This is a genomic window from Tenacibaculum profundi, from assembly GCF_057162725.1.
In genome coordinates this window covers 3,652,817-3,768,159 of the sequence record NZ_CM169894.1, presented here as the reverse complement: position 1 = coordinate 3,768,159, position 115,343 = coordinate 3,652,817, and the positions used below count along the sequence as shown (strand labels likewise).

General features: G+C 34.2%; 59 protein-coding genes, 1 pseudogene and 1 riboswitch (1 of these 61 cut by a window edge). Of the genes and pseudogenes, 26 read left to right on the top strand and 34 right to left on the bottom strand.

Annotated elements, in window-relative coordinates; translation table 11 throughout:
- Together AC2GW8_RS15250 and msrB are read left to right on the top strand one after the other, a co-directional pair.
- On the top strand, positions 1-520 hold the 3' portion of the coding sequence (locus AC2GW8_RS15250; protein WP_440880740.1) for an alpha/beta fold hydrolase. Its footprint begins 353 nt before the window's first position; 520 of the gene's 873 nt are visible here — the last part of the coding sequence; the start codon falls outside the window, past its left edge; the stop codon is at positions 518-520.
- A gap of 14 nt (positions 521-534) precedes the next feature.
- A complete protein-coding gene (msrB, locus tag AC2GW8_RS15245; RefSeq protein ID WP_440880739.1) occupies positions 535-1,008 on the top strand; it encodes a peptide-methionine (R)-S-oxide reductase MsrB in 474 nt (157 codons plus the stop codon).
- A 133-nt stretch (positions 1,009-1,141) separates the two neighbouring features.
- On the opposite strand, the gene AC2GW8_RS15240 is transcribed toward msrB, so the two are convergent.
- Entirely contained in the window at positions 1,142-1,699 is a 558-nt protein-coding gene (locus AC2GW8_RS15240) for a DUF3575 domain-containing protein (protein ID WP_440880738.1), read from the bottom strand.
- Positions 1,700-3,228: 1,529 nt separating this feature from the next.
- On the opposite strand from AC2GW8_RS15240, the gene ffh reads away from it, so the two are divergent.
- Positions 3,229-4,557, top strand: coding sequence for a signal recognition particle protein (gene ffh, locus AC2GW8_RS15235; RefSeq protein ID WP_440880737.1), 1,329 nt, complete (start codon positions 3,229-3,231; stop codon positions 4,555-4,557).
- An 87-nt stretch (positions 4,558-4,644) separates the two neighbouring features.
- A complete protein-coding gene (folD, locus tag AC2GW8_RS15230) occupies positions 4,645-5,523 on the top strand; it encodes a bifunctional methylenetetrahydrofolate dehydrogenase/methenyltetrahydrofolate cyclohydrolase FolD (RefSeq protein ID WP_440880736.1) in 879 nt (292 codons plus the stop codon).
- A 1,224-nt stretch (positions 5,524-6,747) separates the two neighbouring features.
- Here the strand turns inward: folD and AC2GW8_RS15225 are convergent.
- On the bottom strand, positions 6,748-9,387 hold the full coding sequence (locus AC2GW8_RS15225) for a valine--tRNA ligase (RefSeq protein WP_440880735.1): 2,640 nt from the start codon (positions 9,385-9,387) through the stop codon (positions 6,748-6,750).
- A 172-nt stretch (positions 9,388-9,559) separates the two neighbouring features.
- Between AC2GW8_RS15225 and AC2GW8_RS15220 the strand changes: the two genes are divergently transcribed.
- Entirely contained in the window at positions 9,560-10,057 is a 498-nt protein-coding gene (locus AC2GW8_RS15220; protein WP_440880734.1) for a DUF1573 domain-containing protein, read from the top strand.
- A 96-nt stretch (positions 10,058-10,153) separates the two neighbouring features.
- Here the strand turns inward: AC2GW8_RS15220 and AC2GW8_RS15215 are convergent, their stop codons facing one another.
- The 6 genes from AC2GW8_RS15215 to AC2GW8_RS15190 all read right to left on the bottom strand — a co-directional run bounded on the left by AC2GW8_RS15215 (position 10,154) and on the right by AC2GW8_RS15190 (position 17,736).
- On the bottom strand, positions 10,154-11,257 hold the full coding sequence (locus AC2GW8_RS15215; RefSeq protein WP_440880733.1) for an efflux RND transporter periplasmic adaptor subunit: 1,104 nt from the start codon (positions 11,255-11,257) through the stop codon (positions 10,154-10,156).
- A gap of 15 nt (positions 11,258-11,272) precedes the next feature.
- On the bottom strand, positions 11,273-12,517 hold the full coding sequence (locus AC2GW8_RS15210; protein WP_440880732.1) for an ABC transporter permease: 1,245 nt from the start codon (positions 12,515-12,517) through the stop codon (positions 11,273-11,275).
- A gap of 2 nt (positions 12,518-12,519) precedes the next feature.
- A complete protein-coding gene (locus AC2GW8_RS15205) occupies positions 12,520-13,749 on the bottom strand; it encodes an ABC transporter permease (protein WP_440880731.1) in 1,230 nt (409 codons plus the stop codon).
- Positions 13,742-14,449 (bottom strand): ABC transporter ATP-binding protein, encoded by a 708-nt coding sequence (locus AC2GW8_RS15200; protein WP_440880730.1) that lies wholly within the window; start codon positions 14,447-14,449, stop codon positions 13,742-13,744. Before AC2GW8_RS15200 ends, AC2GW8_RS15205 begins: the two co-directional genes overlap by 8 nt.
- Before the next feature lie 601 nt (positions 14,450-15,050).
- Positions 15,051-15,206: a hypothetical protein gene (locus AC2GW8_RS15195; protein ID WP_440880729.1), complete on the bottom strand. Its 156-nt coding sequence runs from the start codon at positions 15,204-15,206 to the stop codon at positions 15,051-15,053.
- Positions 15,207-15,837: 631 nt separating this feature from the next.
- Positions 15,838-17,736 (bottom strand): TonB-dependent receptor plug domain-containing protein, encoded by a 1,899-nt coding sequence (locus tag AC2GW8_RS15190; RefSeq protein WP_440880728.1) that lies wholly within the window; start codon positions 17,734-17,736, stop codon positions 15,838-15,840.
- Between the two features lie 82 nt (positions 17,737-17,818).
- Positions 17,819-18,012: riboswitch (cobalamin riboswitch) on the bottom strand.
- A gap of 274 nt (positions 18,013-18,286) precedes the next feature.
- Between AC2GW8_RS15190 and AC2GW8_RS15185 the strand changes: the two genes are divergently transcribed.
- Positions 18,287-19,399, top strand: a complete 1,113-nt coding sequence (locus AC2GW8_RS15185) for an ABC transporter substrate-binding protein (RefSeq protein WP_440880727.1) — start codon at positions 18,287-18,289, stop codon at positions 19,397-19,399.
- An 11-nt stretch (positions 19,400-19,410) separates the two neighbouring features.
- Here the strand turns inward: AC2GW8_RS15185 and AC2GW8_RS15180 are convergent, their stop codons facing one another.
- From AC2GW8_RS15180 to AC2GW8_RS15120, 13 genes are all read right to left on the bottom strand, one after another.
- Positions 19,411-21,315 (bottom strand): OmpA family protein, encoded by a 1,905-nt coding sequence (locus AC2GW8_RS15180; protein ID WP_440880726.1) that lies wholly within the window; start codon positions 21,313-21,315, stop codon positions 19,411-19,413.
- Positions 21,316-21,346: 31 nt separating this feature from the next.
- The gene (locus tag AC2GW8_RS15175; RefSeq protein WP_440880725.1) at positions 21,347-22,270 is read right to left on the bottom strand and encodes a PorP/SprF family type IX secretion system membrane protein; all 924 of its coding nucleotides are present in this window, start codon (positions 22,268-22,270) and stop codon (positions 21,347-21,349) included.
- Positions 22,271-22,602: 332 nt separating this feature from the next.
- Complete coding sequence (locus tag AC2GW8_RS15170; RefSeq protein WP_440880724.1) at positions 22,603-41,802, bottom strand: Calx-beta domain-containing protein; 19,200 nt, start codon at positions 41,800-41,802, stop codon at positions 22,603-22,605.
- Between the two features lie 258 nt (positions 41,803-42,060).
- Positions 42,061-60,723, bottom strand: coding sequence for a Calx-beta domain-containing protein (locus AC2GW8_RS15165; RefSeq protein WP_440880723.1), 18,663 nt, complete (start codon positions 60,721-60,723; stop codon positions 42,061-42,063).
- Between the two features lie 475 nt (positions 60,724-61,198).
- A complete protein-coding gene (locus AC2GW8_RS15160; RefSeq protein ID WP_440880722.1) occupies positions 61,199-62,152 on the bottom strand; it encodes an acetyl-CoA carboxylase carboxyltransferase subunit alpha in 954 nt (317 codons plus the stop codon).
- 80 nt (positions 62,153-62,232) lie between these two features.
- Entirely contained in the window at positions 62,233-63,144 is a 912-nt protein-coding gene (locus AC2GW8_RS15155; protein ID WP_440880721.1) for a DMT family transporter, read from the bottom strand.
- Complete coding sequence (locus tag AC2GW8_RS15150) at positions 63,131-64,216, bottom strand: LptF/LptG family permease (protein ID WP_440880720.1); 1,086 nt, start codon at positions 64,214-64,216, stop codon at positions 63,131-63,133. Before AC2GW8_RS15150 ends, AC2GW8_RS15155 begins: the two co-directional genes overlap by 14 nt.
- A gap of 3 nt (positions 64,217-64,219) precedes the next feature.
- Positions 64,220-65,350, bottom strand: coding sequence for a tRNA guanosine(34) transglycosylase Tgt (tgt, locus tag AC2GW8_RS15145; protein WP_440880719.1), 1,131 nt, complete (start codon positions 65,348-65,350; stop codon positions 64,220-64,222).
- 113 nt (positions 65,351-65,463) lie between these two features.
- The gene (rluF, locus tag AC2GW8_RS15140) at positions 65,464-66,276 is read right to left on the bottom strand and encodes a 23S rRNA pseudouridine(2604) synthase RluF (protein WP_440880718.1); all 813 of its coding nucleotides are present in this window, start codon (positions 66,274-66,276) and stop codon (positions 65,464-65,466) included.
- Positions 66,277-66,349: 73 nt separating this feature from the next.
- The gene (locus tag AC2GW8_RS15135) at positions 66,350-67,297 is read right to left on the bottom strand and encodes a PorP/SprF family type IX secretion system membrane protein (protein WP_440880717.1); all 948 of its coding nucleotides are present in this window, start codon (positions 67,295-67,297) and stop codon (positions 66,350-66,352) included.
- Between the two features lie 6 nt (positions 67,298-67,303).
- A complete protein-coding gene (locus AC2GW8_RS15130; RefSeq protein ID WP_440880716.1) occupies positions 67,304-81,961 on the bottom strand; it encodes a lectin-like domain-containing protein in 14,658 nt (4,885 codons plus the stop codon).
- Positions 81,962-82,005: 44 nt separating this feature from the next.
- The gene (locus tag AC2GW8_RS15125; protein ID WP_440880715.1) at positions 82,006-83,847 is read right to left on the bottom strand and encodes a PorP/SprF family type IX secretion system membrane protein; all 1,842 of its coding nucleotides are present in this window, start codon (positions 83,845-83,847) and stop codon (positions 82,006-82,008) included.
- Positions 83,848-83,858: 11 nt separating this feature from the next.
- The gene (locus AC2GW8_RS15120; protein WP_440880714.1) at positions 83,859-86,090 is read right to left on the bottom strand and encodes a T9SS type B sorting domain-containing protein; all 2,232 of its coding nucleotides are present in this window, start codon (positions 86,088-86,090) and stop codon (positions 83,859-83,861) included.
- 178 nt (positions 86,091-86,268) lie between these two features.
- Here AC2GW8_RS15120 and porQ point away from each other — a divergent pair, with 178 nt between their 5' ends.
- Together porQ and cmk are read left to right on the top strand one after the other, a co-directional pair.
- On the top strand, positions 86,269-87,288 hold the full coding sequence (gene porQ, locus AC2GW8_RS15115; RefSeq protein ID WP_440880713.1) for a type IX secretion system protein PorQ: 1,020 nt from the start codon (positions 86,269-86,271) through the stop codon (positions 87,286-87,288).
- Positions 87,289-87,456: 168 nt separating this feature from the next.
- Entirely contained in the window at positions 87,457-88,149 is a 693-nt protein-coding gene (cmk, locus tag AC2GW8_RS15110; RefSeq protein WP_440880712.1) for a (d)CMP kinase, read from the top strand.
- A 372-nt stretch (positions 88,150-88,521) separates the two neighbouring features.
- Here cmk and AC2GW8_RS15105 read toward each other — a convergent pair whose 3' ends face one another.
- The gene (locus AC2GW8_RS15105) at positions 88,522-89,529 is read right to left on the bottom strand and encodes an RluA family pseudouridine synthase (protein ID WP_440882224.1); all 1,008 of its coding nucleotides are present in this window, start codon (positions 89,527-89,529) and stop codon (positions 88,522-88,524) included.
- A gap of 28 nt (positions 89,530-89,557) precedes the next feature.
- Positions 89,558-90,142: a PASTA domain-containing protein gene (locus AC2GW8_RS15100; protein WP_440880711.1), complete on the bottom strand. Its 585-nt coding sequence runs from the start codon at positions 90,140-90,142 to the stop codon at positions 89,558-89,560.
- A 202-nt stretch (positions 90,143-90,344) separates the two neighbouring features.
- On the opposite strand from AC2GW8_RS15100, the gene AC2GW8_RS15095 reads away from it, so the two are divergent.
- Genes AC2GW8_RS15095 through AC2GW8_RS15085 form a run of 3 tightly spaced genes read left to right on the top strand, consistent with a single transcriptional unit; the run spans position 90,345 to position 92,508 of the window.
- On the top strand, positions 90,345-91,319 hold the full coding sequence (locus tag AC2GW8_RS15095; protein ID WP_440880710.1) for a D-alanine--D-alanine ligase: 975 nt from the start codon (positions 90,345-90,347) through the stop codon (positions 91,317-91,319).
- Positions 91,320-91,348: 29 nt separating this feature from the next.
- The gene (coaD, locus tag AC2GW8_RS15090) at positions 91,349-91,801 is read left to right on the top strand and encodes a pantetheine-phosphate adenylyltransferase (RefSeq protein ID WP_440880709.1); all 453 of its coding nucleotides are present in this window, start codon (positions 91,349-91,351) and stop codon (positions 91,799-91,801) included.
- Between the two features lie 59 nt (positions 91,802-91,860).
- Positions 91,861-92,508, top strand: a complete 648-nt coding sequence (locus AC2GW8_RS15085; protein WP_440880708.1) for a Crp/Fnr family transcriptional regulator — start codon at positions 91,861-91,863, stop codon at positions 92,506-92,508.
- A gap of 366 nt (positions 92,509-92,874) precedes the next feature.
- Here AC2GW8_RS15085 and AC2GW8_RS15080 read toward each other — a convergent pair whose 3' ends face one another.
- Positions 92,875-93,048 carry a hypothetical protein gene (locus AC2GW8_RS15080; protein ID WP_440880707.1) on the bottom strand — a complete coding sequence of 58 codons (174 nt, stop codon included), beginning with the start codon at positions 93,046-93,048 and terminating at the stop codon, positions 92,875-92,877.
- Between the two features lie 147 nt (positions 93,049-93,195).
- Here AC2GW8_RS15080 and fumC point away from each other — a divergent pair, with 147 nt between their 5' ends.
- On the top strand, positions 93,196-94,593 hold the full coding sequence (gene fumC, locus AC2GW8_RS15075; RefSeq protein WP_440880706.1) for a class II fumarate hydratase: 1,398 nt from the start codon (positions 93,196-93,198) through the stop codon (positions 94,591-94,593).
- Positions 94,594-94,666: 73 nt separating this feature from the next.
- Here the strand turns inward: fumC and AC2GW8_RS15070 are convergent, their stop codons facing one another.
- From AC2GW8_RS15070 to AC2GW8_RS15045, 6 genes are all read right to left on the bottom strand, one after another.
- Complete coding sequence (locus AC2GW8_RS15070) at positions 94,667-95,119, bottom strand: Cif family virulence factor (protein WP_440880705.1); 453 nt, start codon at positions 95,117-95,119, stop codon at positions 94,667-94,669.
- Positions 95,120-95,434: 315 nt separating this feature from the next.
- The gene (locus AC2GW8_RS15065) at positions 95,435-96,388 is read right to left on the bottom strand and encodes an AAA family ATPase (protein WP_440880704.1); all 954 of its coding nucleotides are present in this window, start codon (positions 96,386-96,388) and stop codon (positions 95,435-95,437) included.
- 84 nt (positions 96,389-96,472) lie between these two features.
- Entirely contained in the window at positions 96,473-97,849 is a 1,377-nt protein-coding gene (locus AC2GW8_RS15060; protein WP_440880703.1) for a peptidylprolyl isomerase, read from the bottom strand.
- On the bottom strand, positions 97,812-98,609 hold the full coding sequence (locus tag AC2GW8_RS15055; protein ID WP_440880702.1) for a hypothetical protein: 798 nt from the start codon (positions 98,607-98,609) through the stop codon (positions 97,812-97,814). Before AC2GW8_RS15055 ends, AC2GW8_RS15060 begins: the two co-directional genes overlap by 38 nt.
- Before the next feature lie 65 nt (positions 98,610-98,674).
- Positions 98,675-100,294, bottom strand: coding sequence for a peptidylprolyl isomerase (locus AC2GW8_RS15050; RefSeq protein WP_440880701.1), 1,620 nt, complete (start codon positions 100,292-100,294; stop codon positions 98,675-98,677).
- Positions 100,295-100,428: 134 nt separating this feature from the next.
- The gene (locus tag AC2GW8_RS15045) at positions 100,429-100,710 is read right to left on the bottom strand and encodes a DUF493 family protein (protein WP_440880700.1); all 282 of its coding nucleotides are present in this window, start codon (positions 100,708-100,710) and stop codon (positions 100,429-100,431) included.
- Between the two features lie 91 nt (positions 100,711-100,801).
- Between AC2GW8_RS15045 and AC2GW8_RS15040 the strand changes: the two genes are divergently transcribed.
- From AC2GW8_RS15040 to AC2GW8_RS15015, 6 genes are all read left to right on the top strand, one after another.
- Complete coding sequence (locus AC2GW8_RS15040) at positions 100,802-101,338, top strand: AAA family ATPase (RefSeq protein ID WP_440880699.1); 537 nt, start codon at positions 100,802-100,804, stop codon at positions 101,336-101,338.
- Position 101,339: 1 nt separating this feature from the next.
- Entirely contained in the window at positions 101,340-103,229 is a 1,890-nt protein-coding gene (locus tag AC2GW8_RS15035) for a RecQ family ATP-dependent DNA helicase (RefSeq protein WP_440880698.1), read from the top strand.
- Positions 103,230-103,295: 66 nt separating this feature from the next.
- Positions 103,296-104,240 (top strand): methionyl-tRNA formyltransferase, encoded by a 945-nt coding sequence (fmt, locus tag AC2GW8_RS15030; RefSeq protein ID WP_440880697.1) that lies wholly within the window; start codon positions 103,296-103,298, stop codon positions 104,238-104,240.
- 185 nt (positions 104,241-104,425) lie between these two features.
- Positions 104,426-104,698, top strand: coding sequence for an HU family DNA-binding protein (locus AC2GW8_RS15025; RefSeq protein ID WP_440880696.1), 273 nt, complete (start codon positions 104,426-104,428; stop codon positions 104,696-104,698).
- Positions 104,699-104,898: 200 nt separating this feature from the next.
- On the top strand, positions 104,899-105,669 hold the full coding sequence (locus AC2GW8_RS15020) for a pentapeptide repeat-containing protein (protein WP_440880695.1): 771 nt from the start codon (positions 104,899-104,901) through the stop codon (positions 105,667-105,669).
- A 467-nt stretch (positions 105,670-106,136) separates the two neighbouring features.
- A complete protein-coding gene (locus AC2GW8_RS15015; protein ID WP_440880694.1) occupies positions 106,137-106,676 on the top strand; it encodes a transposase in 540 nt (179 codons plus the stop codon).
- Between the two features lie 61 nt (positions 106,677-106,737).
- Here AC2GW8_RS15015 and AC2GW8_RS15010 read toward each other — a convergent pair.
- The 3 genes and pseudogenes from AC2GW8_RS15010 to AC2GW8_RS15000 all read right to left on the bottom strand — a co-directional run bounded on the left by AC2GW8_RS15010 (position 106,738) and on the right by AC2GW8_RS15000 (position 109,041).
- Positions 106,738-107,405, bottom strand: a pseudogene (locus AC2GW8_RS15010) (phosphatidylinositol-specific phospholipase C domain-containing protein).
- Positions 107,406-107,432: 27 nt separating this feature from the next.
- Positions 107,433-107,708, bottom strand: a complete 276-nt coding sequence (locus tag AC2GW8_RS15005; RefSeq protein ID WP_440880693.1) for a hypothetical protein — start codon at positions 107,706-107,708, stop codon at positions 107,433-107,435.
- A 364-nt stretch (positions 107,709-108,072) separates the two neighbouring features.
- Positions 108,073-109,041 carry a phosphatidylinositol-specific phospholipase C gene (locus AC2GW8_RS15000; protein ID WP_440880692.1) on the bottom strand — a complete coding sequence of 323 codons (969 nt, stop codon included), beginning with the start codon at positions 109,039-109,041 and terminating at the stop codon, positions 108,073-108,075.
- Positions 109,042-109,972: 931 nt separating this feature from the next.
- Here AC2GW8_RS15000 and AC2GW8_RS14995 point away from each other — a divergent pair.
- The 8 genes from AC2GW8_RS14995 to AC2GW8_RS14960 all read left to right on the top strand — a co-directional run bounded on the left by AC2GW8_RS14995 (position 109,973) and on the right by AC2GW8_RS14960 (position 114,910).
- Positions 109,973-111,280, top strand: a complete 1,308-nt coding sequence (locus AC2GW8_RS14995) for a tyrosine-type recombinase/integrase (protein WP_440880691.1) — start codon at positions 109,973-109,975, stop codon at positions 111,278-111,280.
- Positions 111,264-111,593 carry a hypothetical protein gene (locus AC2GW8_RS14990; RefSeq protein ID WP_440880690.1) on the top strand — a complete coding sequence of 110 codons (330 nt, stop codon included), beginning with the start codon at positions 111,264-111,266 and terminating at the stop codon, positions 111,591-111,593. Before AC2GW8_RS14995 ends, AC2GW8_RS14990 begins: the two co-directional genes overlap by 17 nt.
- Positions 111,590-111,961, top strand: coding sequence for a hypothetical protein (locus tag AC2GW8_RS14985; RefSeq protein ID WP_440880689.1), 372 nt, complete (start codon positions 111,590-111,592; stop codon positions 111,959-111,961). The genes AC2GW8_RS14990 and AC2GW8_RS14985 overlap by 4 nt, the downstream gene beginning before the upstream one ends.
- A 113-nt stretch (positions 111,962-112,074) precedes the next feature.
- Entirely contained in the window at positions 112,075-112,686 is a 612-nt protein-coding gene (locus AC2GW8_RS14980; protein ID WP_440880688.1) for a response regulator, read from the top strand.
- 137 nt (positions 112,687-112,823) lie between these two features.
- Positions 112,824-113,603: a hypothetical protein gene (locus tag AC2GW8_RS14975; protein WP_440880687.1), complete on the top strand. Its 780-nt coding sequence runs from the start codon at positions 112,824-112,826 to the stop codon at positions 113,601-113,603.
- Positions 113,604-113,771: 168 nt separating this feature from the next.
- Positions 113,772-113,960, top strand: coding sequence for a hypothetical protein (locus tag AC2GW8_RS14970; protein WP_440880686.1), 189 nt, complete (start codon positions 113,772-113,774; stop codon positions 113,958-113,960).
- Positions 113,932-114,732, top strand: a complete 801-nt coding sequence (locus AC2GW8_RS14965; RefSeq protein ID WP_440880685.1) for a hypothetical protein — start codon at positions 113,932-113,934, stop codon at positions 114,730-114,732. Before AC2GW8_RS14970 ends, AC2GW8_RS14965 begins: the two co-directional genes overlap by 29 nt.
- The gene (locus AC2GW8_RS14960) at positions 114,725-114,910 is read left to right on the top strand and encodes a hypothetical protein (RefSeq protein ID WP_440880684.1); all 186 of its coding nucleotides are present in this window, start codon (positions 114,725-114,727) and stop codon (positions 114,908-114,910) included. Before AC2GW8_RS14965 ends, AC2GW8_RS14960 begins: the two co-directional genes overlap by 8 nt.
- 5 nt (positions 114,911-114,915) lie before the next feature.
- Here AC2GW8_RS14960 and AC2GW8_RS14955 read toward each other — a convergent pair whose 3' ends face one another.
- Positions 114,916-115,302 carry a hypothetical protein gene (locus AC2GW8_RS14955; protein ID WP_440880683.1) on the bottom strand — a complete coding sequence of 129 codons (387 nt, stop codon included), beginning with the start codon at positions 115,300-115,302 and terminating at the stop codon, positions 114,916-114,918.
- Positions 115,303-115,343 lie beyond the last annotated feature (41 nt).

Here is a 115,343-nt window from a genome sequence, read left to right as displayed (position 1 = left end):
TGGTCCTGCTCATGGTAATTCATCTGGAAACTCTACTTCAATGCCTGAATTTATTGAAGCAATAAAAGAGATCAATTTACAATTTGGTCCTTTTGATGTGGCCATTGGGCATTCTTTCGGTGGAATGTGTTTGTATAATTCTATAGCTGAAGGCTTTTCTGTAAAGAAAATTATTACTATAGGAGCTCCAGATAAAATATCAGAAGTTATCCGAAGATTCACTGATAGTATGGAATTAAAAGAAGTAATTTCTAAAAAAATAAAGAAAACATTCGATACAAAATGGCATAAAAATATTGATGATCATTCATCTAGTATTGTTTCTAAAAACATATCTATTCCAACATTAGTTATTCACGACAGTATGGATAATGATGTCCTTGTAAGTTCTGCATTTAAAATTCGTCAAAGCTTGAAACAAGGTAAAATTTTAATCACTGAAGGATTGGGGCACACTAAAATACTCAGGAATCAAAAAGTAACTTCAAGGATTATTGACTTTATAAAAACGAACAAATAAATTAAATTTCATCCATGGTAATTAAAAAACGTAAATTATTAACTATCCTACTTATTTCTTTATTCTCTTCATTATCTGTTGCTCAGATAAAAGAATATAAAATATCTAAATCAAATGACCAATGGAAAAAAATTCTCACAGAAAAACAATACCATATATTGAGAGAATCTGGTACAGAGCGCCCTTTTAGTAGTTCATTAGATAATAATTATCAAAAAGGTACCTATGTTTGCGCTGCTTGCAAAACACCTTTATATAAATCTGAACACAAATATAATTCTGAATCTGGATGGCCTTCTTTTGATAGAGAAATCAGCGGTAGTATTGAAACTGATGTTGACTATAAAGTTGGCTATGCAAGAACAGAATTAAAATGTAATTCCTGTGGGGGGCATCTAGGTCACTTATTTAATGACGGGCCTAAAAAGACAACAGGAAAACGTCATTGTATCAATGGAACTGCATTAAAATTTATTCCTTTTAAATGATCTTTATCCTGTATCAATTAAATATTAATTTAAATAATATTGTTTTAACAGTCTTGTAGTACAATAAAAAATTGATACTTCTAAATGTAAAATCATCAATTTTCAATCTTGTATGACTATTTTAAATTTAAAATTATTTCTTTTCATTTTTAAATAAAGGAATTCGGTAAACAACCATAATACCTCCTCTATAAGGAATTAATTCACCACTCAAATTAAAAGGACGAGGTCTAATTTCATCTTTACTATCAACACGTTGTCCATTACTATCATATCCTCGATAATTAGCTTGTTGGCTACCCCCGCCGACAAAAAACTCTAGTCCCCAGTTTTTACCAATATCTAGTTTATAACCTACTGTAAACCCAAAGTAAGTATTACGCCCTGACTGATAAGTATACTTTGCTTTACCATACTTTTTTAATGTGAACATTCCAACTCCTATATGTCCTCCAATAAAAAAGCCTTTCATATTCGATTTAAAGTACCTTCTATACTCGGGAAAAATTTGGGTTATATGAAGAGGACTTCCGTTAAATGAATCCCAGAAAGAAGCTAATACATCAAGTTGAGCACTACTCTTTTCTGTTAATTGAACTTCCAACCCTACATTCGGAATTAAAAAAACTCCCGTTAAAGCATTGAATTTAAACTCCATCTGTGCATTAATAGAATGAATCTTTAATAACAAACACAAAAAAATTAAAACATGAACCTTTCTCAAAATACTTTTTTTTAAAAAGGGCAAAGCTAACTAATAATAATGCTTACAAAAAAATATATTTTATTAAAATTTCCTCTTGCTTTCCTATTGTTTTCTGTCTTATTTTAGCTTTTAAAAAACAGATGATACTCTAGAAATTTTCATATAATAGTAGCTCCTTATGCCCTTTATGAAAAATATTAATATCAAGTTACCAATAAAAAGATATTTGTATAAGTAAAGTTTCTATTTACCATACTTTAAAATAATATCAATGCGTGTTTAATACTTTAAGCTAAAAGTAAATAAAGCCTTACATAGGCTAAAAGATCTCGAAAAAATTAAAAAGGTTACTATCGTCGAAACTAAAAAATTTTAAACTTTACTTAATACTGATGTTACATTTTAATAGCTAAAATATTTTACAAGATATATCAAATAAAAAAATATCTAGTCAAAACATTCGAATCACTTTAAATCTAAATCCATGACAATTAGTGGTTGGACAAATTAAATAAAAATTAACATTGATCAACTATAATTTTAAATCTTAACCTATATTTATTCAAATATGATACTAGTAATAGACTTCTATTCATTTTTCCAATTTTTAAAAAAATATGAAACCACTTTTTAATCATTTACTCCTTTAAACAAATATTTAAATTTTGAAACCATTTTCCCAAGTTATTGTAATTTCCTTTTCTATAAAAACACTTGATTGATTTTTAATCCATTAGTAAAATATACAATATCATCTTGAATTACTTTGATAATTCAACTAGTTCTTCTAGTTTGAGATCAATAATAAACTTTTTATTATCATTGGTGATTAATATTATTATTGATAGACTCTGATCCGATAATACAATTTTTAATGATTCCCAGAAGAATTTCCGCTAGCCATTTTTTTCCTGCTGATTTTTTTTCTCACTCCATATTTTATGATATTTTTTGTAATAAGTTGCCTAATAATCTAATGACTACTTCCCTAGTTATCCAAAACTAAAATTTTCACTTCAAAATAACCTCTATCGGAGAAGCTTACAATATTCTTATCGCCTTCTAATGGAGTTACCTACCACTCAAATTGTAATTTACAAATTAGATTTATTTTTTAAACGTACATTGGAAACTCTATTACTATAAAAATAGAGTAACAGTACTTTTCAGTGTTCGTTAAACCATAAAAATGTTTTGCTTACAGATTTCCAAATACAAAGTTAACCATCTAATTATAGCTGTTATTAGGGTATCTTTTAATTAATCTTTTATCAAAAGTAATAGCGAAATCTTAGTCAAAAAATTCAGATTTAATGAGCTGTAAATTTTATATAGCCAATTGTATTTTCTCTTTTTAAAATCTAAAAATATTCAATTAAAGAAGTTGTATAACTAGAAATTGTGGAAGAAAAAATGACTCTTTTTTATACTTTTCAAAATAAAACTTGTCTTTCTTAAACAAGCACATATGATACAAATTCCCTATATTTGCAACTCTAAAATGATGCCTATACATGTTTAATAATTTAAGCGAAAAATTAGATAAAGCGTTACATACGCTAAAAGGTCACGGAAAAATCACAGAAGTTAACGTTGCCGAAACTTTAAAAGAAGTCCGTAGAGCTTTACTAGATGCTGATGTTAACTTTAAAATAGCTAAAAATTTCACAAAATCTGTCAAAGAAAAGGCCATTGGGCAAGACGTATTGACTACGTTGAACCCTGGACAATTAATGGTTAAGCTTGTTAAGGATGAATTAACAAATTTAATGGGTGGAGATGCTGTTGGCATAAATTTAGGAGGATCCCCGACAGTAATTTTAATGTCAGGGCTACAAGGTTCTGGTAAAACTACTTTTTCTGGTAAACTTGCAAACTTTTTAAAAACAAAAAAATCTAAACAAGTATTACTAGTCGGTTGTGATGTTTATCGTCCTGCGGCCATCAATCAACTTCGCGTAGTTGGAGAACAAATAGGTATTGAAGTATATGCTGAGGAAGGTAATCAAAACCCTGTTGAAATATCTAAAAATGCTATTCAACATGCGAAGGCAAACAGTAAAAACGTTGTTATTATAGATACAGCAGGTCGACTAGCTGTAGATGAAGAGATGATGACTGAAATCTCTGAAATCCATAAAGCTGTTACTCCGCAAGAGACACTTTTTGTAGTGGATTCAATGACAGGTCAAGATGCTGTTAATACGGCTAAAGCCTTTAATGATGTTTTAAATTTTGATGGAGTTGTTCTAACCAAATTAGACGGAGATACGCGTGGTGGTGCAGCATTATCTATCAAATCAGTTGTAGACAAACCAATAAAATTTATTGGTACTGGAGAAAAAATGGATGCTATAGATATATTTCATCCAGATCGTATGGCTGACCGTATACTGGGAATGGGAGATGTTATTTCCCTAGTGGAGCGTGCCCAAGAACAATATGATGAGCAAGAAGCAAGAAAACTTCAAAAGAAAATTGCTAAAAATCAATTCGGTTTTGATGATTTTTTAAGCCAAATTCAACAAATTAAAAAAATGGGAAGCATGAAAGATTTAGTTGGCATGATTCCTGGAGCTGGAAAAGCTTTAAAAGATATAGATATAGACGATAATGCTTTCAAAGGAATTGAAGCAATTATTCATTCTATGACTCCTTCTGAAAGAAGTACCCCTACCATGATTAACTCAAGTCGTAAAAAAAGAATTGCAAAAGGATCTGGAACTTCCGTTCAGGAAGTAAATCAACTCATGAAACAATTTGATCAAATGAGTAAGATGATGAAAATGATGCAAGGTGGCGGTGGAAGGAAAATGATGCAAATGATGAGAGGAATGAGATAAAATTAAAACATAAACAATATAAAAAGAGAAGTAAAAACTTCTCTTTTTATATTTTATTATACTTGATAAAACCACAACACAAAAATCATGATATTACTTGACGGAAAAAAGACTTCAGCTGATATTAAAGAAGAAATTGCTCTAGAAGTCTCAGAATTAAAAAATCAAGATAAAAAACCACCTCATTTAGCAGCTATAATAGTAGGAAATGACGGAGCTAGCTTAACATACGTAAATGCGAAAGTAAAAGCTTGTGAACGGGTAGGTTTTGAATCTACATTAATTCGACTAACTGAAAAAACAACCGAAGAGGAACTTCTTAATGAGATAGCGGTTCTTAATGTTGATAATGACATTAACGGATTTATAGTGCAATTACCACTTCCAGATCATATTGATGAACACAAGATACTAATGGCCATAGACCCCAAAAAAGACGTTGATGGCTTTCACCCTATGAATGTCGGTAAATTAGCATTAAACCTACCTACTTTTATTTCAGCTACACCATTTGGAATAATCGAATTATTGGAAAGGTACCATATTAAAACTTCAGGCAAAAATGTCGTTGTTATTGGACGAAGTCATATTGTTGGAAGCCCCATGAGTATCTTACTTTCTCAAAAAAGAAAAATAGGAAATGCAACCGTAACGTTGGCACATAGTAGGACACAAAATTTAGAAACCTTAACTAAGGAAGCCGATATAATAGTTGCCGCAATTGGTATCCCTGAATTTTTGAAAGGTAATATGGTAAAAAAAGGTGCTATCATTATTGATGTTGGTATTACAAGAGTTGCAGATGCTTCCAAAAAAAATGGTTTTAGGTTGGTTGGTGATGTAGATTTTAATGCGGTAAAAGATAAAGTTTCTCATATTACCCCTGTTCCTGGAGGAGTTGGGCCAATGACGATTGCGATGCTGTTAAAAAACACCTTATTAGCTTATTATCGACAAGAAAACTAAATTTAATTCATAGAAACCTAAAAAAGGCTATAAATCGGAATTGTAGTCTTTTTTATTTTAAAATATGGACATTTTTGTATCCTTTATGAATTGAAAAAAACTTTACTAAGTCCTCATAATAATTCCTAAAAGCATCAGACTACTCTTTTTCTGGAACAGGATGCATGTAATATAATTGCTGTATATCTATAATATACTCCTAAAACCTAATATTTCTTTTTTTAGCAGCTTAAATTTAAAACTAAGGTTAACATCATTTTGGTAATTTTGCCTTCCAATTGCTTTTTAAAAGCAACAGTATTAAATTCACCCGATTCTTGCTGTTCCATCGCAGCTATCTGATTGGCTTGTGAACTATTTATTCGCTCATTACTTGGTACTGGTGTCGAACGCTGAGCCTTTTATGCTACTTCACCTCCCCTCACTTGTGATGACTTTGTTAGTTAGCTTTACTGGTAAGTGCTGTTTTTAAGGCGATAAAACTAGAATCTTCTGCGACACTTTTAATCGTACGAATGTTTTCTTCTTTCCCTTTCTTTTCCATAGCAAACGGCGGGTATTCTTTAGGGTTAACATTATTTTTTATTCGCCTAGGAAATTGTAGTACTAGAACCGTAATTATTACTCCAGAAAATTGGATTGGATTTGCGTTATTTTGTTATGTTCCTAGATTATCTATTTCTACATGCTCCTTTGTTCTTTCGCTGATTCTTGAACTACTAGAACTGCTGTTTTACCTAATTGTACCTTAAACTTTTAGGGAGCAGATTTGGCAATGCGTTCTTTACTTTTGTCTTTCACCTTAACAACTTTTCTTGTTTTTAAATGACAGAAATCCGAAGCCTTCGAACGAAATTCGAATGTGCTTAACTCGGTTTATGATTTCTAAAAAAACAAAGAAGACAACTATAAAAATATTTTTAAATTCTGTAATTTCAGTAAAAAGTTATTTTAGAAAAATACATAGTATCTTCAGAACAAAACTCATATGCCTAAAAGATAAAAGGCAATAACTAAAAATTAACACTAGGACTTCGCAAAATCTGCCATCAAGAAGTATTTTTTTAAAACTATATAGAGTTCTCAATGCCTTTTTTTCTTCGCTAGCATTCTAAAAAAATAACTCAAAATGGTATTTCATATTAAAAACTTGACTAGCTCTTATAACTAAAAAAGGGACTCTCAAATACGACAGTCCCTTTTATAAATTATACTATTTCTTATTTACTGTAAACTAGCTAAACTATTTTTTATCGTTTCAATTTTTGCCAAAGCATCAGCCTCTTTTTTCTTTTCATTAGCTACTACTTGTTCTGGTGCATTACTCACAAAACGCTCATTAGCCAACTTTTTTTGTACTGATTTAAGGAATCCTTCGGTATAATTAAGCTCTTCTGTTAATTTTTGAACCTCCTCTTCCACATTCACATTATCCGCTGATATTGGTACGAAATACTCATTTGATTTCACGCGAAAACTCAAAGCTCCTTCTATCTTCTCATCAGAGTATGATAATACCTCGATATTTCCTAACTTCTTAATTACATTATCAAAATTAGCTGTAACTTTTTCGTTATTAGTAATTATTAAATCTATGGTTTCTTTGAAAGCTATATTCTTTTCTTTTCTGATTGTTCTAATACCAGAAACCACCTCTGATGCAAAATCAAACTGAGTGATTAAGCTTTCCTCTACTTGTTGAGAAGTTGGATACTTCGCTATAATTAATGCCTCTTCAGGAGTTCTGTTAGCAATAGCTTGCCAAATTTCCTCTGTAATAAATGGCATGAACGGATGTAAGATTTTCAAATTATCTTCAAATAATGCAATTACTTCATTGTAAGTTTTCTCATCTATTGGTTGCTTATATCCAGGCTTTACGATCTCCAATAACCATCCACAGAAATCGTCATAGATTAATTTATATATCGACATGATTACATCACTCAAACGATATTTACTGTAATGATCCTCAATTTCCGTTAAGTTCTTTTGGAATTTTGCTTTGTACCAGTCTAATGCTATCTTACTAGATTGTGGCTGCTCCAAAGATTCTGAAACTTCCCAAATATTTGTCAAATAAAAAGCGCTCCACACCTTATTTCCTAGACCTTTTCCTTGTTGGCAAAGAGCTTCATCAAATAAAAGATCATTACCTGCTGCAGAACTTAATAATAAACCAACACGAACACCATCAGCTCCATAATCTTCAATGAGTTTTAAGGCATCAGGAGAATTACCTAATGACTTTGACATTTTTCGACGTTGTTTATCACGCACTAAACCTGTCAAATACACATTTTCGAACGGACGTTGATCTCTATATTCATATCCAGCAACAATCATACGAGCCACCCAAAAAAATAAAATATCTGGACCCGTTACTAAATCATTGGTTGGATAATAATACTTAATTTCTTCATTTTCTGGATTTCTTATCCCATCAAAAACACTCATTGGCCATAACCAAGAAGAGAACCAAGTATCTAAGGCATCTTCATCTTGACGAAGATCTTTTATTGTTAGATCATTATTTTTAGTTTTTTCAACTGCCAATGCTAAAGCCTTTTCAATAGTTTCAGCAACTACAAAATCTTCTTTACCTTCACCATAGTAATAAGCAGGAATTTGCTGTCCCCACCATAATTGACGCGAAATATTCCAGTCACGAACATTTTCCATCCAGTGACGATAGGTATTCTCGAACTTTCTTGGATATAATTTTACATCTCTATTTTCTCCCAATACAGCATCTAAAGCAGGTTTGGCTAAATCTTCCATTTTCAAGAACCATTGATCCGATAATCTTGGCTCAATTACCGCTTTCGTTCTTTCAGAAGTTCCTACTTTATTGGTGTGTTGTTCTATTTTTACTAAATAACCTTTCTCTTCAAGTTCTTTTGCTATTTCTTTTCTTACAACAAACCTGTCCTTTCCTTCATAGTGTAAACCAAATGAATTTAAACTTGCATCTTCATTAAAAATATCAATAACTTCAAGGTTATGTTTATCTCCTAAAACCTTATCATTTTCATCATGTGCAGGAGTTACTTTCAAACATCCTGTTCCGAACTCTACATCAACATAATCATCTTCAATAATAGGAATTACTCTATTAGATAAAGGAACAATTACTTGTTTACCTCTCAAATGAGTGTAACGTTCATCCTCAGGATTAATACATATAGCTGTATCACCTAAAATAGTTTCAGGACGCGTAGTTGCAATAATTACCTTTTCATCAGAATTTACTAAATCATATTGCAAGTAATAAAGATTTCCTTGACGTTCCTCATAAATTACCTCTTCATCAGATAATGTTGTTTTTGCTTCAGGATCCCAATTTACCATACGGAACCCTCTGTAAATAAATCCTTTGTTATATAAATCAACAAAAACCTTTATAACTGATTCTGACAAAGCAGGATCCATTGTAAAAGAAGTTCTTTCCCAATCACAAGAAGCTCCTAACTTTTTTAGTTGCTCTAAAATAATGCCTCCATATTCATTTTTCCATTCCCAGGCATGTTTTAAAAACTCGTCTCTTGTTAGGTCATTTTTATTAATTCCTTGTTCTCTTAATTTAGCAACAACCTTAGCCTCCGTGGCAATAGAAGCATGATCGGTACCTGGAACCCAACATGCATTCTTACCTTGCAAACGTGCCCTTCGAATTAAAACATCTTGAATTGTATTATTAAGCATATGTCCCATATGAAGAACTCCTGTAACATTTGGTGGAGGTATAACAATTGTATACGGTTCTCTTTCATCTACTTCTGAATGAAAATAATTATGTTCTATCCAGTAATCATACCATTTTCCTTCTACTTCTTTAGCGTTATATTTTGATGGAATATTCATATGTTTTTTTTATATTTAGCCTAAATATTTTTTTTGGCATTATTTTTGAAAATAGTAAAGCAAAAATACAACTATCTCTCTGCAATGGAAAAATAGTTTGGTTTTTTTTAAAACAAAAAAAATAATTTTAAATTTGTACATTGGTTAAATAACCCCTTAAAAAATAACATTTATGAAAACAATTTTATCGTTTGTAACTATTTTATTTATTGCATTAACTGTTAATGCTCAAGAAATTCAATTTGACGAAGAAACAATTGATTATGGAAAAATTGCACCGGGCTCTGAAGGAAAAAGAGTTTTTAAATTTACAAATGTTGGAGATGAGCCCTTAATAATAGAAAGTGTTCAATCTACTTGTGGATGTACCGTTCCTAAAAAGCCAGAAAAACCAATAATGCCAGGAGAAAAAGGTGAAATTGAAGTTTCTTATGATACCAAAAGAAAAGGAGGATTCTCAAAAGCAATTACTATTATCTCAAACGCAAAGAGATCTGTAGAACCAAAGAAGTTAGCTGAAATGAATAAAGTTAAAAAATTAGCTAAAAAATTAGCTAAAAAAGCTTCTACTTCAAGAGAATCTGGAAGAACAGTATTAAAAATTAAAGGTTTTGTTGATAATAAAATTGTTCCTGCTAAAGCTAAAAGCATGGTTTCAGATGAAAAATAAAAAACAAACTCTTATTCATAAAAAAAGTCCTGTAATGTACAGGACTTTTTTTATGAATGTAATTTCGAAGAGACTAGAACCTTGCTAACTTAAATTTTATTTTTCTTTTGATGCTTTATTCCAAACTTTAACTTCGTCGTTTTCTTTTAATCCTCCTAAGACTTCTACATTTACTCCATCAGATACTCCTAGCTCGAGGTTTTTCTTTTCAAAGTCGTCATTTTCATTAGTTTTAATTTCAACATAAGGCTTTTCTGTGTCCTTATCAAACCTAAGTAATGATTCTTTAATTGATAGAACACTATCTTTTTTCTCTAAAATAATGTTAGCATTAGCGCTATAACCTGCTCTGACAAAATGAGTATCATCTAAAAATACGTCAGCCTTTATTTTAAATTGAACAGCACCATTCTCTTCTGTCCCTTTTGGGGCTATAAAATTTAACTTTGCTGGGAATTTTTTTCCTTCAATCGCTCCAATAGAAACCTCTATATTGCTATTTTTTACTAATTTACCAACTTCAGATTCATCTACATTTCCTTCAAAAATCATTTTTGTCATATCTGCAATTGTAGCAATCGTTGTTCCTTCATTAAAATTATTGCTTTGAATTACTTGATATCCTTTTTTCACAGGTATCTCTACAATCATACCAGATGTTGTTGCCCTAATATTTGTATTCGCTGTTCTTCCTAATCCTGCTGTTGTACCTCTTTTTATAATATCCAAATCAGATTTAGCATTGTTTAAACCTTGCTTTGCATTATTAAAACTTAGTAGAGAATTTTCATAGTCCTGACCGGATATGACACCTTTATCAAATAGCTTTTTATTTCTATCATACTGTATTTTAGCATTTTCATAAGTTAACTGAGCATTCTTGACAATTCCGTTTGCAGAATTTAAAGACTGTACATTAGGTACTACTCTTATTGTTGCAATTAAATCTCCACTCTCAACAATTACGCCCTCTTCAAGATATACTTTTTCAATAATACCAGAAATTTGTGGTTTAATATCTACTTCTTCTAAAGGAATAACTCTACCTGTTGCCACCGCCTTTTTTTCAATAGTCGCTTTAAATGGTTTTTCTGTATCGTAAGTAACAATATTCTCTTTATTTTTTTTGCCTAACCAAATTAGAACAGTTATAAATAAAACTGTTATAATTACTAAAATGATTTTTGATCTTCTGCTCATAATTTATTAATTGTTTTATTCCTCTCTTAAGGCCTCTATTGGTTTTATTAATGTTGCCATATGTGCTGGTATTAATCCTATCAATGTACCTAGTATAATTAATATTGAAAATGAAATTATTATTATGGGGATATTCACCGTTGGATTTACTAATATTGGATTTTCTCCTGATGCTATCGTAGTATCTAATAAAAAAAGAATACCTCCTCCCAATATTATCCCTAACATACCTGCTATCGTTGTTAAAAAAACAGATTCTAATATAATTTGCCTTCTAATACTTGATGGAGTTGCTCCTAAAGCTCTGCGTATTCCAATTTCTTTTGTTCTTTCTTTTACAGTTATTAATAATATATTACCAATTGCAAAAACTCCTGCTATTAAAGTTGCAATTCCAACAAACCATGTCAAAAACTGCATTCCTTTCAAAAATCCATTTAGTTTATCTATTCTAGTTCCAAGATTAAATGATCCAAACGCTCTTTCATCATCAGGATGAACTTTATGCAAGGCTTTTAATGTTTGGATCATATTTTGTTCTATCTGTTCAATATCAATGTTCTTATTAGCAGTCACCATCATCCAGTCAATATTATTACTTGTATTATATATCTTTTTAAAAGTGGTAAAAGGAATGTAAGCCGTTTCTCCATCAATTTCAACACCACTTGACAACTTATAAATACCCACAACTTTATAGGTTACTTCATTAATTTTTATATACTCTCCTACTGGGTATTCATTTTTTTCAAAAAGTTGTTTATAAATATTTTCAGAAATAACACATACTTTTCTTGTATTGGTAATATCACTTTCATTTATGAACCTTCCATATACCAGATCTTTCTTTTGAATTTTATCCAATACTGGATAATCTCCACTAATTTTAAAATCTCCTGTCTTAAAATTTCTCATCAACCTACTGTTAGTCTGATTTCTAGGAGCTAATAGTTTTATTTCATCTTTATATGTACGTTTTAATATTTCAATATCATCAAAAGTTAGGTTTAGACTTCTACCTTTTTGAAAACCTTTAAAAGGTTTATCTGTTGCTTGAGTCCAGATAAAAACACTATTCGTTGCAAAGTCTCCAAATAATTTTTTAAAATTATTTTCCATTCCTCTTGCGGCTCCCAGTAATACGACCAAAATAAAAATCCCCCACAGAACACCTATAATTGTAATTACAGTTCTAATTTTATTTTTACGGATACTACCGTAAATTTCTTGCCATGTATCGGTATCAAATAAAAATTTCATAACTAATCAGCTCTTAGTGCTACAATTGGTTTTATCTGTGCGGCTTTTTTAGCAGGTAAATACCCAGCTATTAATCCTGATAAAATAAGAATAATAGTTGCAATAATTACGATTCTTGGGCTAACACTTGGATCTTTGATAAAGAACTCCTCTAAACTATCTCCTATGGCACTTAAAATATAGGTCCCTATTGACAAGCCAATGTAACCAGATAAAGCAGTAATTAAAATCGATTCTTGTATAACCATTCCAATAATAGATGCTGGTTGCGCCCCTAATGCTTTTCTTATACCAAATTCCTTTGTTCTTTCTTTAATAACAAAAATCATAATATTACTAATTCCAATAATTCCAGCAATTAAAGTTCCTGAACCAACAAAAATTACTATGAAATATAAGGCTAACATAAATTGATTTATTCCTTGATTTGCCTCAGCTAAGTTATGTACTGATAAGGCACTTTGATCATCTGGGTGAATATCAAGTTTGCTTCTCAGCTCTTTTTCCATTCTATTCCCTAATATAACAGCCTCACTTAAGCTTAACTTGGGATCGTAACCTATGTTAATTTGATCAATATATTCACTATTCCCATATAATCTTTGTGCTGTTGTAACTGGCATGTAAGCTATTCTTTCTTCATTATCTCCCCCCTCATCTGAGAAAACTCCCACTACTTTATATAAAATACCATTAATATTAATTCTTTTTCCTAAAGCTGGTTTTCCCCCGAAAAGATCTTTTTTTATAAGTCTCCCAATGACAACTACTTTCAACTTTCTCTGAAGATCTAGATCATTAATATATCTTCCTTCATCTATTATCGTCTTCTCTAAAAACTGATGATCTGGATGAACCGCTCTTAATGAATAATTATTTTTATTTCTTCCAAATGAAATATTAACATTCTTATAAATTCTTGCTGTTAAGTATTGAATTTTATTTTTATACTCCTTCTTTACAAAATCAAAATCTTTATTCTCAAGCTGAACTTTTCGTCCTGCTTGTAAACCTTTGTATGGTTTTGATGTTTTCCATACCCTTACAAAAATCGCATTTTGAGCATCGTCTACAAAAGCTGTTTTAAATTGGTTTTGAAGACCTGTTACAATTCCAAAAAGTAATGTGAATAACAAAATAGCAAAAGCTACTGTAAAACCTGAAAGAATTGAACGAAGTTTATTTTTTCTAATACTCTGAAATATTTCCCTCCAACGATCTAGATCAAACATAATTATGAGCTTTAGATCTTCCTGTATTTGTTAATTCATCACTTATAATAATTCCGTCTTTCAACCTTACGACCCTATCAGTCTGTTCAGCAACATCTTCTTCATGAGTAATTACAAAAACAGTCATTCCTTCATCATTAATTTCTTTTAATAAATCCATTACAGAATCAGTAGTTGTTGAATCTAGTGCCCCAGTTGGTTCATCTGCTAATACAACTATTGGTTTCGTTACCAATGCCCTTGCTATAGCAACACGTTGCTTTTGACCACCAGACAATTCATTTGGTAAATGATTTGCCCATTGCTTTAATCCTACTTTTTCTAGAAATAATAAAGCCGTTTTCAATCTTTCTTTTCTATTAACACCTTTATAGTAAAGTGGTAAGGCTACGTTTTCAAGTGCTGTCTTATAAGAAATTAAATTAAACGATTGAAAAACAAATCCCAAAAATTTGTTACGTAAAATTGCTGCCTTTTTCTCATTCAAATTTTCAATCGATTGATTATTTAAATAATATCTTCCCTCATCATGAGTATCTAACAATCCAACGATATTCAAAAGTGTAGATTTCCCTGAACCAGAAGACCCCATAATAGAAACAAATTCTCCTTCTTTTATATGAAGATTTAGTCCTTTTAAAACATGAAGAGAATCTTTCCCTATCGGATAAGATTTATGAAGATTTTCTATTCTTATCATTTATATTTTATTTTATGCCTAATAGCTTTTAAAAAGGTGAATGATATATTTTTACAACTAATTCATCAATCTCCTTAATACAAGACGTTTATATTAAATTAATGTTACACTAGGTATAAAGTATTTTATAAGTTTTTCAAAAATTAATACATGTTTAGAAAAACAACATATAAATAAAAAAACCATCAACGGTAAGTCTTTTTTTAAGTAACTTATTTTGCTCTTAAGAGAATTTAATTCTTATATACTTTCATTCTTTTCCTCCTCTGCCTGTCAGTGATAATAGTTTTCCTAAGGATAAATAGATATTCATTTCTTTATCCTCTAAAATAGATTTAATAAGATTTCCTGTGATATCGAAAACTTTATTAAACTATAAATCTACTGATTTGATAGAAGTCCTTCGTCTCTGCCCTGTACACCTAACTTTAAAAACTATTTAATTATTAATTCGATTGGTCTCAAGCGTTAATTATTCTTCTTCGTCAATACCTATAATTAAATAATAGTCTTTATATTCCAAACTATCACCAATATCACGACCTTCATTTGAACCCCTTAACATTTCACAATTATTACTAAAACGATCTGTACAAGTTGATTAAAAACCACCTAGGTTTTGTGAAATACGAGTTCGGTTACCAATTCCTTTATCATCTGAGTATAACACTTCGTTTTCGTATAAATAGAATCTAACCTTTACAGGTGTATTCATGTTGCCCCCTAAATCCTTTAATGCAATAGGATTTATAGTCATATTTCCTCCATATCTATTAATAACAGGTATAATATTATTCTTTTTTATTCGGTCGGTAAATTCGATACAATCATAACAGTCATTTGTTTGAGTTGTATTAACTAAATCAAATAATAAATCTACATCGAGAGGACAACCTCTATTAGATAAACGCCCATATTCATTAAGACAATCGTTCTGGTCATCATAAACATCATCTCCATCTGAATCGGTATCTACAAAAATCCTATTATTTCAATTATTATAAATATCAGAAATTGTAAAAAAACTTAACTCCATTAGTTATTGCTGTAGTTAAATATCCATTTTTGCCGCAATTAACTGCAAATCTTTGCGCCTTACTGGCATAATACCAACATTTGTAAACTTCAGTCTTTCCTAAGGAAATAGCTTTCTTCCAAAGTTTATGTTAAATAAATCTATAATCTTACTTCAATATTAGAATATTGACTCTATCCCAACAGGTCTCTCAACTTTATAGGTAATATAAAATTTATATGGTTTATTATGTTCTTATTTATAAATTCAGTACTTTGAATATAAATCAAATCATTATTTATAACTTTAGTCTAGCATTAAATAAAAGACAAAAAGAATATTACAATTAGTGTATTTTTATTGTTTATTTTTTTTAAAAGTTCAAACGAACTCCTATATTGTAATTTCTTCCTAAAGTTGTAAAACCAAAAACTTCTTGATAATCTTCATTGAAAATATTCGTAGCAACTAAAAACAATTTAACATTTTTGTTTAATTCGTGATTTGCTGAAAAGTTTAATAAAGAATATGCTTCTAATGGAACATTTACCGAAGGATAATTTCTAAAATCTGTATCATCTCTATCGCTAACATACTGATATGTTATACCAAAGTTTGTTTTTTTCAATCCATAATTTACTCCAGCATTTACTTTATGCTTTGGAATTCTTACTACCAAATCTTCGTTATCCGTGTAAGTATAATTTGCATTTACTTTTAAGTTATTTAAAATACTATAATTTACATTAAACTCAATACCTTGAATTTTTGCTTTACCTTGATTTATTGATTTAAAAGTGTTACTGTCAAACCCAATAATATTTTCTAAATCTCTATTAAAATAAACAGTATTTAAAACTAAACTGCCGTATTTGTACTCCACTCCTCCTTCGATTGTATTACTTTCTTGAGGTTCCAAATCTAAATTACCATATTGTACATCATATAAATTTTGAATTGTTGGTGCTAAAAATGCAGTACTATAAGAACCTAAAAACTTAACATAACCCTCTGGTAGTTTGATTCTATACGACGGATTAATATTATATACAAAGTGATTTCCATATTTATTATGAGTATTCAAACGTGCTCCTGCATTTACGTTTAATCCGAATCCAGAAACATAAACTGCATTCAAATAAGGATCGATTAGTCTCGTAATTGGAGATTCAGAATAATTTACTTTTGTTAAGCTAGTTGCCCCAAAAGGAGTATTAAAAGCATCAACAACTTCATTGTACTGAAAATTTAATCCTCCAACTACATAAAACTTATCGAATTGATGCTTAACAAAAGCATCAACGATATAGTTTTCAGATTCCATCGTCGCAGGATAACTTGTTTTTTCTCTATTAGCATTGTATCTACTATATGCTGCATTTACTTGAATACTTCCTTTTCTATAGGTGTATCTTGGGCTCACACTAAGTCTGTAACTCTTATCTAGTGTATTGTTTATTCCATCTGCAAAAGAACCAGCGTCAAAACTATTGTTAAATTCAGAATAACTACCAAAAGTCTTTATTGAAAACTTTTCTCTAAACTTATATCCTAATTTTATATTTGTAGCAATTCTTTGGAACGGGTCATCAATAAAAGTAGTCCCGTCCTCTGCTTTTGCTGAAGAAGTTCCGCGTGTGTCAAAAGATGAGAAATTTACTATGTAATCAAAATTTTCAATCTTACCATTTACATTTACCGAGCTTTGGATTGAAGTACCGTTACTTGATACTTGATCATTATTCGTTCCGCCAAAAATAGATAACGCCACGTTTGACTTTCCTGACTGAGCCTCTTTTAATTTAATATTAATTACTGCTGTTGCTGCTCCTGTTCCATATAAAGTACTTGCCGCTCCTTTTACAACCTCTATTGATTCAACATTACTTAAATCAAGATATCTCAAATCAAATGATCCTGAAAAGTTACCAGGATCAGAAACTTGTACTCCATCGATAAGAACTACAACCTCTTTCGATCTACCTCCTCTAATAAATAAATCAATGTTTTGTCCTGGAGAACTTGTATTTCCATTAATCTCAATTCCAGCAATACCATTAATTACATCTACCACGCTCCTCCCTGCATTATTTTCAATAATTTCTGGAGTAATTTTATGAATTACCTTTCCTGAATTTTCTTTTTTCAATTTAAATTTTGAATCAGAAATTACCACTTCATCTAATTCTACGTTTTTCACTTTCTCTTGAGCATAGCTACTCAACGCAAACATTGATGTTAAAACACTTAAACAAAGTACCTTTTTTTTCATCCTTAATTAGTTATTTTAAATTTTGTTATCAGGAAAAGTATGCATATAGCAATGCCATATCAAACCTTTATCCCGAAAGTTTGTTTTATACTGATAAATGGCAGGTCTCCTGGCTTGCGTCTTGTAATTTGCCTTCCCATTTGATAAAACAGTGGCTAAAGTTTAATTACAAGCATAATAGCTTACAGTTGCGGGAACAGCTTCGGATTTTTACCGAATTCCCTTTTAATTTTCTTCAAACGATTTTAAAGAAAAACCAAAAATCGCGGTAAATATATTCTATTATTTCATAACAACAACTAAAAGTCAACCTTTTAATTATTTTTTCAATAAATAAAAAATTAATTTTTTATTTATACATTATAACAAAAAGTAGCTTTTCTAAATAAGATATGTATACAGATACTTGAAAGTATTTTTTAATTGTATTTTATTGTTTATGTATATTTGTTAAGCTATTAAAATTATTGACCAATCTAATTTATCTTAATATTTTAATAATAAAAATATTAGGTTAGCTGTATCATAAAACACTTCAATCATCCATACTATGAAATATTATTTACTTCTTTTTATAACTCTTCATTCATTAGTACAATGTAAGAATCAAGCTAAAAAACACAAAAAAGAATTAGTAAATAAGTCTTTCATTAAATATGCAAAGGGATTTGATATTATCATTGATGGTAATGAAAAAAAATTAGTACTTAAAAGAATGTCTCAAGCATATAATAAACGACAAACTTTTATTTTAGGTAATGAAACAAATGTCTTTGAAAATAAAATAAAAGTTCCTATTCAATCGATAGTTCTAACAAGTACAAATCACATTCCGATCCTTGAATCATTAAATACTGAACCTTCTTTAATTGGATTTCCCAATACTCAATATATTTCCTCTAAAATTACCCGTGACAGAATAAAAAAGGGAAAAATAATGGAGTTAGGAATCAAACAAGAGATCAATACTGAAAAGCTTATAAACCTAAAACCTGATTTAGTGGTAGGCTATTCTTTACATCCAAATAATAAGCTTTATAAGTATCTAAAAAAAATAAACATCCCTGTTATTTTAAATAGTGATTGGTTAGAAGAATCTCCTTTAGGAAGAGCTGAATGGATTAAATTCTTTGGTGTGCTATACGGCAAAGAAAAGGAAGCTGACAGTATTTTTTCTAAAATAGAAAGTGAATATCTAAGGGTTAAATCCCTTGTTAAAGATTATAGAAATAAATCTACTGTGATATCTGGAAATATGTTTAAAGATGTATGGAACGTACCTGCTGGTAACAGCTATCTTGCTTTATTTTTTAAAGATGCTAATTTAAACTACGCTTGGAAAGATACGCAGGGTACAGGTAGTTTAAATTTAAATTTTGAAAGCGTTCTTGAAAAAGGCAAAAATGCTGACTTTTGGTTAAATTGTGGCTTATTTGAAACTATGGATCAACTAAAAAAATCAAATTATATTTTCAAAAATTTTAAAAGTTTTAACAACAATAACATCTATACAATCGCTCATAAAAAAGGAGAAACAGGTGGATTAATATATTTTGAGCTTTCTCCAATGAGACCAGACTTAGTTTTAAAAGATTTAATTAAAATCACAAATCCCTCTTTATTGGATAATTACGAATTAACTTTTTTCAGTAAGTTAAAATAACCCTAACTATCTTATATTCCTTTATATCCTTTTGTTATAAAAAAATAAGACCTTCTGTTTTGCTCATGTTCTTCTTCCGAACAATTTGATCCGCAATCATTCTGAGGCTGGCTCTCTCCATAACCTATCGCACTTTCTATACGATCAGGGGTAATACCTCTTGATAAAAGATATGATCGTGTAGCGTTTGCCCTCTGCTGTGATAATCGTTGATTAAATAATACTGAGCTCCTGTTATCTGTGTGAGATTCAATACAAATCACCATCGTAGGATGGCTATTCATTACACTAACAATATGTTCCAATTCATACTCAGCATCTGCACGGATAGCAGCTGACCCATAATCAAAATAAATAGGATTAATAACTATTTGATCATCAACTATTAACGAACGTAATGATATATTTACCTCAAGCGACTTCTTATCTTCATCAAGTGTGGATTGCTCTAATTGTCCTTGCTTGTAATCTGACTGTGATGCTACTACTGTAAAATCTTGATCACAATCAAGCTCTGTAAAATTATAAGACCCATTACTATCTGTTAACTGCTCTGATAGTGGTTCTCCTTTATTATTTATCAAACGAACTGAAGCCCCTGAAATCGCAGAACCTGTAACAGAATCACTTATAATACCACTTATTGACTCTTTACACTGATAGATACGAAAACTATAAATATCATCATCGCCTTTACCGCCATCCCTGTTTGATGAAAAATAACCCGCTTTACGAACATCATCTAAAATAAAACCAAAATCATCCATAGGACCATTTATTGGAGATCCTAAATTCATCGGTTTCTCGTAATCTGATCCTTCAATACTACTCTCAAAAACATCCAATGCGCCCAACCCTAAATGTCCGTCTGAAGCAAAATACAATCGGCTATTAGAACCAATGTAAGGAAACATCTCTCTACCTTCTGTGTTAATGATACCTCCCAAGTTCTCCGGAACTCCATAACTCCCATCTGATGAAATCGATACTTTATATAAATCAGTCTCACCAAAGCCCCCTGGCATATCTGACACAAAATAAAGCGTACTTTCATCAAAACTTAATGAAGGGTGACCCACTGAGTAATCATCATCATTGAAAGGTAATTCTTCTATCGCTCCCCAACTACCATCATTCTGTTTATAGCCTCTATAAATCTTCAATTTAGCGGTCTTGCTCTTATCTCCTGAAGTGTTATCTCTTGTAAAATAAATAATCGTACCTTCTTTATTGATAATTGCATTGGACTCGTGAAGGGAACTACTTAAAGAACTCAACTTCTCAGAGGATCCAACATTTAAACTAGCTCCTTCTTTTAACGGATCCTCTAATGACCTATAAATATTTAAATAAGGTTGATTATTCCACTTGTATAACTTCTTATTATCCGAATCGGGTTGGGTGGATGAAAAATATAAATACCCATCATGAACAAAACCTCCAAAATCTGAATATCTTGTATTAACAGCTATATTTTCAATATGAATATATGTCTTAGGACGATTGGTATAGTCTGAAAAATAACTCGTATTACCCTCTAATGATATAACCCTACTATCATCACTCTTTAAATTTTTTAACTTCAACAACCACTTATCGGAATCTATCGTGTTTCCTGTACTCTTTAACACTTGTGAATATCGAAATAAATGCTCCGGAGAAGCTACTCCCTGATAGTCAGACATTAAAACTTCGTAAAAATTAGACGCCTGAGCATATGATGAAATAAAATAATAAGAATCTGCCAACTTACTAATAACTTCATAAGAACGATCTCCTTTATCATAAAGTCCTTGATATAACTCCGCTGATTTACTGTAAGCATACTCTTCAAAGTAACGATCAGCAGCATAACGTCGTTGACCATAACTGCTAAAAAAAACAACTAATAATAGTATAACTATAATCCGTTTCATAATCTCCTGTTTTTGTAATTATTATATTATGTTAAAAAAATCTGGGTGATTTCACCGTTTGAGGTCTAAATAACTCATAACGCAATAAGAATTCATGGGTACCCGAATTATAATTACTATAATTCGATGTTGTTAAATCATAAGCATAACCTAAAGATAATGATCTGCTTACTTGAAAACCTAACAAAGCACTAATCGAATCATCCCAACGCCATGCAATACCTGCGCGAAACTTCTCATTGAATAAAAAGTTAGCTGAAACATCTAATGACAATGGTGCCCCACTAACAACCTTAGTTAGTAAAGCTGGTTTAAACTTGACACTTTTACTTAAAGCGAAAACATAACCCGCTATAAAAAAGTAATGCATACGCTCAACGGCAACACTACCTCCAGCTAAAGTGTCATCATAATGTTCTGTCCGTAAAATATTAGGAACAGCCAAACCTAAATACCATTTATTCGTATAATAATAAACACCTGCTCCTATCGTTGGTAAAAATCTATTAATAGGAACTGATAATTGTTCATCGCCCTTATCTCTGTAAATCCCCTTAGTCCAATCTATATTGAATAACCTTCCACCTAGTTTCAAGCCAAAAGATAAATTACCTTCCTTAGAAGTCCGCACTGTATAAGATACATTCGCATCTATATAAGTTTCACGTGAAGGACCTATAACATCATTTACCAAATTGATACCTAAACCAACTCCACTATAGCCTAATGGAGTATCATAACTTAAATTAAACGTCTGAGGAGCGCCTTCAATACCAACCCATTGGACTCGGCCTAATAAATTGATAACTCCATGTCCCTTAGAGCCTACATAAGCAGGATTAACACTCATCGTATTAAACATGTACTGTGTATAATGTGGATCTTGTTGACTATAAAGGGTAGCGCCTGTAAATAAAAGGCCTAGCATTATAAGGTTCTGTACTATCTTATTCATCTTCGTATACTTTAGGGGTTTATAATTATACTACACGTCTCGATTATTATTTATTATATGTTTGTTTAAAATACCCCTACCCGTATGTAAACTAAGGTAATTCTTTAACCAATATAATTATAAGTTATGACGGCATGATAACTATACCTTTAGACTAAACTTCTTTTTAAGATGTTAAACAGAATATCGTTAATAATGACCAATTCATCTAGCATGTAGTATAGGAGATTTAAATAAAATTAAGTGCATTTAAACAAATGATATGCTAAATGCACTTAATATAATTACATATGCTTTTAGTTATAATAACTAAAGAAAAACACTTTTATAATTTATTCCCTATTGATATATAGCCAACCAATCCTTGGACTAGCTCCAGTCCCTAAATCCAATACATAATAATAAGTACCTGATGGTAATTGCTTTTTTACTTGGATGCTAAATCGACCTGTAGATTCTCCCGACCAACTATTATCATATCGATTCTTGCTATAAACCAATACCCCCCAACGATTATAAATCTCTAATCGATTGTGCTTATAACGTTCCTCCCCTATACAAGAAATTACGAAGGTATCATTAGCACCATCACCATTGGGAGTAAACTCATTATAAACCGTCAAACATGGTAGTGTATCTGGGTCTAAATAATCTGGAGTTCCATCTTCATCTGTATCCAATGCATCCTCTGGACCTCCATCGCCATTTTGATCTGCTGACTCATCAATCGTGGCTATACCATCACCATCATCGTCGATATCTAAATAGTCGGGAAGTCCATCGCCATCACTATCGTCGTTACTTAAATTACCATCGCCATCAACATCTTCTAAAATCGTTAAAATACCATCATCATCATCATCGATATCTTGGTAATCTGGTAAACCATCACCATCAAAATCTGGAGTATCTGGCACATCTCCATTAGTATCAGGATCTACTGAGTCTAACATACCATCGCCATCACTGTCAAGGAAAGTATCTAGTATACCATCACCATCAAGATCCAATAATGGATCACTGCCTCCTTCTTGTAAATCCGTAACGCCATCATCATCACTATCTATATCCTGATAATCTGGAATACCATCAGTATCTGTATCTGGAATACGAGGACGCATACCTCCTCGATTCGGATCTACAACGTCAGCTAAACCATCGCCATCAGTATCACTTTGATCATCGATAACACCATCTCCATCAATATCTAATGATATATCTGTACCACTTTCTACTAAATCTGAAATACCATCATTATCGCTATCTAAATCTTGAAAATCAGGTCTACCATCTCCATCTGTATCATCTAATATTGTTTTGCTTCCTGCATTAATATCGCTATCGTCAGCATCAGCTGTATCGATAATTCCATCATTGTCAGCATCAAGCAAGCTATCTAATACACCATCTCCATCAACATCAACAATACTAGCGTTTTGTCCACTTTCTACTAAATCTAAAACTCCGTCTCCATCACTATCTAAATCTAAATGATCTGGAATTCCATCATTATCAGTATCTCTATTTTCGTCTCCTAATTGTTCTACAACATCCAAAATACCATCATTATCATCATCCAAATCATATAAATCTTCTATGCCATCGCCATCTGTATCCGTTGTCAAGGCATCTCCAAAGCCATCCAAGCCATCAACTACATCTGCTATTCCGTCACCATCACTGTCGGTTTGGTCATCAATAACACCATCACCATCTACGTCTAAACTTCCTGACAAAGCATCATTATTTGGTTCTTGAGTGTCGGGAGTACCATCATTATCTTCATCTGGTAAATTGGTACCATCGACCAAATTGTCTGTATCTATTTGACCATCATTGTTAGTATCAGCTCCGCCTGCTTCAATAACATCATTAATTCCGTCGCCATCACTATCTAAATCTTGATAATCTGGAACTCCATCACCATCAGTATCAGGAGTACTGGAAACTGTGCCTCCATTATCTGAATCAACCAAATCGGGTAAGCCATCATTATCACTATCTGTTTGATCATCAATAACACCATCATTATTAGCATCCAAATTAGAATCTCCTCCTCCTTCTACTAAATCAGAAATACCATCATTATCACTATCCAAATCTTGGTAATCAGGAACTCCATCACCATCAGTATCGTCAGGATTCGTTCTATCATCTCCTACTTCTACGCTAGTTAAAATACCATCACCATCATCATCGATATCTAATACATCTAATATTCCATCACCATCCTGATCATCAGGACCACTGCCGTCACCATTCGAATCGTATTCATCAGCATTACTAATACCATCACCATCACAGTCTGCTGTTCCTATAGCAAATGGATCTGGCATACAAGAATCATTAGGCATAACATCCAAAATATCACAAGTACCATCACCATCACTGTCTGTATTGTCTGGAATACATGGATTACTTGGATCTGGATCTATTACATCACAGACCCCATCACCATCTGCATCTGTGTTATCTGGAATACATGGGTCTGTTATATCGGGATCTACTGTATCGCAAACACCATCCATATCTTCATCATGACTATTGGGAATACATGGATTACCTGGATCTGGATCTATTACATCACAGACCCCATCATTATCAGCATCTGTATTATTTGGAACACATGGATCTGTGGGATCTGGATCAACTGTATCACAAACGCCATCCATATCTTCATCGTTACTATTTGGAATACAAGGATCACTCGGGTTTGGATCTATGACATCACAAATACCATCACCATCACTATCGGCGCTATCAGGCACACAAGGTTCTGTTATATCGGGATCTATAGTATCGCAAACACCATCCATATCTTCATCATGACTATTTGGGATACATGGATTACCTGGATCTGGATCAACCGTATCACAAACACCATCTGCATCGGCATCTGTATTATCGGGTATACAGGGATCATTTGGATCTGGATCAACCGTATCACAAACGCCATCACCATCTGCATCGGTAGCATCTGGTATACAGGGATCGCTTGGATCTGGATCAACCGTATCACAAACACCATCACCATCGCTATCTGGAGCTCCTACAGGACAGGGGTCAGTGACTATCGGATCAACAACATCACAAATGCCATCACCATCTATATCACTTCCATTAGGAATGCAGGGATCATTTGGATTTGGATCAACCGTATCACAAACGCCGTCACCATCGGCATCTGTAGCATTCGGTATACAGGGATCACTTGGATCTGGATCAACCGTATCACAAACGCCATCATTATCAGCATCAACTGAATTCGGATCACATGACTCATTTGGATTTGGGTCTATCGTATCACAGATTCCATCGCCATCTGCATCCCTGGCATCTGGAATACAGGGATCTGTGGGATTGGGATCTACAGTATCACAATAACCATCACCATCACTATCTGCACTATCTGAATCACATGGATCATTCGGATTCGGATCTATGGTATCACAAACGCCATCACCATCAGCATCTGTAGCATCTGGTATACAGGGATCAGTGGGATTCGGGTCTATAGTATCACAATAACCATCACCATCTTCATCCATAGAATTTGGATTACATGGATCATTGGGATTTGGGTCTATCGTATCACAAACGCCATCACCATCAGCATCTGTCGCATCTGGTATACATGGATCTGTGGGATTTGGATCTACCGTGTCACAATAACCATCGCCATCTTCATCTAATGAATTGGGATTACATGGATCACTTGGATTTGGATCTATAATATCACAAACGCCATCGCCATCACTATCTGCTCCATTGGGAACGCATGGATTTGTTGGGTTAGGATCAACACTATCGCATATCCCGTCGCCATCGCTATCTAAATCAAGAGAGCTACAAGGTGTTACAACTTCTGGATCTACAGTATCACAAACGCCATCGCCATCGGCATCTATAGCGTCTGGAATACACGGATCATTGGGACCTGGATCAACAGTATCACAATAACCATCGCCATCACTATCAGTCGCATCTGGTATACACGGATCATTGGGACCTGGATCAACAATATCACAATAACCATCACCATCTGTGTCAGTACTTTTGGGAACACAAGAATCACTCGGGTTTGGATCTACCGTGTCACAAACGCCATCATTATCAGCATCGGTATTATCAGGAACGCAAGGATCTGTAGGATTTGGATCTATCGTATCACAAACGCCATCATTATCAGCATCCGTACTATCTGGTATACAAGGATCACTCGGATTCGGATCTACTGTATCACAATAACCGTCACCATCGGCATCGGTAGCATCTGGTATACAGGGATCGCTTGGATTCGGATCTACTGTATCACATACACCGTCATTGTCAGCATCGGTATTGTCAGGAATACATGGATCACTTGGATCTGGATCAACCGTATCACAAACGCCATCATTATCAGCATCGGTATTATCGGGAATACAAGGATCATTGGGACCTGGATCTATAGCATCACAATAACCATCGCCATCAGTATCTGTTGAATCTGGTAAACATGGATTGTTTACATCATTATCTGTAATTGTTCCTCCACCAACTAAATCTGTCATAGTTATCGCCTCGGGACTTGGGGAACCTATAAAAACATTACTCAATAAGACTTCATAAGTTTCTGTTGTCTCATAAACATTATTGTCAATAGTTGTTATTGGAATAATAACTGTTGTACTTCCTTCAGGTATTGTATAACTTACATTGATTTGTTGTAAATAATCGGTTCCAAATGTAGCAGTTAAATCATTGGTTGAAACATCAAACGTTACATCGTACTGCGATGCATTACTTAAAGTAGCCGTAAAGTTTGCTATACTTCCTTCGGCAACTGTAATATCATCGATACTAATCGTTGGAGCATTATCACCTAAATCGGTAATCGTTCCGGATCCTACCAAGTCAGTTGTTGTAATGGCCTCTGCTGGAGTTGAACCAATACTTACATTACTCATCGTAACAGTATAGGTCTCATTGGTTGGCTCATACGTAGTATCATTGATCGTTACCACCGGAATCATTACAGTGGTACTTCCTGCTAGAATCGTATAACGTACACTACTTTGTGATGTATAATCATCGCTTGCGGTGGCCGAGCCATCACTCGTGCTTACATCAAAAGTAACATCATATTGGGAGGGGTTGCTTAAGGTAGCCGTAAAGTTTGCTGTACTTCCTTCGGCAACTGTAATATCATCGATACTAATCGTTGGAGCACTATCACCTAAATCGGTAATCGTTCCGGCTCCTACTAAGTCAGTTGTTGTAATAGCCTCTGCTGGAGTTGAACCAATACTCACGTTACTCATCGTAACAGTATAGGTCTCATTGGTTGGCTCGTAGGTAGTGTCATCAGTCGTTACTACCGGAATCGTTACTGTGGTACTTCCGGCTAAAATCGTATAAAGTACACTACTTTGTGATGTATAATCATCGCCTGCGGTGGCCGAGCCATCACTCGTGCTTACATCAAAAGTAACATCATACTGAGCAGCATTACTTAAAGTAGCCGTAAAGTTTGCTGTACTTCCTTCGGCAACTGTAATATCATCGATACTAATCGTTGGAGCACTATCACCTAAATCGGTAATCGTTCCGGATCCTACCAAGTCCGTTGTTGTAATGGCCTCTGCTGGAGTTGAACCAATACTCACGTTACTCATCGTAACAGTATAGGTCTCATTAGTTGGCTCATAGGTAGTATCATTAATCGTTACCACCGGAATCGTTACTGTGGTACTTCCGGCTAAAATCGTATAACGTACACTACTTTGTGATGTATAATCATCGCCTGCGGTGGCAAAGCCATCACTCGTGCTTACATCAAAAGTAACATCATATTGTGAAGGATGACTTAAGGTAGCCGTAAAGTTTGCTGTACTTCCTTCGGCAACTGCAATATCATCGATACTAATCGTTGGAGCACTATCACCTAAATCGGTAATCGTTCCGGATCCTACCAAATCTGTCGTGGTAATGGCCTCTGCTGGAGTTGAACCAATACTCACGTTACTCATCGTAACAGTATAGGTCTCATTGGTTGGCTCATAGGTAGTGTCATTGATCGTTACCACCGGAATCGTTACTGTGGTACTTCCGGCTAAAATCGTATAAAGTACACTACTTTGTGATGTATAATCATCGCCTGCGGTGGCCGAGCCATCACTCGTACTTACATCAAAAGTAACATCATATTGTGAAGGATGACTTAAGGTAGCCGTAAAGTTTGCTGTACTTCCTTCGGCAACTGTAATATCATCGATACTAATCGTTGGAGCACTATCACCTAAATCGGTAATCGTTCCGGATCCTACCAAGTCAGTTGTTGTAATGGCCTCTGCTGGAGTTGAACCAATACTCACGTTACTCATCGTAACAGTATAGGTCTCATTAGTTGGCTCGTAGGTAGTATCATTGATCGTTACCACCGGAATCGTTACTACGGTACTTCCGGCTGGAATCGTATAACGTACACTACTTTGGGCTGTATAATCATCGCCTGCGGTGGCCGAGCCATCACTCGTACTTACATCAAAAGTAACATCATATTGTGAAGGATGACTTAAGGTAGCCGTAAAGTTTGCTGTACTTCCTTCGGCAACTGTAATATCATCGATACTAATCGTTGGAGCACTATCGCCTAAATCGGTAATCGTTCCGGATCCTACCAAGTCCGTTGTTGTAATGGCCTCTGCTGGAGTTGAACCAATACTTACATTACTCATCGTAACAGTATAGATCTCATTAGTTGGCTCGTAGGTAGTGTCATCAATCGTTACCACCGGAATCGTTACTGTGGTACTTCCGGCTAAAATCGTATAAAGTACACTACTTTGAGCCGTATAATCATCGCCTGCGGTGGCCGAGCCATCACTAGTGCTTACATCAAAAGTAACATCATATTGGGAGGGATGACTTAAAGTAGCCGTAAAGTTTGCTATACTTCCTTCGGCAACTGTAATATCATCGATACTAATCGTTGGAGCACTATCGCCTAAATCGGTAATCGTTCCGGATCCTACCAAGTCAGTTGTTGTAATGGCCTCTGCTGGAGTTGAACCAATACTCACGTTACTCATCGTAACAGTATAGGTCTCATTGGTTGGCTCGTAGGTAGTATCATTAATCGTTACAACTGGAATCGTAACCGTGGTACTTCCTGCGGTAATTGTATATATCTGACTCGTTTGTGACGTATAATCATCGCTTGCAGTGGCCGAGCCATCACTCGTACTTACATCAAAAGTAACATCATATTGGGAGGGATGACTTAAAGTAGCCGTAAAGTTTGCTGTACTTCCTTCGGCAACTGCAATATCATCGATACTAATCGTTGGAGCACTATCACCTAAGTCGGTAATCGTTCCGGATCCTACCAAGTCCGTTGTTGTAATGGCCTCTGCTGGAGTTGAACCAATACTCACGTTACTCATCGTAACAGTATAGGTCTCATTAGTTGGCTCGTAGGTAGTATCATTAATCGTTACCACCGGAATCGTTACTGTGGTACTTCCGGCTGGAATCGTATAAAGAACACTACTTTGTGATGTATAATCATCGCCTGCGGTGGCCGAGCCATCACTAGTGCTTACATCAAAAGTAACATCATATTGGGAGGGGTTGCTTAAGGTAGCCGTAAAGTTTGCTGTACTTCCTTCGGCAACTGTAATATCATCGATACTAATCGTTGGAGCACTATCACCTAAATCGGTAATCGTTCCGGATCCTACCAAGTCAGTTGTTGTAATGGCCTCTGCTGGAGTTGAACCAATACTCACGTTACTCATCGTAACAGTATAGGTCTCATTGGTTGGCTCGTAGGTAGTATCATTGATCGTTACCACCGGAATCGTTACTACTGTACTTCCGGCTGGAATCGTATAACGTACACTACTTTGGGCTGTATAATCATCGCCTGCGGTGGCCGAGCCATCACTAGTGCTTACATCAAAAGTAACATCATATTGTGAAGGATGACTTAAGGTAGCCGTAAAGTTTGCTGTACTTCCTTCGGCAACTGTAATATCATCGATACTAATCGTTGGAGCACTATCGCCTAAATCGGTAATCGTTCCGGATCCTACCAAGTCCGTTGTTGTAATGGCCTCTGCTGGAGTTGAACCAATACTTACATTACTCATCGTAACAGTATAGATCTCATTAGTTGGCTCGTAGGTAGTGTCATCAATCGTTACCACCGGAATCGTTACTGTGGTACTTCCGGCTAAAATCGTATAAAGTACACTACTTTGAGCCGTATAATCATCGCCTGCGGTGGCCGAGCCATCACTCGTGCTTACATCAAAAGTAACATCATACTGAGCAGCATTACTTAAAGTAGCCGTAAAGTTTGCTGTACTTCCTTCGGCAACTGTAATATCATCGATACTAATCGTTGGAGCACTATCACCTAAATCGGTAATCGTTCCGGATCCTACCAAGTCCGTTGTTGTAATGGCCTCTGCTGGAGTTGAACCAATACTTACATTACTCATCGTAACAGTATAGGTCTCATCAGTTGGCTCGTAGGTAGTATCATTGATCGTTACCACCGGAATCGTTACTGTGGTACTTCCGGCTAAAATCGTATAAAGTACACTACTTTGTGATGTATAATCATCGACTGCGGTGGCCGAGCCATCACTCGTGCTTACATCAAAAGTAACATCATATTGGGAAGGATGACTTAAGGTAGCCGTAAAGTTTGCTGTACTTCCTTCGGCAACTGTAATATCATCGATACTAATCGTTGGAGCACTATCGCCTAAATCGGTAATCGTTCCGGATCCTACCAAGTCCGTTGTTGTAATGGCCTCTGCTGGAGTTGAACCAATACTCACATTACTCATCGTAACAGTATAGGTCTCATCAGTTGGCTCGTAGGTAGTATCATTGATCGTTACCACCGGAATCGTTACTGTGGTACTTCCGGCTAAAATCGTATAAAGTACACTACTTTGTGATGAATAATCATCGCCTGCGGTGGCCGAGCCATCACTCGTACTTACATCAAAAGTAACATCATACTGAGCAGCATTACTTAAAGTAGCCGTAAAGTTTGCTGTACTTCCTTCGGCAACTGTAATATCATCGATACTAATCGTTGGAGCACTATCGCCTAAATCGGTAATCGTTCCGGATCCTACCAAGTCAGTTGTTGTAATGGCCTCTGCTGGAGTTGAACCAATACTCACGTTACTCATCGTAACAGTATAGGTCTCATTAGTTGGCTCGTAGGTAGTGTCATTGATCGTTACCACCGGAATCGTTACTGTGGTACTTCCGGCTGGAATCGTATAAAGAACACTACTTTGGGCTGTATAATCATCGCCTGCGGTGGCCGAGCCATCACTCGTGCTTACATCAAAAGTAACATCATACTGAGCAGCATTACTTAAAGTAGCCGTAAAGTTTGCTGTACTTCCTTCGGCAACTGTAATATCATCGATACTAATCGTTGGAGCACTATCACCTAAATCGGTAATCGTTCCGGATCCTACCAAGTCCGTTGTTGTAATGGCCTCTGCTGGAGTTGAACCAATACTCACGTTACTCATCGTAACAGTATAGGTCTCATTAGTTGGCTCGTAGGTAGTATCATTGATCGTTACCACCGGAATCGTTACTGTGGTACTTCCGGCTAAAATCGTATAAAGAATACTACTTTGAGCTGTATAATCATCGCCTGCGGTGGCCGAGCCATCACTCGTACTTACATCAAAAGTAACATCGTACTGAGCAGCATTACTTAAAGTAGCCGTAAAGTTTGCTGTACTTCCTTCGGCAACTGTAATATCATCGATACTAATCGTTGGAGCACTATCACCTAAATCGGTAATCGTTCCGGATCCTACCAAGTCCGTTGTTGTAATGGCCTCTGCTGGAGTTGAACCAATACTCACGTTACTCATCGTAACAGTATAGGTCTCATTAGTTGGCTCGTAGGTAGTATCATTAATCGTTACCACCGGAATCGTTACTGTGGTACTTCCGGCTAAAATCGTATAACGTACACTACTTTGTGATGTATAATCATCGCCTGCGGTGGCCGAGCCATCACTCGTACTTACATCAAAAGTAACATCATACTGAGCAGCATTACTTAAAGTAGCCGTAAAGTTTGCTGTACTTCCTTCGGCAACTGTAATATCATCGATACTAATCGTTGGAGCACTATCGCCTAAATCGGTAATCGTTCCGGATCCTACCAAGTCCGTTGTTGTAATGGCCTCTGCTGGAGTTGAACCAATACTTACGTTACTCATCGTAACAGTATAGGTCTCATTGGTTGGCTCGTAGGTAGTATCATTAATCGTTACCACTGGAATCGTAACCGTGGTACTTCCTGCGGTAATTGTATATATCTGACTCGTTTGTGACGTATAATCATCGCTTGCAGTGGCCGAGCCATCACTCGTGCTTACATCAAAAGTAACATCATATTGGGAGGGATGACTTAAGGTAGCCGTAAAGTTTGCTGTACTTCCTTCGGCAACTGTAATATCATCGATACTAATCGTTGGAGCACTATCACCTAAATCGGTAATCGTTCCGGATCCTACCAAGTCCGTTGTTGTAATGGCCTCTGCTGGAGTTGAACCAATACTCACGTTACTCATCGTAACAGTATAGGTCTCATTAGTTGGCTCGTAGGTAGTATCATTGATCGTTACTACCGGAATCGTTACTGTGGTACTTCCGGCGGTAATTGTATATATCTGACTCGTTTGTGACGTATAATCATCGCCTGCGGTGGCCGAGCCATCACTCGTACTTACATCAAAAGTAACATCATATTGGGAGGGATTACTTAAAGTAGCCGTAAAGTTTGCTGTACTTCCTTCAGCAACTGTAATATCATCGATACTAATCGTTGGAGCACTATCACCTAAATCGGTAATCGTTCCGGATCCTACCAAATCTGTCGTGGTAATGGCCTCTGCTGGAGTTGAACCAATACTTACATTACTCATCGTAACAGTATAGGTCTCATTGGTTGGCTCGTAGGTAGTGTCATTGATCGTTACCACCGGAATCATCACTGTGGTACTTCCGGCTGGAATCGTATAACGTACACTACTTTGTGATGTATAATCATCGCCTGCGGTGGCCGAGCCATCACTCGTGCTTACATCAAAAGTAACATCATATTGGGAGGGATGACTTAAGGTAGCCGTAAAGTTTGCTGTACTTCCTTCGGCAACTGTAATATCATCGATACTAATCGTTGGAGCACTATCACCTAAATCGGTAATCGTTCCGGATCCTACCAAGTCCGTTGTTGTAATGACCTCTGCTGGAGTTGAACCAATACTCACGTTACTCATCGTAACAGTATAGGTCTCATTGGTTGGCTCGTAGGTAGTATCATTGATCGTTACCACCGGAATCGCTACTGTGGTACTTCCTGCTGGAATCGTATAACGTACACTACTTTGAGCTGTATAATCATCGCCTGCGGTGGCCGAGCCATCACTCGTGCTTACATCAAAAGTAACATCATATTGGGAGGGATGACTTAAAGTAGCCGTAAAGTTTGCTGTACTTCCTTCGGCAACTGTAATATCATCGATACTAATCGTTGGAGCACTATCGCCTAAATCGGTAATCGTTCCGGCTCCTACCAAATCTGTCGTGGTAATGGCCTCTGCTGAAGTTGAACCAATACTTACATTACTCATCGTAACAGTATAGGTCTCATTAGTTGGCTCGTAGGTAGTATCATTGATCGTTACCACCGGAATCGTTACTGTGGTACTTCCGGCTGGAATCGTATAACTTTGACTACTTTGAGCTGTATAATCATCGCCTGCGGTGGCCGAGCCATCACTCGTACTTACATCAAAAGTAACATCATACTGAGCAGCATTACTTAAAGTAGCCGTAAAGTTTGCTGTACTTCCTTCGGCAACTGTAATATCATCGATACTAATCGTTGGAGCACTATCGCCTAAATCGGTAATCGTTCCGGATCCTACCAAGTCAGTTGTTGTAATGGCCTCTGCTGGAGTTGAACCAATACTTACATTACTCATCGTAACAGTATAGCTCTCATTGGTTGGCTCGTAGGTAGTGTCATTGATCGTTACCACCGGAATCGTTACTGTCGTACTTCCTGCGGTAATTGTATATATCTGACTCGTTTGTGACGTATAATCATCGCCTGCGGTGGCCGAGCCATCACTCGTGCTTACATCAAAAGTAACATCATATTGTGAAGGATGACTTAAGGTAGCCGTAAAGTTTGCTGTACTTCCTTCGGCAACTGTAATATCATCGATACTAATCGTTGGAGCACTATCACCTAAATCGGTAATCGTTCCGGATCCTACCAAATCTGTCGTGGTAATGGCCTCTGCTGGAGTTGAACCAATACTCACGTTACTCATCGTAACAGTATAGGTCTCATTGGTTGGCTCGTAGGTAGTATCATTGATCGTTACTACCGGAATCGTTACTGTGGTACTTCCGGCTAAAATCGTATAACTTTGACTACTTTGTGATGTATAATCATCGCCTGCGGTGGCCGAGCCATCACTCGTGCTTACATCAAAAGTAACATCATATTGGGAGGGATGACTTAAAGTAGCCGTAAAGTTTACTGTACTTCCTTCGGCAACTGTAATATCATCGATACTAATCGTTGGAGCACTATCACCTAAATCGGTAATCGTTCCGGATCCTACCAAGTCAGTTGTTGTAATGGCCTCTACTGGAGTTGAACCAATACTCACGTTACTCATCGTAACAGTATAGGTCTCATTGGTTGGCTCATACGTACTATCATCAGTCGTTACCACCGGAATCGTTACTGTGGTACTTCCGGCTGGAATCGTATAAAGAATACTACTTTGAGCTGTATAATCATCGCCTGCGGTGGCCGAGCCATCACTCGTGCTTACATCAAAAGTAACATCATATTGGGAGGGATGACTTAAGGTAGCCGTAAAGTTTGCTGTACTTCCTTCGGCAACTGTAATATCATCGATACTAATCGTTGGAGCACTATCACCTAAATCGGTAATCGTTCCGGATCCTACCAAGTCAGTTGTTGTAATGGCCTCTGCTGGAGTTGAACCAATACTTACATTACTCATCGTAACAGTATAGGTCTCATTGGTTGGCTCGTAGGTAGTGTCATTGATCGTTACCACCGGAATCATTACTGTGGTACTTCCGGCTGGAATCGTATAACGTACACTACTTTGTGATGTATAATCATCGCCTGCGGTGGCCGAGCCATCACTCGTGCTTACATCAAAAGTAACATCATATTGGGAGGGATGACTTAAGGTAGCCGTAAAGTTTGCTATACTTCCTTCGGCAACTGTAATATCATCGATACTAATCGTTGGAGCACTATCACCTAAATCGGTAATCGTTCCGGATCCTACCAAGTCAGTTGTTGTAATAGCCTCTGCTGGAGTTGAACCAATACTTACATTACTCATCGTAACAGTATAGGTCTCATCAGTTGGCTCATACGTAGTATCATTGATCGTTACCACCGGAATCGTTACTGTGGTACTTCCTGCGGTAATTGTATATATCTGACTCGTTTGTGACGTATAATCATCGCCTGCGGTGGCCGAGCCATCACTCGTGCTTACATCAAAAGTAACATCATATTGGGAGGGATGACTTAAGGTAGCCGTAAAGTTTGCTGTACTTCCTTCGGCAACTGTAATATCATCGATACTAATCGTTGGAGCACTATCACCTAAATCGGTAATCGTTCCGGATCCTACCAAGTCAGTTGTTGTAATGGCCTCTGCTGGAGTTGAACCAATACTTACGTTACTCATTGTAACAGTATAGGTCTCATTGGTTGGCTCGTAGGTAGTGTCATTGATCGTTACCACCGGAATCGTTACTGTGGTACTTCCGGCTGGAATCGTATAACGTACACTACTTTGGGCTGTATAATCATCGCCTGCGGTGGCCGAGCCATCACTCGTGCTTACATCAAAAGTAACATCATATTGGGAGGGATGACTTAAGGTAGCCGTAAAGTTTGCTGTACTTCCTTCGGCAACTGTAATATCATCGATACTAATCGTTGGAGCACTATCACCTAAATCGGTAATCGTTCCGGATCCTACCAAGTCCGTTGTTGTAATGGCCTCTGCTAGAGTTGAACCAATACTCACGTTACTCATCGTAACAGTATAGGTCTCATTAGTTGGCTCATACGTACTATCATCAGTCGTTGCTACTGGAATAATTACCGTAGTACTTCCTGCTGGAATCGTATAACGTACACTACTTTGGGCTGTATAATCATCGCCTGCGGTGGCCGAGCCATCACTCGTGCTTACATCAAAAGTAACATCATATTGGGAGGGATGACTTAAGGTAGCCGTAAAGTTTGCTGTACTTCCTTCGGCAACTGTAATATCATCGATACTAATCGTTGGAGCATTATCACCTAAATCGGTAATCGTTCCGGATCCTACCAAATCTGTCGTGGTAATGGCCTCTGCTGGAGTTGAACCAATACTTACGTTACTCATCGTAACAGTATAGGTCTCATTGGTTGGCTCGTAGGTAGTGTCATTGATCGTTACCACCGGAATCGTTACTGTGGTACTTCCGGCTGGAATCGTATAACGTACACTACTTTGGGCTGTATAATCATCGCCTGCGGTGGCCGAGCCATCACTCGTGCTTACATCAAAAGTAACATCATATTGGGAGGGATGACTTAAGGTAGCCGTAAAGTTTGCTGTACTTCCTTCGGCAACTGTAATATCATCGATACTAATCGTTGGAGCACTATCACCTAAATCGGTAATCGTTCCGGATCCTACCAAGTCCGTTGTTGTAATGGCCTCTGCTAGAGTTGAACCAATACTCACGTTACTCATCGTAACAGTATAGGTCTCATTAGTTGGCTCATACGTACTATCATCAGTCGTTGCTACTGGAATAATTACCGTAGTACTTCCTACTGGAATCGTATAACGTACACTACTTTGTGATGTATAATCATCGCCTGCGGTGGCCGAGCCATCACTCGTGCTTACATCAAAAGTAACATCATATTGGGAGGGATGACTTAAGGTAGCCGTAAAGTTTGCTGTACTTCCTTCGGCAACTGTAATATCATCGATACTAATCGTTGGAGCACTATCACCTAAATCGGTAATCGTTCCGGATCCTACCAAGTCCGTTGTTGTAATGGCCTCTGCTGGAGTTGAACCAATACTTACATTACTCATCGTAACAGTATAGGTCTCATCAGTTGGCTCGTAGGTAGTATCATTGATCGTTACCACCGGAATCGTTACTGTGGTACTTCCGGCTAAAATCGTATAAAGTACACTACTTTGTGATGTATAATCATCGACTGCGGTGGCCGAGCCATCACTCGTGCTTACATCAAAAGTAACATCATATTGGGAAGGATGACTTAAGGTAGCCGTAAAGTTTGCTGTACTTCCTTCGGCAACTGTAATATCATCGATACTAATCGTTGGAGCACTATCGCCTAAATCGGTAATCGTTCCGGATCCTACCAAGTCCGTTGTTGTAATGGCCTCTGCTGGAGTTGAACCAATACTCACATTACTCATCGTAACAGTATAGGTCTCATTAGTTGGCTCGTAGGTAGTATCATTGATCGTTACCACCGGAATCGTTACTGTGGTACTTCCGGCTAAAATCGTATAAAGTACACTACTTTGTGATGAATAATCATCGCCTGCGGTGGCCGAGCCATCACTCGTGCTTACATCAAAAGTAACATCATACTGAGCAGCATTACTTAAAGTAGCCGTAAAGTTTGCTGTACTTCCTTCGGCAACTGTAATATCATCGATACTAATCGTTGGAGCACTATCGCCTAAATCGGTAATCGTTCCGGATCCTACCAAGTCAGTTGTTGTAATGGCCTCTGCTGGAGTTGAACCAATACTCACGTTACTCATCGTAACAGTATAGGTCTCATTAGTTGGCTCATACGTACTATCATCAGTCGTTGCTACTGGAATAATTACCGTAGTACTTCCTGCTGGAATCGTATAACGTACACTACTTTGGGCTGTATAATCATCGCCTGCGGTGGCCGAGCCATCACTCGTGCTTACATCAAAAGTAACATCATATTGGGAGGGATGACTTAAGGTAGCCGTAAAGTTTGCTGTACTTCCTTCGGCAACTGCAATATCATCGATACTAATCGTTGGAGCATTATCACCTAAATCGGTAATCGTTCCGGATCCTACCAAGTCAGTTGTTGTAATTAAAGTTCCCGTTCCTGTCTGAACATTACTCAATGTTACTGTATACGTTTCATTCGTTGGTTCATACGTACTATCATTAGTTGTTACTACTGGAATCGTTACCGTAGTATTTCCTGCGGTAATCGTGTAACTTTGACTCGTTTGTGATGTGTAATCACTTCCTCCCATTGCCGTGCCATCACTCGTAGTTACATCAAAAGTAACATCACAGGCTATCGCTTGACTTATGGTAGCTGTAAAGTTTGCGGTGGTTCCTTCTGCAACTGTATTATCATCAATGCTAATCGTCGGAACTGAATCTGCGGTAATTTGTACAATATTGCTTAAGGCGGTACAAGTAACTCCATTAAGTAAAGAAGATACTTCTCTTCTATACCACATGGTCTGAGTAAGCACTCCTGCATCATACGTGGCATTAGTAGCTCCTCCAATAGGTGTAAAGATAGATCCGTCGGTGCTACTTTCCCATTGATAACTCAAAGTTCCGCTTCCTGTGGAAGCTACTGTTTCTGTAAAGGCGACCGGATCATCTCCTAAACAAATTGTTTGATTTGATCCAACAGTTCCACCCGTTACATCATTAATAATTAAAGTAGCTTCCGAAGTCGTTACACTAGCACATCCGTTTTTTGTACTGGTTACTAACAATCTGTATTTATTATTCGAAGCTCCTACCAAAGGATTCGTTAAAGTTAAACTTGCTGTTGTTGCATTGCTATAAATTCCTCCGTTAGGAATATTAGTCCATGAGCTACTAGTATTTAATTGTTCTTGCCATTGATATACTAAATCTGCAGTATTGGGTGTACTTCCACTATAATCTGGTATGGTTGTCGGTGCTGTACCTGTAAATGTCGTTGTACTTAAAGAGGAAGCTGCTCCCGTAAAGGTTACATTCTCACCTAAACAAATTGTAATGTCACTTGGTTCTAAATCAATTTCAAGAGTCGAAGCCTCTTTAACACCTTCAGTAATTCCTTGACCTTCGTCACCTCCTAGATCGGCAACTCCTCCTGAACTCACTAAATTAGGAACTCCGTCTGTATGGCCATCGATCGCAATAGCTATTCTTCCATTTGAATCTAAATCAGATTCTTTAACCTCCTCATCAGCCTCAATGGCATCATAACAACCATCATTATCACTGTCCAAATCCAAATAATCTGGTGTTCCATCTATATCCGAATCAGGACAATATACTTCATCAGCTGTAAACCTAAATCCTTCTTTTGCTGCACCTCCAATAGCTGAAATAGTAAATTCAGTAGCTCCCACAGGAAATACGATATACCATTCTAATAAATTATTACTCCATGCGCCACTTGATCTATCTCCTATATTTTGAGTAAAGCTTCCTCCATTAGAAATAAACTGTTCTCCTCCAGAAATCTGAGTCCCTTCTGGATCATAAATTTTAGCATTTCCATTACCACCAACCCAAGAAACTGTATATGTACTAAACCTAGAACCAAAAGAAGCTTCAAAATCTGAAGATATTTTATCTACAAAACCATACAATTTAAGTCTTATCTCTGATCCACTAGGGAGATCATTTATTTGAAATGTTGTTGTCAAATCCCATGGAGTTGTTCCTTCATAAACAAAATAAAGTTCATTTTTATCGGAAAGACCATTAGAAGTTATTGTATTTTGTCCACTATTAGATATTATCCAATTGGCTGTTCCTCCAGAATTAGCTAAAATAAAACTACCACTGGTTGATGACGCAACAGTAAAATTACTTGAACTAGAAGAACATTCTTCATCATCTAAAATTCCATCATTATCTGAATCTAAATCACAACTATCTGGTATAGAATCTGAATCTGAATCGATTCTATCATCATATCCATTACATAGATCAGAAATATTCGGAATAGTATCATTATCATCATCACATTGATTTCCTGTAATCATTGAATTTTGCGAACTAATATCATTTTGTCCACTACCAACAACTAAAGGTATTCCTGTTAGCAAATTTCCACCACCTGTCAAGCGTCCATTTTCATCAATATCTGATTGATTTAATGAATTGCTCCCCTCCAAAGAATCATAGCATCCATCATTATCAGAATCAAGGTCTAAATGATTCGGTATTAAATCTTGGTCATTATCATATACATCTGGTATACCATCATTATTTGCATCCGTATAATCGGTTACAGATCCATCACCAGTAAAACCATTATCAAAATTATCTTGCCAATTTACAATACCATCACCATCTTCATCACCATCAGGTTGATTCCCATGAGATTCTTCAATATCCAAAATTCCATCATCGTCGTCGTCCTGATCATTTAAATCTGGATTTCCATCACCGTCTTCATCACTACAATTTAATACACTAGCATAATCTGTACTTAAAATATAAAAATATGTAAATTCAGTACTTTTTCCTGCTTTTAAAGTACCAATATTGAATGCTATTGAGATCGCTTCATCTGCTGACAAGGATGCTCCTTCTGTATTGACCAGACCACTATCTGTACCATTCCAAATTGCTGATGGATCTCTGTTGGAAAAACCTCCATATGTAACTCGTGCTCTATCATCTGAAGCCATTATTGATACAACAGATCCATCTGGATCTGTTGCACCTCCTACCGCACCTTGTTCTGCCTTTACAACTGCTAATTTATCTAAGAAACTCGATGACTGAGCTTCAATTGTATTAGTTGTTGTATAATTTCCTGATAAAGTTTGATTATTGTCAGGATCAACATTGTGCATCCAATAAATATTTGTTAAATCTGTCGATGTTATGTTTGTTAAAGTAGTGGTCATTTTAATAAACAAACCGTTTTCTGTTAGTAAGTAAGATCTATGTATATTTATTCCCCCAATAGCTCCCTCCCATATGACTTCAGCGGCATTTTCTCCACAATAACTTATATTAGAGTTAACATAAGTAATTGCACCTCCTATTTGCTTTAAAGCATCACGTGTATTATTGTTATAAGCTATTGTATTAATCTCTAAAGCAAAGCCTTCCTCTGGACTACCTGGTATAAAATAATCTCCATCATAATTAATCCAACCATCTTTTGCAGGATTGGCTATGAAACCAAGCAATGACATCCTTGAATTGTGATATCCTGATGGCCTCGTTCCATTAGGTGCTCCAAAAGTTCCTCTATCTGATAACCCTGCTTCAATATAATTCCCTCTAAAATATGCATTAGCCCCAGCTTTTTGAGCATTTGGAATCTGAGAAAAAATACTGTTGGTAACTCCTAAAGAAATAAGTATATATATAAAAAATATATTTTGAGAGAGACGTATTATCATAAATTTTACATTTAACTACCATTATCCCCTTAATAAAATACTAACTACTATTTTTTATAAAATTCAATAATTTATTAAAGCTCACTATAAAACTTTGATTAAATACAAGTATGTGTCGTTAAATAATGAATAAAAATATATGAAAGGGTAACCGTCACCATATTCAAACCAAAGTAAAAAAAACTAAAGTTTAAAGTACACTTAATATAATTACATATGCTTTTAGTTATAATAACTAAAGAAAAACACTTTTATAATTTATTCCCTATTGATATATAGCCAACCAATCCTTGGACTAGCTCCAGTCCCTAAATCCAATACATAATAATAAGTACCTGATGGTAATTCATCCTCTTGTTGAATGTTAAAACGTCCATTAGATAAACCCGACCAACTATTATCATATCGATTCTTACTATAAACTAAAGTTCCCCAACGATTATAAATCTCTAATCGATTGTGCTTATAACGTTCCTCCCCTATACAAGAAATTACGAAGGTATCATTAGCACCATCACCATTGGGAGTAAACTCATTATAAACCGTCAAACATGGTAGTGTATCTGGGTCTAAATAATCTGGAGTTCCATCTTCATCTGTATCCAATGCATCCTCTGGACCTCCATCGCCATTTTGATCTGCTGACTCATCAATCGTGGCTATACCATCACCATCATCGTCGATATCTAAATAGTCGGGAAGTCCATCGCCATCACTATCGTCGTTACTTAAATTACCATCGCCATCAACATCTTCTAAAATCGTTAAAATACCATCATCATCATCATCGATATCTTGGTAATCTGGTAAACCATCACCATCAAAATCTGGAGTATCTGGCACATCTCCATTAGTATCAGGATCTACTGAGTCTAACATACCATCGCCATCACTGTCAAGGAAAGTATCTAGTATACCATCACCATCAAGATCCAATAATGGATCACTGCCTCCTTCTTGTAAATCCGTAACGCCATCATCATCACTATCTATATCCTGATAATCTGGAATACCATCAGTATCTGTATCTGGAATACGAGGACGCATACCTCCTCGATTCGGATCTACAACGTCAGCTAAACCATCGCCATCAGTATCACTTTGATCATCGATAACACCATCTCCATCAATATCTAATGATATATCTGTACCACTTTCTACTAAATCTGAAATACCATCATTATCGCTATCTAAATCTTGAAAATCAGGTCTACCATCTCCATCTGTATCATCTAATATTGTTTTGCTTCCTGCATTAATATCGCTATCGTCAGCATCAGCTGTATCGATAATTCCATCATTGTCAGCATCAAGCAAGCTATCTAATACACCATCTCCATCAACATCAACAATACTAGCGTTTTGTCCACTTTCTACTAAATCTAAAACTCCGTCTCCATCACTATCTAAATCTAAATGATCTGGAATTCCATCATTATCAGTATCTCTATTTTCGTCTCCTAATTGTTCTACAACATCCAAAATACCATCATTATCATCATCCAAATCATATAAATCTTCTATGCCATCGCCATCTGTATCCGTTGTCAAGGCATCTCCAAAGCCATCCAAGCCATCAACTACATCTGCTATTCCGTCACCATCACTGTCGGTTTGGTCATCAATAACACCATCACCATCTACGTCTAAACTTCCTGACAAAGCATCATTATTTGGTTCTTGAGTGTCGGGAGTACCATCATTATCTTCATCTGGTAAATTGGTACCATCGACCAAATTGTCTGTATCTATTTGACCATCATTGTTAGTATCAGCTCCGCCTGCTTCAATAACATCATTAATTCCGTCGCCATCACTATCTAAATCTTGATAATCTGGAACTCCATCACCATCAGTATCAGGAGTACTGGAAACTGTGCCTCCATTATCTGAATCAACCAAATCGGGTAAGCCATCATTATCACTATCTGTTTGATCATCAATAACACCATCATTATTAGCATCCAAATTAGAATCTCCTCCTCCTTCTACTAAATCAGAAATACCATCATTATCACTATCCAAATCTTGGTAATCAGGAACTCCATCACCATCAGTATCGTCAGGATTCGTTCTATCATCTCCTACTTCTACGCTAGTTAAAATACCATCACCATCATCATCGATATCTAATACATCTAATATTCCATCACCATCCTGATCATCAGGACCACTGCCGTCACCATTCGAATCGTATTCATCAGCATTACTAATACCATCACCATCACAGTCTGCTGTTCCTATAGCAAATGGATCTGGCATACAAGAATCATTAGGCATAACATCCAAAATATCACAAGTACCATCACCATCACTGTCTGTATTGTCTGGAATACATGGATTACTTGGATCTGGATCTATTACATCACAGACCCCATCACCATCTGCATCTGTGTTATCTGGAATACATGGGTCTGTTATATCGGGATCTACTGTATCGCAAACACCATCCATATCTTCATCATGACTATTGGGAATACATGGATTACCTGGATCTGGATCTATTACATCACAGACCCCATCATTATCAGCATCTGTATTATTTGGAACACATGGATCTGTGGGATCTGGATCAACTGTATCACAAACGCCATCCATATCTTCATCGTTACTATTTGGAATACAAGGATCACTCGGGTTTGGATCTATGACATCACAAATACCATCACCATCACTATCGGCGCTATCAGGCACACAAGGTTCTGTTATATCGGGATCTATAGTATCGCAAACACCATCCATATCTTCATCATGACTATTTGGGATACATGGATTACCTGGATCTGGATCAACCGTATCACAAACACCATCTGCATCGGCATCTGTATTATCGGGTATACAGGGATCATTTGGATCTGGATCAACCGTATCACAAACGCCATCACCATCTGCATCGGTAGCATCTGGTATACAGGGATCGCTTGGATCTGGATCAACCGTATCACAAACACCATCACCATCGCTATCTGGAGCTCCTACAGGACAGGGGTCAGTGACTATCGGATCAACAACATCACAAATGCCATCACCATCTATATCACTTCCAGTAGGAATGCAGGGATCATTTGGATTTGGATCAACCGTATCACAAACGCCGTCACCATCGGCATCTGTAGCATTCGGTATACAGGGATCACTTGGATCTGGATCAACCGTGTCACAAACGCCATCATTATCAGCATCAACTGAATTCGGATCACATGCCTCATTTGGATTTGGGTCTATCGTATCACAGATTCCATCGCCATCTGCATCCCTGGCATCTGGAATACAGGGATCTGTGGGATTGGGATCTACAGTATCACAATAACCATCACCATCACTATCTGCACTATCTGAATCACATGGATCATTCGGATTCGGATCTATGGTATCACAAACGCCATCACCATCAGCATCTGTAGCATCTGGTATACAGGGATCAGTGGGATTCGGGTCTATAGTATCACAATAACCATCACCATCTTCATCCATAGAATTTGGATTACATGGATCATTGGGATTTGGGTCTATCGTATCACAAACGCCATCACCATCAGCATCTGTCGCATCTGGTATACATGGATCTGTGGGATTTGGATCTACCGTGTCACAATAACCATCGCCATCTTCATCTAATGAATTGGGATCACATGGATCACTTGGATTTGGATCTATAATATCACAAACGCCATCGCCATCACTATCTGCTCCATTGGGAACGCATGGATTTGTTGGGTTAGGATCAACACTATCGCATATCCCGTCGCCATCGCTATCTAAATCAAGAGAGCTACAAGGTGTTACAACTTCTGGATCTACAGTATCACAAACGCCATCGCCATCGGCATCTGTAGCGTCTGGAATACACGGATCATTGGGACCTGGATCAACAGTATCACAATAACCATCGCCATCACTATCAGTCGCATCTGGTATACACGGATCATTGGGACCTGGATCAACAATATCACAATAACCATCACCATCTGTGTCAGTACTTTTGGGAACACAAGAATCACTCGGGTTTGGATCTACCGTGTCACAAACGCCATCATTATCAGCATCGGTATTATCAGGAACGCAAGGATCTGTAGGATTTGGATCTATCGTATCACAAACGCCATCATTATCAGCATCCGTACTATCTGGTATACAAGGATCACTCGGATTCGGATCTACTGTATCACAATAACCGTCACCATCGGCATCGGTAGCATCTGGTATACAGGGATCGCTTGGATTCGGATCTACTGTATCACATACACCGTCATTGTCAGCATCGGTATTGTCAGGAATACATGGATCACTTGGATCTGGATCAACCGTATCACAAACGCCATCATTATCAGCATCGGTATTATCGGGAATACAAGGATCATTGGGACCTGGATCTATAGCATCACAATAACCATCGCCATCAGTATCTGTTGAATCTGGTAAACATGGATTGTTTACATCATTATCTGTAATTGTTCCTCCACCAACTAAATCTGTCATAGTTATCGCCTCGGGACTTGGGGAACCTATAAAAACATTACTCAATAAGACTTCATAAGTTTCTGTTGTCTCATAAACATTATTGTCAATAGTTGTTATTGGAATAATAACTGTTGTACTTCCTTCAGGTATTGTATAACTTACATTGATTTGTTGTAAATAATCGGTTCCAAATGTAGCAGTTAAATCATTGGTTGAAACATCAAACGTTACATCGTACTGCGATGCATTACTTAAAGTAGCCGTAAAGTTTGCTATACTTCCTTCGGCAACTGTAATATCATCGATACTAATCGTTGGAGCATTATCACCTAAATCGGTAATCGTTCCGGATCCTACCAAGTCAGTTGTTGTAATGGCCTCTGCTGGAGTTGAACCAATACTTACATTACTCATCGTAACAGTATAGGTCTCATTGGTTGGCTCATACGTAGTATCATTGATCGTTACCACCGGAATCATTACAGTGGTACTTCCTGCTAGAATCGTATAACGTACACTACTTTGTGATGTATAATCATCGCTTGCGGTGGCCGAGCCATCACTCGTGCTTACATCAAAAGTAACATCATATTGGGAGGGGTTGCTTAAGGTAGCCGTAAAGTTTGCTGTACTTCCTTCGGCAACTGTAATATCATCGATACTAATCGTTGGAGCACTATCACCTAAATCGGTAATCGTTCCGGCTCCTACTAAGTCAGTTGTTGTAATAGCCTCTGCTGGAGTTGAACCAATACTCACGTTACTCATCGTAACAGTATAGGTCTCATTGGTTGGCTCGTAGGTAGTGTCATCAGTCGTTACTACCGGAATCGTTACTGTGGTACTTCCGGCTAAAATCGTATAAAGTACACTACTTTGTGATGTATAATCATCGCCTGCGGTGGCCGAGCCATCACTCGTGCTTACATCAAAAGTAACATCATACTGAGCAGCATTACTTAAAGTAGCCGTAAAGTTTGCTGTACTTCCTTCGGCAACTGTAATATCATCGATACTAATCGTTGGAGCACTATCACCTAAATCGGTAATCGTTCCGGATCCTACCAAGTCCGTTGTTGTAATGGCCTCTGCTGGAGTTGAACCAATACTCACGTTACTCATCGTAACAGTATAGGTCTCATTAGTTGGCTCATAGGTAGTATCATTAATCGTTACCACCGGAATCGTTACTGTGGTACTTCCGGCTAAAATCGTATAACGTACACTACTTTGTGATGTATAATCATCGCCTGCGGTGGCAAAGCCATCACTCGTGCTTACATCAAAAGTAACATCATATTGTGAAGGATGACTTAAGGTAGCCGTAAAGTTTGCTGTACTTCCTTCGGCAACTGTAATATCATCGATACTAATCGTTGGAGCACTATCACCTAAATCGGTAATCGTTCCGGATCCTACCAAATCTGTCGTGGTAATGGCCTCTGCTGGAGTTGAACCAATACTCACGTTACTCATCGTAACAGTATAGGTCTCATTGGTTGGCTCATAGGTAGTGTCATTGATCGTTACCACCGGAATCGTTACTGTGGTACTTCCGGCTAAAATCGTATAAAGTACACTACTTTGTGATGTATAATCATCGCCTGCGGTGGCCGAGCCATCACTCGTACTTACATCAAAAGTAACATCATATTGTGAAGGATGACTTAAGGTAGCCGTAAAGTTTGCTGTACTTCCTTCGGCAACTGTAATATCATCGATACTAATCGTTGGAGCACTATCACCTAAATCGGTAATCGTTCCGGATCCTACCAAGTCAGTTGTTGTAATGGCCTCTGCTGGAGTTGAACCAATACTCACGTTACTCATCGTAACAGTATAGGTCTCATTAGTTGGCTCGTAGGTAGTATCATTGATCGTTACCACCGGAATCGTTACTACGGTACTTCCGGCTGGAATCGTATAACGTACACTACTTTGGGCTGTATAATCATCGCCTGCGGTGGCCGAGCCATCACTAGTGCTTACATCAAAAGTAACATCATATTGTGAAGGATGACTTAAGGTAGCCGTAAAGTTTGCTGTACTTCCTTCGGCAACTGTAATATCATCGATACTAATCGTTGGAGCACTATCGCCTAAATCGGTAATCGTTCCGGATCCTACCAAGTCCGTTGTTGTAATGGCCTCTGCTGGAGTTGAACCAATACTTACATTACTCATCGTAACAGTATAGATCTCATTAGTTGGCTCGTAGGTAGTGTCATCAATCGTTACCACCGGAATCGTTACTGTGGTACTTCCGGCTAAAATCGTATAAAGTACACTACTTTGAGCCGTATAATCATCGCCTGCGGTGGCCGAGCCATCACTAGTGCTTACATCAAAAGTAACATCATATTGGGAGGGATGACTTAAAGTAGCCGTAAAGTTTGCTATACTTCCTTCGGCAACTGTAATATCATCGATACTAATCGTTGGAGCACTATCGCCTAAATCGGTAATCGTTCCGGATCCTACCAAGTCAGTTGTTGTAATGGCCTCTGCTGGAGTTGAACCAATACTCACGTTACTCATCGTAACAGTATAGGTCTCATTGGTTGGCTCGTAGGTAGTATCATTAATCGTTACAACTGGAATCGTAACCGTGGTACTTCCTGCGGTAATTGTATATATCTGACTCGTTTGTGACGTATAATCATCGCTTGCAGTGGCCGAGCCATCACTCGTACTTACATCAAAAGTAACATCATATTGGGAGGGATGACTTAAAGTAGCCGTAAAGTTTGCTGTACTTCCTTCGGCAACTGCAATATCATCGATACTAATCGTTGGAGCACTATCACCTAAGTCGGTAATCGTTCCGGATCCTACCAAGTCCGTTGTTGTAATGGCCTCTGCTGGAGTTGAACCAATACTCACGTTACTCATCGTAACAGTATAAGTCTCATTAGTTGGCTCGTAGGTAGTATCATTAATCGTTACCACCGGAATCGTTACTGTGGTACTTCCGGCTGGAATCGTATAAAGAACACTACTTTGTGATGTATAATCATCGCCTGCGGTGGCCGAGCCATCACTAGTGCTTACATCAAAAGTAACATCATATTGGGAGGGGTTGCTTAAGGTAGCCGTAAAGTTTGCTGTACTTCCTTCGGCAACTGTAATATCATCGATACTAATCGTTGGAGCACTATCACCTAAATCGGTAATCGTTCCGGATCCTACCAAGTCCGTTGTTGTAATGGCCTCTGCTGGAGTTGAACCAATACTCACGTTACTCATCGTAACAGTATAGGTCTCATTGGTTGGCTCGTAGGTAGTATCATTGATCGTTACCACCGGAATCGTTACTACTGTACTTCCGGCTGGAATCGTATAACGTACACTACTTTGGGCTGTATAATCATCGCCTGCGGTGGCCGAGCCATCACTCGTACTTACATCAAAAGTAACATCATATTGTGAAGGATTACTTAAAATAGCGGTAAAGTTTGCTGTACTTCCTTCGGCAACTGTAATATCATCGATACTAATCGTTGGAGCACTATCGCCTAAATCGGTAATCGTTCCGGATCCTACCAAGTCCGTTGTTGTAATGGCCTCTGCTGGAGTTGAACCAATACTTACATTACTCATCGTAACAGTATAGATCTCATTAGTTGGCTCGTAGGTAGTGTCATCAATCGTTACCACCGGAATCGTTACTGTGGTACTTCCGGCTAAAATCGTATAAAGTACACTACTTTGAGCCGTATAATCATCGCCTGCGGTGGCCGAGCCATCACTCGTGCTTACATCAAAAGTAACATCATATTGGGAGGGATTACTTAAAGTAGCCGTAAAGTTTGCTGTACTTCCTTCGGCAACTATAATATCATCGATACTAATCGTTGGAGCACTATCGCCTAAATCGGTAATCGTTCCGGATCCTACCAAGTCCGTTGTTGTAATGGCCTCTGCTGGAGTTGAACCAATACTCACATTACTCATCGTAACAGTATAGGTCTCATTGGTTGGCTCGTAGGTAGTGTCATTGATCGTTACCACCGGAATCGTTACTGTGGTACTTCCGGCTAAAATCGTATAACGTACACTACTTTGTGATGTATAATCATCGCCTGCGGTGGCCGAGCCATCACTCGTGCTTACATCAAAAGTAACATCATATTGGGAGGGATGACTTAAGGTAGCCGTAAAGTTTGCTATACTTCCTTCGGCAACTGTAATATCATCGATACTAATCGTTGGAGCACTATCGCCTAAATCGGTAATCGTTCCGGATCCTACCAAGTCAGTTGTTGTAATGGCCTCTGCTGGAGTTGAACCAATACTCACGTTACTCATCGTAACAGTATAGGTCTCATTGGTTGGCTCGTAGGTAGTATCATTAATCGTTACAACTGGAATCGTAACCGTGGTACTTCCTGCGGTAATTGTATATATCTGACTCGTTTGTGACGTATAATCATCGCTTGCAGTGGCCGAGCCATCACTCGTACTTACATCAAAAGTAACATCATATTGGGAGGGATGACTTAAAGTAGCCGTAAAGTTTGCTGTACTTCCTTCGGCAACTGCAATATCATCGATACTAATCGTTGGAGCACTATCACCTAAGTCGGTAATCGTTCCGGATCCTACCAAGTCCGTTGTTGTAATGGCCTCTGCTGGAGTTGAACCAATACTCACGTTACTCATCGTAACAGTATAGGTCTCATTAGTTGGCTCGTAGGTAGTATCATTAATCGTTACCACCGGAATCGTTACTGTGGTACTTCCGGCTGGAATCGTATAAAGAACACTACTTTGTGATGTATAATCATCGCCTGCGGTGGCCGAGCCATCACTCGTACTTACATCAAAAGTAACATCATATTGGGAGGGGTTGCTTAAGGTAGCCGTAAAGTTTGCTGTACTTCCTTCGGCAACTGTAATATCATCGATACTAATCGTTGGAGCACTATCACCTAAATCGGTAATCGTTCCGGATCCTACCAAGTCAGTTGTTGTAATGGCCTCTGCTGGAGTTGAACCAATACTCACGTTACTCATCGTAACAGTATAGGTCTCATTGGTTGGCTCGTAGGTAGTATCATTGATCGTTACCACCGGAATCGTTACTGTGGTACTTCCGGCTGGAATCGTATAACGTACACTACTTTGGGCTGTATAATCATCGCCTGCGGTGGCCGAGCCATCACTAGTGCTTACATCAAAAGTAACATCATATTGTGAAGGATGACTTAAGGTAGCCGTAAAGTTTGCTGTACTTCCTTCGGCAACTGTAATATCATCGATACTAATCGTTGGAGCACTATCGCCTAAATCGGTAATCGTTCCGGATCCTACCAAGTCAGCTGTTATAATAGCCTCTGCTGGAGTTGAACCAATACTCACATTACTCATCGTAACAGTATAGGTCTCATTAGTTGGCTCATACGTACTATCATTAATCGTTAATACTGGAATAATTACCGTAGTACTTCCGGCTGGAATCGTATAAAGTACACTACTTTGGGCTGTATAATCATCGCCTGCGGTGGCCGAGCCATCACTAGTGCTTACATCAAAAGTAACATCATATTGGGAGGGATTACTTAAAGTAGCCGTAAAGTTTGCTGTACTTCCTTCGGCAACTGTAATATCATCGATACTAATCGTTGGAGCACTATCGCCTAAATCGGTAATCGTTCCGGATCCTACCAAGTCCGTTGTTGTAATGGCCTCTGCTGGAGTTGAACCAATACTTACGTTACTCATCGTAACAGTATAGGTCTCATTGGTTGGCTCGTAGGTAGTATCATTAATCGTTACCACTGGAATCGTAACCGTGGTACTTCCTGCGGTAATTGTATATATCTGACTCGTTTGTGACGTATAATCATCGCTTGCAGTGGCCGAGCCATCACTCGTGCTTACATCAAAAGTAACATCATATTGGGAGGGATGACTTAAGGTAGCCGTAAAGTTTGCTGTACTTCCTTCGGCAACTGTAATATCATCGATACTAATCGTTGGAGCACTATCACCTAAATCGGTAATCGTTCCGGATCCTACCAAGTCCGTTGTTGTAATGGCCTCTGCTGGAGTTGAACCAATACTCACGTTACTCATCGTAACAGTATAGGTCTCATTAGTTGGCTCGTAGGTAGTATCATTGATCGTTACTACCGGAATCGTTACTGTGGTACTTCCGGCGGTAATTGTATATATCTGACTCGTTTGTGACGTATAATCATCGCCTGCGGTGGCCGAGCCATCACTCGTACTTACATCAAAAGTAACATCATATTGGGAGGGATTACTTAAAGTAGCCGTAAAGTTTGCTGTACTTCCTTCAGCAACTGTAATATCATCGATACTAATCGTTGGAGCACTATCACCTAAATCGGTAATCGTTCCGGATCCTACCAAATCTGTCGTGGTAATGGCCTCTGCTGGAGTTGAACCAATACTTACATTACTCATCGTAACAGTATAGGTCTCATTGGTTGGCTCGTAGGTAGTGTCATTGATCGTTACCACCGGAATCATCACTGTGGTACTTCCGGCTGGAATCGTATAACGTACACTACTTTGTGATGTATAATCATCGCCTGCGGTGGCCGAGCCATCACTCGTGCTTACATCAAAAGTAACATCATATTGGGAGGGATGACTTAAGGTAGCCGTAAAGTTTGCTGTACTTCCTTCGGCAACTGTAATATCATCGATACTAATCGTTGGAGCACTATCACCTAAATCGGTAATCGTTCCGGATCCTACCAAGTCCGTTGTTGTAATGACCTCTGCTGGAGTTGAACCAATACTCACGTTACTCATCGTAACAGTATAGGTCTCATTGGTTGGCTCGTAGGTAGTATCATTGATCGTTACCACCGGAATCGCTACTGTGGTACTTCCTGCTGGAATCGTATAACGTACACTACTTTGAGCTGTATAATCATCGCCTGCGGTGGCCGAGCCATCACTCGTGCTTACATCAAAAGTAACATCATATTGGGAGGGATGACTTAAAGTAGCCGTAAAGTTTGCTGTACTTCCTTCGGCAACTGTAATATCATCGATACTAATCGTTGGAGCACTATCGCCTAAATCGGTAATCGTTCCGGCTCCTACCAAATCTGTCGTGGTAATGGCCTCTGCTGAAGTTGAACCAATACTTACATTACTCATCGTAACAGTATAGGTCTCATTAGTTGGCTCGTAGGTAGTATCATTGATCGTTACCACCGGAATCGTTACTGTGGTACTTCCGGCTAAAATCGTATAAAGTACACTACTTTGAGCTGTATAATCATCGCCTGCGGTGGCCGAGCCATCACTCGTATTTACATCAAAAGTAACATCATACTGAGCAGCATTACTTAAAGTAGCCGTAAAGTTTGCTGTACTTCCTTCGGCAACTGTAATATCATCGATACTAATCGTTGGAGCACTATCACCTAAATCGGTAATCGTTCCGGATCCTACCAAGTCAGTTGTTGTAATGGCCTCTGCTGGAGTTGAACCAATACTCACGTTACTCATCGTAACAGTATAGGTCTCATTAGTTGGCTCATACGTACTATCTTCAGTCGTTACTACTGGAATCGTAACCGTGGTACTTCCTGCTGGAATCGTATAACTTTGACTACTTTGAGCTGTATAATCATCGCCTGCGGTGGCCGAGCCATCACTCGTGCTTACATCAAAAGTAACATCATATTGGGAGGGATGACTTAAGGTAGCCGTAAAGTTTGCTGTACTTCCTTCGGCAACTGTAATATCATCGATACTAATCGTTGGAGCACTATCACCTAAATCGGTAATCGTTCCGGATCCTACCAAGTCAGTTGTTGTAATGGCCTCTGCTGGAGTTGAACCAATACTCACGTTACTCATCGTAACAGTATAGGTCTCATTGGTTGGCTCGTAGGTAGTATCATTGATCGTTACCACCGGAATCGTTACTACGGTACTTCCGGCTAAAATCGTATAACTTTGACTACTTTGGGCTGTATAATCATCGCCTGCGGTGGCCGAGCCATCACTCGTACTTACATCAAAAGTAACATCATATTGGGAGGGATGACTTAAGGTAGCAGTAAAGTTTGCTGTACTTCCTTCGGCAACTGTAATATCATCGATACTAATCGTTGGAGCATTATCACCTAAATCGGTAATCGTTCCGGATCCTACCAAGTCAGTTGTTGTAATTAAAGTTCCCGTTCCTGTCTGAACATTACTCAATGTTACTGTATACGTTTCATTCGTTGGTTCATACGTACTATCATTAGTCGTTACTACTGGAATCGTTACCGTAGTATTTCCTGCGGTAATCGTGTAACTTTGACTCGTTTGTGATGTGTAATCACTTCCTCCCATTGCCGTGCCATCACTCGTAGTTACATCAAAAGTAACATCACAGGCTATCGCTTGGCTTATGGTAGCTGTAAAATTTGCTATGGTTCCTTCAGCAACCGTAACATCATCAATGCTAATCGTCGGAACTGGATCTACAGTAATTTGTACAACATTGCTTAAGGCAGTACAAGTAACTCCATTAAGTAAAGAAGATACTTCTCTTCTATACCACATGGTCTGAGTAAGCACTCCTGCATCATACGTGGCATTAGTAGCTCCTCCAATAGGTGTAAAGATAGATCCGTCGGTGCTACTTTCCCATTGATAACTCAAAGTTCCGCTTCCTGTGGAAGCTACTGTTTCTGTAAAGGCGACCGGATCATCTCCTAAACAAATTGTTTGATTTGATCCAACAGTTCCACCTGTTACATCATTAATAGTAATTTTAATTGAATTACTAATTGCTGTACATGCTACTCCTGATAAGGTAGAAGTAACTATTCTTTGATACCAAGTATCTAGTGTTAATATTCCTGCATCGTAAGTAGCACTGGTTGCTCCCGCAATATTAGTAAAACTTAATCCATCTGTACTGCTTTGCCATTGGTAGGTTATTATTCCATCACCTGATGAAGCAGTAGTTTCTGTAAAAGTCGATGGACTATCACCACTACAGATCGTTTGATCCGATGCTATAACTCCTGGACTTACATCATTCACTGTTAGAGTTACTTCTTCGGAATAATCTATACATGGACATAACCCTGAGGATAAGACCGTTTTTAATCTATATTTTCGTCCAGAATAATTTACTGGCGGATTTGTTATTGTTAATGTCGATGTATTTGAATTACTATATATACTATTGTCATTGATCTGACTCCAAATTCCTGGTGAAGTTTCCTCCTCCCACTCCATAGAAGTTACCTCGGAAGATACTTGAGATGTGAAATTAACTACCCCTGATGTACAAGATACTTGATCAGTTGGTTGCGTTGTAATCATTGATGAATAACTTTCTCCGTATTTATTACTTAGATACTCAACCACCCTAAACGTCTCACATTCAGTTAACAACCTATTGTAAACAATAAATTCAGCTAAATAAAAACTTCCAAAGCCACCATCTCCATCAAAACCTATTCTTAACGTACTTTGTTGATCTAAAATTTGGGTATTATCAGTAAAGGTTTTTACAACTTCTGAGCCAAACCTAACCAATGACCCATTAACTGGACCACTATTTACACCTCCATTAACTTCTCCGTCATAAACTACTGATAACAACTTGGTGTCACCTAAAGTAGATCCTCCATTAATCAGTGCGTAATCATCTCCAGGACCTAATCCAACAATGCCATCCTCGGATCCACCATAACCATTGTAATTCATGTAAAAAAATCGATCCCAAGTACCATTATCTACACCCCAAATACCATTCGTAGTACCCGATATAGATTTTGGCTTGTAAACTACAAATATCGATACATCAGGATTAGTTATAGGTCTAATATCTAAACCTGATACTTCATATACATCTCCATTCGAACCTGAATCTCTTGTAAAAGACATCACAGAATTTCCATTGATAGAATTTGTTGAATCATATACTGCTGGTCCTTGACCTGCAAGTACTGTAGCATTATTACTTTCAGGAGATTTATCCACCCAAGTATTTATTATGCTACCGTCAGAGGGAGGTGTTCCTGTTCCGTTAGGATCATTACTCTCTAACCATAAAACATTATTTTCTATAACCGTTGGATTTAGAATACTCGATTCGACTAAACTAACTGTTACTTTTAATTGATTACTTAAGGCGGTACAAGTAACTCCATTAAACAAAGACGATACTTCTCTTCTATACCACATGTTCTGAGTATGCACTCCTGCATCATACGTGGCATTAGTAGCTCCTCCAATGGGTGTAAAAATAGATCCATCGGTACTGCTTTCCCATTGATAACTTAAAATTCCGCTTCCTGTTGAAGCTACTGTCTCTGTAAAGGCTACCGGATCATCTCCTGAACAAATTGTTTGATTTCCTCCAACAGTTCCACCTGTTACATTATTTATGATTAAAGTAGCTTCCGAAGTAGTTACACTCGCACATGTGTTTTTTGTACTGGTTACTAATAATCTATATTTATTATTCGACGCTCCTATTAAAGGATTTGTTAAAGTTAAGCTTGCTGTAGTCGCATTGCTATAAACTCCTCCGTTAGGAATATTAGTCCATGGCCCCGATCCTCCTTCTTGTTCTTGCCATTGATATTCTAAATCTGTGGTATTGGGTGTACTTCCACTATAATTTGGCGTGGTTGTCGGTGCTGTTCCTGTAAATATCGTTGTGCTTAAAGAGGAAGCTACTCCCGTAAAGGTTACATTATCACCTAAACAGATGGTTGCATCGCTAGGTTGGGTATCTACTTGTAAACTGGTAGCTTCTGTTTCGTTACCCGTTACTCCATCATAACCTCCTGATCCTCCAGTGACTTGTCCATTACTATCAAATCCTGTTCCGTCTAAGTCTCCATCAGAGTCACCATCGGTTCCTCCTGATTCCAAAACATCATTACAACCATCATTATCACTATCTAAATCTAAATAATCGGGAGTTCCGTCATCATCTGAATCTACACATGCAATGAGTTGTATATCTCTCCATGCGATTCCTCCCGATAAGCCAGACAAGTTCAGAAATTCTACTCGAGTAATATCTTGGTAAAGAACATCTATTTCAAAAGGATTTCCTCCAGAATCTCCATTTGGAATTGACCTACCAGCTATAACAGCTTTTAATATATTTGACGCATCATACAATCTTATTTCACCAATATAACTTATGGCTTGAGCGTCACTTAAAACTACTCCTCCATTGTTATATATTCTTATTTTTTTCATATCCGTTTCCGGAAATGTATATGATACATCCGAATAACCTCCGCTTGAAGCCGCATCTGCAATATAGGTTCCCAAATCACCATCAATTGTATTATTCAATGATCCAGCTAGACCTACTCCATTAACTGGTGAATTAAAATCACTGTCCGTACTGGAAACACTAATAGGCGTTACTACCTCTTCTAAAGAACATTCAACAGAATCTAAGACTCCATCATTATCATTATCTAAATCACAGGAATCTGCTATACCATCAGAGTCATTGTCTGAAAAACCAGAAATGGAAACATCACAACATGCAGTGGTGTCAGAAATATTAGTAACTGCTGCCGTTGTTGCTTGCCCTCCTGAGGTTGTTAAAGGAATACCATTTCCATCAACTCCACTCGTAAATACTCCATCTGTTAGCTGTGTATAATTGTATGATCCTGATGCCTCCAATGCATCGAAACAACCATCATTATCACTATCTAAATCTAAATAATTTGGTAATTGATCACTATCTGTATCCGTTGCACAACTTGTATCTCCAGCTCTAACCCATAAAGTAAGTGTTTCTGTAGCTTCTATATTTCCTAAATCATTTCTTACACTGACTACACCATTCGATGGAATCCAATGCACGGTATTGGTATTTCCGCAAGGATGAAAAATATTGGCTGCTAACATAGTTCCTGATGTGGATGTACAAATAGCATCACCCCTTAAATAGTGTTTGTTAGTTCCTATCCATTCATCATGCAAACCATTATTAGCGGACCCTCCATGTAAGGTTTGACCCGCTACTAAACGTGATAATAAAGTTGTATTATAAGTCCTTACATCGATTTCGCCAGTTGAGGAGGTAAATCGTATCTCATTGGCATCTGTTAATTGAGCTAAAATAATATTAGAAAGCAACCCTCTTGTCGCATTTGTTAAGCTTGTTAATTGTGGTAAGTTACCTGTACCATCCCCAAAATCAATGGCAACTTGAACATATCCATTTTCATTTACATAGGTTGAAAATGTTTGTCCATTCAGATCAAAATAATAAATTCCAGCTACAGCAACACTTCTCGCTGCTCCTAAAGTTGTAAAACGATTTGAAGAAGTACCTTTACAAGTACCTTCATTTATGTCTAAGATTCCATCATTATCAGAGTCTAAATCATTTATTCCAGAAAAACCATCTCCGTCAAAATCAATTAATATTGTTTCTGAAGGATCATCGACTGTATTATTTCCATCAACCTGATCTTGTGTATTTGTAACCGTATTTATTAAATAATGTGATGCAACATCGCTATTAACCGTTGCCGTTAATGTTAACGTATGCTTTTCTTCAGAATTCATAGTCTCAATGGACCAGTTTGGTGAAGACCAAGAACCCGCAGTCATAGTTTCTGATCCGCTTACAATTGTTAACCCAGTAGGCATAATATCCGTTAGCACTAAATTAGTTACTGGATCAACACCTTTACTCTCAACCGTAATTGTGAAAGTAACAGTATCTCCTATTTTGCAACTTGTTTTGTCTGATGTTTTACTTAAAACGATGTCTGCCTCACACGAGTAAGCCTGTAAAGAGTTTGTTGTAAATTCACAGGACCCTTTGGTCACCACTGCGTGTAATTTGGCGTACGTTTTATAGCTTGGTGGAGTATATGTATTTGAATTTTCTCCAATAAGAAGAACATCATCCATATACCATTGATATGTATTAAATTCTGTTGATGCTGAAACTGTTCCCCCTGGTATACATCCACTTCCTGTGCTACTTGTGATCTCTATATCTAGATTTGGTGCTGTATCAAACCCTGAAAAATACCCTGCAATACCTGCCGAGCCAGACTGTGCGATAAATCCAACAGAAATTGGACCTGTTGACTCTACTTTAATATCTCCTGATAGACCAGCCTTAAAAAAAGTCCTCCAGTCTGAACTACCAACCACCGTCTTTGAAGACCCCATATTTACTAAACTTCCATTCTGATAAACCTTTACGTCTGAATCAGCTATTGCAGAAGATGAAACTATTGTTATTCCTCCAGTATAATTCACATCCACTACGTCTCTTATATTAGGTATATTATCCAGAGTATCAGGCATTAGGCAATTAACAGGAGCTATAAAATTCAATCCTCCTTGAGCTTCACCAGATCCTGACAAGGCTTGATAAACATAAACCGGTTCGGTTGTCTTTATATACATATTATCTCCGGCTGAATTTCCTGAATAATAACTTCCTGGAACTAAATAAAAATCTCCTTTATTTGGAATCGTATGTCTTAATATTCCCCCTATATATACTTCTGTATTGTCTACTGTTGCAATAATTATAGGACTCTCCATTCCATCTGAACCATAGCCACGAACAAGAACATAATCTTTACCTAACCTTTCTTCTGGAACAGCCTGATCAATACCAGCGTCCCTAGAAGCAGAACCATTGAGTACCTGACAAAGTAATCCACCATTACTTACAACAATATCTTTATCCGATTCAATTTGAGCTCCAATCCAACCATGCCTATTGGCATTTGCAGCATCAACTTTCGCTTCAAGCACAAAAGACTCTCCTTCATCTAAGGTTTCAACTATTGTATCATCAGTAATTCCTGCTATATCATTTCCTTTTCTAAAAACGCAATCTTGATCGTATCCAGAAATTGTTATCTGTGTATTATCTTCTGTAGCCATTATACCTAAAGTAGCTGACATTGCAGATGTCGTAGAAGAATATAAAGGCATTCCACCCCAACGAAATTTTTTACCGAAAGCACTTCTCCCTTTTGAAGTTAATGACGCTGCCTGAGCTGAGCTACGGCCTCTATAATTTACATAAAATTTTTCTCCATTATCAGATTCTATTCGTAAACCAGATTTTGTTAATATTTTTCCTGTGTTAGCATTTGAAACTAAAGTTATATTATTATCACCATTTTGATTTATAGTAGACAATACATATTCTTTATGATTAGTTCTCGATAAATTAGTAAATGTTTTTATGGGAGTAGGATCATTACCTTTATATATGCGTACTGTAAATCCTGTCGTTTCTGGTGTAGAAAGATAAATAGATTGAGCTTTAATTGCATCATTATTTGAATATTGTTTTAATGGTGGTAGATAATGTAAATTACTTAATTGCGCTTTTACACTTATCAAGCCAATAAATAAAAAAAGCAAAGTGAAAAACTCTTTTTTAAAATATCCGTTTACTGAATTTAAAATAGAATTCCCTCTCTTGGTTCGTTTTTCCATTTTACCTTATAATTTAGTATACAACCACTTATTTTAGAGCTATTTTATAAATTCAATTATTTTGATTTTATTCTTCTAAAACACTATAAGTGATATGCTTGAGTTATTAGTAATAATTTTAGAAGCGTTATTGAAGAAAAATTAGAGAACTTTGAATAGCTCAAAAAACACTAAAACTTATAACTACGATTTCGAAAAAAACTAAAAAATTACTTTTTATTTGAAAGTATTATCAAATAATAGTTATCCTATAAATTAGTTGCTATTTTTCATATGAATCTATTTATCGAACCCTAATTTATAAACATGTAAAATATCAAAAACGCTATCAAACACAAGTTAGATGATAGACTTTCAAGTATGCTATAAATTTCTATAAGATACCATTAGATGTAGACGGATGGAAAACTAAAAATAAAAGCCAAAAGTAATGCTTACTTTCGGCTTTTATTTTTAGTTTGATTATTTTTCGTTATTACTCTTTATAAACTCCCATGTTAATGTATTTATTCATACGATCATTAACTATTGTAGATATTTCCTGAGTATTTAACTCTTTGTATGCAGTCATAATTTGATTCCTTACTGCTTCAAATGTTTCTTCTCTATTTGAATGTGCTCCTCCTGACGGTTCCTTTATGATACCATCAACAATATTAAGCTTTATGCCATCATCAGCTGTGAGCTTTAGTGCTTCTGCTGCTCTTTCTTTTTGATCCCAACTCCTCCAAAGGATTGAAGAGCAGTTTTCTGGAGATATTACTGAATACCATGAATTTTCAAGCATTAAAACTCTGTCTCCGACTCCAATACCAAGAGCTCCTCCTGAAGCACCCTCACCAATAATAATTGTTATAATAGGTGTATTTAATCGACACATTTCAAAAATATTTCTAGCAATAGCCTCACCTTGACCTCTTTCCTCTGCTTCTAAGCCTGGATAAGCCCCAGGTGTATCTACAAAAGTTACAACTGGTATACGAAATTTTTCTGCCATACGCATTAGGCGTAATGCTTTTCTATACCCTTCAGGATTTGCCATCCCAAAATTACGGTATTGGCGAGTTTTTGTATTATAGCCTTTTTGCTGGCCTATAAACATAAAAGATTGATCTCCGATTTTTCCTAAACCTCCAATCATTGCTTTATCATCTTTAACGCTTCTATCACCATGTAATTCCATGAAAGTATTACCGCAAAGTGCATGAATATAATCTAAAGCATACGGTCTATTCGGGTGACGTGATAACTGTACTCTTTGCCATGGAGTTAAGTTTTTATATATGTCTTTCTTAGTTTTCTCTAATTTATTTTCTATTTTACTGCACATTTCAGTAACATCTACATCACTTTCCTTTCCTATGTCATAACATTTTGCCAATTGATCTTTTAATTCTTTAATAGGCATTTCAAAATCTAAATATTCCATAGTGTTATAGTTTGATTTTTTACTTAATTTTTCAGTTGTTTAAATGAAGACAAACATACTAAAAAAAATATGCAGCTTACTTACTTGAGTGATTTTTTTATCGATATTTTTCTGATCAACACGCTCTTATTTTTGATAACTCCATTTAATATCACCACGAGTAATACTATTAGCGCCCCGTAGTAAAACTCTGGATTCATTTGTTCTTTCTCCCCTAATACAAGTAAAGCCAATATTATTCCATAAATGGGCTCTAAATTAATTGTTAACATAACAGTATAGGGTGTTAAATATTTCATTACTTTAACCGACGCTATAAATGCATAGGAGGTACAAATACTACTTAAAAGCACTAAATAAAACCAATCTGAGCCTTTTAAATAAAAAAAATTATTGGTGAATTGGTTTGAAAAAAACAAAAAAATAGTGACCCCTATTCCACCAAAAAGTAATTGATAAAATGAAATTACAGTTGCTTTGTGTTTTTTTATATACAACCCATTTAGAACAGAAAATAAAGCAGATGAAAAAGCTGATATTAGCGCAAAAACGATTCCCCAAATATACTGGCCTTCAAAATTAAAAATTATATACAATCCTAATATCACTAATAGCCCCATAAAAATTTCAAGTGGTTGTATTTTTTTCCTAAAAATCAAAGGTTCAATAATAGAAGCGAAAAAAGCACCTGTACTCATTGTTACCAATGTTACTGAAACATTTGAAACTTTAATAGCCTTGAAAAAAGTAATCCAATGAATAGCTATAATAACTCCAGAAAAGAAGAATTTAAAAATTGCTTTGGTATCAATTTTAAGATTTTCTCGTTTAATTAAAAAGTAACAAAGTATAAAAATAACAGCCAAAAACATTCTGAACCAAACCAATGGTACCGCTTCTATCGATATTAGTTCTCCTAGTATAGCAGTAAACCCCCAAATAAAAACAATTAAATGGAGATGCAAATAATTCTTTAGCTTATTTTCTTGCATTCCAAAATAAATAAATTGCAAAAATACCAAACATAATATTGGGTATCCAAACATTAATTAATGGGTCTGCGCCTGCAACAGCGCCAAGAACTTCGCCTACTTTCATAAAAAATACATAAACAAACATTGCCGCAATACCCAAAGCTAAATTGACTCCTAAACCTCCTCTTTTTTTCTTATGAGCTAAGGCGACAGCTATTAAGGTTAAAATATAGGATGCTACTGGTAAACTTGATCTTTTGTATAATTCTACGTAGTAAGCATTTAAATTTTTTATTCCTCTTTTTTTAGAAATTTTAATAAAATCTTTAATTTCACCTGATCTCATCTCTTGAGCTACTATTGATTTATAATTTAAATCATTTGGTGTAAAGGTAAAAGTTGTATCTAAGGAACTTCCCGTAAAAATACTATCTCTATTTTTTAAAACTTTTCTTTCTTTCCAATTGTATAATTTGTATGTACTATCTTTTTCGTTCCAATTAATATTATCAGCTGTCAGCTTATATTTTAGATGAATTCCTTTGTATATTTCTGTTGAGAAATTATATCCTGAATTTCTTTCAAGATTAAAATTTTGAATAAAAATATAAGTGCTATCATTTAATTGTAAACTAAAATCTCGAACAGTTTTATCTTCATATTTAACACGAGAAAGATATTTTTTTTCAAATCCTCTTCTAGTCTTACTGCTGTTTGGCACGAAATAGTGATTCATAAATAATGCTAGCGTTGCTAAAATAGTTGCGCCTATGAAGTAAGGGTATAGAAAGCGAGTAAACGATATTTGTGAACTATTTATAGCAACTATTTCTGTATTATTTGCTAACCGTGATGTAAATAAGATAACAGCTATAAATAAAGCCAATGGCATAAAGGTGTTGGCATAATAAATAACAAAATTTTTGTAGTAATCATTTACTAATTCAAATAATGACAAGTTTTCATGCCTTAAAAACTTATCTATTTTTTCAGCAATATCAATAGCTACCGCAATAGGTATTAGAATAAGCAAGGTAAATAAAAATGTAGTCAAGTACCTTTTTAGTATATATTTATCTAAAAGCTTCAATCTCTATAGTCGTTTGTCCATTTGTTTTACCATTTTATTCTTCCACTCTGTGAAATCTCCTATTAATATATGCTTCCTAGCCTCACGTACTAACCATAAATAAAAACCAAGATTATGTATAGAAGCTATCTGCTTTCCTAACATCTCTCTTGCAGCAAATAAATGTCTTAAATATGCTTTTGAATACATTGTGTCAACAGAAGTATGTCCCATTTCGTCAATAGCCGAAAAGTCATTTTCCCATTTCTTATTCTTAATGTTAATAGTGCCATGAGCTGTAAACAACATTCCATTTCTTGCATTTCTTGTTGGCATCACGCAATCAAACATATCAACGCCTAGAGCTATATTTTCTAAAATATTAATTGGTGTTCCTACCCCCATTAAATATCTTGGTTTGTCTTCGGGCAGTATACTACATACCACATCTGTCATGGCATACATTTCTTCAGCAGGTTCTCCGACTGATAATCCTCCTATAGCATTTCCATTTGCTCCAACTGAAGCTATAAATTCAGCAGACTGTAACCTCAAGTCTTTATACGTACTACCTTGCACAATTGGAAAGAGTGTTTGTTCATATCCATATTTTGGTGGTACTTTCTCTAGATGTTTAATACAACGATTAAGCCATCTATGTGTCATATGCATTGATTGTTTAGCATAGCTATAGTCACATGGATAAGGTGTACATTCATCAAATGCCATTATGATGTCGGCTCCAATGGAACGTTGCGTTTCCATAACGTTTTCTGGTGTAAAAAAATGTAGAGATCCATCTATATGACTCTTAAACTTTACCCCTTCTTCATTAATTTTTCGTCTTCCTGAAAGAGAGTAAACCTGGTATCCACCGCTATCTGTTAAAATATTTCTATCCCAACTCATAAACTTATGTAAACCCCCAGCTTGTTCTAGGATTTCAGTTTGTGGACGTAGATATAAATGATAAGTATTACCTAAAATAATATCAGGATTAACATCATTTTTAAGTTCTGATTGATGTACCCCTTTTACGGTAGCAACCGTACCTACAGGCATAAATATAGGTGTTTCAATCGTTCCGTGATCCGTAGTAATAACTCCCGCTCGGGCTTTACTTTTGGAATCTGTTATTTTTAAATCAAACTGCATAGTCAGCAAATATACGTATGTAAGTTTAATGTTGAAAAGTAGAAAGTTAAAAGTTTATTTTAATTAATAAGATTTTATACTAAACTTATTAATTATGTTTAGGAAATATCATTTTATGAAGATCTTCTTCTTCCCCACTTCTGCTTGGTTTTTTTTGTAAACCCTACCCCTTTTTGATTTTTAGGTACCAGATTGGAAGCCTCTTCTGTTTTAGATGAACCAGCGACTAGGGTATTAATTATTAACATTTCTTTATTACTTAGTTCTCTCCATTCACCGACCTTCAAATTACCTAAAGTGACATTCATTATTCTTACTCTTATCAACTTCTTGACTTCGTATCCTAAATACTCGCACATTCGCCGTATTTGACGATTTAACCCTTGAATTAAAATAATTTTAAAAGTTCTATTATTTATGCGTTCAACTTTACACTTTTTTGTTACCGTTCCTAAAATTGGGATACCGTTAGCCATACGTTTAATAAAACGTTCATCTATATCTCTATCAACTGTAACAGTATACTCCTTCTCGTGGTTATTTCCAGCTCTTAAAATTTTATTTACAATATCTCCGTCATTTGTAAGAAATATAAGTCCTTCAGAAGGTTTATCTAACCTTCCAATAGGGAACAGCCTCTCTGAATGCCCAATAAATTTGACAATATTTTTTTTCTCTTTACTATCTGTTGTACAGACAATACCTATGGGTTTATTTAGAGCAATGTATAAAGTTTTTGGTCTACTTTTTAATAACTTGTTATCAACTTTAACAATATCTCCATCAAAAACTCTATTTCCTAACTTTGCAATCTGGTTGTTAATTGTTACTCTTCCTTCAATAATGTATTTTTCGGCTTCTCTTCTCGAACAAATACCTGTGCTACTAATGAACTTATTTAAATTAATTGAATCTTGATTACTCATTAATGCAAAGTAAAAGAAAATCCTCAAGATTTATATAGATCTTGAGGATTTTAAACAATTTTTATCTTTATTTCTAGAATATTATCATTTTTTGGGTACAACGTGCTAAACTTGGTCTACGTTCATAGTCAAATCCAAGCGTAATCATATGTGTTCCATAGTTAAAATCCTGTGTTTCATTTAGATTTATACTGAATCCATATGATGCATACAAAGCCCCCTTCTTAAGTCCGAATAACGGAGCTATAGCATTTGGTTTAAAAAACTGATCATTTAAAAAGGTATAACTTAAACCTGTCCAAACATAACCATCCTTTATACGCCTTCGGCTTTTAATATTTACATCAGTTCTAGAACGTTTATCAAACTCTCTGTATTCAACCATTACAGAAGGCTCTAATTCAAAATCTCGACTAATTCTAGTAAAGACATATGAACCAAAGAAATTATATTTTCTGAGAACTTTTGGTTCATTCGAAGAAAAGTCTTCTATTTTACGGTCTAATAGATTTACTACATTCGCTGTAATGCTAAAAAATTCATATCTATATAATAATCCTACATCAAAATTTGAATTTGATAATGCTCTATTAGGTACAGCCTGGGTTGTATTATTATCAAAAGTATCAATATTAAATTGCGTATAACTAAATGTAAAAGCAAATGATAAAAAACTGTCATGAAAATCACTTAAGGTTAAATGTTTTGCAAGTGATAATCTTGCTCCTTGCTGTGAAGTAAAACCATTCTTATCATTAAAAACCGTGAGCCCTCCACCAAATGTATCGGCAATTCGAGTCTCTACTGAAAGAGACTGTGTATCAGGAGCTCCTTTTAATCCTACCCATTGACTTACCCCATTAAGCCTTAACTGAAACCCTGTTCCAATTCCTGCATATGCGGGAGATACTAAAAATGGGTTATCAGCTAAATGGCTTACATATTGTGGTAAATCTACTTCCTGTGCAGATAACTTTGCACTAAAAAATACAATACTTATAATTATAAATATCTTTTTCATTCTCTTCTATCTATATAGTGTGAAATGCCCCATTATTTGTCTTTCTTGCCCTGATAACTCTTTAAAATAAATCGTATACCAGTAATCACCTGAAGGAAGTGCCACTCCTTCATAAGTTCCATCCCAACCTTCGTGTGACCCTTGAAGTGTAGCGATTCTGCCACTTCTATGTTTATGACTTCCTCCTGGGCCTTCATATTTGGTTATCCCACGACTATATCTGTCATATATATGAACTTTAACATCGTGGTAATCTTCAACATTAATAGGGTACCAAGTATCATTTACTCCATCACCATCAGGTGTAAATATATTAGGAACTTCAATTGTAATATAAACTCCTTCGATAATCACTTCTTCCTCACAACCTCTATCATCTCTAACGATTACTTTGTAATCTCTAGTTTCTAGAATTAACATTTCATTATCTGGGCTAAAACTGCCACCATCAAAACTATATTCGTATGGAGGAAGTCCAAAATTACCTGACGCAATAAGTTTATTCTTTTCAGAATCATCAACAAAAAGTTCTAAGGCTTTAAATTCTCTTATCTCTTCTACATCTTTTGAAACTGGACATCCTTTACTTATATGCTCTGCTTCTACTTTATAATTATTACCAGCAGGTAAGTTACTAAATAAACCAGTATCATTCGTATCAATTAAGCCACCACCGTCATACAAAGAATAAACAACTACATCTTTATATTTATCTTGAACTCCAACATCTAGAGTGTTTCCAGTTGGACAGTTATAAGATAGTTTATAGTCTAAAAGTAGCTCAATTGCTTCTTCTGTTTCAAAAGGAACTTCTTTAGGCTCACAAGTACTGCCAACAGGTAAAATAGAGACAACATATCTATTACCGCTTTCAACTCCATGACTAGCATCTAAAGTTATTATTCCTTCAGAGAAAGTTCCTGAAATGGGTCTTCCGTTTAAAGTTAAAATATACGATGCTGTTGTGCCCGCTAAAGCCCCCCCCGTAACATTCATTGTGAAACTAGGGCCTGGATCTGAAATACAAACCTGATTGTTAACATTCGTTGAAATAATATTTAAATCAGTTGGTTCTCCTATGATTACCTCTAATACTTCATAACAACCTACTTTATCTTTAATCGTTATGGTATACGTATCTGGGTACAAGTCATTGAAAACACGGTCTTTTACAAATTTATTATTAGGGAAAGAGCTAGGATTGTTTGGTGACATTCCGATTATGTTATATTCATAATCACCATTTCCTCCAATTGCATTTACTGTAATACTACCATCATTTCCTCCATTACAACCAACATCTGTGTGAGACTCTGATACCATCAGTGGATCTGGTTGTTCTATTTCTACGGTAGCTGTTTCAGCTGTACAAACATCTCCATTTGGATTTGAACTATATACTTTAATCTTATAAGTACCTACACCTAAATCTGAAAATAAATTACTATTTTGACGTGGTTGAACAACTGTTCCTCCACCATCTAATAACTCGAACTCATAAGTTTGAAGCCCTCCACTAACGTCAGCTGAAAGCGCTCCATTTTCATCTCCATTACATGTTACGAATCCTGAATCAACATTAATTCTTGCTTCCAAATCAACATAGTCTGCTACCGTAACAATATCAGGTCGTGGAGAAATACATTGGTTAGCATCTTTCACATAGAAATTATGCGTACCTGGATCTACATTAAATGTATTCCCAGCGACAAAATTAACTCCATCAGTACTAAAGGTATATCCACCCGTTCCTCCAGAACCACTTACCTCAATAACAGCTTGATTTCTATCACAGGTAATTAATTCTTTAAGATTTGCGGTTGCTACAACCATTGAAGGATCTGTAATCGTCACAGGAATAGGACTACTAGAACATGAATACTCATCATGGACTGTTATCTGATATACTCCTTCTCTTAGGCCTGTAAATACATTAGTTTCTTGTCTATCTGTTGTTATTCCATTAGGCATAGTTAATGTATACCTATATGACGGTGGGGCTCCTTGCCCTCCTGTAGTGTTCGTAACCGTTATTATGGCAGTTTCTTCTCCATTACAAAGGTTTGTTGTAACTACTGGAATAGCTGTAATTGGTGTTGGGTCTAGCAATATAAAAGTGTCAGATTCGATACATCCATTTGAATCTCTTACTGAAGCTTCATATTCACCAGCAGCTAATCCGTTTATGATATTATTTTTATCAAAACTCTGAACTATTGTATTTCCAGCTGATACGTTAACCAATTGATAATCGTATGATCCCCAACCACCTGAAGCATCTAATTCAACTTGACCTGAAGTAGGACTCACACAACTTATTAAATTTGGTTTCATATTCAACTTTAATGCTGTTGCAGGCTGTTCAATGGTAATATCATCTGATGTAATTTGACAGAATGGAGCATCAGTTTGTGTTATAACAACACGGTAAACTCCAGCTAATAAACCATTAACAGTTATTGCACCTGCTGACCCTAATGCTGATCCAGTGATTCCAGTGGTTAAGCCAGTGTTAGCATTAACAATATTATAATCATAACTTAACGTATAAGGGATACTCGAATTTAAATCAAAATCAAATGATCCAGTAGGTGATCCTAAACAAGTAACACTGTTTTTCTTGGATATACCAATAGTATATACAGGAGGATTTCCTACACGATATGACGTCGTTATTTTACACCCTGTGTCTGGATTATAAACCTCAATAGTGTACTCACCTGTTCCTAAGCCAATAAACTTCTCCGGGTTTGTTGTAGTACCAGACGTTTGAGTTACCTTAGGGAAAATTGTTCCATTAACACCTTCAACGCTATACTCTACATTTGCAACTGAAGACACAGAAGTGAAACTAATGGTTATTTCCTCTCCAGTGGTACAATAAATTGGTTTATCAACTGCAACAGTTGGATTTGATATCGCATTAAATTCAGGAATAACTACAGACGCAGTGCCTTCACAATTATTACTGTCATAAACAATTATCTGAACAGTTCCTCCAGACTGGTCTACTGCATTAAACGAAGGTGTTGCGCTATTTAGTAGTTGTTGAACCGTACCGTTATTAGCTGTGTATATAAAAGAATAACTACTATATACATTTGTTCCTCCTGTTATTAAAGCTGGATCTACTGTTACAGTCGCTAAATTTGTTTCATTTCCTGAAGTACAACCAAAAGGTGTGACCGTAGCTGCGCTAGATAATTCAATAAGATTGTTTTCTTCAATTTCTATAACATCATTATGACTACAATTATTTGTACCCACTCCTGTTATCGTATATATACCCGCTGGTAAATTTACAAATACCTTTTCGTTTGTTGCACCTATTCCATTTGGATCTGGAGAAATGGTATACGTCAATGGATTAATACCATTGTTAACCTCATTGATTGTAATTTCTCCTAAGGCAGTTCCATTACAAATATTATTTACACTAGCTGCTAACGTAAACTGAGCATCTTTCTTCGGATGAATTGTAATATCTTGTTCACGAGAACAATTAGGTGTTGCACCCGTATCAAAAACTCGCACAGTATAGGTATCTGTAGAAGGTACATTAAATGTAACCGTATTACCACCGGTACCTATTCTAGGTACTAAATCTCCGCCTGCACTAGTTTTCACTTCGTATTCATAAGACCCTGAACCTGATGAAATCGTAACGGTAACTTCTCCATCTGGACTTGACGTACTACAATCAATATCCTTAGTTGGTAACACATTAAACTCAAGATTATTAAACAATGTTTGTGCAGGCTGACTTGCCGCAGAACAATTATTAGTATCTCTTACATTTACTTCGTACGTATTAGGAGCTAAATCGGGGAATGTAAAAGGTACTCCTGAACCTGTTCCTTCTTCTGTTCTAATAGTCTCCCCTGTACTTGGGTCAACTAATTCAAAAATATAGTCACCAGATCCTCCCGTAGGTATAACAGTAATGCTACCACCTGTTGTTAAATCACATGAATTATCATCTTTAGTTAAAGTAAACTCAACAAGAGCAGGATTTCCTACTGTTACATCTTGAAATTGCTCACAACCGTTTGCATCTATTACAGTTACTCTATAATCTCCGAAAGCTAAATTATTAAAAGTATCAGAACCTGAATAAGGTACAGCGGGTGAAGTTCCTGTGAGAGGATCTAATTTAAATCTATAACCACCCCATCCGTTAAAAGCTTCTGCAACAATTTTTCCATCATTGCCATTATGACATTTTACCGGTGTTTGCACCGCCGATAATGTTAAGGCGATGTCTGATTCTTCAATTTCAATAGTATTAGAGGTTATAGTACAAAATGGACTATCAGGGTTTTGTACTACAATTACATAGTATGTTCCCGCTCCCAAACCGGTCACTGTTGAACTTCCAGATACGCCCGTTGTTAAAGATCCAACTTGAGTATCATCTGTTGTAACGGTTGTTCCATTTGTATTAAATACACGATAATCATAATTTCCTGTATAAGGTGGAGTCGCGCTAAAAGCGAATTCAAAAGAACCGTCGGTATCCCCTTTACATGAAACATTGCTTAAAGGGTTTAAGCTTAAAGTAAATACAGGGGCAGGGTTTACTTGATGTACTCCTACTGCTTTACAGCCTGTATTTGTATTATGAACTTCTATTTCATAGGTTCCTGTTGGAAGATTTGTAAATGAAGGCGTGCTTTGTGTTAGCTTTGCAAAACTTGTACCATTTATTCCTGTAACACTGAACTCTACATTTGGTGTAGCTCCTGATGGAGTTACATCGTACAATATGGTAATATTGTCACCAGTATTACAATCAATAAGTTTATCTATATCTGCACGAACATTACTTATCTCGTTAAATGGTAAAATTTGTGTATTAAACACACCTGTACAACCTTCACTATCTGTAACTGTAATAACCACTGGACCGCCAGAAACATTCATTGTTGTAAATTGTAAAGGCGTTGTTCCATTAGGTAAATCAAGAGTTTCTTGAGTACCGGAATTCGGTGTGTAAACAAAGTTATAGTTATAGATTCCTGAACCTCCTTTCAATTCTGAAGGAATTGCTGTAATTACAGCTTGATTCATAATATTACCCGATGTACAACCAAATTCAGTAACAGGAAAAGCATCGTTAATTGAAGTTACTACCTCAATTGGGTCTAATTCTTTAATTTCAATGATTGGACTTGTGGTTGAACAACCATTAACGGTACTCGTTCCAGTAATTGTGTATTGCCCTTCAGGAAGGTTTTTGAAGGTTAAATCACTGGTATCTATGGTACCTGAATAAGGACCTCCACTTACCACAAAAATTGTGTAGTCTGAAGGACTACTGGCGTTTGTTGACTCAGTAATTCTTATTTCACCTGCATTAGAACCATCACATTTATTATTTTGAGTTGCTTCCACTATAAAATCTGGATTAATTACAGGAGCTACTGTAACTTCCTTAGAATCAACACAGCCAGAGGCCATATCTGTTACTTCTATTCTGTATACACCTTCTGCGTTTACAGTGTGTGATACTGTGGATGAAACTCCTATTATATTTCCAGCATTTGTTGCCGGTGTAACTGCACCTCCTGAAATACCAGCAATCGTATAAGTGAAATTGCTTGGTCCACCAGATAATACTTCAATATCTATGACTGCTTCACCCGGTACACAATTAAGATTTTGAGAAACCGATAAATTGAAATCAATATCTGGATGAATTGTTAAAGGCTGACTAACACTTTCACAACCATTTGCATCTCTCACAACTATATCATAATTACCCTCTGCTACTCCCGCAATTATATAGGGACTATCTGATGAAGATGGTGTATATGTTACACCATTATCAGTAGAATATTGATATGGAGCTAAACCGCTTGCCATTTCAATTGTTATTGAATTATTTACACCACAACTATTTAAATTAACCGAATTAATGACAGGTAATTGGCTTACATTCAAGATTACATTTCCAATGATATCAGAACATCCATTAGAATCTACTGCTGTAACTTCTACACCTACAGGTAATGCAACATTTGTCACATTTGCATAAGGTATTTCTATTGAAGTTAGTGATGTTGGTGTTGTAATACCAGTAGCATTCGTTACATTAAGTTGGAATGTATAACCTGGAAAACCTCCTCTAACGTTTGTAATATTTATAACACCGCTTTGTCCACAAGATATATCATTTCCAACATTAACATTTCCTGTTATTGGTTCTCCTTTTTTGATTAAGGTATCTTCACTTGACCAAGAACAAACACCTGAAGCACCTGAAGTTATATCAATGTAATACTCTCCTTCATCTAATCCAGTAGCCACTACACTTGTAGCATTACCGGTATAATTATGAAGTACATTAACAAAAGCTGCAACTGGAATTCCTACACTAAGGGCATCACGCTTAAATAACGTCCAAGTAAATGGAGAAGTAACATTTGGGTCTGAAGTATCTATATTAAAAGTAATTTCTCCTGTAGCTGATGAACTCGTTGCTGTATTACATTGATTAGAATCTACAACAGGCGTAATTGGAACACTTGATTTAAATTCAAGTTTTTCATCGTTTAGTTTAATACAATCATCACTTGGATCTCCTGGTATTGCTCCACCTGCATTTTCATTAGTATCTTTTACATAAAAATCATAAGTACGACCAGGTACTAAATTTGTAAAGGTAAAAGTACGATCCTGCGAAGGTACAGGCGCTGGAGGTAATGGTGGTGGACTAGAAGTATCAGGTCCAACCCATACAGTAATATCGTCAATAGCAAATTCAAAAGGTCCAACACCACCTACTGCCTCTACTGTAACACTAAACCCTGTTGAACAATCTGAAGGATTTGCAATTGGATTTATTATTAATCCATCAACAATAAATGGGGTTTCAAATCTTTCTAAAAACTCTAGACAAATAACGTCACCTGAAGCGTTTACAATTCTCATAGCTGGATCCACTGATGTACCAGGTGGTATATTTAAAAATATATTTTCAGTATGATCTGCAGTCCAGGTTCCATCTAACCTGCGCAATTGAAGAATATATGGTGCTACTGGTAAAGTAGTCCCTGATAAATCATATTCAAATCCATATTGACTGCTATCATCAATAAAATTAACACAAGTAGAAGGAAGTCTTCCTGAAATTGTAGCTGTTAATTCAGGTAACTCAAAAATTTCAATGAACTGACTACCTGGAGAACATAAGTTAGCGTCTGTAACATTTACTTCATAGTTCCCTGCTGGTAATGAATGAAATGAATGATTTAAATTTTCAGTTACAACATTATTATTGTATGTTCCTCCATCTGTTATCGTAATAGTATAAGGTCCTTTACCATCTGAAATAGCAACATTAATCGATTCTGTTTCTTTGTTACATTCATGTTCTGCGTTTGGTAATGCTAACGTAAATGTTGGATTAGGAACTTGATTAACAGTAACTACTTCAGAATATTCACACAACGATCCATCTCGTACGAAATATTCATAATCACCTGGACTTGTGATAGGGAAAATATTAGTAGTTCCAAAACTAGGTGTTGCTCCACTGCCAACTCCAACGATTGCATATTGATAACTACTATCTCCTCCTTGCCCATTTACCGTAATATTTCCATCATTACAGGTAACGTCTTCAATCGTATATGAAGCTGTAACTTGCTTATGTATGGTAACAGTTTTCTGAATTCCAGTACAACCCGCTTTATCAACAACATCTACCGTGTAGGTTGCTGGAGATAATCCTGAAAAAGTATATGTACCTGAACTTATTGGTGAAGGTGTTTGAGGTGAAGCGCCATTTAAAATAAATTGATATTCTCCATTTCCTCCTGTAACATTTATTACTATTTCACCATTCGTACCGTCATAGCAATTGGTTGGTACCGCAGTAAAAACAATATTCTCCGCCGGATCTATTGTATGAACGGTTGGGGGTGAAGTACATCCATTAGCATCTTCTACTACGAAAGTATAGTTGCCCGGAGGTAAATCAAATACATTTTCACTTACTGGGAATGGGAATGATGCTCCTCCATCAATACTGTATTTGTAAGGAGGTGTTCCGCCTAAATTAGGTGTAGTTCCAGAGGTTCCTGCTGCATCTGTTAGTCTGATACTAGCATCAGTTGGATTTGAACATGTTACGTCTTTGATCACATTAACCGTAGGGGCTAATAACGCAGTTGGTTCCACTAATGTTGGTACTGGAAGCAGATCAATAGTACAAACCGCTAATGAACTAGCATCAGGTCTTATCTGAATATTATAGGCACCTGCTGTTAAACCTGAAATAGTGGTTTGAGCAGTACTTGTTGTGTTCCAACCTGTGCTATTTACATTGTATTGATAAGAGCCATTAAAATTAGATGCTGTTATGATAATTTCTCCATCGGATCCACCATTACAGGAAGGGTTTTCACTATTAGATATTTGACCTTTAAACTCTTTATCAGCCTCAACTGTTACTGCAACAATTCTATCACAAGCTCTATCTGTTTTTACTATAATATTATGAGTTCCTACCGCCAAGTTTTGGAACACATTACCTGTAGGGTTTACAGTTCCTATAGATTGATCTGTATAAGTATAAATTAAAACCGGAGCTGCTGGTGCATTAAGCGTAACATTTCCAGTTCCATCACAATTATACGTTACATCGTAAGTAAATTCAGGAATTATTGGTAAAGGATCAATTACTATCGTATCTACAGCTTCTGTACATCCTTTATCATCTTTAACTGTTAATACATATGTCCCATCAGTTAAATTATCATATACTAAGTCATCACTATAAACACCGTTAAATCCATAAGTATAAGGAGGTGTTCCGCCAGTAGCAGCTGTAAATGTAATCACTCCATCAGTGTTACAAGTAAAGTCTGTTGTTTTACTTGCTGTGCTGGCAACTCTTGTTAATGTGTTTATTGTTTCGGTAAATGGTCCAAAAGTACAGCCATTAGCATCTGTAACTAGTATTGGATAGTCACCAGGTGCCAAACCAGACTGTAATGTTACTCCTGATGCTAAATTTGTTCCATCAAAATTAATTGTATAGGGAGCTAAACCTCCAGCGATTACAACTTCTATACTTCCATTATCGCCAATACAGCTGGGCTGTGTTATATTGGTTGTAACATTTAAAGTTGCTACAAGTTGAACATTAACGGTCTTTGTAAATACACATCCTAAGCCATCTTTAACAAAATAGTCATAACTTCCTGATGTTGTTATAGGTAATGGGTTTACAGCTCCGTAAACTGGTGTAGCACCACTACCTGTTTCTATAATAGCAAACTCATAACTTCCATCACCACCAGTAGCATTTATAGTTACACTACCTGGGGTACAGGTAACGTTTTTAATTGCTTCTGAAGCCGATAATTGTTGATTGATTGTATGAGAAGATGCTACTGAAATACAACCTGCACCATCTTTAACTTCTATACTATATGTAGCTGGTGAAAGTCCTGTAAAGGTATGAGTCGATGCATCTTTTGGTACTGGCTCTATCCAAGGACCGCCATCAATTCTAAACATATAGTCTTTAAGTCCTTGATCAACATTTACTACAATTTCTCCATTTGAGCCGTCATAACAGTCTACCGGTGTTGCTGTATGCGTAACTACTATCGGTGCATTTACCGTAACTACAGTAGAATCAGTTTCTGAACAAACCTCTTGACATCTTATAGGACAATAAGGAATTTGTTTACAAAAATCATTGAATCTAATTCGATGTCTATTGTTAGCCGCTCCTGTAGCAGAGGTAAAACCAAAATAAATAGCGTCAGACCCCCCGAAATAGGTATTTATAAAATCTGAATTTGTATGAGACCCTGCATTAGCGCCATCAATAGTGTATGACAGCGTATTGGTAATTACGTTCCACGTTATTTGAACGCTATGCCAATTATCATCTTCTAACTCTGAAAATCCGATTGGACTTGTTAAAGCCGCATCATTATCAGTGTCAAAAATTGCTCCATGATCATCGGCAATATCGTTTTTAGGTGGTCCATTATTCCATGTATCTACTTCTAAAGCGATTCCATTTTGAATTCCTGAGGCACCTAGACCTCCTCCAGAATCACCTACAGCAGCAGAACCTCTTGGGTCATTGTGAAACACAAACGTAATTCCATCTGCTCCGTTTCCTTTTTTTGATCCAAGATTAACCTGAAAATCTAATTTAAAACTTTCTGAAAATGAAATTTTATTTTTAGACATTAAGTTTCCTCTTTGCATATTTAAAGCAGGAGTTAAGGTCGCTGTAAATTGATCATCAATAACGGTATCAAAGTCAAATACAAATAAATCATTTAAACTTGTTGAGCTATCTATTTTTGGATCTGTACATCCCGTTACAGCAGTATCAAAAATACATTCACTACAATCACGGCTATCTTTTACTTCAACCGTATAATCAGTTGAAGTAGTACCCGGTGGTATGTTTGTAAATGTAGGCGAAGTTTGCCAAGCATCTCCATTAACCCCAATTATTCGATACTCATAAGGAGGAATACCTCCAGATCCTTCTGCTGTAATGATGGCACCACTATCACAAGTAGCAGGTGTCAATGTAGCTTGCACATCAAGTTCTGGAAAGTCTTCAATAGTTACATCTGCCAAATCAATTATACATCCTTGATCCTTAATTTTTACATCGTAATTTCCTGCTGGAAGACCAACAATTTCAAAAGGTGATGTCGTTGCTACATCCCAACTAACTCCATCATTAACAGAATACTCATAATCACCCCCTTGATAATTTTCTGCAGTAATTTGTATTTTTCCACTTCCACCTGTTAAACAAAAATTATTTGAGCTATCAACAAAATTTCCTCCAAATTGGTTACCTGGTGCAACATTCACAGTGACTATTTTATCACAAGCTCTATCTGTTTTTACTATAATGTTATGGGATCCTACTGCTAAATTTTGGAAAACATTACCTGTAGGATTTACAGTTCCTATAGATTGATCAGTATAAGTATAAATTAAAACCGGAATTGCTGGAGCATTGAGCGTAACATTTCCAGTACCATCACAATTATACGTTACATCGTAAGTAAATTCAGGAATTATTGGTAAGGGATCAATTGTTAAAGTTTGAGGTGTTGATTCGCAACCATTATTATCTCTTATTTTAACAATATAATCACCATGGGTTAAATTATCAAATACCGTCTTCGTCGTTGACTGTTCTGTTCCAACAATATAAGTATAAGGGCTCGTTCCTCCAGTAGCACCGGTGAAAGTTATCTGTCCACCGCTTGTAACACAATCAATATTTTGTGTAACACTTGCATTTACAGATGGAGCTGTTTTATTACTAATAACTAAATCTGTTAATTGATAAAAACATTGAAAAGTATCTCTTGTAGCTCTTATATTAACGGTGTAAGTTCCTGGTGCCAAATTAATAAACTTATTATCAATATTCCATGATCCTGGTCCTGATCCGTTATCTATATTATAATCTAGAGTATACCCTTTTTTATCGTTAGTATTAATAATAATTTGTCCATCTGCTTGGCCACTACAAGATATGTCTTTTATAGAAGGCGTAAAAGTTATAGGTGCTTCAAGTGAAACGTTTATTGGACTCGAAAATGCAAAACAATTATTGCTATCAATTACTACAAACACGTATTCACCCTCTTCACCATTAGGGATAGTATAGGTAGTTGAAGTTAATAAATCAGATGGTAATATATCTGAAATACTAGTATATAAATCAACTCCTTGTTTTTTCCATAGAGCATAACTATAGACACCTGTAGTTATACCTCCATTGGCTTGTAACTCTATTATTCCATTTGAAGATCCATTTAAACATGTAATATCTTTAGTTTTAGTGGCCAATAATGTTAACTCATCTGGCTCACTTACTGTAATTTCCTCAATATAATCACATTGTGGTGTTTTTACACTAACTTGGTAAGTACCTGCACCGGGCACATCTAATGTAACAGGGCGGTTATCATTAAAAGATTTTTCTGCTTTTACATCTGTACCTTGCAATAACTGATAAGTATATCTACCCGGCACGTTATTATTTACCCCTATAGAGACCTGTGATGTTCCCCCATGACATAAAATATCTTGTTTTGATACCGTTACCTCAAGTACTTCTTTCCTAATATTTATACCTGGAAATGTATATTCACAAGAGGCCGCTGCTGAACTACTTATTCGTCTTATTTTTAATGTATAGTCGCCTGGTGTTGCAATGGACGTAAATGTACCTGTTCCTTGATAAGGAAATATAGCTCCTCCAGGTCCTTCTAATTTGTACTCATACCCATTTGGTATATTATTAACAGTAATTTCACCATTAGTATCACAAATTATATGTTTTTTTGAAATATTTGGTGATAATGTAGATTTGTAAACATTAAAATAATAAATGCTAGTACATTCACCATTGTAATTTATTTTTAATTTGTACTTCCCTTCTTCTGAAACATCAATTGAGCTTTGGTTAGATGACCCTGGCACATCATTCCAATTACAGGCATTATTAGGATTAGCACAATTATTTGTTACATCTGGGCAACTTCCCTCTACCATTTTCTTCCATTGTATTGTTGTTAAACCATCAGAGGTATCAACACCAGTATTTAAGGTACGAAAGCTTCCATCACCACACAAATATATTTCACCTAACTTTAAGTTATTGGATGTACAACTATTTAAATAATTATCAAAAGAAGATTCAATAGGATTTGAAGCAGCCCCTATTAACTTAACGTTAAATATTTCCGTTTTTTCTATACAACCCGTACCAGGTTTTGCTGTTGTTGTTACAGTATAGACTCCTACATCTGAAGAACGTACCGTAAGAGATTGAGAATTCCCTACTACTACGTTAGACTCATTTCTCCATTCATAGCTTTGAAACCCTGATGCTGCAACTAATTTAACTGTTCTACCATCACAAACGACTGCTTCATGCTCAAAAGTACAACCAGAGATATCTGCTAAAAAGTTAGTAGGTCCTGTAATGCCAGAATCACAAGGATCAAGACCAAAAATACTAGATTCATTTATAACTCTATCTCCACCACCTTCATCAAAACTATAACTTGCAAATGCTTGGTTCTCAATGACATCAGAACAAGCATCCCTCAAATCATTACAAGTTTCTACTAATTTAACTCTGAACCTAATTTCACTTCTACCGGATTGTTTGCGAACTAAATGATCAAGATTTCTAAAAGTAATTGTTCCGCCTGTAGTTCCTGAAGCAGGTGTATAAGTATGAGTAACGCCTAAAGGCACAGATAAATCAGAAGGTTGATTTGTTGATGGATCAATCACTAAATCAGCATTAGCTGGTAAAATATCGGAGATTACTGTATTTATCGCATTATCAGTACCTATATTTTCAAAAGTTAATTTGTAATAAAGCTCTTCACCTAAACCTATTGTTTGCCCAGCCATATCATTTCCAGCTGCATCTTCTACTGTTTTTAAAATACGTATTTTTGGTTCAATAACTTCAATGGACATCCCTACCAAAAAAGGCCAGTAAATATCTCCAGTAGATGAAAATCGTAAATTTGTGGAGGTTTGATTGTTGGTAAGTATAGACTTAGTATCATTATCTAGTTTAAAAATATCTGCATCATACCCCAATGTGTTTCGACTGTTTGGTCGCCTGTTTGTAACATGTTGATGACTACCAGCCCCAGTAATATTGGTTATAGAACTATTAAAAAAGTTATTACTTGGATTATTATTATTGTTTGAACTAAAAATAGTTGAAAAACTTGCTGTATTTCTCTGTTGAATCATAAATTGATCACCAGTAATACTTTTATCACCTTCTAAAGTTGCTACTAAAACTTTTGCATTAACCGGACCAAAAGGAACTGTTCTAAATCCACTGATATTAACTGTCCTATTATTTCCACTAGATATAGATGAAAAACCATCGAATGTAAAGAATTCTTTACTTGTATCTCTTTCGTTTTTGTAAATAATTACAATATTCCATCCAGCTGCTCCACCTAAACCTCTTTCCCTGTCTCGGCCTATTGTCCCTCTGACATCTGCAACGATATATTCACCGTTCGGACTATTTTTGTTAATTATATTAGTAATGTCTTTATAACAAACATAAGGACGTGACGTAGCACTTCCGTTATTAAAGATTATTTCATTAGGGTCTAATATTCCTGCCTCTATTTGTTGGTAACTAGAATTCCCTGGTAATTTTATCTTAATCTTATTGAAATCGGGGCTGGGAGCTCCTTCATTTTCCCAGGTATCATATGGGTATATCCCTGCCCAATACAGCCCTGCATATACGATCGTAGCACAACTTGGAACATTGAGTGTTGCTGCTGATGATGAAAAAGTGTTTGGATCGTTGTCTATATCTACATAAACTAGATTACTTCTTCCATTACTTGCATTTCCATTATGTGGATTGGTGCGATGCAAGTTAATATTGTTATTTGCTATGAAAGTCATATCACCTCGAATCGGTTTACCATCACCTATCAAAGGAAAACGTTTTGTAAAATCCACATCGGATAAGGCTGCATTAGCTTTCAAAATGGCTAATTCTTTTGCAGTCATTTCTTTTCCAGCCAATTCATGTTCTTGCGAATAGAACAGCAGACTGTAGAGCATTAGTGTTAGGGTAAGTATAAGTCTTTTCATGATAAGGGGAAAATTTATTTAACTAGTACTTTTTTTAATTTAAATTATTTAATATTTACGATTGATTTTCGATCGTAATAAGCTCCATTTAGGTTATTTTCATATAGTTTAATAGCCTTCGCTTTGCTTATCGTTTTTAATATGTATACGTGTCTTAGCCCAGTACTTGGATGTATAAAGTAACCAGCAGCTATATTATCATTTTGTAGTTCATCTACAAATCTATCTGCATACGCTTTATTACCAAAAGCACCGACCTGAATATAATAACCTTCTTCCATATTTCCAACTTTTTTTATTGTTAAAATTTTTGCTGGTGGTTGTGGTTTCCGCTCTTTATAAGTTTGTTTACCATCTCCTGTAGTTATTTTTACAATAAATACAGCTTCTTTATATGTTTTTTTATTCTTTAAAGCCAAAGGATCATTATCTTCTCCATCGAAAAGTTTTTTATCTTTGAATTCTTCGGTCATTCTTTCTGCATTCTCTTTTTTAGCAAAACTATCAAAATAAACATAGTAAAACTTGGTTTTCGAGTCATATACATACTTAGCATCTATACCTTCTTTTTCAAATTTCCATTTCTTTTCTTCTATATATGCTTCAGCATTTTCTTTACTTTTGAATTGATTGGCTGCCACATAATAAGCTGTTCTACTACCACCGTTTCTTGTTCTTGTTATAGTACTTCTTCTCCACGGTGTATCAGTTCTTCTTCTTAAAGATGTATCTTTTTCTTCGTTTTCTGGAATTACTACAAGTTCAGAAGTATCTTTTTCCTCAGGCAACTCTTTAGCTGGAGGCGGATTTTCCTTTAAAATTCGCAGAATTTCATCAACTTTTTTATTTAATTTATTAATTGAATCATAAGCGCTATTTAATTCTTTAGATGAATCATTGGCTCTAAATTTATTTTTCGGCTTTCTTTCAGGAAGTTTTACACTAACACTTCCTGACCTCCTTTTTGGAACTCTTCTTGAAAAACTCTTTTCGCCAAAATTATAGATGATTCCTATCTCATTGGTAGCTGCGAAATCTCCTTTTTCATATGAAAAACCAATGGAAATTTTATCTGATAAATTAACACCTGCTCCTGCTGAAATGCCATATTCCTTATCATAACCTGCTTTTAGCCAACCTGCTTTAGGTAGATCAAAAATAACATTTCCTCCATAACCAAAATCACCATCACCTGGCTTTCTAGCTAAACCTAAAACTCTGAAAACTGCAGCTTCAAAAATTCCTCCAGCATAAGTAAACTCATGGGTATATACTAAATGACCTGAATATGTTTTTTCTGAGAATGATGTTGCCATTTTATTTTCTCTAAGTTCAAAATCCAATAAATTTTCAAAAAACACTCCAACATCAAACTTGCCAAAAGACAAAGTAACTGCCGGTTGCCAATTAACTATAGGAATATCTTGAAAATTACTTATGGCAGGGTCTGGTTGCTGTGTGTTGACTTTTAAGCCATCTGCACTTCTCCTACTGTAAAGTACATTAAAACCAAATGTCAGATCTAAATTATCACTAAGTTGCATTCTGTGAGCGTAATTAGCTAAAGCTCCAAAATCTTTAAATACTCCTACTTCTTGCTGATAAACCGCTAATCCTGCACCTACATTTTCTCTCATTTTACCTGCATAACTTAAAAGATATAACTTTGGAGAATCCTCAAAATCAACAAAACTATTCCTAACAATTGCATTTAAGGAAGTTTTATTTTCTCTTAAAGCCGAAAAAGTAGGCACTGTAAGAAAGCGATTAAACTTCATAAAATTCCTTGATGTAAAGCTATTATATTTTTGCGAACCACCAGAAACCTGGGCCCCAACTATGGCTGAGTACATGAGCAGTCCTAAAATAATATTTCTTTTAATCATATATTTCCCTTCTAGTCTATTACTGAGATACTTCCTGCTTTAACAAGCTTCTCATCTCTTATTATTTTGTAATAAAATATTCTTTGATTTCCTAAATCATCTTTAGGCCAATCATTTTTATATTCGGTTGTTGTTAAAACCTCGCCCCCGTTAGAATTATAAATACTAATGGTCACCGTTGGTTGAAAAGAATATCTATTTGATATTTGCCAAGTATCATTTATTCCGTCTATTGTTTTAGGAGATATAATATTTGGCACAATAATTTGATCATCTTGTTCAACAACCTCTATCATTTTTGTCACCCGACAATCACCTACTTTAGCTATTAACGAATAAAGTCCGATATTATTTACTTCAACTGTTTCATTTGTTGACAATAAATCTCCTGAATCTTCTTCATACCATTCATAAGATTCGGCTCCACTTGCCGTTATTATTGTTGCTTCGCCTGATAGTAGTACTACTATTTGAGATGGTGTCACCTGAACAGCCGAATCATCAAAGGGTATTATATTAACAGGATCTAATTCTTTTAAACAGCCAAAGCCAGAGACTTGCAATTTATATTCTCCTGGCTCAATAACTTCTAAAGTTTTAGGATCACTTAATGTCAGCTCTTCATTATCTTTAAACCATGTATACGTAAATCCAGCAACCATTTCTAAAAAAGATAAAGTAATAGTTCCTCCGTCACACAAGGAGTTGGATGTTGAACTTGATAAAATTTCTGGAGATCTTACTGTTAGTTTGACATCTATCTCATTTGATTCATTACTAATGCTATTACCAGATCGGGTACTCGCTACTAATTTATATAATCCATTTTCTGTGTAAGATAGAACATTTAAGCTACTAGTTGTTACTCCTGTATCAACACCATTCTTAAACCATTTGTAGTTTAAATTTTCATTTATTTGATCATCTGATAATTGATATTCTTCACCATCTGTTCCTATAGCTGTAACACCAACCATTAGTAGATCTGTAGAATCACTATCACATTCAACATAATTATTAGAAGTTCGAATGGTTAAGTCAAATTCATCTAAACCTACTAGTTCAAAAATTTCAGAATCTTGCGAAAAACGACATCCACTGGCACCTGCTGTTTCTGTAACTCTTGCATAGTATTTTCCAGGTTCTATAGCGTTGAGTGATTGTGAAAAAACACTTATTTGTTGTCCGTCTTTAAACCAAATAACATCAACTGAAGTAGACGCAGGCTCTATTTCAAACGTTAATTCTTTTGTTTCTCCGGGTAGTATTATATCTTTCCCTGTTTGATTATTGGTTATTGTAAAACTTGCCGTTGACTTTTGCCTTAAAATAATATCTTGTGACCGAAAAGTACAATTATTACCTGCTTGTACTTCTAAGTGGTAGGTTCCAAATTGACGTGTATTAGGCGTAGTATAAGTTCTAGAAGGTGAAGAAGTCACTAGCTCATCATCTTTATACCAATTATATATCAAAGTGACACCAGGAACAGTAATATCTTCTGCCTCAAAAGTATGTGTTTCATCTGAACATATTTCAATTTCATTTTGCCCTAGAATATTTGCTACATTGCTTTCTACAACAATCACCCTACTTGATATAGAACTAACAGTTCCACAAGCACCATATTCAATCCTTGCTACATATCTCCCCTCGTCGTTTACACTAATTCTCGGCTCATTCGTTTCTTTTAAAAAAACACCATCTTTATACCATTCAAATTTTGCTGTTTTCGTTGTGTTTAAAACAATTTCAACAGCATCTCCTGAATTACCGCAAATGTATTGTGTTCCTGGAGACGTCGTAGGTATGTTATCATCTATCATATCATAAGCTGAAAAAAAATCGGAGGCTGGACCTTGGACTGGTGGATTAGAAGCAACAATTCTTATCCGATATTTTGTTCCAAAAGTACCTGCAGGGAATTGAAACGTTGCTGGTATATCCAGAAAAGTATTATTTTTATTTGCTATTCGACTAATAAACCTATCCGGAGTCGAAGTAAATGTACCATTTTCATCAGATAACTCAACTTGAAACACATTGTCAGGTTCAAATAACCCCCCTGTAATTTTAAAAGTCAAGTCGAAGTCAACATTAGAACCTTGACTACAAACAAAATTATTAACATCAATATCTCCTAAGTCTGGAGCAAGCAATGATTGTCCTTTTAGGACCAAACTTAAAAATAACATCATTGTTACTAAAAGTATTCTTATGCTTTTAGCTAATATTTCACTCATCTAAGGAATTCTTTTTAGGGGGCGGAAAGATACATATTGTTTTAATAAATAGCAACATATAAATAATCTGCCAGCGGGCAAAATATAAAATAATCCTCACATTTACAAAAAAACATTTCAATACAATCAAAAAAATAAAATAATTCATTACCTTTTTGATTAAGATAAATTTAAACCTGTGAACATAAAATTTAGCTTATTACTGCTTCTTTTTAACACACCTTCATTTACTCAAACAGGTGGTAACTCTATTTTTTCATTTCTTAATATTTCTAGCTCACCAAGGCAAGTTGCGATGGGCGGTAAGATATATACGTTAGAAAATGACATTGACCAACCTGCCTGGAACCCTTCTATTATAACTCATACTTTACACAAACAAATATCAGTCAACTACACCAGCTATTTATCGGATATTCAAATTGGATCTTTATCATATGCGCATTATATCAACAAAAGTTTTGGGACTTTATACGGAAATATAAACTATTTAACCTATGGTTCTTTGCTTAGAATTGATGAAGAAGGAAGAGAAAACGGTTCTTTTAACGCAAATGACATCTCTTTATCAATAGGTTATGCAAAAAAATTATGTGATTGTAATTTGTATTTGGGCATAAATACTAAATTTATTTATGCTTACATAGATACATTTTCTTCTACGGGAATTGCTTTTGACCTAGGTTTTTCTTATCGAAAGAAAAATATTCCTTTTATATTTAGCATACTATTAAGAAATATTGGAAAACAATTAACTCCATTCATCAATACTCGTGAAAAACTGCCACTTGACATAGCAATTGCTTTTTCCTATAATCTGGAAAAAATGCCACTTACATGGCATATAACCGTTGATAACTTACAAAAATGGAAGTTAGGCGTTCCTAACCCTTCTAATCAGAAAACAGATTTGGAAGGCAACGAGTACGAAGAAAATATATCCTTTCTCAATAATTTAATAAGACACGTAAGTTTTGGAGCTGAACTATTTAAAAACAAAGCAATAAATTTAAGAATGGGGTATAACTTTAGAAGAGGTAAAGAATTGCAATTGCAAAATGTACGTTCTTTTGGTGGCCTATCGTTTGGTATTGGTATCAAAAATAAATATTTCAAGTTCAATTATGCTTACTCAAAGTTTCATTCAGCTACAAATACAAATACGTTTGGTATTCAAATTGACCTTGACAAAGATTAATTACATTAGTCATATTTAATTATGAAAGCAACCATTTCTATTAAATAATATTCAAATTACTATGTAAATAGAAATTAAATTATTGTGATTTCTCTCTAAATCTTTCTATTTATTTGAGCCATCTTTTATAAGAATATACACTATATTTGTTATAATTACAGAAATTTTATGACCAAAAAAATAACAATAGCCATTGATGGGTTTTCCTCTACAGGAAAAAGTACTATTGCCAAGCAACTTGCTAAAGAATTAGGATATATTTATGTAGATACAGGAGCAATGTACAGAGCTGTAACACTATATGCAATGCAACAAAATTTAATCTCAAAAAATCATTTCAACACTACAGAACTAATCGATGATCTAAGTAGTATTTCTATTTCCTTTGTATTTAACCCCTCTCTAGGCTATGCTGAAGTCTATTTAAATGGCACTAATGTTGAAAAAGAAATTAGAACGATTGAGGTTTCTAAACTGGTTAGTAAAGTAGCAACAATATCTGAAATACGCAAAAAATTGGTCAGCGAGCAACAAAATATGGGTAAAAATAAAGGAGTTGTTATGGACGGGAGAGATATTGGAACCGTTGTTTTTCCTAATGCTGAGCTTAAACTATTCATGACTGCTTCGGCTGATAAACGTGCCAAAAGACGCTACAAAGAATTGGTAGACAGAGGAGATCGTGTCAACTATGAAGAAATTCTTCATAACGTACAAGAAAGAGACAGAATTGATTCAACAAGAGCTGATTCTCCATTAGTTGTTGCTGAAGATGCTATTGAGTTTGATAATTCAGACATGGGATTGAAAGAACAATTTGAAAGAATTTTGAACTTAGTAAAAACTCATGCTTTGACATAAAAAAAACTACTCTGAGATTTTAATATTAAACCAATTACGCAAAAGTTTTTGAAATATCCAATTCTCAGCGATTACAAAAAAGCTTTTAATAATCAACACTTAAAAAAAACAAAAAAACAATAACCCCTTCAAAATAAAAGACTTAATTACGAATATGGATTCGATTACTTAATTTAACATTAAAGGTTTTTAATTAAGTTCAAAAAATTAACCGAACAGCTTTGGTTTCTTTTGTTTGTCATTCAGTATGGTGTTACTTAATAAGTATATAAGTTGTGTATTGTTTATATTAACTATTCGCATAGTAAAAACAAAAAATGTAGAACTTATTTTTTGACACAATAATACACTCTTAGAAATTCAATAATTTTATTATTCAGTAGTAGAGCTTTTAGAATACCGTCTCCATTTTTCAATGCAATTTTGAATATCTATTGGAAGTTCAGAATTAAACTCTAAATATTTACCACTCCTTGGATGTACAAAGCCTAATGTTTTTGCGTGTAATGCTTGTCTTGGCAACTCTTTAAAACAATTGTCTACAAATTGTTTATACTTACTAAAAGTAGTTCCTTTGAGTATCTGATTTCCTCCATAGCGTTCGTCATTAAATAAAGTATGACCTATATGTTTAAAATGGGCTCTTATTTGATGAGTTCTCCCTGTTTCGAGTCTACATTTTACCAAAGTAACATAGGTAAATCTTTCTATTACTTCATAATGGGTTACTGCTGGTTTTCCATATTCTCCATCTGGAAAAACTGACATCTGCATTCTATCTTTTAGACTTCTACCAATATTCCCTTTAATTGTACCCTTGTCTTCCTCTACACTACCCCAAACCAATGCGTAATACAAGCGCTCTGTTGTTTTATCAAAAAATTGTTTTGATAAATGCACCATTGCATGTTCTGTTTTTGCCACTACAAGTAAACCACTTGTATCCTTATCAATTCTGTGTACTAGCCCTGGGCGATCACTAGAATTATTTGGTAAATTTTCTATATGATGTATTAATCCATTTACTAAAGTTCCTGAGTAATTTCCATGACCAGGATGAACCACCATGCCTGGTGATTTATTAACAACTATAACATCTTGATCTTCATACACTATATCTAAAGGCAGATTTTCAGCTACCAATAAATTTTCATGAGGAGGATATGCCAAAACAACCTTTACCTCATCTTTTGGTTTAATTTTATAATTTGCTTTTACTGGAATTTCATTTACTAAAATATTTCCCGCCTTAGCAGCTTGTTGTATTTTATTTCGAGTAGCGTTCTCGATAAAATTCATTAAAAACTTGTCCACTCTCAAAGGAGCCTGCCCCTCATTAGCTATAAAACGATAGTGTTCGTATAACTCATCATTATCCATATCTTGGCTTTTATCTTCCTTAGATTTTTTATTCTTCTCCGTTCCCATCACCCAAAATTAAATTAATTTTAGATCTTTTTGGTATTTTAGCTCCTGGTTTGATTTTTTTTCCTTTAAAAGTCAAACCTCTTACAACATCTTTTCCTAAATCCTTTACCCATGTAATTTTTTCTCCCACTACAAAACCTATGGATCTTAAATGTGTAATTGCTTGTCTTCTTGTCCTGCCATTTAAGTCAGGTATTTCAACATCTCTATATCTCGATGGGTTTAAGGTTAAGTATATTTTTCTTTTTTCTTTTACAAAATCACCTGCCGATGGATTCTGATCTATCACTGATTTTTTAGGATAATTTGGATTATAGCTAGCACTATCAATAACTAAATATTTTAAATCAAGCTCATTTAACTTTCTTTCTACCTCTTCTAACAATAGTTTATCTAAATCTGGGACTTGAATTTTTTGCCCATGATTCGTAGTTAGATTTAGCCACCATTGCAACAAGACAACAGCTAAAAATATTCCAATAACTGAAATCACAACTTGTTTTAAAAAGTTTTTACTTTTTAGAAATAATAATACTCCTTTAATTTTTTCTGAAATGTTGCTCATCATAATTTTAGTAAAATCACACAAATTTACACCAAAAATAGTTAACTCAGTTTATAATAATTATCGAATGCTCTCTTTATTTTAGTTTATGTTTTATTGATAACATCTTATTGTTAAAGTTAATTGACAAATTACATGTAATTTACTTTTTTGGTAAGTTTGTAAAAACTACTTTTACTATAATTGATAACTTAATTTATAAATGAAAAAAAATATAGCCGTTGTTATGGGGGGGTACTCTTCGGAAGTTGCTATTTCTATGAAAAGTGGTAGTGTCGCCTTTAAACATCTTGACAAAGAGAAATTCAACCCGTACCAAGTTCATATTTTACCTAATAAATGGGTAGTTATTGATAATAACAAGGAATATGAAATTGAAAAAAAAGACTTTTCTTTTTTTAAAGGTGATAAAAAAATAACATTTGATTGTGTATTTAATGCAATTCATGGTAGCCCAGGAGAAGATGGAAAGCTTCTTGCTTATTTTGAATTAATAAATATGAAACACACATCTGCACCGTTTTACCAAATGGCGCTAACTTTTAACAAAAGAGACACTTTAAGTGCGGTTAAACATTACGGTATTCCTACTGCAGAATCTGTTTACCTTAATAAAGGAGCTAATTACACTACTTCTGAAATAATAGAAAAAGTTGGACTCCCTTGTTTTGTTAAACCGAATAATGCTGGCTCTAGTTTTGGGATTTCGAAAATTTATAAAGAAAAAAACTTATCAAAAGCTATTGACAAAGCTTTTAAAGAAGACTCTGAAATACTTATTGAAAGCTTTTTAGATGGTATTGAAGTTTCCGTTGGTGTTATAGAATATAAAGGGGAAGTAACTGTACTCCCAATAACTGAAATAGTATCTGAAAATGATTTTTTTGATTATGACGCAAAATATAACGGTAAATCTGAAGAAATCACACCTGCAAGGCTTACCAAGTTTCAAGAAACGAAAGTAAAAGAAATGGCAAAAAAAGTTTATACCATATTAAATATGACTGGTTTTTCACGTTCTGAATATATACTTGTGAAAGATGTTCCTCATTTTCTGGAAATGAATACTGTACCAGGTTTAACGGAAGCTAGTATTTTACCAAAACAGGCAAAAGAATATGGTATAGAACTGTCCGAATTATTTAATAATTCTGTACAACAATCTTTAAACAAATAATAAACAACCTATTATACATTTCTACCTTTATGAAAAAAGCTGTTTTTCCTGGTTCCTTTGACCCCATAACTCTTGGGCATGTTGACATAATAGAGAGAGGAGTTACCTTGTTTGACGAGTTAATTATTGCCATTGGTATCAATGCTGAAAAAAAATATATGTTTTCATTAGAAGAACGAAAAAAATTTATTGAAAAAACTTTTATACACGAACCAAAAATTAAAGTTCTTACCTATAGAGGTCTAACGGTTAATTTCTGTAAAGAACAAAATGCTAATTTTATTTTAAGAGGTCTCCGAAATCCTGCAGATTTTGAATTTGAGAAGGCTATTGCACATACGAATAGGAAACTCTCTGAAATTGAAACAGTTTTTTTACTCACCTCGTCAGGTAAAAGTTATATTTCATCATCTATTGTAAGAGACGTTATAAGAAACAATGGTAATTATAAAGGATTAGTTCCTAACGCTGTGAGTTTATAATTTAAAAAGTTTAAGTTTCCGAAACAAAAAAATTTTAAAACAACAACAAAATCATAACTATGAAAGAGTTTGATCAATTATTTAAGTCTTTATCTATTACTGAAGAAAATCTAAAAAAAGACATTTTGGATAATGCTATCGTGCAAACAGTAAACAAAGAAAGCTTTATAGTTGAAAAAGGTAAATATATAAAATGGTTAGCTATTGTAATATCAGGAAAAGTTAGGGTTTGGCAGGAAAACGAAGATCGACAAATTCTACTTTACTATGTTACTCCTGTTCAAACATGCGTTCTATCTTTATCTGCTGCTTTTCGAGACTGTTTGAGCCTTGTACAAGCAAAAGCAGAAGAGGAGACAACCATTATTAAAATTCCTGTTCGGTATGTGAAAGAATGGAGTTTTAAATATAAATCATGGAATAACTTCACAACCAGCTCATTTATTTTTAGCTATCAAGATCTTCTTCATTCGTTTAAAAACCTTGCCTTTAATAAAATTGATAAAAGATTATTTGAATATTTAAAATTATACACCCAAAAAAAGAATACAAATATTATAAAACTCTCGCACAATGAACTCTCTAAAGAAATTGGTACAACAAGAGAAGTAATTTCTAAAATCTTAAAACAATTTGAATTATCAGGTATTGTAAAATTAAAATTTAAACAAATAGAACTTTGTAAGCCTGATGCATACTTAGAATAGTTTCTTTAGGAATGAAATTATGGATGAAAGTGTTTTAAAAAAATAAAAATTACAAAAGCTATATTTAAACCAATCATAAATACATTGTTGAAACTTCAGAAACGAATACCTCTAACTCACAACTTTAATTATTTTTTTGACACCTGTTCATAAAATGAGTTCGCTTTTATCTGTATATATTTGAAGGCCTTATAACATTAATTTATGTTTAATAGAAGAAAGGTTTTCTAAAAAAGAAAAGTTTACTTGAAACCAAGTACCTATCAATAAAAATTTTGTCAATTAATTTTATATAAGGTATGTTTATCAAATAAAAAAACCCGTTACTTTTAGAAACGAGTTTAATTAAAATTTTATATATAAAAACTACTTACCTTCAGCAGCTTTTTTTGCCTCTTTTTTCAATTTAAAGTTTTCCCAGATAGTACCACCTATCCAGTAAGGAACCACAAATGTTAATAAGAATATCAACAACCAAAAACCAGCCGTAAAAATAAACATGAACAAAACTAATCCTGAAAACTGTGAAAAATCTAACATTTGTATTACATTAATAATTGTTACGTAGCAAAATTATAACTATTTTTTATATCAAACAATAAAATCTAATAAAAATCATCTATTAAAATCAGTAGAATTTGTAATTTTGATGATGATTAATTCTTAGCATATTTAAATCACTAAATAATGAAATACAGAATCGAAAAAGACACTATGGGTAAGGTAGAAGTACCTGCTGATAAATATTGGGGAGCTCAAACAGAGCGCTCAAGAAATAATTTTAAAATTGGACCAGCTGGTTCTATGCCTTTAGAGGTTGTTTATGGCTTCGCTTACCTAAAGAAGGCTGCAGCCTATGCAAATGCTGACTTAGGCGTTTTAACTAATGATAAACGTGATTTAATTGGTTTGGTTTGTGATGAAATTTTATCAGGTAAACATAATGATCAGTTCCCTTTAGTCATTTGGCAAACCGGTTCTGGAACGCAATCAAACATGAATGTTAATGAAGTTATTGCAAATAGGGCACATGAAATAGCGGGAAAAATAATTGGTGAAGGTGAAAAAACTATTCAACCCAATGATGATGTCAATAAATCCCAATCTTCAAATGACACATTTCCTACTGGAATGCACATCGCTGCTTACAAAAAAATAGTAGAAGTTACCATTCCTGGTGTTGAGCAGTTAAGAAATACTCTACAAAAGAAATCTGAAGAGTTTAAAAATGTTGTTAAAATTGGGCGTACACATTTAATGGATGCTACTCCGCTTACATTAGGACAAGAATTTTCGGGTTATGTAGCTCAATTAGACTTTGGTTTAAAGGCTTTAAAAAATACAATGGCTCATTTATCTCAATTGGCTTTAGGAGGTACTGCTGTTGGTACCGGTCTTAATACTCCTCAAGGATACGATGTGTTGGTTGCTAAATATATTGCTGAATTTACCAACCTTCCTTTTATAACTGCTGAAAACAAATTTGAAGCCTTAGCGGCTCATGATGCTTTAGTTGAAACTCATGGCGCATTAAAACAATTGGCTGTTTCGTTAAACAAAATTGCTAATGATATTCGTTTAATGGCTTCAGGACCACGTTCTGGAATTGGAGAATTAATAATTCCTGCAAATGAGCCAGGGTCTTCCATTATGCCCGGAAAAGTAAACCCGACACAAGCTGAAGCCATGACTATGGTTTGTGCCCAAGTTATGGGGAATGATGTTGCTGTTACTGTTGGGGGAACTCAAGGGCATTATGAGTTAAATGTTTTTAAACCTATGATGGCTGCTAACGTTCTGCAATCAGCTCAATTAATTGGAGATGCTTGTGTTTCATTTGATATAAACTGCGCTTCTGGTATTGAACCAAACTATGCAAGAATAACGGAGCTTGTAAATAATTCACTAATGCTTGTTACTGCCTTAAACACTAAAATAGGTTATTATAAGGCTGCCGAAATAGCCAATACCGCTCATGCTAATGGTACCACCTTAAAAGAAGAAGCTATTAACTTAGGTTATGTCACTGCTGAGCATTATGATGATTGGGTAAAGCCCGAGGACATGACAGGAAGCTTAAAATAATAAAAATTAAAAAAACGAATAAAAAAACCTTTAATCTTAGATTAAGGTTTTTTTTATAATAATCGTTTGACTTTTAACAAGACATATCTGCTATAATCTTCCATTTTCCATTTATTCTTTTAAAAATAACCATAAAAACTCCTTTAGCTTTTTCTTGTTTTTTTTTGAGCAAGTATTCTCCCATAACAAAATAAGCACCGTTGTTTATTTTTGAGATATCACTTATTTTAAAACTTAAATTACCTGTATGTTCTTTCGTCGGATAATTCTTTTTATAATTATTAAGAGTATTTTTCCAACCCTCAGTAAGACCATTTTTTCCAAAAAATTTTAATGAATTACTTTTCCAATATCCTTTCATAAAGCCTTCTAAATCATTTTTAGACCAAGCTTCTTCCTGTTTTTTCATTACAGAGATGATCTCCTTCATATCCTGTTTACTATGGTCATTTTGAGCGAAATTATTACATCCTATAAGAAAAAATACAGCAGATAAAAATTTGGAAGCTTTAAAATTAATAATCATATTAAAAATTTAGGTTAATATTCTTTATAAAGAAAATAATCATATTGTTAATTATGTATATTTTTTATAAAAACTTAAATAAAATACTTAATTACATACGCTAAATCACCTTAAAACGGTCAAACAATAAGAGACTTAGCATTTACTCATAAGGTGGGTAAAAAACATAATGTTAATTTGATAAATAAGATAATTTACATTTATATAAAATTATTATCAATAAATTGATTGACATCTTTCAATTCAGAATTATATGGCTTTTGTGCTCTTCTTTGGATAAACTAAAATAGCTAAACTTTGTTTTAGAAATAAAGACTAAAATAGTGATCTAATAATTTCACTAATTGTAATTCCTTCAGCTTCTGCTTTGTAGTTTTTTACTATTCTGTGAGACAATATAGGTATAGCTACTGCCTTCACGTCTTCTATATCTGGAGAATATTTTCCGTTTACCGCAGCATGTGCTTTAGCCGCTAAAATAAGATTTTGAGAAGCTCTTGGACCAGCTCCCCAATCAATATATTTTTTAATAGAATCTGTAGCTAGTTCAGATTTTGGTCTTGTTTTACCTACAAGACCTACAGCGTACTCTATCACATTGTCTGTAACAGGAATTTTTCGAATCAAATCCTGAATCTCAATAATTTCGTTAGCTGAAAAAAAGCTATTTAAATTTTGCTTTACAGCAGAGGTTGTATTTTTAACTACCTCAACCTCTTCTTCAAAAGTTGGGTATTCAAGATTAATTGAAAACATAAACCTATCTAATTGAGCTTCTGGAAGTGGATATGTTCCTTCTTGCTCTATAGGATTTTGAGTAGCTAAAACAAAAAAAGGTAAATCTAATTTATAATGGTGTCCTGCCACTGTAACTGACCTTTCTTGCATCGCTTCTAACAATGCAGCTTGTGTTTTAGGGGGTGTACGATTTATTTCGTCTGCTAGAATTATATTGGAAAAAATGGGCCCTTTTATAAACTTAAATTGACGTGTTTCATCTAATATTTCACTTCCAAGAATATCAGAAGGCATAAGATCTGGGGTAAATTGAATTCTTTTGAAGTTTAAGCCTAAAGCTTCAGAAATTGTATTTACTAACAACGTCTTTGCCAACCCAGGAACTCCTATTAAAAGAGAATGCCCTCCACAAAATATAGAAAGTAGTGTAAAATCAACAGCTTCTCTTTGGCCGATTATTACTTTTCCTATTTCTTGTTGTAATTTTTTATATTTTTTTACTAAGTTGTTTACAGCTGTGACTTCTGACATATTCTTAAAAGTATTTTAAAATTATATAAAAAAATAAAACTAACAAACTCTTTATTTCAAGATAGCTTATAACCTAGCTGACCGTTATTTGCTTTCTTTCTTTTTCCAGTTTCTCTTGAAATTACATTCTTTATGGTCGCTATTTAATTTAATATAGGTTTCAAAAATTTTTTCTTTTAACCATTTATCCACCGCTTCTTCTTTCTTTTTTTCTAAAGCGAATTGTTGCATTCTAACATAATCTTCGACAATATCTGCTTTGTGAGTTTTTGTTTTTTGACGTACTAAAATAACCTTATACATTTTTTCACCAGAACGCGTTTCATCATAAAAAACATCTGTCATTTCTCCTTCATTTAATTCACTAATCCTTCCAAATAAATCAGGTGCCATGTTGGTTAATTCAAATTGAGGTTCACCTGTATACTCATTTATTAACTTTCCCCCACTGAATTTTGTACTTTCATCTTCAGAAAATTTAGTTGCAGCTTCTTCAAAGGTTAAAATACCTTTCTTCACATCCGAAACAATTTTTTCTATGTCTTTTTTCGTTTTGTTTAACTTTTCACTTGAAATTTTAGGTTGTAACAATATATGTGAAACTTCTCTTGATTTACCCCTTATTTTATGAAGTTTTATAATGTGGTAACCAAATTGAGTTTTTATTGGCTCCGATATTTGCCCTTCATCTAAAGAAAAGGCAGCCTCTTTAAACTCCTTAATAAATGGTGTCTCTTTATCTATAAGCCCTAAATTACCTTTGTTTTGTGCAACACTTGGATCATCTGAATTAATTATAGCCTTCATACTAAAACTAGAACCATTTATTATCTCTTCTCTAATTTCAGTCAACTCTTTTACTACTCTTTGTTCCTCCTCTGATGTTGGTTCAGCATTTAAAACTAATTGAGCTAGCTCTACAGCTGCAGGTATTTCAGGAAGTTCTCCTTTCTCTTTCAAACCATTAAAAAATACTCTTACTTCTTCTGGAGTGACATCAATATTTTCAGTAATCTTTTGTTCCTCAAGACGTATGAGCTCGCTTTCTTTTTTAACTTTCTCCAATTCTTTCCTTAAGTCTTCAATATCATTAAAACCATAAGCTTCTACAACTTTTTGCTCAGACCCATATTCTTTTGTAAAAAAGGCAATACTTCTCTGGACACCTTTATCAATTTCTCCTTGAGATACTGAAAGACTATCAATAATTGCGTGATGCGCAAGCAGTTTTTGTTTCATCAACTCTTCTAACATTTCACAATCAGAAAAGTTAATTTTTCCCTCGCTTCTTAATTCGACTTCTTTCTTGAATTTTTCAATATCTGAATTAAGTACAACATTCTTACCAACAACAACGGCTACTCCATCAATCTTATTTTTTTGAGCGTTAATTGCTATACTAAATAGGATTATATGTAGTATACTAATATTCTTTAAAATTTTTGTTTTGAATAGCATCATTTATCAGTGTTTTTTCAATCTCTCTAATTAATTCTCGTTTTCTCTTATGTAAAACAATTTGCTTAATCCTATGTTTAACATTATCTAAAGGCGCAATACTGTTTTTTTTCAAAAAATTATTTATCGACACCAAATATACTCCTAAACTATCTTCTTTTTGTATGAATTTTGATATTTTTAACAGATTCTCTTTTGATTCTGTAGCAAATACAGGAATTTCTCTTCTTAGAAATTCGAGATCTACCCAAGATGAATCTTGAAGTCTGTATGACTTTAAACTCAAAAGATACTTCTCTAGATTCTCTTTATTTTCTTTTTTTGATGACTTAAAACTGTTTATGATTTCTTTTTTTTCAAAGTGATCTTTTCCTAAATAAACGTATTCAAATTGAACAAGTTCTTTATTTAAACGAAAATTTGTTTTATTTTTTTTATAAAAAGCTAAAACTTGGGGCTCTGAAACAACGGTATCTAATTTCTGCTTTATGAGTCTTTCTTTATAATGATTAATATAGAGACTTGACTTATAATCCCTTACGAGCTTTTCTATTTCAAGACTATTGATCTCTGAAATATTTTCTTCGGCTTTAATTAAAAAAAGTTGTTTTTTAGCCCAAGTGTTTATTAATCCCTTTACAATAATAATACTATCTTCCTTAGTCATTTTTTTTGACAATAAGTCAACTACATCCTTTCTATATAAATGTTTGTTATACACAGTAGCAATTGGTCGCTCTTCATTTATATTTTGCTTTTTCAATGTAAATAGATCACACGACACAAAGAACAGAAGTATGTAAGATAATAAGAAAATTCTTTTCACAATTATGACTGATTATATGTTTTTTTTAGTTTTTTAAGTTCTTTATCTCTTATTATTATTTTACTTTTTTTTCGAAGTTCGCTAATCCATTTCTCTTCTAAAGTTTTTTGATAGTCACTAATTACTTTACCTTTTATTTCTTCTAAACTCTGACTCTTATATGTAGCTAATTTGGAAAAATAAAATTTTTTCAAACCTATACTGTCCTTTGATGATTTCTCCCATATTTTCTTTTGCATTAACTCAAACAATAACAGTCCTTCTTTATACTCAGAATATGTATTTCTAACTTCTGGTTCAATATTAATCAAATCTTTTTTAAAATACTCTATTAATTCTTCATCAATAAATCGTTGAAATAATAATTTCAGATTATGGCCATTTCGTAATTTCAGAAAATCTTGAAATTTATCTAGTTTTACTTTACTTTTATTAATTGTTAAAATCGTTTTATTCTTTTCAAATGATAATACATCTGGAATTGAAGAAACTTTTAAATCATTATAAAAAGTATCATTAATTTGAACGTGGTATTTATTTTTCAATTTTTTCATCATCACCTCTCCAGACAACTTTGATCTTTCTCCCCTTTTAACCCTTAGTTCAATTTTCTTTTTGATACTCTCAAAATCAGGTACTGGAATTTTTTTTAATAATTTCACAATATGCCAACCAAAACGGGTTTTAAAAGGACTGCTAATGCCATTTATTTTTTTAATATTGTATACTTCATTTTCAAACTCCTCAACCATTACTCCGGAGCCAAACCTCGGTAATTTACCTCCTATGTTTTTCGTTCCTGTATCTTCTGAATATTGTTTGGCCAGATTATGGAATTGTAATCCTTTCTTTAATTTTTGATATATAGAATCAATTCTTACCTTTCCAAAAGAAGATTGATCTCTGATTAAAATATGTGCTACTTCAAACTCTCCTCTTGACTTCCGTAAATTGTCAACTTTAACTATATGATATCCAAATTTAGTTCTAAAAGGTTGTGAAACCTCCCCTACTTTAGTATTGTAAGCATTTTTCTCAAAGTTATATACCATTTTAAAAGCTGTAAAATAACCTAAATTTCCTTTGTTTACTTTTACTGATGGATCTTCAGAAACATCTAAAGCAACCTCTTCAAAAGTTTCACCTTTAAGAACTCTATTTCTGGCATTTAATGCCTTATTATAAGCCTTAATAGTATCTTCTGGAATTCCTTTTTCTGAAACTTTAATTAGTAAATGACTGACTTTTATCTCATTAACTGTTCTAAAATAAGCTTCTTCAACCAATCTCTTTATAGTACTATTATCTTGTAAATAGGGTGCTATTAATTGATTTTTATAATTTTCTAATTCTATTCGATATGATTTTAACGTGTCTAAATTTAAATCATACGCTTCCTTTACTTTAAGCTTGTAATTAATGTATAAATCTAAATAATTATCTATCTTTTTTGAATCATCATCTACTACTAACCCCAGATTTTTCTCGTAAACTCTTTTAAATTCTGACACAGAAACAGAAGTATCATCAATTCTAAATAATTCTCTACTTTTTGTTTGAGAGCTAATATTAGTTGTAATTACTTGTAATATTAAAAAAATTACTAAAATAGTATGTTTCATAAATCTTTACGCTTATTTAGTTTGGTTTATTTCTTTATATTAAAATGAATTGCTAGAATTACTAATTTAACCTGATCGTAATATACTAATTTCGAGATTTATAAAATAGCACATATTTTATATTTTTTGAGAACCTAAAGTGATATTATACCTTCAATATTTTCAGCTTTTTTATAATACTGAATTACCTCATCAGAAGTGTTCAATTTTATTTGAACTGAAACACTTATGTATTTACCTGTTCTTGATTTCTTAGTGCTTATTACCGCTCCTCCATCATTAAATAAGTCTTGTACTTCTGCTAACTGATTTTGAGTTGTTGGAACAATAAACTTATACAAATAATTTGAGGGAAACTCTGTTGTATCGTCCAATTGAGCTTTTAACTTTTTATAAAATTCTTCTCTATCCGCCATAATTAATTTTCGTCAGTATTTTTTTATATCTTGTCAGGACAAAATTACACTATTTATTAAATTTATAAATTGAATCTTATATTTTTGCAAAATGCAACAAAAAATAGTTCTTATTGGAGGTCCTGGCACAGGTAAATCTACGGTTTTAAAAGAGTTTATTAGTAGGGGTTATGAATGTATGCCTGAAATATCAAGAGAAGTTACTCTGGAAGCTCAAAAAGAAGGAATAGATCAACTTTTTTTGGAGAAACCATTACTATTTAGTGAGCTATTACTAAAGGGAAGAGAAAAACAGTTCATAGATGCTGATTTATCAAGTGAAAAATTGGTATTTTTTGATAGAGGAATGCCTGATGTTCATGCTTATATGGACTACTTAAAAACAGACTATCCTGACACCTACATCAAAAAATGTAATGAATATAAATATGATAAAGTATTTATGCTAAGACCATGGAAAGAAATTTATATTCAAGACAATGAGCGTTATGAATCATTTGAACAAGCCATAGAGTTAGATAAATTTTTACGAAAAACATATGAAGAACTGGGATATTCAATAATAGATGTTCCCTTTGGCTCAGTAAAAGATCGTTGTGATTTTATAATAAAATCAATAAACGATTAATATGTCAGAGGAAGTCCTCCATTTATTAAAAAAATATTGGGGATATGAATACTTTAGACCTCTACAAAATGAAATTATTTCATCTATTTTAAGTAATAATGATACAATTGTTTTGTTGCCTACAGGAGGAGGGAAATCATTATGTTTTCAGCTACCAGCTTTTCAAAAAGAGGGTATATGTATTGTTATATCTCCGCTTGTTGCTCTTATGCAGGATCAAATTAATGGCTTAACTGAAAAAAACATTAAAGCAACAACAATACCTGCTGGGCTGAAACAAGATGATATTATCACTTTATTTGATAACATACGTTTCGGAAACTATAAGTTTCTTTACCTATCTCCCGAGCGCTTGCAATCGAAATTCATTCAAAATAAAATAAAACAGTTAAATGTTAATTTCATAGCCATAGATGAAGCGCATTGCATTTCGGAATGGGGACACGATTTTCGTCCTTCTTATCTCAATATAAAAACCTTAAGACCTTTATTACCTAATACTCCAATAATTGCCTTAACAGCAACAGCGACAAAAAAAGTACTTGCCGACATTGCTATAAGTTTGGGTTTAAAAAATCCAAAAATTTTTAAAAAATCTTCCTTAAGAAAAAATCTTGCCTATCAAATTCTAAAAGTTAATGATAAATTAGGTCGTTTAGAAAGAATTATACGAAAGATAAATGCTCCGACAATCATCTATGTTTCCACTAGAAAGAAAACCAAAGACATTAGTAATTACCTCAATGCTATAGGCTTTAAGACTACCTTCTATAATGGCGGTCTAACTTCAATACAAAAACAAATTTCTTTTCGTGATTGGTTTTCGGAAAAAAAACCTATCATGGTCGCCACAAACGCATTTGGTATGGGAATAGACAAATCTAATGTGAGAGCAGTTATTCATCTAGATTTGCCTTCCTCGATTGAAAATTATACTCAAGAAGCAGGAAGAGCAGGTAGAGATTTAAAAAAAGCATACTCAGTAACTCTAGTGAATGAAAATGATTTCATCTCGTTTAAAGAACGACATATAAATAAAATCCCAACTATTAATGAAATTAAAGCTGTTCATAGTAAATTATATCAACACTTTCAAATTGCCAAGGGTGAACTTACTTCATCTTGCTTTAATTTTAATTTAACAGAGTTTTGTGAAAAATATCATTTTTCAATAAAAAAAACAACAGTAATTCTTCAATTACTTAATTCAAACGGTATAATTGAATTAAACAAATCAATTCAAAAAAAATCAACACTTCAATTTTTAATTTCTAGTAAGCAACTAATTAAAATTGGAAAAAGTAAAATTTATGGTTCCCTTATTAAAATAATTTTACGTCTCTATGGAGGTGTCTTTGAACAGCAAATTCAAATTGATGAATTTTATATTGCAAAAAAACTGAATGTAACCTCTTTTACTGTTATTGAACTATTGGAAAAATTAATGAAAGAAGGTATACTGAGCTATCATAAGACTGATAAAGGTTTAGATCTTTATTTTCTTCAACCAAGAGAAGATGATCTAAGTATAAACCGAATTTCAAAAAATATCAACTCTTTTTTTAATCAAAAAATTAAAAAAGCACAGTATATGCTAAGTTTTACTCAAAATAAAAGCATTTGTAGAGCTATGGTACTACTCAACTATTTTAATGAAAAAGGAGAGGAATGCGGAATATGTGATATTTGTTTAAGAAACCAGAAAACAAAAAAAGCTGATTTAAGTAAAAATATTTTAGAACTTCTTTCTAATTCAAGAGAAGAATTATTCTCTCATGAAATTTGCAGGCTATTAAATAACGATGAAGAAGAAATATTAATTCAATTAAGAAAATTAATTGCAAACGACATTATTGGAGTTACTCGATACAATAAGTATTTCTTAAAATAATTTTGCTATTATTTTACCTTTGTTAAATATTTGCACTTTAATCGAATTTAAAAATACAAAATCAATATGAGAGACCTACGTATCGTTTTTATGGGAACACCTGAATTTGCTTCTACTGTTTTAAAACATTTAATTGAAAATGATTACAACATAGTTGGGGTCATAACCGCCGCAGATAAACCTGCTGGCAGAGGTCGAAAACTTAGTGTGTCTGCGGTAAAAAAATACGCTTTATCTCAAAACTTGCCACTACTTCAACCTAAGAATTTAAAAGATTTAAATTTTCAAAAAGAGCTAGAGGCTTTGAATGCAAATCTACAAATTGTTGTTGCTTTTAGAATGTTACCACGTTCAGTTTGGTCAAAGCCCCAATATGGCACTTTTAATTTACATGCTTCTTTACTTCCAGAATATCGTGGAGCAGCCCCAATAAATTGGGCTATTATAAATGGAGAGTCTAAGTCTGGTGTAACAACATTTTTTATAGACGACAAAATAGACACTGGAGAAATTATTCTTCAAAAAGAAACGAATATTGAAGATAACGAAACGGGCGGACAGCTTCATGACAAACTCATGTTTTTGGGAGCAGAGCTTGTGAAAGAAACTGTTGATTTAATTTCAAAAGGCAATGTTACTACCACAAAACAACCTAAAAGGGAAGAAAAGCCTGCTCATAAACTTTTTCCTGAAAACTGCAAAATTGATTGGTCAAAGTCACTTAATGAAATATTTAATCATATACGCGGTTTAAATCCATATCCTGCAGCATGGACCACAATAAAAAATAATAATACCGAGATGAACACAAAAATATATGATGTTGCGAAAGAATATTCTGTGCATAATTTAGAAATTGGCAAAATTTACACTTCTAAAAACGGATTAAAAATTGCAACAAAAGATGGATTTCTAGTTGTCCTTAAATTAAAGCTTCCTGGCAAAAAATTAATGGATGCGAAAAGTCTTTTAAATGGTTATCATTTTTATGAAGATGCATTAGCTCTCTAGCCCTTTATTTATAAGGTTTTATAGTTATTCCTAGTTAAAGCACAGTGGTTATTAACAATTATTTGATTTTTATTAACAAATCTCTATTTTTTCTCACACAAATGTTGTACAATCGTCCATTCCGTCTATTTTTGTTAAGCTTATTAGCGAGAAATATTAATTAATTTTTAAAATCTATTAAAATTATGAACAAAACAGATTTAATCGAGGCTATGGCTGCTGATGCTGGAATTTCAAAAGCCGATGCAAAAACTGCATTAGATTCATTCACTAAGAACGTATCTAGCACTTTGAAAAGTGGTGGGAAAGTAGCTTTAGTTGGATGGGGAACATGGTCTGTATCTAAAAGAGCTGCTAGAGAAGGAAGAAACCCTCAAACAGGTAAAAAAATTCAAATTGCTGCGAAAAATGTAGTAAAATTTAAGCCAGGTGCTGGTCTAAATGATACTGTAAATTAAGAATATTCAAAAGCATTTATATAAAAAGACTACCAAAATTGGTAGTCTTTTTTTTATTTAAATAAATAATCAGTTCGGTATTTCCATATATTTTTGGTAAAATCAATACTTTAATTAATATTTTTATTTCATAAATTAAATTTTAGACGTAACATTTTTAAAACAATGGTGTCTTTATTACATAAACATAAACTTCAATAATGAAAGATATATTTCTAATAATATTACTTACACTTACAGCAAGAACTATAAATGCTCAAAGCATAACCAATGCTTCAGACATTATGTTAGCTATTAAAAATGGAGGCGATATTAGGTACTCCAATACAACGATTAAAGGAGTTTTAGATTTCACCTTCATGAACGAAACCCTTCCAAAACTATCAAAACGCAATCGTTGGTGGAATAGTAGCGGTTCCAATACAGTTACTAAAGAAATAAAAAATGAAATTTATTTTATAAACTGCACTTTTATAGATGATGTACTCGCGTACATTCCTCATGAAGAAAGCGGATACACCTTTGTTGCTAACTTTGAAAATAGAGTTACATTCAAAAACTGTTTTTTTCGAAAAAAAGCGTTGTTTAAATACTCTGAATTTGATAAAAAAGTTGAGTGTTCTTTATCTAAATTCTATAACGATACTACTTTTAAATATGCTAAATTTAAGGATAAATCAAATTTTAAAGGCACTTATTTTGACGAACCTACAACCTTTAAATACGCAAACTTTGAAGAATATATAAGCTTTGAAGATTCAGTTTTCGACGAAACAGCATCTTTTAAATACACAAAATTTAACAGAGGTGTGTCATTTAATAATGTTAAGTTCAAAGAAGATTTAAACCTGAAGTATGCTAAAGTAAAGGGACCTTTTGACATTAAAAATATGGAAGTTACCTTTAATATTGATGCAAAATATACCAATATAAATGGAGAGAGCTTCAACAAATACCAAACTAATAAATAAAATCTAAAAAGTAGTTTTGTTCCTCTTAAATATATCATGTAATTTGTAAAAATTAAAAACTTTAATAATTTTGTAGCCTTCTTTCAATAGCTTATCGATAATTTTAAAACAAAAAAGTAATCCAAATATTTTATTACTTACTTCAGTTCTTTTTATCTGAAATTTAAATAGCGTTATACTAATTTCATTCAAAATATATTTTTTGAACTATAATAATAAACCAGCTATTTTACATATTATCCTCCTGTGGTAAATCTTTATCGTACCTCTATTTAAAATTAAAAACAACTAGTAAACTACATATAAGTTACGGTTTACCGTATGATCTATTTACTAAAAATCATCAATTTGCTGATGAAAAATTAAACATATTAATAACGATTAATTAGTAAATAACTTATTTAACTACGGAAATAAAACACTCTTACAAGTTTAAAAACCAATTAAATATACATGAAATTATAAAGATGAGTAACACATATAACGATGGATACAATACAGTTCCTTTACACGGTTCCTTTATCAACAGATACAATTATTTAGCAAATGAATTAAAAATTAATAACTCTAAAATTACCTCAAAAAAAAATGAGCATCAAAAAACATTCCTGAATCAAATTGATCAACTTATAAATTGGAATCCAATAAAATTAGCATTACAAAAATATTTTAAAAACGATGAGTTTTATCATGAAAATAGAAGTTATAACACACTTTTACTTTTTAAAATCTGCTTACTTCAAGTATGGTATAGATTAAATGAGAATGAAATAGAACATCAAATAAACGATAAGATGTCTTTTAAATTATTTTGCAATTTAGATACTGCTAAAACAACTCCAAACCATAAAACACTCACAAAATTTCATCAAAATTTAAAAAGTTTAAAGCTACAAAACACGTTAACTAAAGAAATTAATAGACAGCTTGAAAATCAAAAATTCATAATAAAACTAGGAACTATTAGAGATCCTTATATTTCCCTCAAACCAGAATATGTAAAATAGTTTCATTTACATAAAAAGACACAACATTAATTGTGTCTTTTTTATGTATGTGGCTTAATTATTAAAAATTTGTATTAATAATAGCCTGTATAAGATCATCTCCTAGGTAATCCATGGCAACAATCCCTGTTTTAATTGTTGGATTAGCTTTTAAATAGTCTAGTAAATACTCATTTACATCATCTGCTATAACATAAGGAAATAACCAACCTGTTGCACTAGAAAAATTTAAATAAATATTTTCTTTATCCTTATTTGATGCTTCAAGATGTTTTTCAACTTTTTTATACTTTGAGTGAGTAGAACTAAAAAGATTTAGTTTATAATCATCTTGTATTCGTAAACAGTTCCACTTTACTCCCCGTAAACCAGAGACGTTTTCAATAATAACAATCTTTCCTCTTACCTCTCCTAAATCTTCAGGTAAATTGCACGAATTTGGATCTTCTGGATCAAAAAAGTAATCATCTCCTCCAAATCTTCTGTAATAATCATTAAAAACTTTTATAAAATTCTCATCCGATTCTGTTGAATATTCTTGTTTGACCCTCATAAATATAGTTTCATCTGGATTATTTTTAAGAAACTTTTTTAAAGCCATAATCACTTCTCCAAAAATTTTTTTTGAAAAAATGCTCCATGATGAATAGAAAATGTACCTTCTTTTAAGAATCGACATCTAGCATCAATAAATCTGATACCTGCTTTTAATTGCTCTTCAATACTCATTGACTGACATTGCACATAAAGATCCGCTCATAAACGACCATAAAGTGCAAAAGTTTCATGTGTACCTGGAATAGAAATATCACCTATTTTTTTTGAATCTGGTAAAGCAGACATCCATTTCGAGTTATTCAAATTAGTTAGTTCCCCTGAATTATAGTGTTCTGATCCTAAATTATTTGATCTCTGCTTACTAGCTATTGTTAAATTAGTAGTATTTTGTTCTTCTAAACTGTCATCTTTTGAACAGCTTATAAGAAGCGTTATCCCAACCGCGAGAGCGGTCAGCTTTAATTTAAAATTCATTATTTTTTATTTTATCTTTTACAAAAAGATCATAAATAAAAAATAAATTTTACAAAAAATTAACGTTTAGATTGATTTTAATAACATAAATATTAATTAGAAAACAAGTTTTCTCTTAATAAAACGATAACTTAAATTCATTTTAATTACTTCAGAAGTACTACATTGAATTTTATACTAAACCTAAAAAGTATATTTGAAAATAGATAAGATTATAATAATAATTTCTATTAAATTTTTAATTTGTTTATGGCTATCAGAATAAAATTTTACTCTGATAGCTTTTATGTTCCATAAAACATAAATAAATATAAAACGGTTAAATAAATATTAACTTTATTTAACCGTTTTTTATGTAAAAAATTTACTTAATAAAATTGTTCGTATTTATAATAGCTTGTATAAGATCATCTCCTGGGTAATCCATAGCAACGATACCTGTTTTAATTCTAGAGTTAACTTTTAAATAGTCAAGTAGATCCTCATTAATATGCCCTGCAATAAAATATGGAAGTGCTAACCCATACGACGAATTCCCACTGGTAAAATTTAAATAAATGTTATCTTTATCTTTAGTTGAAGCTTCAAGATGGTTCGTAATTTTTTTATATTTTTCATCAATATTAAAAAGCGTTTCGACTTTATAATCATCTTGTATTTTCAAACTATTCCATTTAATTCCAGGTAAACCCGAAACATTCTCTATAATTACTATTTTCCCTCTAACACTTCCTAAACTTTCTGGTATATTGTGTTCTTCACTTGATTTTGGCACATAAAAATTATGTCTTCCATGCTTATCAAGATATTTCTCAAAAACTTCAATAAAATCATTATCTTTCACATCATCTGAATATTCCTTTTTTACCCGAATAAAAACTGTTTCACTAGGATTTTCTTTTAAAAACTTTTTTAAACTAATAATTACTTCGCCAAAATTTATTTTTTGATATATAACTCCATGATGAATTGTAAATACTTGATCAATTAACCTACATCTTATATCCATAAATCTAATTCCTGATTTTAATTGTTCTTGAATATTCATTGATTGACACTCTGCAATGCTTCCACCATACAGTGCACATGTATTATGAGTTCCTGGTATAGAAATTTCTTCAATTTTTACTGAATCAAAAAGCTGGGACATCCATTTTGAATTATTTAAAGATGTATATTCTTCATCATTATAAGATTTTGACCCTATTTCTTTGAGTTTATCTTTTTCACTTTTATGAAAATTAATAGTGTTTTCATCTATTAATCTATCATCTCTAGAGCAACTCATTAAAAGACAAAAATTGAATAATAATAGTAATTTATATAATTTCATTATATTGGTTTTAAACCAGAACGTTACTTTAGAAAGCTTATTATTAGTTTTTGAAGTTGATCTAACAGACATTATCACTGTAAACGTCTTACTTAAATTTCGTTTAAAAACAAAACTGATTTTATTATTAAACTTATAAATAAACCATTACACAATTCTATTTTCTATTTTTTAGCATAAATAAATTCACTTTTATTACACGACAATTAACATAAAATTATTCTTTAATTAACTAACTCAAGTGACAACCTTAATGCTTACTTATTAGTATTATTGCTACCTAATTTCTAACCAAGTTTCGATTACAATTTTATAAATATTAATAATCAATAGAAATTTCCTATTACAATATATTAAATTAAACCTATAAATAAATACTTCAGTAATACTACATCTGACTTTATTTACCTCTCAATATATAAATTTGAAATGCATAAGTTGTTAATAGCTATCAGATGAAACTTTTAAGATATAAATTTGTATCTATTAGCCCCTCTGATAGCTTATCCTTTTAAATACAAATCTCCTGAAAAAAATTTAGTGAGACCTTTATTAACTCAATAAGAGTAAAGCATTTATAAAATGAGCTCTATAAAAATGTAGTTTTCTTTTTTAAAGATTCGACAACTTTCATATTTAAATACCGTACTTATTTTTTATACTGTACTTTGTGAGGCTTTGCTTGCCACTAGCCTTTTTGAATTCAACACTTACAAGAACCGTGTATTGACGTTGGCTACCTTTACAGCGCTCAAAGGTTCGGATTTACTATTTATTATCGAAGTAATAATTATACTTTTTAAACACTTATTATTGGTTAAATAATAGTTTTTTATATATTTGGAATTAAAAAAGAATCAAAAAAGAATATTACAAATATTAATAAATACTACCCGTCGTCATTAAGTCGTCAACAAAATACTATAAAAACATGGCAACTGTAAATTTTAACCTGCTTGGAAAAAGCACCCCATCAAACATATATTGTCGTTTTATTCACACAAGAGAATATCAATTTAGAGCTAGAACTAATATTTTCATCAACCCAAAATTTTGGAACGCAAAACAACAAAAAATTAAAAACACATTAGAGGTAAAAAACAGAAACGATATAAACAGAAAACTCAGTTTTCTGAAACAACATATAATCGATGACTTTAATGAATCATATTCTAATGGTGTTTTAATTGACAAACTATGGTTAGAAAATTCAATAAAAAAATTCTTTAAAAGACCAACTGAAGATTTAAAAGAAAAAATCCCAAACAGACAAATTTATCTAATAGACTATTGCAAATGGTGGATTGAAGAAAAAGTTGATGACTGGGCTTCCTCATCTGGCAAAACTTCCTTTAGCAAAAACACAATACATGGATATAAAAATTCTATTAATTCATTATCAAATTTTATTGAAAGTGAATATCTCAACAGTAAAAAGCTTTTATTAAAAGATTGTGGTCATGATACATTGAAAAAGTATATTCAGTATTTGAAAAACAAGGGACATTCTAATAGTACTGTGAATATAAAGAAGAGTAGACTTCGTTTTTTTCTAAGCAGAGCGGTAGAAGATAATTTAGAAGTCGACACAAGCTATCAAAGGAGAATTTTCATTCCTAAAGAGAAGGAAATTCTTTATCCTTTTTTAAATATTGAAGAACTTCAAAAAATATTTAAAATCGAAATAAAAGATAAAAAACTCGACGATGCTAGAGACAATCTTTTAATAGCTTGTTGGACTGCTCTAAGAATTTCAGATTTCAACAACAAACTATCAGAAGAAAATATATCTAAAGATGGTCATATTTTTTTAGAAACAACAAAAACGGGTGCGGAAGTTGTTATTCCTTTACACCCTGTTGTGAAATATATTCTAAAAAAACGAGATGGAAAACTCCCCGACAAAGTTAGAGACAGCCTTTTTAACAAAAGGATCAAAGAGGTATGCAAACTATGCGGAATTAATGAATTGACCGAAGGATCTGTTTTTGACAATGAAAAAAAGCGAAAAATAAGAGGTACTTACGAAAAATATAAATTGGTAACATCCCATATAGGACGAAGATCATTTGCTACGAATCATTTCGGAGAGATTGACGAAGAAATAATAATGAAGATTGGAGGCTGGAAAAACAAGGAAATAATGCATCATTATGTTAAAACTAGACCAACAAAATATGCCTCAAAACTAAAAAATTATTGGGACGAAACATATAATGAACATGGTTCTAAAAAATAAAAGAATTCATAAACTCGTTCAACCAATGGTTGAACCAATCGTTAACAATATAGTAAATGTAAATGAAGATGAAGATGAAGATGAAGATGAAGATGAAGATGAAATTAAAAATAGAAAAAATCAAAAAAAATCGCAGGCATTTTACCTGAAAAATCTTTCTGAAAGGAAGTTAAAAATGTTTATAACACTCATAAGAATTAAAAAAGTATTTATTTTGAATAAAAAGTATAAATTAGTAATTTCGCAATTGGAAAAAGCTTTTCGTTTAAAAGCAAAAACCCAAAATATATTTTATAAAAAACCAATACAATGAAAACAAAGTCTGACTCAGAAATTTTAAAAGAAGTTATGGATGAATTAGGTATAACTAATGCAAGTCACTTTTCAAGAGAACTCGGTTATGCTAATGGGTCTGCAATTTCTAATATTTTAAGAGGTGAAAAAGGAAAAAATATATCTGAAAAATTAATAGCTAAGATAACAGATAGATACCCTTTAGTAGATAAATTATTTCTCAGAAAAGGAGAAGGAACTATTCTGAAACAAAATACATCAATAGAACTTCAGGGCGATAAAACAAACTACACTTTGAACGATTTACCTAAGTTAACTTTACAACTTCTTGAAGAACAAAAAAAAACAAACGAGATATTAATGAAAATATATAATCGCAACTTGTAAAAATTACAAACATAAATATTAAAATGGCAAAAATTTAACTGAATTCTCAGGGAAACGTCTACAAAAAATTATTTTCAGAAATATATTTTTGTGAAGCTTAAAAAAGTAAAAGAATGAAAATACATGTTGCTGATGATCATAAACTATTTATTAGTGGTGTAGATAGCTTATTACAACAATCCAATATGAAAGTAAGTAGTTACTCTCTAAACGGAAAACAAACTATTGAAGCCCTAATAAAAAAAGAAATAGACGTTCTATTATTAGACATATCACTTCCCCTTGTAGATGGTTTTGGAGTACTGAAATTTATAAAAAACCAAAACATTAATGTTAAGACTATTGTTATTTCTGCATTTAATGGAGAAAAATTTATTTTAGACAGTATCAGATATGGAGTCAAAGGCTACATATTAAAAGAGGATATCGATATATGTCTAGCAACAGCAGTTAGAAGCGTCTATCATAACAAAGAAATTTTTTCACATCAAATAAGACCTCTCGTCTGTGAAATAAAGGAAAAGATAGAGTGTTTTGAGACGCTTTCAAAAAAGGAAAAAGATATTGTAGATCTTTTTTCAAAAAGACTAAACCCTAAAGAAATTCAACAAAAATTAGATATTAAAAGTCAAAGCACTTTTAGAACATATACGGAGAGAATAAGGAAAAAATTGAACATACTTAACAATGCAGGAATAGCTAAATACCTAGATATCACAAACTGATAAAGTTTAGTAAAATCTGCTAAATAATTATCTTTATCGATTAACTTTTTTAATCGATAAAATGAAAAAATTAGCATTATTAGTATTTGGTATTTGTTTAGTATTTACATCTTGTACAGACCAAACAGAAGAACAAAATGGACTCATCGAAGCAGCATATGGAATTCAAAAACAAGATTCCACTACACCAAACAGCAACGGAAACACACCAGAACTGGAAGAAGAATAAAAACCTGCTTTTTTTTGTCAAAACCGTAATACTTAGTATTCTTTTGGCTTCTCTTAAATATGCGTATGAATTCACTAATGAATACAGCGATAGCTATATTATTGCCCTAAAAGAAGCTAAAAAGTTACAAAATGAAAATACAAAAGCTTTAAAAAAAGTAAAGAAAGAAGCTAAAGAAAAACAACTAAACTCTTTTATTGCTTATGAAAAGATTAATAATAAATATCGGGAATCAAAAAATAATTTCAATAAAATAAAAACTAAGGAATCGGTTAACGGCTTCAAGTCATTCCATTTTTTTGTTGAACGTTTTGGAAGTACTACATGTTCTTTTATTTTCTCTCTATGGGTTCTGATAACTTTTTTAAAGAAACACAAAGAGGAACCTATTTATAGATTATTAGGTAAAGCATTCATGGCTTTTGTTTTTCTATTGTCAACTATATTCTCATATTTTTGGATTTTTCAAAAGTTTCAAGACTTGTCAAAATTAGAATACTTTTCTATGGCTATAATTGTATGTTGCTTAGTAACTTTTGCTTCATACTATCTTTTTAAAGACAGAAAAGAGTATAACGAAATAAGAAATAAAGCTTTCATAGACCTAGCAGAAACCGCTATTAAAAACGCTGATCCTTCAAAAAGAGAGGAAATGGTAAAATATATTGACAATCTATTGAAAAAATAAACATACTAAACCCCGTAAAAATGAACAATCAATCCCCCCTTCTACATTCTAAAAAAAATCATCACCCTAATAATAAAATATTTTCTATTTAAGAGAGTATATAGCAATATCAAGCCTCTATAAAATTATTCATTTTACCTTGCTTTAAATTTAAAATCATTGAGTAAAATGAAAAAAACAACAGCTATTACTTTATTGCTTATTAGCGCAATGTCTATAAGCTCATGTACAAATGACCAAACCCTTGAAGAACTAGAAAAAATAAATGAAAACAACAAAAAAGTTCAAAAAATATTTATCTCTCCCTCTGAAACAGGAGAACCAGGAGATGATATGTCAGGTAGCGAAGAAGGTTAAAATATCTTTTTTAATAATTTTTACACTATTATCAATTTCAGGAACCTTTTTTCATTATTTCCAAGAAAAGGTTCCTAGAGAGTTAGCAGAGCATCGAAAAACATTTATTCCTGAAATAAAAAACGCTAGAATAAACTCTTTAATCAAGTTAAAAGAAAAATTGATTTCTAACGAAATATCAATTAATAAATTTTCTTCTCAATTTGACAAATCAATCAAAAAGAGCGAGCAGAAAGAAAAAGAATACTACAACAGAAAGAGAGAAATATTAGAAAAACACTCTTATTTCAATTTTCAATCAAAAAGACAATTTACATTTATGCTGTCTCTAATCTGTCTTTTAGTGTTCACATCTATTCTTTCTATTTTTTCAAATCATAATAAAGATATAATGCTTAGAAAAATTGCAAGTATAGCATCATATTGCACAGGAAGTATATCTCTTTTTTGGCTATTTTGGGTTTTCTTCAACTCAATAATTAATGAAAACAACCTGTTATATCTTTTTATGTTTTTAACTTTCAGTCTTATTGTCTTTTTTATAATTTTTAAAACCATAAAGCTATTTGCAAGTAAAAAACTATCGGTACAAATACTTGTTGATTTTATTTATAGAGCTAGAAATAAACACTATCCGGAAATTGCTTCAAAAGCTCTTCATGCAGAAATGTATGATGAAGCATTAAAAAATGGCAAAAGTGTAGCAAGCATTAGCGAAAACTTTGATAATGATTTATTAAACACATTAGAACATGTTATCGAGAATGGATAAGATTATAAGAAGATATAATATTTATAGAAATCTCAAGAAAAAAGGATTAATAAAAGAAATGAATAAAGATTTCTTTATTAAAAGTATAAATGAACTTAATATTGAAAAGCTTCAAAACGAAAAAGAAAGACTCGAAAACAAACTTTTAAACAACATTCAAAAACTAAACAATAAGTAGTGATATTAGGTTTCTTTTAATTTAGCTTCTAAAAGCTTGTTTGCTTCTTCTAAAATTGATTTTTCATATAACACTTTCATCATCTCTTCTTTATCAAATTTATCAGCATTATCTATAACATACGTTGCAATCTGGTGAATTGTGAAGTTTTCCAGACCTTTTGTATAATCTGAATTTATTTTATGAACATTACTATTTGTCTCTATTAGATTGTTATAAAATTCAATAATTATTTCTTTTGTTTTTCTTCTTGGGTTTTCTACAGTCCCTTCGAAAACTTTTCTCAATCCAGTTTGACTTTGACCTGAAAATTTATGAATCTCATAAGCAGTAACCTCATTATCAATAAGGTATTTAAGTGCTTTTTTATAAGTCTCATCAATTTTATTCATAAATACATCAAAAAAGTTAACCTTTGTGTTGCAAAGTGACG

Coding starts and splice junctions, on each gene's coding strand:
- msrB (WP_440880739.1), top strand. CDS start 535: ATGGTAATTAAAAAACGTAAATTATTAACTATCCTACTTATTTCTTTA.
- ffh (WP_440880737.1), top strand. CDS start 3,229: ATGTTTAATAATTTAAGCGAAAAATTAGATAAAGCGTTACATACGCTA.
- folD (WP_440880736.1), top strand. CDS start 4,645: ATGATATTACTTGACGGAAAAAAGACTTCAGCTGATATTAAAGAAGAA.
- AC2GW8_RS15225 (WP_440880735.1), bottom strand. CDS start 9,387: ATGAATATTCCATCAAAATATAACGCTAAAGAAGTAGAAGGAAAATGG.
- AC2GW8_RS15220 (WP_440880734.1), top strand. CDS start 9,560: ATGAAAACAATTTTATCGTTTGTAACTATTTTATTTATTGCATTAACT.
- AC2GW8_RS15215 (WP_440880733.1), bottom strand. CDS start 11,257: ATGAGCAGAAGATCAAAAATCATTTTAGTAATTATAACAGTTTTATTT.
- AC2GW8_RS15210 (WP_440880732.1), bottom strand. CDS start 12,517: ATGAAATTTTTATTTGATACCGATACATGGCAAGAAATTTACGGTAGT.
- AC2GW8_RS15205 (WP_440880731.1), bottom strand. CDS start 13,749: ATGTTTGATCTAGATCGTTGGAGGGAAATATTTCAGAGTATTAGAAAA.
- AC2GW8_RS15200 (WP_440880730.1), bottom strand. CDS start 14,449: ATGATAAGAATAGAAAATCTTCATAAATCTTATCCGATAGGGAAAGAT.
- AC2GW8_RS15195 (WP_440880729.1), bottom strand. CDS start 15,206: ATGACTATAAATCCTATTGCATTAAAGGATTTAGGGGGCAACATGAAT.
- AC2GW8_RS15190 (WP_440880728.1), bottom strand. CDS start 17,736: ATGAAAAAAAAGGTACTTTGTTTAAGTGTTTTAACATCAATGTTTGCG.
- AC2GW8_RS15185 (WP_440880727.1), top strand. CDS start 18,287: ATGAAATATTATTTACTTCTTTTTATAACTCTTCATTCATTAGTACAA.
- AC2GW8_RS15180 (WP_440880726.1), bottom strand. CDS start 21,315: ATGAAACGGATTATAGTTATACTATTATTAGTTGTTTTTTTTAGCAGT.
- AC2GW8_RS15175 (WP_440880725.1), bottom strand. CDS start 22,270: ATGAATAAGATAGTACAGAACCTTATAATGCTAGGCCTTTTATTTACA.
- AC2GW8_RS15170 (WP_440880724.1), bottom strand. CDS start 41,802: ATGATAATACGTCTCTCTCAAAATATATTTTTTATATATATACTTATT.
- AC2GW8_RS15165 (WP_440880723.1), bottom strand. CDS start 60,723: ATGGAAAAACGAACCAAGAGAGGGAATTCTATTTTAAATTCAGTAAAC.
- AC2GW8_RS15160 (WP_440880722.1), bottom strand. CDS start 62,152: ATGGAATATTTAGATTTTGAAATGCCTATTAAAGAATTAAAAGATCAA.
- AC2GW8_RS15155 (WP_440880721.1), bottom strand. CDS start 63,144: ATGCAAGAAAATAAGCTAAAGAATTATTTGCATCTCCATTTAATTGTT.
- tgt (WP_440880719.1), bottom strand. CDS start 65,350: ATGCAGTTTGATTTAAAAATAACAGATTCCAAAAGTAAAGCCCGAGCG.
- rluF (WP_440880718.1), bottom strand. CDS start 66,276: ATGAGTAATCAAGATTCAATTAATTTAAATAAGTTCATTAGTAGCACA.
- AC2GW8_RS15135 (WP_440880717.1), bottom strand. CDS start 67,297: ATGAAAAAGATATTTATAATTATAAGTATTGTATTTTTTAGTGCAAAG.
- AC2GW8_RS15130 (WP_440880716.1), bottom strand. CDS start 81,961: ATGAAAAGACTTATACTTACCCTAACACTAATGCTCTACAGTCTGCTG.
- AC2GW8_RS15125 (WP_440880715.1), bottom strand. CDS start 83,847: ATGATTAAAAGAAATATTATTTTAGGACTGCTCATGTACTCAGCCATA.
- AC2GW8_RS15120 (WP_440880714.1), bottom strand. CDS start 86,090: ATGAGTGAAATATTAGCTAAAAGCATAAGAATACTTTTAGTAACAATG.
- cmk (WP_440880712.1), top strand. CDS start 87,457: ATGACCAAAAAAATAACAATAGCCATTGATGGGTTTTCCTCTACAGGA.
- AC2GW8_RS15105 (WP_440882224.1), bottom strand. CDS start 89,529: ATGGATAATGATGAGTTATACGAACACTATCGTTTTATAGCTAATGAG.
- AC2GW8_RS15100 (WP_440880711.1), bottom strand. CDS start 90,142: ATGAGCAACATTTCAGAAAAAATTAAAGGAGTATTATTATTTCTAAAA.
- AC2GW8_RS15095 (WP_440880710.1), top strand. CDS start 90,345: ATGAAAAAAAATATAGCCGTTGTTATGGGGGGGTACTCTTCGGAAGTT.
- coaD (WP_440880709.1), top strand. CDS start 91,349: ATGAAAAAAGCTGTTTTTCCTGGTTCCTTTGACCCCATAACTCTTGGG.
- AC2GW8_RS15085 (WP_440880708.1), top strand. CDS start 91,861: ATGAAAGAGTTTGATCAATTATTTAAGTCTTTATCTATTACTGAAGAA.
- AC2GW8_RS15080 (WP_440880707.1), bottom strand. CDS start 93,048: ATGTTAGATTTTTCACAGTTTTCAGGATTAGTTTTGTTCATGTTTATT.
- fumC (WP_440880706.1), top strand. CDS start 93,196: ATGAAATACAGAATCGAAAAAGACACTATGGGTAAGGTAGAAGTACCT.
- AC2GW8_RS15070 (WP_440880705.1), bottom strand. CDS start 95,119: ATGATTATTAATTTTAAAGCTTCCAAATTTTTATCTGCTGTATTTTTT.
- AC2GW8_RS15065 (WP_440880704.1), bottom strand. CDS start 96,388: ATGTCAGAAGTCACAGCTGTAAACAACTTAGTAAAAAAATATAAAAAA.
- AC2GW8_RS15060 (WP_440880703.1), bottom strand. CDS start 97,849: ATGATGCTATTCAAAACAAAAATTTTAAAGAATATTAGTATACTACAT.
- AC2GW8_RS15050 (WP_440880701.1), bottom strand. CDS start 100,294: ATGAAACATACTATTTTAGTAATTTTTTTAATATTACAAGTAATTACA.
- AC2GW8_RS15045 (WP_440880700.1), bottom strand. CDS start 100,710: ATGGCGGATAGAGAAGAATTTTATAAAAAGTTAAAAGCTCAATTGGAC.
- AC2GW8_RS15040 (WP_440880699.1), top strand. CDS start 100,802: ATGCAACAAAAAATAGTTCTTATTGGAGGTCCTGGCACAGGTAAATCT.
- AC2GW8_RS15035 (WP_440880698.1), top strand. CDS start 101,340: ATGTCAGAGGAAGTCCTCCATTTATTAAAAAAATATTGGGGATATGAA.
- fmt (WP_440880697.1), top strand. CDS start 103,296: ATGAGAGACCTACGTATCGTTTTTATGGGAACACCTGAATTTGCTTCT.
- AC2GW8_RS15025 (WP_440880696.1), top strand. CDS start 104,426: ATGAACAAAACAGATTTAATCGAGGCTATGGCTGCTGATGCTGGAATT.
- AC2GW8_RS15020 (WP_440880695.1), top strand. CDS start 104,899: ATGAAAGATATATTTCTAATAATATTACTTACACTTACAGCAAGAACT.
- AC2GW8_RS15015 (WP_440880694.1), top strand. CDS start 106,137: ATGAGTAACACATATAACGATGGATACAATACAGTTCCTTTACACGGT.
- AC2GW8_RS15005 (WP_440880693.1), bottom strand. CDS start 107,708: ATGAATTTTAAATTAAAGCTGACCGCTCTCGCGGTTGGGATAACGCTT.
- AC2GW8_RS15000 (WP_440880692.1), bottom strand. CDS start 109,041: ATGAAATTATATAAATTACTATTATTATTCAATTTTTGTCTTTTAATG.
- AC2GW8_RS14995 (WP_440880691.1), top strand. CDS start 109,973: ATGGCAACTGTAAATTTTAACCTGCTTGGAAAAAGCACCCCATCAAAC.
- AC2GW8_RS14990 (WP_440880690.1), top strand. CDS start 111,264: ATGGTTCTAAAAAATAAAAGAATTCATAAACTCGTTCAACCAATGGTT.
- AC2GW8_RS14985 (WP_440880689.1), top strand. CDS start 111,590: ATGAAAACAAAGTCTGACTCAGAAATTTTAAAAGAAGTTATGGATGAA.
- AC2GW8_RS14980 (WP_440880688.1), top strand. CDS start 112,075: ATGAAAATACATGTTGCTGATGATCATAAACTATTTATTAGTGGTGTA.
- AC2GW8_RS14975 (WP_440880687.1), top strand. CDS start 112,824: ATGGACTCATCGAAGCAGCATATGGAATTCAAAAACAAGATTCCACTA.
- AC2GW8_RS14970 (WP_440880686.1), top strand. CDS start 113,772: ATGAAAAAAACAACAGCTATTACTTTATTGCTTATTAGCGCAATGTCT.
- AC2GW8_RS14965 (WP_440880685.1), top strand. CDS start 113,932: ATGATATGTCAGGTAGCGAAGAAGGTTAAAATATCTTTTTTAATAATT.
- AC2GW8_RS14960 (WP_440880684.1), top strand. CDS start 114,725: ATGGATAAGATTATAAGAAGATATAATATTTATAGAAATCTCAAGAAA.
- AC2GW8_RS14955 (WP_440880683.1), bottom strand. CDS start 115,302: ATGAATAAAATTGATGAGACTTATAAAAAAGCACTTAAATACCTTATT.